Genomic DNA, 115343 nt, shown 5'->3' with positions numbered 1-115343 from the left:
GAGGTTGCCAAATTCTGTTGGATACATCCAGAATATCATTTTATTTTTGTTGATGATGGGTCGCTCGATGCAACTAAAAAAATTATCAAACACAAAATTGATACGGTGGGATTTGAAGGCCAAATCAGCTTAGTTTCTTATGAAAATAATTGCGGGAAAGGCTATGCGGTGCGCTACGGTGTAAAATATTCCACAGGGGATTATGTTTGTTTTATTGATGCTGATTTGGCTTATTCTTTAGATCATCTTCATCGTTTGGCTGAAAAACTAGAGGGTTTTGATGTGGTGATGGGTTCGCGTCATTTAGATGATGTGGCTGTTAAATATCAAAGTTTTATGCGAAAATTTTCTGGAAAAGTTTTTAATTTGCTTTCTCGGAAAATTCTTGATTTGGAGTTTACGGATATGCAGGCGGGATTAAAAGGATTTCGGTTGCCGGTGGCCAAACAGTTGTTTCAAAAACAAGTGATGACGGGCTTTTCTTTTGATGTAGAATTAATTTATCTTGCCCGCAAATATGGTTATCAAATTGGAGAAATTCCTGCCAAAGTGTCGGAAAGTCACCTTTTGAAAAAATCTAAGGTAAACTTAATAAAAGATTCGCTTTTGATGTTTTATAATTTACTGCAAATTCGGCTTAATGATTGGAAAAAACGCTATGAATAAGTCAATTTTGTTGAGTTTCGATGTCGAGGAGTTTGACATTCCTGAAGAATACGGCCAAAAAATTGAAGAGCGGGCGAAATTTGAAGTTTCTTTAGAAGGATTAAAAGCAGTTTTGGTTCTTTTAGAAAAATTGGATATTAAGGCGACGTTTTTTATGACGGCTAATTTCGCCATGACTTATCCTTCTTTGGTGATAAAAATGGCAGAAAAATATGAAATCGCTTCTCATGGTTTTTATCATGGTTCTTTTGAGACGGAAGATTTAAAAAAATCCCGAAAAGTGTTATCAGAACTCACCGGCCAACAAATCTCTGGTTTCCGTATGGCTCGTTTAAAATTTTTGGAGGATTGTTATATTGAAGAAGCGGGATATAAATATAATTCTTCTATGAATCCTACTTATCTCCCCGGCAGATATAATAATTTTTTTAAACCACGCACTGCTTATTATTCTAATACGTTGCTCAATATTCCGGTTTCAGTTACTCCCCTAATTAGGTTTCCGCTGTTTTGGTTAAGTTTTAAAAACTTTCCGTTATTTTTGATAAAGTTTGCTTCAAAATTCACTTTAAATAACGACCGTTATTTAAGCTTGTATTACCATCCTTGGGAGTTTGCTAGTATTGGGGAATATCAATTACCGGCTTATGTAAAAAGGCTTGATGGAGAAGCAATGCTGAGCCGGTTAGAACGGTATTTAACTTGGTTAAAAACCCAAGGCGAGTTTATCGAGTTTGGAGAATTTCAACGCCAATTTAAACAGTAGCTATGCCCACCGGCTCACCTATCACCTAATAAATGATGACTTCTTTTACTCATTATTTTAACCAAATCAATCGAAAAAAACAAGTAATTTTCTGGCTGCTTTTAAGCTTGATATTTACCGCTATTTATGCCGGTATAGCCCTACAACAAGCCTTCAGCAGCGAGTATGTAGTTCAAGATGATGCACGGGTTTATGTATTTTGGATGCAGCGTTTTTCTGACCCCAGTTTACTCCCCAGAGATTGGATCGCAAATTATTTCCAATCAGTCACACCGGCCGGCTATGCAGCGCTTTATCATTTGATGTCAATTTGTCGCATCCCTCCCTTACTTTTTAGCAAAATTTTACCTCTTATTTTAGGCTTAATCACCACCACATATTGTTTTTTTGTCACCCTAGAACTATTGCCGGTGCCGGTGACAGCCTTTCTGAGTTCTTTATTATTTAATCAAACCTTGTGGTTAAGAGATGATCTTGTTTCCGCCACCCCACGATCCTTTATTTCACCCCTTTTATTAGCCTTTTTATATTATCTCCTACGCGGTGCTTGGCTGCCGGTTTGTATTTGCATCGGTTTAATGGGATTATTTTACCCCCTAGGGGTGTTCTTGTGTGCAGGGCTTTTAATCGGACGTTTGGCAATAAAAGCGATTATAACTATCAAAAACTCCCGTCAAGTCTCCCCCCGCATTTTAAGCGTTGAAGAGGGCATATTCCCCCCATTTTTAAGGGGTTATGGGGGCATATTAACCGCTCTTACAATCGCCTTCATCGTCTTACTTCCCTATGCCTTGAATCAGTCAGAATATGGCCCAACTATTACAGCCAATGAGGCCAGAAATTGGCCGGAATTTTTACCCAAAGGCAGAATACCCTTTTTTGATGATTCTCAGCCTTTAAAATTTTGGTTTCAAGGACAACATAGTGGAATTCGCTTATCTTTAAATCCCCCAATTATTAGTCTAGCTTTTCTGCTGCCCTTATTATTACGTTTTCGGCGGCGCTTTCCAATGGTGAAGAAAATTCGCAGCAATATTCGTATTTTAGCCGAATTAGTTTTTGTGTCCCTTGGTTGCTTTTTTCTCTCTCATGCTTTGCTATTTAAATTATATCTCCCCAGCCGCTATACTCTCCACACTTTGCCAATGGTTATGTCAATTGCAGGGGCAATTTCTCTCACAATTATATTCAGGACAATTTTCCGCTGGCTACAAGGCAAAATTGAACAGCAAAATCACAAAAAAAAGAGGCTTTCTCTCGTTTGTTTAAGTTGTGGGTTCTTGATATTTGCCTCTCTCGTGATTTTTTATCCAAATTTGTTTTGGCAAAAAGCCTTCCCAAAAACCGGCTATGTGGTGGGGAGGTTGCCGACACTTTATGAATTTACCAAAAAGCAACCCAAAGATACTTTAATAGTTTCTCTCGCCAATGAAGTCAACAATTTACCTATATTTGGCCGGCGTTCAATTTTAGTAGGGCAAGAATACGCCAATCCTTACCATATTGGATATTATACCAGACTTCGACAAAAATACCAAGATTTAATTCAAGCCCAATATAGCTTAGATTTAGCAGAAGTTAAAAATTTTATTACCAAGAATGATGTAGATTTCTGGTTGCTAGATCCGCTTTCATTTACAGCCAAAGAAACCGAAAATAAATTCATCCAACAATATCAACCGGCAGCCACAGAAGCCTTAAAAACTATTGAATTAGGAAAGGTGCCGGCGCTGTTAAAACTGCAAAAAGATTGTGCGGCTTGGCAAAAAGATGGTTATGTTATGTTGGATGCCGAATGTATTTTGCAATCTTCCTAAAAGCCTTTCTAAAATGATCATAGAACATAAAATTATTTATTATTGGCCGTCCGATTTTTTATCACTCTACCTCCGCTAATAAAAGAAATTCCCTGAGCACTTTCAGCACTGAGCATCACCGCCTCAACTACAGGCTCAGAAACTTGTTTTTCCCCCACCCATTCCACAATAAAATTCGCGCCGGAACCACCGCTAGAGTCGGTTCTTTCCACAACAAAAGCCAGAGAAGCTAAAGCCCTCAGTTCTGAAGGCTCTTTCAGATATTCTCTCACTAAATTACCGTTGGTATCGTAATACCGCACTGCCGTTAGAATGATAGAATTATCCAGATCGGTATTGCGAATACTCAGCGTAGCGGTTAAATCCAAAGAACTTTTATTATTCTCAAAATAAATATGGGAATAAATCGGCACATAAATTGTTTGACCCGTTACAACCTTTGCCGCATCAACCACAACCGGCTTTAAAGCTATTTCCGGCTCTTTATTACTCCCCGAACCCCAAAAATTTCCCTGCTCTAAGGATGTACAAGAAACAAGCATAACAGCCATCACTGCCAAACAAAAATATACAATTCGCTTCATAGTTAAAAAACAAATTTTCCTTATTTTACCATTTTGCTTTAATATTTATTTAGCGCTTCCTTCAAAAACCTAAAAAAAGTAGTGGATTTTGCAAAACGGCCATCTTTCTCAGCCTAAAGTATGAGAAGCCTTTTTTTAAACGCCCTCTACCAAGTTTCCAACCCACTCAACAAAAAAAACTAAACGCTATCATAAAAAAACCACAGCCAATAACCGCCTTTTCCTATGAGTTATTGCCTCACTTCAAACTGCCCTAAACCGGCCAACCCCCCCCACACAAACTACTGCCAAAATTGCGGCTCAAAACTGCTCTTAAAAGACAGATACCAAGCAATCAAACCCATCGGAGCCGGCGGAATGGGCAAAACCTTCTTGGCAAAAGACACCCACCGGCTAAACACAGACTGTCTCATCAAACAACTATCCCCCAGCCCCCACATCCAAAACAACCCCGAAACAATGGCAAAAGCCACTCGGTTGTTTAAGCGAGAAGCCAGACAACTATTTCACCTGGGAAACCACCCGCAAATACCCACAATGCTTGCCTTTTTTGAAGAAAACAGGCAACTTTATCTTGTCCAAGAACTCATCGAAGGTCAAGACCTAAGCCAACAATCAAATTTTACCTACAACCCCGAACAAATAGAGCTATTTTTAACAGATTTACTGCCGGTCTTACAATTCATCCACGAAAACAACGTCATCCACCGCGACATCAAACCCGCCAATATTTTACGCAGAACCTCCTTGCAAAAAACCTCCACCCTCTCCAGAGGAGATTTAATTTTAATTGACTTTGGTATCTGCAAAGAAATCAGCCCCAACAACTTAACAAACACCGGCTCATTTGTTGGCACAGAAGGCTACGCACCCATCGAACAACTACGCGGCGGCAAAGCCTACCCCGCCAGCGACCTTTATAGCCTGGGAGTAACCTGCATTCAACTACTCACCGGCCACTCCCTCGAAGAACTTTATGACCCCATGCAAGGCCGGTGGAACTGGCAAGATTATTTAAACAAAAAAGGCGAAAAAATCAGCCACCACTTAACCAAAATCTTAGAAAAAATGCTCCAAGATAGCCTCAAAGAACGCTATCAAGAAGCCGCAGAAATTCTCAACGACCTTCATAACATACCGGCCCCCATTAGAGTTACCGGCACCCAGCCAGCCTTTAGCAAAAACACCAGCCAAAAAACCTCACCCCATTTTATTAACAAAAACCTCAAAACCTCCCCCACTTGGCAATGTCTGCAAATTCTCACCGGCCACAGCAACGAAGTCAACGCCATCGTCATTAGCCCCCAATCCTACATCCTCGCCTCCGCCAGTTGGGATCAAACCGTCAAAATTTGGAACTTCAAAACCGGCCAACTCCTCCACACCCTCAGAGGACACCAAGGCTATGTAAATTGTCTCGCCATCTCCTCCGACGGCTATACCCTCGCCTCCGGCAGTTGGGATCGCACCATCAAACTATGGCACACCGGCACCGGCAAACTCATCCACACCCTCAAAGGACACAGCAACTATATCCACTCCCTTGCCATTACCCCAAACAACCAACATCTGATCAGCAGTAGCCGCGACAAAACCATCAAAATTTGGGAATTAAACACCGGCACCCCCCTTTACAGCCTCAACACTGCTGGTTGCGTTCGCAGTCTCGATATCAGTTCCGATGGAACACTTCTCGCCACCGGCAGCGATGACCGCACCCTCAAACTCTGGCAAATCTCCTCTGGCTTGCCTTCTCTCACAGACACTCTCACAGAGCATACTAACTGGGTACGTTCTGTAGCATTTAGTCCCAATCGTCAACTCGTCGCCAGCGGCAGTTGGGATACCAAAATCTCACTATGTTTAGTCCAGCCGGGGGGAAAAGCTAAATCCATAGCAACTCTTTCCGGCCACACTTGTTATATATACTCAATTAGATTTAGTTCCGATAGCCAAATGTTAGCCAGTGGCAGTAAGGATGGCACGATCAAGCTTTGGGATCTTCAGCATCCCCGATGCGTACATACTCTCAGCGGTCATTCCGGGCCGGTGTATGCAGTGGCTTTTTGTGGCCGAAAAATACCGATGCTGGCCAGTGCTGGGGATGATGGTTCTATAAGGATTTGGGGTGTAGCGCCCGTTAGTTCGGTTAAAACTTGAATATTCTTAATAATTGCCTTGAGAGACTTTCGCAACTCAAGTATTTCCTTTGTCCTAGAGCGCTCTTTGATGGGGTTTTCTCGTCTCTCGATTGATGGTTTTCTTTAATTTCGATAGCTGTGCATCCTTTCTGTATATCGGTTTAACTGCGATGGAGCTTTTGGCTAGGGATATTTGGCCGGCCGGCATTGTCTTGGGCCGTTTTTGTTGTTTGGGCCGTTTTTGTGTTTTGTTTACATTTTTATAAAAAGTTACCATAAAACCTTTCCAAAAGCTTTTACAGGCTTTGCAGAGGCAAAAAACCTAAAAATAGCTAAAATTAGGTGTTATATCCCGTTTTGCTTTCATTTACGGCTCTTGTTGTCATTTATGTTTTAAGTTTTTTCGTCAATAATGCTTACAACGAGATAAAAATTGCTCGCCTCACAGATGAAAACGCATCTCGTGCGGGCGGACTACATTTTAGAAGCAAGCATAAAGGAGCGAAAAGCCTGTGAAACTAGCAGTTTACGGAAAAGGCGGTATCGGAAAATCTACAACAAGCTGTAATATTTCTGCGGCGTTGGCAAAACGAGGTAAAAAAGTTCTACAAATTGGCTGCGATCCAAAGCACGACAGCACTTTTACCCTCACCGGCTTTTTGATTCCCACCATCATCGACACTTTGCAGGAAAAAGATTACCACTATGAGGATGTCTGGCCGGAAGATGTAATTTATAAAGGTTATGGTGGCGTGGATTGTGTCGAGGCCGGTGGCCCGCCTGCTGGAGCCGGTTGTGGTGGTTATGTAGTCGGCGAAACCGTAAAACTGCTCAAAGAACTAAACGCTTTTGATGAGTATGATGTCATCCTTTTTGATGTCTTAGGCGACGTAGTTTGCGGTGGTTTTGCAGCGCCTCTCAATTATGCTGACTATTGCATGATTGTTACTGACAATGGTTTTGATGCTTTGTTTGCAGCTAACCGCATTGCCGCTTCCGTGCGTGAAAAAGCCCGTACTCACCCGCTGCGTCTGGCCGGCCTGATTGGCAACCGCACCAGCAAACGAGACTTGATTGATAAATATATTGAATCGGTACCGATGCCGGTGTTGGAAGTATTGCCCCTCATTGAAGATATCCGCGTCTCTCGTGTCAAAGGCAAAACCTTGTTTGAGATGGCAGAGACAGAACCCTCGCTAAATAGCGTTTGCGACTACTACCTAAACATTGCCGACCAAATTCTAGCCCGTCCCGAAGGCGTTGTCCCCAACGATTCGCCAGATCGGGAATTGTTCAGCCTGCTGTCAGACTTCTACCTCAATCCGCCAACACCGACAGCCAGAGAAGAAGAACTCGATCTAATGATGGTTTAGAGCGATGCTTTGCCCACCAACCACCGGCCCCAACCACCGGCCCCCAACCATCGGCCACGAACCACAGACAGTAAGATTCTTAAATCACCCGAATCAAGGAAACTTGCGTTGCTCGATTGGCTAGTATGATTCAGGTACGAGAATGTTGTTCTCAAAAAACGAGCATCATACTTTTAAGCAACGAGGGGATAGGAACTATGGCTTTTTTTGATGATTTCACCACTGCTTTAAGACAAAAGTGGTTGCAATACTACCAAGCAAATTATGACTGGTTGAGCCTGCATCTCAAGGTTTCTTGGGTGAGAACTCCTGATGGTGGCAGACGTCCGACTTCGCACTTCATTTTGGGTGCAATGAATGCTCTCGAACCGAAGTTAGCGCAGTTGATGTTGCCGTTTTCCAGACTTAATCCTGATGCTGACACGCTGATTGATGTCTTGGGGTTGAATTTTGACCCGGACATCGCTTTGGGGGGTGCTCCGGGGCCGGTATCTGAACCAAACTTGCAAGCAACACCGGCACCCCAAGGTTTTACAGCAGAGCCGGTGTTGGGGAACAGTCCTGCTGCTGTTGAGCCGGTGAGTTTAGAAACCGGCACGTCTGCGAGTTGGCAAGTACAAGAAAACGAGCAGCAGGGGTCTCCGTTTCCAATGGGAGTAGCGGCGGCTGTTGGTGCGGTGGGTGTGGCTGCTGGGATGGCCGGTGTGGCTGCCTTTATAGCCAATGAGGTTGAGGAAGATGAGCTTACCGGCATGGCTTTGTCTGACTTCACCAACCAAGACGAATCTGATGATTTGCCCTCGCTTTCAGATGATGATGATGCGGCCTTTGATTTATCAGATGACTCGGACGATTTTGCGGCAGCAACCAGCCTTTCAGATGATGATGAAATGGGTTTAGGTTTAGCGGATGACTCGGACGATTTTGCGGCAGCAACCAGCCTTTCAGATGATGATGAAATGGGCTTAGGTTTATCGGATGATTCGGACGATTTTGCGGCAGCAACCAGCCTTTCAGATGATGATGAAATGGGCTTAGGTTTAGCGGATGACTCTGACGATTTTGCGGCAGCAACCGCACTTTCAGATGATGATGAAATGGGCTTAGGTTTAGCGGATGACTCTGACGATTTCGGCTTATCTGGGGGCATTTCCGATGATGAAGATGTCGCCCTGGGTTTATCAGATGAAAGTGACGATTTCGGCTTAGCTGGTGGCCTCTCAGATGATGATATGGATTTAGAGTTATCAGATGAAAGTGATAATTTTGCAACCGCAACCGGCCTTTCAGATGATGATATGGGGTTAGATTTATCAGATGAAAGTGATAATTTTGCAACCGCAACCGGCCTTTCAGATGATGATGATATGGGGTTAGGCTTATCAGATGAAAGCGACGATTTTGCTGTAGCAACCGGCCTTTCAGATGATGATGATATGGGGTTGGATTTATCAGATGAAAGCGACGATTTTGCAATAGCAACCGGCCTTTCAGATGATGATATGGGGTTGGACGATTTAAGCTCAGACACCGATCCATTTGCGGCACCGGCCTCCGATGATGACGATATGGATTTAGGCGATTTAAACGCAGAACTTGACCCATTTGCAGCACCGGCCTCCGATGATGATGATATGGGTTTAGGCGATCTGGATGATGCTTTATCGGTAGATATGGGTGGGGGAGGATCGGATGATTTAGGGGATATGGATTTCGGTGGTTTAGATGAAACTTCCGATGATTTGGGAGATATGGATTTCGGTGATTTGGGAGAAGGTTCTTCCAACGAACTCGATGAAAGCGATCTCGATGCTTTGGCGCGAGATGCGTGGGATTCGGATGATGATCCGGACATGAAAAACCTGTTAGAAGGTTTGTAAAAAGTTTTTATCCTTATAAGGAGATAAGAATCCGTTATGACTCTTGCACAAGCAGAATCAACCTTAAATTTTGAGTGCGAAACCGGCAATTACCATACATTTTGCCCCATCAGTTGTGTGGCGTGGCTTTATCAAAAAATTGAAGATAGCTTTTTCTTGGTGATTGGGACTAAGACTTGTGGCTATTTCCTCCAAAATGCGATGGGGGTGATGATTTTTGCGGAACCACGTTATGCGATGGCTGAGTTGGAGGAGGGTGATATTTCTGCTCAGTTGAATGATTATAACGAGTTAAAACGGTTGTGTGAACAAATTAAGCGCGACCGAAATCCGAGTGTGATTGTTTGGATCGGCACTTGTACCACTGAAATCATTAAGATGGATTTGGAAGGTTTGGCGCCGAAACTAGAGGCAGAAATTGGCATTCCAATTGTGACGGCTCGTGCGAATGGTTTGGATTATGCTTTTACGCAAGGGGAAGATACGGTTTTAGCTGCTATGGTGGCGCGTTGTCCTGATAAGGCGCCGGTGGCGGATGTGGAAAAAAACGAAGGTAATGCAATTCAAAAACTGCTGAATTTCGGAAAGAAAAAAGAGGAAATTGCAGCAGAAGAATCGGAGTTTGTTAAGCATCCGCCGCTGGTGTTGTTTGGGTCGGTTCCTGATCCGGTGGTGACTCAATTAACGCTTGAGTTGAAGAAGCAGGGGGTTAAGGTTTCGGGGTGGATGCCATCGAAACGTTATACGGAGTTGCCGGTGGTTGAGGAGGGTTATTATGCTTGTGGCGTAAATCCTTTTCTCAGTCGTACTGCTAGTGCTTTTATGCGCCGGCGCAAGTGTAAGTTAATTGGGGCGGCTTTTCCAATTGGCCCGGATGGAACTCGTGCTTGGATTGAAAAGATTTGTTCTGTGTTGGGAGTTGAACCGAAAGGTTTGGAGGAACGCGAACAGCAAATCTGGGAAAGTTTGGAAGATTATCTTCAGTTAATTCGTGGTAAGTCTGTGTTTTTCATGGGCGATAATTTGCTGGAGATTTCTTTGGCGCGGTTTTTGATTCGGTGTGGTATGACTTGCCCTGAAATTGGGATTCCTTATATGGATAAGCGTTATCAAGGGGCTGAGTTGGCTTTGCTTGAAAAGACTTGTTTGGAGATGGGTGTGCCGGTGCCAAGGATTGTAGAAAAGCCGGATAATTATAATCAAGTTCAGCGTATTTATGAGTTGAAGCCTGATTTGGTGATTACGGGTATGGCACACGCAAATCCTTTGGAGGCGCGGGGTATTAATACTAAGTGGTCGGTTGAGTTTACGTTTGCTCAAATTCACGGGTTTACAAATGCGCGGGATATTTTGGAGTTGGTAACTCGTCCGTTGCGTCGTAATAATTCGCTGAAAGATTTGGGTTGGGATAAGTTGGTGAAGGAGGCGAAGGTTTAAGTTTCTGATTTTTTGATGATTTTGGGGGTGCGGTTATCCGCTACCCCTGTTTTTTATGGGTTTATAATTGAGTTGTGATTTTCAAATAAACTACAGAGGCGAAGACGATGCCGAGGAAAAAAAAAGAGCTCTTTTTGCTGCTTTCTGTCAAGTCTAAAGAATTTCTATAATCAATAGTTATGAATTTATTTTTAATGTTAAGATAAGGAAAAACAGCAGGGTAATTATATATGAGCAGGAGTTGAGTTTGAGGGTAGATTGCTAAAAATGAGAAGAAAAAGTTAGTATCGATGTAGGCCGGTGTCACCTAACGCAGAACACTCGGAGGCTTACAGAGAAATTTATCAAATTTGATTTATAGTGTCATCAGATTATTAACACTTATTCATTAGTTCATACTTTAGCTACACCAATAAAGCTAATTTTGAAAGCTCAGGAGAAGAAATAGTGATAAGAGAAAACAGTCTAACCAGGGATTTTATTGATGAAGGCAGGGGTTTTGAGGAAGAGATTGAAAGTGATGTGAATAATGAGGGAATTAATGAGCCATTTGACCCTACCCTCATTCGCATTGATACTCGTCAATTAACAATCGATTTAGTCCTGAATCGCATTCAATATAAAGAACTTGATCTAGCCCCAGATTTTCAGCGACAGGCGGGTATTTGGAAAGATGACGCTCAGAGTCGTCTAATTGAATCTATTCTGATTCGGATTCCGCTTCCTGCTTTTTATATGGATGCAACTAATGAGGATAAATGGTTAGTGATTGATGGTCTGCAACGCCTGACCGCTCTCAAGAGATTTATCATCGAGAAAAGCCTCAAATTAACTGGTTTAGAGTATCTTAAAGAGTTAGAAGATAAAACCTATGATGCTATTCCCAGAAAGTATCAGAGACGGATTATGGAAACGCACCTAACCGTTTATCTGATTGAACATGGAACCCCCCCCGAAGTTAAATACAGTATTTTTAGACGTATTAATACAGGAGGAATGTCGCTAACACCCCAAGAAATACGTCACGCTTTGAACCAAGGAAAAGCAACTTTTTTATTAACTTCATTAGCTAAATTAAATGAATTCCAAAAAATTACAGGAATGGGACAATCTCGACAACAAAGAATGCTAGATCAGGAATTTGTACTGGGATTTTTAGCTTATACGGTTAATCCTTCTTGTAAATATAATCAACCTAAAAGTAGAGATGAATTGTTTCACAGAACTCTGGCTGAAATCAATAAAATGTCTGAGCCAGAGATTAGAACACTTGAGGATAAATTTAGGGTAGCAATGGCTGCTGCATTGGAAATTTTTGGAGATCGAGCATTCCGGAAAATCTCTCTCAAATCTAGTAAAAGCTTTCCTGTGAACCAGGCTTTATTTGAAGCTTGGTCAGTTAGTCTTAGCCAACTTAAATATCAAGAGATCGAAATTCTCAAGCAGCGTAAAGATGATCTAATCAATAGATTTGGCGAACTGGTGGATAATAATGGAGAGTTCCTCAAATCGATTTCTCAAGCCAGCGAAAAAGTCAATGTGAGATTTAGTACCATTGAAACATTGATTCAAGAGGTATTAAAATGATCCAAACTCTACACTTGAAAAACTTCAAATGTTTTGAAAAACAATCGCTCCAATTTAAAAAACTATCCCTGCTTTCCGGTCTGAATAGTACGGGTAAATCTTCTGCACTACAATCATTGCTGCTTTTGCGTCAATCTTACCAAGAGAACTTGTTGCAAAATACCGGTTTGCTTCTCAATGGTAAGTTGATTTGTATAGGCAGAGCCAAAGATGCTCTTTTCGAGGCAGCAAAAGAAGATTTAATAGGTTTTGATATTGTTGCAGAAAATGGAATACAGGAAAAATGGAGTTTCCATTACAGCAACCCAGACGCAAATGTTCTGGATCTTGCCTCAACAGCAACTGCCTCTGAAATTTATCACTCAACTCTTTTCAGCGATCAATTTCATTATCTTCAGGCAGAACGGATCGGCCCCCGCCCATATTTTCAGATGTCGGAATTTCAAGTACCAAAACGCCAACTTGGTACTAAAGGAGAATACACGGCGCATTTCCTTTCTAGTTATCAGGATGAATCTATTCCTGTAAAGACCCTGAAGCATCCAAAAGAACCATCACTTAGACTGAAGTTACAAGTTGAATCATGGATGGGAGAAATCAGCCCTGGTACTCGCTTAAAAATAATAGATAGTCCCCCTTTGGATTTAGTGAGTTTGCAATACTATTACGAGCTTAGCAACCCTTATCGTGCAATCAATGTAGGTTTTGGAATTAGCTACACTTTACCCATTATTGTGGCGGTGCTTGCATCGACACCTGGCACACTCCTAATAATTGAAAACCCAGAAGCTCATCTTCATCCCAAAGGACAAGCAAAAATGGGTGAATTGCTATCCCTTGCAGCGAGTGGCGGCGTTCAGGTTGTGATAGAAACCCATAGCGATCATGTGTTAAACGGGATTCGTCTTGCTGTTCATGCAGGCAAGATTTCTCCACAAGATGTCCAGCTAAATTTCTTTGAGAAAAATAAAAAAGGTGTGAGTCAAGTAGTATCGCCGCGCATAGATAGAAATGGAAGAATAGACCAATGGCCGGAAGGCTTTTTCGATGAGTGGGACAAAAGTTTGGATGTATTGTTAGAACCGGCTGGAGAATAAGAAATGGTGGAGGTGGTTTTGAACGAATTGTCCGTCAGAAATCCTGCTCAGGATATTGCAACAGCAAGACGATGGATGTTAGATTTAATCGGAACTATAAGGGCCGCCAAAACTCAAAGTGCAAAACAGGCAACTCTTCGCACTCAATACGACTTTCTCAGCACTCTGCTAGCTTCGGACTATCCTCTGCGCCGCTGGCTTAATGATACAGAAGTAGATCCAGAAATAAGAAGATTTATTAAAACTCTCGCAACTAAAGCACCCTTTTCTAACGATATTACAAATACAGAAATTCAAGACCTTGAAAGTAACCAGAGTAATTCGGAGTTTCGGTATCAAGGAGAAAGAGCAATTGGACTGGGTGTTGCTTACTTAATTGAGGCTCTTCCAGTGAGCTTTTTGTCTGAAAAATGCTGGGATTGCAACCGGCTAGAGTTAGAAGTCATACAATTAGATGACGATGAGGATAGCATCGTTGAAATTGTCCACGCCAGCCGCATTATCCATGTAAAAGAACACGCTAATTGGTTGCAAAATATTACCCGACAGGAGGTGCGGGACGGTTTAGATTTGTGGAATCGTAAATCTGATTTATTTCCCCACTTGGTATTCTGCGAGGTTGTTGAAAAGCAAGTGGTATCTCTTTTGGAAGGTCAGCCAATGTTGCGGTCTGTTGAAAAGCGATTATTTGAACTTGATAATGCCAGCAGGGCTTGGACATCGGGGAATTTCGATTTTAACAATCTTCCAAGCAAGGTGACTCCAGAAAGTGATTCTAGGCTGAAAACGTTGGCAGCGCAACTAACCTTTAAGTGTCCAGATGGTGAGAATCGTCTCTTTAGTTGGCATCTTCGCATGACACCCGGAGATTGGCGACTTCACTTTTCTGTAGACCCAGGGCGACAACAGATAATTATTGGTTACATTGGCAGAAAGGTAGAATGATTATTAAAAAGCTTACCACTGTTAATGGTAAGCTTTTTAGTCTTTGGTTTCTACTCTGAAATTGTTATGTCTTTAAAAAACAAAAGTATTTTTTAAAAAAGGAAAAACTACGCAAAATTTCGCTGCCATAAATTGGCCCCCACAAACCTACCTCTCCTATAAAACCCCACTCACAGGGGGGAAACCCACACCGGCCCACTCCTCAAGCGAGCCGGTGAACAATTACAATATCTAAAAGAAAAAAAGCCGTATTTTGAAAAAAAACCTATAGAGGCTAGATTCTATGACATCCTATTCAACCTCCACCGCCAAAGCCGAAATGAACGAACTACGGCGGCTCAAAGGCTTACTCCCCCCAGAACTGCAAAGCTGGGTTATGGTAGAAAAAACCATCGAAGTTAACCCACCCCTCATCCGCTCCGAAGAAATAGGCAAAGATCAAGTAGAGATCCAAGTCGATCTCATCCGCTGGGAGCAACTCGCCCTCGATCAGCGCAACCTCCTATTTTGGCACGAAGTCGCCCGCATTCAAAATGACACCATCTCCAAAGAAGGCTGGGAAATGGCAGCCCTCGCTATTGGTTTAGGCGGCGCCGTCGGTGAACTTTGGGTACAAGATGGTTTACTCCTCATCCTCGCCCTCGCTCTCTGTGGAGTCTCAGGCTACCGGCTTTATCAAAAAAATAACGGCGACAAACTCATCAACGAAGCCATCGACGCCGACGAAAAAGCTATCGCCCTCGCCACCCGTTTCGGCTATTCCATCCCCAACGCCTACAAAAGTCTCGGAAGTGCCCTCAAAACCCTCATCGAACAAACACCCAAAAAACGCCTCCGCGCCAAATATGAAGCCCGTTTACAAGCCTTGAAACGCAGCGCCACCAAAGCCAAAGGCAAAACCAAAATGCCCCGTGAAACCACACAATCAGAAACAATTTATTAAAATTGAAAATTGCGAATTAGGGATTGGGAATTAGGCTTTTTCCCTATCCCCAATTTCATTACAATTGATTCAACATCTTATGGGTTTGTGGAATCACTCGCACTTGTTTTAAATAACGCTTCATTAAACCTTGCCATTGTAATACTTGCTCAGGAGACGGCGCTAATAACAACTTATCGTTTTTTTCTCCTTTCATTCTCGCTTTTTCTTCCTCCCGCAACGGTGTCACCGGCTGCAAATAAACCGGCACTTTTTCACTCACTGCTGCTACCAACTCCGCCGCTTTTTCTAACTCCCCCGCTACCGTTTCACTCGAAATAATTATCTTGACAAATACCTCTTTTTCTGCATCCACACACAACTGCAAAAACTGCCGGTGTGCTTCCCAGTGACTCTCACCGCTGACACTCGGCAATTTTATATCCATCCCTACCGAATCCAAATCATGCAACACCATCGCTAACTCAGTGGGCCGGTGTCCGCCCGTTTCCAAATAAATCGGCAGGCCGGTTAAACGTTTGACTAGCGGCAAAAACTCCACCAAAAAAGGCGCGTGTAACAACGGTTCCCCGCCGGTGAGACTGATACTATCATGCAAACCTGGTTGATTTTGACGCTCTACCCATGTCAACAAATCCGATATTTGTACAGGATTTGCATGAAATTCAAAATCCCGCAATCCTGGGGTACGCTCAATACGAACCTGCGCCGGCACCTGCCAAGTGTGAGCACTATCGCAATAACTACAACGCAAATCACAAATTGCAAAACGGATAAAAATTTGTCGCGTTCCAATATTCAGCGCTTCGCCTTGAATCGCCGAAAATACTTCAATTAATCTCGCATTTTTAGAACTACCAACCTGCATATAATTTTAGATTTTCGATATTCAATATTTTATAATTTTAGCCGGTGATAGCGGCCTTTAAAAAAATAAACCCCTGGCAGAGCCTTGCTGATCGCATTATGTGGCAAAGCCAGGGAACAAGAAATAAAAGAGGGCAACCATAACAGGAATTGCCCCTACAAAGCAGAAAGAGGTTTGTGAGAGTTAAATTTCAGCAGAAGCGCGTTCAATTAAACGCCGAGCTAGAGTTTGAACCCCCGTGTGGTAATAGTAGTTGGTGCTCATATCGAGAAAACCAGCCACATAATCAAACTTATCCGCAGAAACTTCCACAACAGTTTGGAGATTAGCCATCACATTCTGAGGAGTTAAACCTTTGCTGGCAGCAAAATTACCCATCCAACCAGAAATAGAAGAAAAACTTTCCCCAATAAAACCTAACTTCCCTGCTGTATTGCCCCCCGGAATCAAACTTTCCATTTGTTTAAAAACAGGATTTTGTTGGAAATCAGAAGGTTGGGCTTGATTGAGATTTGATTGCGCCTTTAAGATAAAATCCGGGCCCAGCGGAATCAAACCATCAAAACAAATCAACGCCACCATCCGCATCAAAGACTCACCACCGTAGTCGCCAAGCGACATCACAAAATCGCCAATGCTGTCACCAGGAATGCCATTTATTTGACAAAAAGCCAACAATTCCGTAACAACTTTCAGCGATAAATCAATTGTTTGGGCTTTTTCAGGTTTGGGAGTAATATTTCCCAAAAACCCAAGAAATCCAATATCTTGAGAAATTTTATTCGCCATAGCAGCCGCGCCTAAAGTACCACCGGCACTATTAACCGTTTCATACAACCATAGCGCCCGTTGATAGCCTTGGGATTTGTCATTATACAACCAGATAGCGCGTTCACCAATTTGCTGAATTAAATCCTCATCAGTTTCGCCGGTGACAGCCTTAATCGTATTTGTGAAACCCACTATATTTTGCCATTCGCCCGGAATCACAAAATCCAAAGTGTGCAAAGCTTTAACAGTCAGGTTATTGGTAGGTAGTTCATCCACCAATTGAAAAATCGGTTTGCTCATGTAAAATTCCTTAATTTCTGGTTGGTTAAGTCGGTAGATGCTAAAGCGCTAGTTATTTTTTGATTGTGGAAATACCACTGAGGTTAAACTTTTGCAGCCAATCTTCACGATCATCTGCCGTAAAAGAAGTGTCGCGGGATTGGACTTTGACTTGATAGCGTCCTCCGACTAAAACACTTGTGCCGTTTCCTTGGACAGCAGCGGGATATCCAGCGATGGTTTTATTGCTGGTTTGGTATTTGCTGAGGGCGGTGGGGTTAGCAGCTAAGTCATTCACAGACAGAACGGCAACATTTTTGCCACCTTGGTTGAGTTTAGCTTCAGCAAAACCGGCTTTTTCTTGTGAGAAAACGCGGGTATAGCCACCGCTAGAAGCCGGGAAATATTTATTAAAACTGCCACCAGAAACAGCTTTGCCCGCCGGCGCATTGTTGGGTACTCCAGGGACAGACGCACCGCGATCTGAGGGGTTAGCCGGCTGAACTTTTGCACCTCGTTGGGTACTTTCCTGCTGAGCCCCATCCCACCGGCTCGGCTCTTTGGCCCCACTACAGGCCGTCACTAACAACAACACCGACAGCATCAACGGCGCGATAAACTTACGCAAAGGTAAAGAAATCATAGCAGCCTCCTTTGATTGGGTTATTTTGGGCTATCCATCATAAACGTATAGAAACGAATTGCACCTGCTTTTATTAATAGCGATTTTCAGTCCGGGGTAGCAGACCCTTTGGATATATTTAATGTTCTTAAAAGAATTAGCAGAGAATTATGGCGGCGGCGAGGCAATAAGGCCCAGCAGAATTAATAATTGGGGAGAGGGTGGCGCTTCGAGCCATACTTTACCTGTAGCGAGATCGAGCCAAACTTTTAAAAGCACCGGCTCTCTTGAAACGTAGCGGTCGAGGCGATTGCAGCTTAAGAGAGGCCGAGACGAGGTAAATAGACAACCCCACTGGATACCGCCTATGGGGGTTAATCGCGGGTACTTTTTGAGGCGGTTAGCGACCGCAAGCAGAGCCTCATCCTTGCTAAGTTCCGGCCTGAAAATACCACGTTTTGTTAAATAACCAATAAGAAATCAACAAAAATGCCGGTCTTAAAATAAGATAGACAAACAAACCCCTGTAGCCGAAGGGTAAGTCAACGCCAGGCTGACTTTTCTGGCCGCACTCAAGACACGACGATCTCTTTAAGCAGCCCGAATCACCGCTGTCTGCGGCATCGAGCCTGCGCTAAAGGCCATAATATTTTCAGGACGTATGGGCCGGTGCGGCGAACGATAACAACCATCCAGCTATTATCTGGCACTGTTGCCAATTGACAAATCAAGGGGATTTTTGATCATTTTGGGTGTATTACTAAGCTTAAAAGCAACAATTGCCAGCGCAATTACCTAACCCCCTCAAGGCATTTTTTCTAGGATGTACCCTGCGGGGGAGGGGTAGTGCACTATCCCCAATTGGCGATTCCCCCTATAGACTGAGTGAATCAAGCTTTTTCGTAAAGATTTGAGACCTATGGGTTTCAAATTTAAAATCAGGGCTTTTAGATTGAAGGAATCATGCGCCAAAGCGCAAGCAGGCAAACAATTACAGACGATGCGTATTCTTATTTATTCTTACAATTACCACCCGGAACTCATTGGCATTGCCCCTCTAATGACGGAACTCGCCGAAGGTTTAGCGCAGCGAGGCCATCAAGTCCGCGTTGTGACTGGGATGCCAAATTATCCAGAACGGCGAATTTATCCGGGGTATCAAGGCCGGTGGTACATGACGGAAGTTATTAACTCGGTGACAGTGCAGCGTAGTACGCTGTGGATTCGTGGCCCTCATCCAGGTTTGTTAGACAGGATTTTGCTGGATGCGAGTTTTGTTTGTACATCGATGGTACACGCCCTAAAAAGTTGGCCGCCGGATGTGGTTTTGGCGACGGTGCCGCCGCTGCCGATTTGTTTACCGGCTACTTTGTTGGGATTGTTGCGCCGGTGTCCGGTGATTTTAAATGTTCAAGATATTTTGCCGGAGGCGGCGGTTCATGTGGGTTTGCTGAAAAATAAAATGATGATTCGGGTGTTTGAGGGTTTAGAAAAGTTTGCTTATCAACATTCCCACACGATTAGTGTTATTGCTCAAGGCTTTGTGGAGAATTTAGTTTCAAAAGGCGTGAGTCCGGAAAAAATTGTTTTAATTCCTAATTGGGTGAATGAAAAATTTATTCGTCCTTTGCCGAAAGAAAATGCTTTTCGGGCTGCTCATAATTTAGGGGGCAAGTTTGTTGTTTTGTATTCGGGGAATATTGGTTTGACGCAACGTTTAGAAACGGCAATTGAGGCGGCTGTTTTTTTGCGTCATATTCCTGAGATTGTGTTTGTGATTGTCGGGGAACCGACGGCAATTCAGGAATTGAATGATTACTGTCAGGTTTGTGGATCTCCTAATGTGATGCTTTTGCCTTTTGAACCCCACGAGCGATTGCCAGAGATGCTGGCGGCGGCTGATGTGGGTTTGGTGATGCAGAAACATAATGTGATTTCGTTTAATATGCCGTCAAAAATTCCGGTGCATTTAGCTTCGGGCCGGCCTATTGTGGCTTCGGTTCCGGCTACCGGCACGGCGGCGCGTGCGGTAACAGAAAGTGAGGGGGGAGTTATGGTGCCTCCTGAAGATCCAGAAGCGCTGGCGGCTTGTATTTTGGATCTTTATAAGAATCCAGAAAAGGTGGAGGCTTTGGGGCAAAAAGCGCGGGAGTTTGCTATGAGTCATTATGCTTTTGAGGGGGCTTTGAGCCGGTATGAAGATTTGTTTTTTGCAGTGAGAGAAAGTGCTTTGAATAGATGATTTTAACGATTTTTATCAAAAAAATGGAAGTAAAAAATGTTTAAAAGGCAATTTGGGAATGATTAATAAAAGTGTAGAAACCCGGTTTCGAGCAAAGAACCGGCTTGCTGTCGGGCTAGGGGGAGCAAGTCTTTCAAGGATGTTGAGAGCCAATCAAGCCAGGGCAAGCTATCTTATCTCAAAAGGTGGAAGCACAAGAAAAGAAAATTAAGCTAAAATAAAATTTCCATAAAAAAAATTAGCCTGCTAATAAGCTGTAGCTACAGTCGCGGTTTCGTTGAAGGAGTTATATAAAGTGATGCGAGAGCGGGTTATCGCCTGGTTAGCAGACAATGTACCCCCGGCTCGGCTGAAACACATTTTGGGTGTGGAAGAAATGGCGGTGGAATTGGCCTCCGCTCACGGGGTCGATAGCGCTAAGGCGTCTATGGCTGGGTTAATGCACGACTTGGCGAAGCATTTTAAGCCTCAACGCTTGCTGAGTATGGCGCAGGCTCAAGGCTTGGAAATTGACCCGGTACAAGAGGCTGAGCCGCATTTGCTCCACGCTGATGTTAGTGCGATTGTGGCGTCTGAGGAGTTTGGGGTGTACGATGAGGAAATCTTGCAAGCGATTCGCTATCACACTTTGGGCAGCCCCGGTATGAGTTTGCTCAGTTGTGTGGTGTTTTTGGCGGATAGTTTGGAGGCGAGTCGGGGCAACACTCCTGAGCTTTTGGCGTTGCGACAGTTGAGCCTGGGCGATTTGTATGCCGGTGTTTGGCGAACCTGTGATTACAGCATGGGTTTTTTGCTGGAAACTCGCAAGCTTATTCACCCCCGAACAATTTTAACGCGCAATTGGGCTTTGCAATTGGCAACAAGTAAGCTGCATCCTTTGGATTTGCTGAAAAGTGCTTAAAGGCTGTCGGGTTGCTGTTAGAAAATCAGGCAAAATATGGCAACAGTTTACTGGGGATAGGTTAGATTTTTTTGGTGGAAAAGACAAATTTTATTAATAATTCGGGAGTTTGAATGACAGAATCTTCAAAAGTGAATTCAGGGACAATGGCAACGCTAAACCAAGATTCTAGCTTTGATTTGGCGGTGGTTGCGGCGCGGGCTGCGGATGAGCGCAAAGGTGGCGATATTTTGCTGCTAGGGGTGGATAAGGTTTCTTACCTGGCTGATTATTTTGTGATAGTGACGGGTTTCTCGCGGGTTCAGGTAAGGGCAATTTCTATGTCGGTTCAGCAAAAGGTGGAGACTGAATTACACCGGCTTCCTTTGCGAATGTCAGGCCAAGCTGAGGGCAGTTGGGTGTTGCTGGATTATGCGGATGTGATTGTTCACATTTTGATGCCAAACGAGCGTGATTTTTACAATTTAGAGGCGTTTTGGAGTCACGCAAAACGTATTCCATTTACACCAGAAATGCTGGGAGAATAGGTTTATGAAGGATACTTCGATTGCTGTGTGCCCAGTACCAGATGAGCAACAACCGCTGAATGAGTACGAACAACTCAAGGAATCGTGGTTTTTTAGCTGTTGTACCGGCAGTCTTAAAGGTTATTTGAAGGCGCTGGCTTGGGTGTGGGGGTTAAGCTGGTTGGTTTCTGGGCCGATGGCGGCGGCATCTTATACGCCAAAGAAGTATCTGGGTCATTTTTTGCTCAGTGGCTCTGCCGGTGCTTGTTTTCTTGTGGTTTTGGTGTTGGTGAGGTTATATTTGGGTTGGTCTTATGTGCGCGGTCGGCTGGTGAATTCGACGGTGTTTTATGAGGAGTCGGGCTGGTATGATGGCCAGTGCTGGAAAAAAACGCCGGAGATTTTGTTGCGCGACCGGCTGGTTGTAACGCACCAAGTAGAGCCAATTTTGGGCCGGTTAAAACGCAGTTTTGCGGTGCTGGGGGGTTTGGTTGTGGCTGGTGTTGTGAGTTGGAATTTTTGCTGAATTTGTCATTTGTCAATGGTCAGTGCTGGTCTGTGATTGGTTCTTATTAAAGATGGACAATGGACAATGGAAATTTGACAATTGACAAATGACTGTTGACCAAAAAGTTTAATAAAATCTAAAAACGCTTACTTTTGTTTTTTTACGGTGGTAGAGTCTAACCCATGACAATGGGAAAACGAACACAATCTGCACAGCTTGAAGTCCGGCTGTTGCGTGAAGGCATTATTGAATCGACGCATTGTGTCCAAGCGGCTGTGTGTGACAACCGAGGACGGGTTTTGTCTGTGGCAGGGAATGCAGAAACGGCTGCGTTTATCCGCTCGGCTCTAAAACCTTTCCAAGCTCTGGCTGTCACAACGACCGGCACGCTGGAGCGTTTTGGTTTGACTGATAAGGATTTGGCGATTATCTGTAGTTCTCATAAAGGGACGACAATTCAGGCTCGGCAGGCGTTTAATGTGCTGTGGCGAGCGGATATTGATCCGACGGCTTTGCAGTGCCCGATTCCTGAAGGTAAAAATAGCCGGCTTGAGTATAATTGCTCTGGAAAACACGCGGGGATGTTGGCGGTTTGCCGGCAGCGAAATTGGCCTTTGAATAGTTATTTACAGCGCTCTCATCCGGTGCAGCAGCTTATTTTGTCGAAGGTGGCGGAGTTGTTGCGAATGCCGGCGGCTGAGTTTATTGGCGCACGGGATGATTGCGGAGTACCGACTTATTTTATGCAGTTGGGGGAGATGGCAACGCTTTATGCGAAGCTGGCTTCTGGGGATAGCTTAGATTTAGAGCGCATTGTGCGTGCGATGACTAATCACCCGGTTATGGTGGCGGGGGAAGGTGAGTTTGATACGGAGTTGATGCGGTTGAGTGACGGTGAATTGGTGAGTAAAAGTGGCGCTGAGGGGGTGCAGTGTATCGGTAGAGTTGGTGAGGGGATGGGTTTGGCTATTAAGGCGACGGATGGGGCGAAGCGGGCTAAGTATGCTGTGGCAATTCAGTTGCTTAAGCAGTTGGGCTGGATCTCGCCGTCTATGGCTGAACTTTTGGCGGAGAAGTTTATGAGTTTGAATGATTTTAAGCGTTTGGAGGTTGTTGGGGAGCTTTCGATGCTTTGAATTGTCGTTTCTTGTTCCCAGGCTGAGCCTGGGAACGAGTTCAATAGAGGCGGTTTAGCCTCGGAAACTTTGTGATATATGGGCGGGGTTTCTAGGCGGTGATCTAGCTTTTTTGGGATGAATGGGCGGCTGTTGGGGCCGGTGTAATCAAATATTCGGCTGATTTGAATATAGAAACACCGTTGAGGAAATCTCATCAATTTTGTGGCGGTTTTTGCAAATGCCACGAAACTCTTAATGTTTGGCAAAATCAATATTTTTGGGTGGTTTTTTCTGCATTATTTGGCGGGATAGGCAGTGCCATATATTATGCACGTTGTGACGGGCTACAGTACGAGACTTGACCAATAGTTAAAGTTAATTCGCTTTTTGCTGACGGCGATTATTTGGTGTGGCTGCTGATATTATTATTTTAATATATTTGTATTGGTTTTGAAATTTTTAGCGCAATTTTGGCGGGGGTAAAATTTAATAAAAACTTATTATAAGCGGCTAAAAATGTGGCGTTTTTATTGCTTACGAGGTGCTACGAAGTAGGTAAAAACTGAAGCAAAAAATAGATGTTTATATTGATGCGAATCTGGTGATAGATTGTCGGTTGTCTTTGCTGCGGGAAGAATATGGTATTGAGAATGCCGATGCTGGGGATTAGGATAACCGGCAGGTTTAAGGAATTTATGCTTAGGTAGGTGTTTTTGAGTTTTTCTATCTAAGCAATATAAAAGTTTGCCGGCAAAAAATTTAGCTTGAGTTCAGCGATATGGTAATATATCTAAAATTATCCTAATCAAAGTTGATCGTTATCAAACAAAAGTCTATTGAAAGCGCCAACAGGTGCAAACAGGGAAAATTACCGCTACCCTTTGTAGCTTTGATAACTTAGGCTTTTTTAAGGAAGCAGTAGAGTAATCTGAGCAGTGGTAGTTATGTAACCAAAAATTTTGGGTATTCTAAAAAAATAATCAATGTAATAACTATGAAAGCTGACCGTAATTCTCAGGAGAGCCGAGGAAAAAAGATCCCCCAAAAATTGGGTAAAAAATCATGCTTGGAACTCGAACAAGAACTGGCACAATTAAGAAAAGAAAACGAGCATTTAAAAGCTTCATTACTAGAACATCAGCAGAAGCAAGAAGAATTTGATGGATTTTTTAAAGAGTCGATAGATTTGCTGGTAGTTGTGGATAGAGATGGATATTTTAAGCGAGTCAATCGAGCAGTTGAAACAATTTTAGGCTATTCTGTTGAAGAAATTACAGGGTTTCCTTACAGCGAAATTATTCACCCAGAAGACAGAGAAAGAACCCTTGCTCTGGCAAAAGATCAAATGGAGAATGGTAGGCGAGTGGTGCAATTTGTCAACCGCTACCGTTGCAAAGATGGGTCTTATAAATGGATATCTTGGAATTCTACATCGCTCTTAGATAAAGGATTAGTTTATGCTTTGGGACGCGATGTTACTCAAATTAAAGAAGTAGAAGCAGCGTTAAGAGAAAGCCAAAAACAATATGAAACTTTAGCGAAATTTTCGCCGATGGGTATATTTCGCACTGATGCAAAGGGCAACTGTTTATATGTGAATGAGCGCTGGTGTCTGATGGCGGGAATGAGTGAAGAAAGCGCGTTTGGCATAGGTTGGGCAAACTGTTTGCATCCAGAAGATAGAGAGCGTGTTTTGACTGCTTGGCAGCAAGTCATAGCAGAAAAAATCAGTTTTGAAACAGAATTTCGGATGTTACATTCAGATGGTAAAGTGGTTTGGGTGTGGTCTAAAGCTGTGCCAGAAATTGCCAGTGATGGCAGTTTAATGGGGTATGTAGGAAGTGTAACCAATATCACGGAACGCAAGCAAACAGAAGAAACACTTTTACGCATTACAAAAGTTGTAGAAAGTGCGAGTGATGCGATTGGTATTGCGGATGCAAATAATGTCTCTGTTTATCATAATCCGGCTTTTGTTAATTTGTTTGGTTACACAGCCGAAGAACTAAATAAAATTGGGGGATATGTAAGCCTTTTTAAAAGTCAAGAAAAGCTTGAGGAAGTTTTCGGAGCCTTGAGTGCGGGAAATTCGTGGACGGGTGAAGTAGAGTTTTTAACCCGAAATAAAGGCTTGCTAGAAGTGTTTCTGCGAACGGGGACGGTTAAAGATAAAAACGGTCAAATTGTTGGTTTATATGCAATTATGACCGACATTACAGAACGGAAAACCCTGGAAAAGGAACTACTGCAAAACCAAGCGCTTTTAAATGGGTTAGTTCAAACAGCGCCGCTAGGAATTGCGGTTTTAGATAGAGACTTGCGATTTGTTCAAATTAACGCATCTCTTGCCGAGATGAATGGGCCGACAATTAGCGAGCATTTAGGAAAAAATGTTTGGGAAATATTGCCGGAACTTGAGCCGAGCTTGTCGCCAACTATTGAAAAAGTTATTGCTACGAAACAACCGATTATTAATATAGAAATTAATGGTAAAACTTCTCAAAAACCTGGGGTAGAGAGGACTTGGCTGGCTTCTTATCTTCCTTTATGTTCGGAGGAAGGAGAGCCGGTGGGGATAGGGTTGATTGTGTTTGAAATAACCGAGAGAAAAAATGCAGAAATTGCCTTGCAAAAATCGGAGAACCGCTTCCAACGTTTAGCGGAAAATATTCCAGGGGTGATTTATCAATATCAACACAAGGAGGGGGAGAAACACCACTTTAATTATATCAGTCCTGGGTGTCGCAATGAATTTGAAATAGAACCAGAGGCTGTTTGGGAAGATGCAGATTTGATGTGGAGTATTATACACCCAGATGATTTAAATATTTTTAATGAGTCAGTTGCAAATGCTCAGAAAAAACGGCAGTCTTGGAATTGGGCATATCGGATAATTACTCCTTCGGGTAAACTCAAATGGATTCAAGCAATAGCGCGTCCTGAACTTCAAAGCGATGGAAGTTTGATTTGGGATGGCTTGCTGCTGGATATCACCGAGCGCAAAGTTTTAGAACAAGAATTAGCCCAGAAACAGGCACAATTTAATGCCTTTTTTAGCTCGGCGCCGGTGGGGTTGGTGATTTACGATCCTGACTTAAGAATTAGGCAAATTAATGCTAAGTTAGCTGAGATGGGAGGAGTGCCAATTGAAAAGCAACTTGGCAAAACCATCACTGAAATTCAGCCGCATTTGGGGCCGATTTTAGAGCCAATATTTCGAGAAATTATCGCTACCGGCATTCCCCTTCTCAACCAAGAATTTAGCGGCACTATAGTGAATGAACCTGAGATCGAGCGCCACTGGCTTTCTTCTTATTTTCCGTTACCAGGAATAGATGGGGCTCCGATGGGTTTGGGGGGTGTTTTTATAGAAATAACTGAGCGCAAACACACCGAAGCTGCTTTTAAACAAAGCGAGGAAAAATTGCGGTTAATTTTAGAAAATATGCCGGTGATGTTGGATGCAATTGATACCAATGGCAACGTTATTGTCTGGAACAAAGAATGTGAAAGAGTAACCGGCTATTCCGCCGCCGAGATCGAAGGAAATCCGCAAGCTTTTGAAATGATGTATCCAGATGAAAACTATCGGAATGCCATCTTTGCAGAGTGGGAAGAACGCGGCCATGATTATCGGAATTGGGAACTGGAAGTTCTTGCCAAAGATGGAACAACTAAAACGATTGCTTGGTCAAACATTTCTAAGTATTTTCCTGTTCCGGGGTGGGAAACTTGGGGAATTGGTGTAGATATAACCCTGCGTAAAAATGCGGAAATTGCCTTACAGCAAAGTGAAGCCCAATATCGAGAATTAGCCCAAAGGCAAGCATTAATTAACTGTTTGGCAACGCAAATCCGAAACTCTTTAGAACTGGATACTATTTTGTCAACAGCGGTGCAAGAAATTTATACTTTATTACACCTTGATCGCTGTATATTTCTGTGGTTTTTGCCCAACGCACAGCCGCCAGCTTGGGACGTCCTCCATGAAGCAAAGAATCAGGATCTATTTTCAGTTTTAGGGTACTTTCCAGCAGATATTACAGGAAGTCTGGCCCAGAATATTTATAAGCAAGAAACTTATCGATACGATGATATTTCTACCATTGCTGACCCCGTAGAACGACAATTTTTTAGCTCTTTAGGCTACAAATCTTTAATAGATTTACCCATAAAAACCCGTTCCGAAAAACTGGGAGTGATTGGCTGTGTTAGTTGTACTTCTATGCGGGCTTGGAAAGATGAAGAACTTAACCTTTTGCAAGCCCTTGCTGAACAGTTAGCGATTGCCATAAACCAAGCAGAACTTTATGAACAGATGCGTCAAACTGCCGCAGAAGCAACGACAAAAAGCCAAGAACTCGAACAAGCAATGCAGCAACTAACTCGCACTCAAACTCAACTTATCCAAGCTGAAAAAATGTCATCTCTCGGTCAAATGGTGGCGGGAGTGGCCCATGAAATTAATAATCCTGTCAGCTTTATTTACGGCAATGTTACTCCCGCTAAAGAATATTCCGAAGATTTATTAAAGTTAGTTGAAATGTATCGTCAAGCTTACCCGCAAGCCACCCCAGAAATTGAGGCAGAAATTGAAGCTATCGATTTAGAATTTATCCAAGAAGATTTACCCAAATTGCTGGATTCAATGAAAGTGGGTGCTCAGCGTATTTCAGAGATTGTTAAATCGCTGCGAACTTTCTCCCGTCTGGATGAAGCAATTGTCAAACAAGTGGATCTCCACGAAGGAATTGATAGCACTTTAACAATTTTGCAGAACCGGATAAAAGCTAAACCCAATCATCCCGAAATTCAAGTTATCAAAAACTATGGAAAATTGCCCTTGGTGGAATGTTACGCCGGCCAGCTTAATCAGGTATTTATGAACATCCTCAGCAATGCTATTGATGCTTTAGACGAACGCCTATTTCGCATCACTGCTGAAGAAATTAATACCAATCCTAGCACGATTAACATTGTTACTTCGGTTACAGATAATAACAATGTCCAAATCTCAATTTCTGACAATGGGATGGGAATTCCTGAAACAGTAAAACCGAGACTTTTTGACCCGTTTTTTACCACCAAGCCGGTTGGAAAAGGCACGGGCTTAGGATTAGCTATTAGCTATCAAATTGTTGTTGAAAAACATGGGGGGACTTTGCGCTGTAATTCTGTAATAGGCGAAGGTACAGAGTTTATTATTTCCCTTCCTATTTTGCAGCCAAATATTTAAAGTTAAACCCAGTAAAACCTCTTTTTAGCCATCTCTCCAAAGGAAAAGCAACCAGAATGAATTATCTTTTTTTCCTTCAAAAACCTCTCTTTCTGCCTCCTTCGCTTGTCGGAAAAGGCGGCTAGGGGGTTAAGGTTCTATCTGCCAATAAACACCGGACAACTTTCTCCGGGGTTTTGGAGAGTCGAGGGATGCTGACAAATAGGAATTGCAATAATAAATTCTGCCCCTTTTTCAGGCATCGAAACACATTCTAAATTTCCACCATGTTTATCAACAATAATTTGATAGCTGATTGCCAGCCCTAAACCTGTTCCTTTCCCCACCGGCTTTGTTGTAAAAAAAGGATCAAAAAGCCGCCGACGTACTTCTTCTTTCATGCCTATTCCATTATCAGAAATTCGGATTTCTACCCTTTCATCATCGACAGTGCAGGTACGAATATTAATTAGAGGAGATTCTGCATAGACAATTGGATGACTACCCCCATTTTTACTAATAGCCAATCCCCACTCACCTGCTGCCATTTCAATTGCATCAATCGCATTATTAAGAATATTCATAAAAACTTGATTTAGCTGATTTGCATAACATTCCACCTTTGGTAAATTGCCATACTCCTTAACAATTTTAATAGCCGGCTTTCCTTCTTTTTCTTCGACGCGATGTTGCAACAAAAGCAGCGTATTATCTAACCCTTCGTGAATATTAACCGGCTTCATAGTTGCCTCATCCAGCCGCGCAAAATTTCGCAAAGACATGACAATTTGACGAATTCGATCAGCCCCCACCTTCATCGAAGACAATAGCTTATCCAAATCCGTCATTAAAAAATCCAAATCCAACTCTTCCAAAGCCTCTTGAATTGCCCCCACCGGCATCGGATAATATTGTTGATAAAGTTGCAGCACATTCAACAAATCTTCAATATACTCCTGTGCCGGTGTAATATTTCCATAAATAAAAGTCACCGGATTATTAATTTCATGCGCTACCCCCGCCACCATCTGCCCCAAACCCGACATTTTTTCCGACTGAATTAACTGCGCCTGGGTTTTTTGTAATTCCTTAATTGCTTGTTCTAAGGCTGCATTTTGTTCACTTAATTGCTGCCGCTGTTGAGTTTCTTTTTCCAAAAGTTGGGCTTGCCACAGCGCCACACTCACTTGATCTGCCAGTTGTTTCAACAAATCAATTTCAAACTGCGTCCATTGCCGCGTTTTAGTACATTGATGAGCAATTAACAACCCCCATAAAGGATTTTTATTGCTGGGATCGTTGCGAGTTTGTTCACTGCCAAGAATGGGTACAACTAAATTTGCTTTAACACCAAATTTTTCTAACAACTTAATATGACACGGCTGCATTTTAGACGAGTTTAAATCCCCGATTGCTCGCACTCGTCCCCCTGCATACTTCTGTAAATAATCCTCTTTAAAACAAGGATCAAAAATTTTTTTGCCGACAATCGCCATACACCCCGGCACCACTGCTTCTGTAACAACCGTTCCCGATCCATTTCCTTCAATTTGGTAAATTAAAACCCGATCAGCTTGCAGAAGTTGGCGTACTTCCTCCACCGTTGTTTGCAAAATTTCTTCAATTTGCAAAGACTGCCTTATTTTTAATGTTAATTCCGCAAACAATTGCGAACGTCTGTGCTGTTTTAATACCTCCTTTTCAGCCAGCTTTCCTTCCGTAATATCGCTAATAATTCCGGCAATTCGTACCGGGTAGCCTTCGTGATTTCGTTGAGCCTTGCCCCGGCAAGTACAATAGCGATAGTGTCCCGATGCGTGGCGGATGCGAAACTCCACATTATACTCCACCCCGGTATTAAAATGGGCTGAAAATGCCTCTTGAATTCGGGGCCGATCTGCGGGGTGTAATTGTTCGTAAAACGCCTCTAAAGTTCCCCCAAATTGATTACGAGCCACCCCAATAATTTCAAAAAATCGATCATTCCAATAAATCTCATTTTTTTCTAAATCCCAATCCCAAATGCCATCATTAGAACCTTGTAAAACCAGGCGATAGCGTTCCTCACTTTCCTTAAGCTTTTGATTAGCTAATTCCGCCTCTATTTCCGCCCGATGAATACGAATAGCATTGCGAACACTGCGGCATAAACTTTCTGCTGCAACGCGAGACTTAGACAGATAATCACTCGCACCGGCCTTCATTAAATCCACAGCAATTTGCTCATCTCCTTGGCCGGTTAAAACAATCAAAGCCATTTTAATCCCAGCTTCTCGCACTTTTCGCACCAAAGACAAACCATCACCATCAGGCAAACAATAATCAAAAACCGCACAATCAAACGCTTGTTCTTTCAGCGCCTCAAAAGCCTCCGCACAGTTGCCAGCTTCATGAAATTCTACCCGCACCTTTCCTGATTTCAGCGCCCGGCGGACAGTCATGCGATCCACCTCATCATCATCTACAACTAAAACCTTAAAAAGTTCTTCCATAACCTCTACTATAAAAATTTTTTGGCCGATTTATGAGCTAAAGATGCGTCCGCCCCAATCACCTATAAAAATCACTTGATCGCGCCCGATAAAAAACAGCATCTACTGGAATCATTTTAACTACTCCAGGCGCTTGCTTGAACTTGTTTTACCGACACTGCTTAACCCTTATAAAATATAGGAGGGAACAAAGTAATCCCTCCCCAGAAGTATTTTTTCCTGACCCAACTGGAAATCCCAATAAAAAACTCAAGGAATTTCGCTTAAAGTCCAATATTTATTAAGCGTAGCAATTGCTTCAACAAAACTCGCAAAAGTCACCGGCTTAAGAATATAACCGGCCACATTTAAGTTATAAGCTTCTACCTTATCGCGGTCTTCATTCGACGTTGTAAGCACAATCACAGGAATCATGCGGAGGTCGTGATCGTTCCGCAACTCCCGCAAAAACTCAATCCCATTCATTTTGGGCATATTAATATCCAGCAAAATCAACCGACGCTGAGGAGGAACCGCCTGGGCATCCGCGTCGCCGCGCAACATAGCCAGTGCTTCTAACCCATTGTTGGCAACATATAGAGGATTTGTGATGTTATTTTTTTTAAATGCCCGCCGGACATTCATTACATCAACTTCATCATCCTCTACCAATAGCAAATGAATCATTTTTTCTTCCATATTTTAGTAATGTGTTACCGTTTTTTTGGGCCAGGTAAAGCTAAAAGTCGCCCCTTGACCCTCTTGTGAATCAAGTTTGATCGTTCCTCCTTGGGTTTCAACAATTTTTTTCACCAGAGATAAACCGATGCCGGTGTTCTCCACCTTATCCCGCGCCTCCAGAGTCGAAAAAATTACAAAAACTTTTTCGTGATACTGGGGAGCAATTCCGGGGCCATCATCTGCCACCGAAAACTCATAAAATTCGCCTTGTTCTTGAGCAGAAATTTTCACATAACCGCCTTTTTTCCGGTTGTGCTTAATGGCATTACTTATCAAATTAGAAAAAACTTGCTCCAAAGGCAAGCGCTGCGTTTTAAAAATTGGCATCGGAGTTTCCACCTGTACCTGATAAGTCGGGGCCGGTGCAAGCGAATCAATTACATCCATAAGCAACTTACCCACATTTACTAACTCTACCGCTGTATGGATACGCCCCACACGCGAATATTCCAGCAAACCATTAATCAAAGCCTCCATACGGTGAACCCGTCCCCTGAGCAAATTCATTTGCTGTTGCGTTTCCTCTGTCATCACCTCATGCAAATCTTCTTCTATCCAACTACTGAGATTCGCAATTGCTCGCAAAGGAGCTTTTAAATCATGGGAAACCACATAAGCAAATTGGTCAAGCTCTTGATTACGTTTTTTCAAATTTGTAGTAGTTTTTGCCAAGATCGCCGTCATTTTTGCTAATTCATCGGCTCTTGCTACCAAAGCTTCTTGTACCTGCTTGCGCTCACGGATATCTTCTACAACACCAAACAGCGATTGATGGCCCTCTGAATGGTAAAGCACGGAAACCATCAAATTTGCCCAAACCGCCTCACCATCAGAACGAATAAAGCGTTTTTCAATGGTATAGCTATTAATTTCTCCGCCTAATAATTCGTCTAAATACTTTAATTCTATCGGCAAATCTTCGGGGTGTGTAATGTCTTGAAAGTACATTTCTTGCAATTCTTCGGCACTTTTTCCCAACAAATCACATAACTTTTGATTGACCAATAACAGTTTACCTTCCAAAGTAGCTTGAGCCATTCCCACTGCTGCTTGCTCAAAAGTTGCCCGGAAAAGCTGCTCACTTTCTGCCAAAGCCGCCGCAGCCTGCCGGCGTTGGGAAATATCATCAAAAGTACACAAAATACCCACCACATCACCACTGGCATTAGTCAGAGGAATTTTGCTGATATCAACCCACATTTGCTCGCCGCTATTAGGCAGAGATAATTTTTCAATTCTATGAAAAATTGGAGTATTTGTTTCTATCACCCGCTGGTCTTCTTCTTGGTAAAATTTGGCTCTTTCTGCTTCTATTGGCAAGTCATAATCGGTTTTTCCTATCATTTCTGCTGGTGAATTTAAACCAGACATCAAGGCAACATTTTGATTGCTTCCCAAAAACACCGAATTACGATCTTTCCACAAAATATATTGGGGAATATTATCAATAACTAATTGTAACATTTGTTGGGAATCGCGCAGAGCATTTTGAATTTTTTTCTGTTCGCTAATATCATTATTTATTTGTAAAATTGCCATCGGCTGCTGTTGTTCATCACGCTGTAAAGTCCAGCGCGTCGCCACAGTAACTTTTGTGCCATCTTGTTTAACTTGGGTAAGTTCGCCTTCCCAATAACCTTGTTGGACAAGTATTTTTTTAATTTCTTCTAGCGGTTGGGGAAATTCTGTTTGTAATAAAGTGTGGATATTTTGACCGAGTGTTTCTTTTTTGCGCCAGCCATAAAGTCTTCTCGAACCTTGATTCCAGTAGCTTAGACAATCATTAAAATCCCACACCAAAATACTATCGTTGGCGAGATCCAAAAGTTGGGCTTGGTTGCGTAGCGTTTCATCAACTTGTCTTTGTTCGCTAATATCGCGGCAAATGGCAATAAAAAGATGCTGATCAGCGAGGCGCATTTCGCTGATAGCTATATCCATAAAAAATCGACTTTTATCTTTACGCAGGCCAATGCTTTCTCGGCGACAACAACAGATTTTTGCCGTCGAGGTAGCAATAAAATAACTCAGGGGATCGCTGGTGGTTTCATAGGTAGCAGTTTCTCCCAAAAGTTGCCGGAAATTTTTGCCCATAATCTCGGACATATTGTAGCCAAAAATGCCCTCTGCCGCCCGATTGAATGATTTAATTTGCCCTTTTTCGTCTAGGGTAATAATGGCATCGGCGGCGTTATCTACCACCGCTTGAATGTGGATTTTACTTTCTTGTACGCTGCTTTCGCGGGCTTCGAGTTGGCCGTGTAAGCGATCAAATAAATACCAAGAGGTGACGGCAGCCAGACTCCCAAAAACTAAGGCAGCAATTTGGGCAATATTTGTCCATTCTACCCAAATTTTAAGTTGCCGATCTAATTGCTCTTGGTGTTGTTTTTCGACGTTCAAAAATTGAGCGATGATGCCTCGCAAGACATCCATTTTTTGTTTGCCTTCTAGCAATTGCTTGGTTAGCTTTTGGCTTGGTTGCGGCGTTAAGTTTTGACGGTTGAGCGTAGGTAGGGTGTTATCTAAAAGCAGGATTGTTTGTTGAATGTTACGCTCAATTTTTTGAAATTGTGTTTGCTGGGGAGAATTGGCGGGAATTTGGACTCTGAGTTTTTGGAGGGCTTTTGGCAAGGCCGTTTTTGCGTTTAAATAAGGTTCGAGAAATTCATTGCGTTTAGTGAGGGCGTAGCCACGAATGCCGGTTTCAGCATCGACTAAAGTTTTATAAACGTAGTTGGTTTGCTTGATGATATCGTTGCTGTTTTCTTTCTGGGCGCGTATTTGGAGGGTGTTGTCGCGTAACCAGGATATAGCCAAGACGGAGGCGATCAAACAGGAGACAGGAATGGCAATGATTAGCGCTCCTTGTCGGCGCACCGGCAGCCCTATCCATTCAAAGTGTGGGGGTTGGGTTTTGATCGCTTTCATTAATATTTCTCCCTGTTGAATTCGGGTTTTTTTCACAGTCTTGAAAATGCTTAATTTTAAATTGTTTGGGGTGCGGGCGACTATTTAAAACAGAAGCGGGTGCCGGCGAATCTGTTTAGCTTGGTTCCGGTACAAAGACAGATAAAATTTCTGGTAAAATCCGAAATTCTACCGGTGTCATACTGGCGATTTCACCATCGACATCAACAACGTGAGGCCGCCGGGTATAAATGTTGATAATTTCGGCTTGTAAGGTTTGAATACCTCTGGCCGGCTTGCCTTGTAAAATTGCCGGAAGCAAAGCAAAAATTTCCCACCAGTGATGTATTTCAATGCAGTATAAATCGAGTCGGCGGTCGTCGATGGTGGCATCGGGGGCGACGCTGAGGCCGGTGCCATAATAGCGTCCATTACAGACAGTGATTTGGACAGTTTTCACGCGAAACTGCTGATCCTTGCTAGAAATTTCGGCCCAAAAAGGCCGGCTTTTCCACAACACCGGCGCGGCGGTGGCAATATAGGCAAAAATTCCCCAGTGTCGTTTGAATTCTTTTTTGACGGTTTTGTTGATTTCTGCACTTAACCCCATGCCGGCAACGTTCAGAAAGGGTTTACCATTAACCGAGCCTAAATCAATGCGCCGCTGGTTGCCAGAGGCAATTATTTGGCAGGCATTGGGCAAGGATGAGGGAATTTCCAGATTGCGGGCGAGGTTGTTGGCGGTTCCTAATGGCAGGATGCCCAAGGGTAATTGGGTGTCGATCAATCCGTCGAGGGCGGCATTAATTGTGCCATCGCCGCTGCCGATAATTACGCAGTCTACTTTGTGGCGATATTGCCGAATCAAGTCAGGGAGAATCTTGGGGTTTTCGGCAGACTCTTCTATTAATTCTAGTCCGAGGGATTGCAATTGCTGTATGGCTTGCAATCGGCCTTCTTGCCCCCGGCGGGCGTGGGGGTTGACTAGCAGGAGGGCGCGGCGGGTCATTTGGATTTTAGATTTTAGATTTTAGATTTTATATTAGCTGATGGTTTAAAAATAACAGTTTTTTGTGTTTGGTTGCGAGTTTTGTTAAACGCACTAGGAACGCAGAGGGGGCTTGCTGTGCGTTCCGGGGGTTGTTATTGGAGGGGAATTTTAATTACAAATTGGGTTCCTTTGTGGGGGGAAGAGTGACAGGTGAGTTGCCCCTTGTGTTTTTCTACGACGATTTGATGGCTAATTGATAATCCGAGGCCGGTTCCTTTTCCGAGAGGTTTGGTTGTGTAAAATGCTTCAAATATATGGGTTTTGGTTTGTTCGTCCATGCCGTGTCCGTTGTCGCTGATTTTGATTTCTAGTTCGGCTGGTTTAAGGGCGGTTTTAATGATTATTTGTCCTTTGTCTTTGCTTCGCACATCAGGAACTTTTGAGGCTTTTTCGCAGGAAATAAAGCTTTCTTCTATGGCATCTATGGCGTTGCTGATCAGGTTCATAAAGACTTGGTTGAGTTGACCGGCATAGCAGGGTATTAATGGCAGGTTTGCGTATTGTTTGATTACTTCGATTCCGGGCCGGCCTGCTTTGGCTTTGAGGCGGTTTTGTAATATTAATAAAGTGCTGTCTATTCCTGAGTGAATATCCACCGGCTTTTTCTGGGATTCATCAATTCTTGAAAAGTTCCGCAAGGATAGAACAACTTCGCGGATGCGGTCTGCTCCGACTTGCATTGAGTCTAAAAGTTTGATAAAATCTTTCCTTAAAAATTCCAGCCCCATTCCTTCGCTGTAGTCAGAAATTTCTGGGTGAGGATCGGGATAGTGGGTGGCATAGAGATCGAGAAGTTGGAGTAATTCTTGGGTGTATTGACGGGCGTAGGTGAGGTTGCCATAAATGAAGCTGACGGGGTTATTAATTTCGTGGGCGACACCGGCGACTAATTGCCCCAAACTTGACATTTTTTCGGTTTGAATGAGTTGGGTTTGGGTGGTTTTGAGCTCTTGCAAAGTTTGTTCGAGTTCTCTAGCTTGTTGTCTAAATCTTTCTTCGCTTTTGCGGATAGCTTCTTCGGCTTGTTTGGCGATGGTTATGTTTTGAGTCATTACCATGCCGGCGAGTATTTCGCCTTGTTCGTTTTTCACCGGCAGGGTGTGGGTGAGGTAAATTTGATCGCCATAGGGAACTTCCACAACGTGGGTTTCACCGGCTAATGCTTGGCGATAAAGTGGTTCAATAATTGCACAATGTTCTGGTGGAAAAACTTCCCACAGGGTTTTGCCTTGCATCAGTTGTTTGGATAAGCCAATTTTGGCTAATTCTGTGCCTTCGGCGAGGGTGAAGCGCAACTGGAAATCAAATAAACATACAGCGCCATTGGGAAAGTTTCTTGCTAGGGTGCGGTAGAGGTTTTTGCTGCGCCGCATTTCGGCTTCTATTTGTTTGCGTTCGCTAATATCTAAGCCAACAAATACGGCTTTTCTGCCTTGATGATATTTTTGGGCAACCATTAAATAACTGCGGCGTTTGTCTTCGATGCCGAGGTTAACTTCTAGGGAGGTTTTTTCTTCAGGAGAGGCGAAAAATTGGCGGGCTAGTTCGGCAAATCCTGGTTTGCTTTCCATGAAGCCTACTTCTCTACCGGCAAAGGTGTCTTGGGGTAGTTTAAAGTGGCTGGCAAGGTGTCGATTAACTCCTAGATATTTTAAGTCGGAATCTACCCAAGAAATTAACCCTGGAACGGCATCTAATACGGCTTGTAGTTGATCTTTTGCGCTTTGAAGTTGTTGTTCGGCTTGTTTGCGTTGGGTGATGTCTAAGCCGACAAAAACGGCACGGTTATCTCTATGGTATTTCTGGCCAACAATTAGATAGCTGCGCTCTCCTTCTTGTAAGGAAACGGTCATTTCATGGGCTATAGTTTTATCGGTGCTGACAAAAAAATCCCGTATCCAGTTGGCAAGTTTGGGGCTTGTTTCTAGGAAGCCAACTTCTTGATTTATAAAGGTTTCTGCGGGTAAGTCAAAGGCGTTGGCAAGGTGTTTGTTTACCCCTATATATCGCAAGTCTGAATCTACCCAAGAAATTAACCCTGGAACGGCATCTAATACGGCTTGGAGTTGTTCGCTTGTGCTTTCGCAGGTGGTGTGATTTTGTTTGCCAATTAATATGAGTCCTCCCATTTCTCCACTGCTGTTAAACCAAGGTTGAATTTCCCATTGTTTGGCTTGACTTTGGCCGCTTATTAAGCAATCTTCTGTGATTTGTTGCCAATTTTCTTGGCAATGGGAAAATATTTCGCTGTGAATTTTTCCAATAATTTCTTGTTTTTGCAGTCCGTATTCTATTTGCCAGCGAGGACTTATGGCAATGTAGCGCATCTGGTTATCGACCATTGCAACGGGTGCCGGAATCTGTTGTATAAACCGGCTAAATTGTGCTTGGGGATCGTGGGTGGGGGTTTTGGCTTTTTGGGGTGTCGTGGCGATTTTGCCCTTGCCGTTTGCTGCCGGTTGCAAGGGGACGGTTTTTTGGAGATGCGGGTTCGGCACTTTGGTGAACCTCCTGCGTGGTTTGGTAGGTGGGTATTTTTTGATAGTGCTGATGCGGATGCGAACCCTGACAGATTTATTCGGTCTGCCTTTTAGACTCTGCGGCATAATTAATGTTCGCGCAAAGTCTGCTTACAATGTAGGTAGGACTACCGGCTGGCACTAACTTAACTTTTCTTTGGGTTAAGCGTCCATTTTTCCGGCTGTCTTTCGTAAAGATTAGTTATGTTTTCTTACATTATTTTACATTATTTTTAAATTTTTGTCAGCCAGTTTGTGCTGTGTTAAGTAAAGGGCCACAACTGCTAGGTTTTTTAATTGCGGGTTACAAGGGGTAAGTCCGGTTACGGCAATTGAATTTTGTTAAAATTTGGTTGAATTAATTTATGAGCAAAAAATATTGTTAGGTATAAATTGTTGTAGAAATTTGCTCAACTATTTTTAAGTGATATAAAATAAGGGGGTAGGCCGGTTGTGATTAAGAGGAAAGAAGTTATGAAATCAAAAATTTACACAGTTTCTCCGTCGGAAGTTGGGAAAGCAAGTTTGCCGGTGCCGGTGGAATTTTATAAGGAAAATCCCCACTGGAAAAATGCGAATCTGCAAATAGAGGTGTTATCCGATAATACGCTGTTGGTGCGTTTGGTGAATGAGGATGAGGAGGATGATCGGGATGAGGAAGAAAAAAACCCGATGATGATGCGGATGTTTCTTGATTTTCTCTGGGATGAGGTGATGAAAGATCCGTCTAAACTGGTGACGTACACTGAGGAAATGAAGGCTGAGGCTGATAAACTTCTCGAAGGCGTAACTTTAGATTGGGATGAGGACTGTGATGAGTAATATTGTTTGTAATGGGTGGAATGTGCGTTTCCACCCGATATTTAACCAACAGTGGAATGATTTGTTGAGCGAGTCTGCAAGGTTAAGGAATCGACTATCGGAAAGCGATTATCGCTCTCATCCAGTGGTGAAATTATTCTTGGCTGTCAAGCAAGGGGTAGAAGAAAATATTCCTGCCGATCCATTTGCTGTGCGTTTTCCTTTAAGGGATAATTTGCGGGGATATTCTCGGCTAAAAGGGATGGGTTTACCGAGCCGGTATCGGTTATTTTTTCGAGCATTTCAGCAGGGAGATCAAAGGGATATTGTGATTTTGTGGTTGGGTTATCCCCGCCGGGAGGGAGATAAAAAAGATTGTTATGCTGTGTTTGAAAAAAGGGTGTCAAATCGGCTTTTTCCTGAGAGCATGGAGGAGTTAATAGCTGCGTGTGAAATTGAGGGTTGAGGTGTTAGGTGAGGATGCAAGAAGATTCTTATTGGTTGTGTGACTGCTGATATCTCCTTTGTTTGTGAAGGTTTTCTGGATGTGGGTTTTGGGAAGGCTACTGTAGGTTAATAACCGGCACATTGGTTATTTTACTTAAAGATTCGGCAACTTCGAGCCGGTGACAGCGTTTATAATCAATTTCTGCACACAATAATAGCAGACTACTGTGTTGGAGAATTTCTGCTAATTCATGCAGCGATTCTTGGGCTTGTTTTTTATTGGGTGGTATCCAATTTTCTTTGCCTGATGTATTGCCTAAAGCTGTTTTAGAAATATAGTGAATATTTTGTGATTGACAGAAAGATTCAAGTTTATCCCCGTACCAAGTGCGAGTCCAAGCACGAGGACTAAGACGCACATCTATGATATATTTAACGTCAAACTTTAGAATATAAGTTAATAGGGAATCGTAGTTTTTACGATTGCCATAGCCAAAGGTGTAAATTTTGTTAGTTTCTGTAGATGTACTAAGATTCATCGGCTTTTATTGCTTAGAATAAACTAAGTTGCTCATATTCAATCAAGGGGGGATAAAACAAGCCAATAATCATAAAATTTTGGCGATGATTTTTTAAGTTCCCTACAATAAAGTATAAGTCTTTCTTGGGTAAAAAGTCTAGCTCTAATTTGTGGCGTACTTTTTCAAGTCCATCTTTTTCTTTATCTTCGAGAGTTAGCGCCGGCGATCTATCCCGACACTTTCTATAGAGTTCCGCAATTTCCCAATCGCTGATAGAATAGCGATGTTTTTGTCCATCTCCGTCTAAAAATTGGTAGCCAAATTTGTAAGGGATTTTTTCCAAATCAACGGAAGGCTCAAATAAATCTAACTGATCCAAAATAGCTTGCTTGTCAGAAGACCATTCCGGCTCTGTTTTTTCGCTGTAGTATTTTTGGATGATTTGAGGTTTAATTATGCCTAAAGATTTACCTTGATTTTGGATCTCTTTAATGGAGCTAAATTGCAAAGGTAAAACAAATTGCTTTCTCTCGGCCCAATTATTATCAGAGCCAATTTTTTTAATTATTTGAATGGAAGTGTCATCAATTCGATAACTTTCGGGCCGGCTATCTTGATCATTTTTTTCGATGTTTGCGCTGATGATAGACCATCTGGGATAGCGTTGGTCAAAATCTAGGTAACGAAAACGTATCGGATAAATGCGAATCCACTCAACCGGCTGCTCGTTATCATTTAATAAAATGCCGGCTGTGCAAACAGTTTCTCGATATTTTTGACTAATTGAGGGATAAGTTTTCGTGGCAATTAAAACTTTTTTGCGTTCCATAGATAAAACTTTTAGTCACCAATTTTTATCTTTTAGCCGAACAAAAGCGGGTAATACAGGCTCTAATTATTGCTATTTAGTGCGGTAAATATCCCGCCGGTTTCCCACCCGTACTATAATCACCAAAAGCCGGTTATCTTCAACCCGATAAATAATCCGATAATCTCCTTCTCGAATTCGTAAACATCCTTTATATTCCCCTTTAAGCGCTTTTGTTCCAGCGGGACGAGGATTAATTGCTAATTCTTGAATACATCTATCTACGCGCAGACGAATTTGTGGAGGAAGACTATTCAATTCCCGTTGAGCACTCGGTAAAATTTCAACTTCGTAATTCACGCTAAACCCAACTCCTTACGAACTTGGTGATAAGGAACCGCTACTTCAGTGGGATCAGATAATCTTTTCTTTATCTCCTCGATATCAATTTTATCTTCCAATTCTTCAATCACTTTTTCTAAAAACCAAAACTCCTCAATTGAAATTACCGCCGCCACATCTTTGCCATCTTGACTTAAAATCACCCGTTCTTCCCCCAAACCAACTTTTTTAACTATCTCATCCAAAATTGCTTTTAACTCAGTTGTACTCATCCGAACAAGGGGACTACTCTCAGCGTTGGTATATCCCTCGGTAATTACTCGTTCCATAATGCTTTTTTTCCCGCGTAATATTGCACAATAGATTAAATTATAAATCTACATCTGTTTTCCAAATCTGAGCGACTATGAAAAGTGCTTTTCTGCAACGCCTACATCACCCCGACCGGCCCGTTATTGTTTTTGATGGCGCAATGGGTACAAATTTGCAAGTCCAAGACTTGACAGCAGACGACTTTGGTGGTAAGGAATACGAAGGTTGCAACGAATATCTCGTTTTCACAAAACCGGAAGCGGTGGCGAAAGTGCATAGGGACTTTTTGGCTGCCGGTGCCGACGTCATCGAAACCGATACCTTTGGCGGTTCTACATTTGTTCTCGCAGAGTATAACCTAGGCGACCAAGCCTATAGCCTCAACAAAACCGCCGCCGAACTTGCCAAAAGCGTCGCCTCCGAATTTTCTACCCCTGAAAAACCGCGCTTTGTGGCCGGTTCCATTGGCCCCGGCACCAAACTCCCCACGTTGGGACATATCAGCTTTGATGAGCTTGTCGAAGCCTTCACCGTGCAAGCAGAAGGCTTATATGACGGCGGTGTAGACTTATACATTGTTGAGACGTGCCAAGATGTGCTACAAATCAAAGCCGCTCTTAATGCCATTGAAGCTGTTTTAAGCAAAAAAGGCGAGCGCATCCCCATCATGGTATCCGTCACAATGGAGCAACAAGGCACAATGTTGGTGGGTTCTGATATCAGTGCTGTGGTAAGTATTTTGCAACCTTATCCGATTGATATTTTAGGTTTGAACTGTGCCACCGGCCCGGATTTGATGAAAGAACATATCCGCTATCTCTCACAACATTCGCCGTTTGTTGTTTCTTGTGTTCCCAATGCCGGTTTACCGGAAAACGTTGGCGGACAAGCATATTACCGCCTCACTCCGATGGAGTTGCGGATGTCTTTGATGCACTTTATAGAAGACTTAGGGGTACAAGTGATTGGCGGATGCTGTGGCACAAGACCGGCCCACATTGAACAACTCGCACAAATGGCAAGCAGCCTCAAACCGAAACAACGTGAGTTTAATTTTGAACCTTCCGCCGCATCTATCTATAGCGCACAACCCTACGATCAAGACAATTCATTTTTAATTGTTGGTGAAAGATTAAACGCCAGCGGGTCTAAAAAATGCCGGGATTTATTGAATGCAGAAGACTGGAATGGATTAGTTTCTATGGCAAGAGAACAAGTGCGAGAAGGCGCTCATGTTCTCGATGTTAACGTTGATTATGTAGGCCGCGATGGCGTGCGCGACATGAAAGAATTAGTGTCTCGCATTGTTAATAATACCACCCTTCCTTTAATGCTTGACTCCACAGAATGGGAAAAAATGGAGGCCGGTTTAAAAGTAGCTGGGGGCAAATGTTTGCTGAATTCCACAAACTTTGAAGACGGCGAACCTCGGTTTTATAAAGTGTTAGAATTGGCGAAAAAATACGGGGCCGGTGTTGTTGTTGGCACCATCGATGAAGACGGAATGGCGCGAACGGCAGATAAGAAATTTGAAATTGCCAAACGTGCATATAATGCGGCCATTGCTTATGGACTTCCGCCTTATGAGATATTTTTTGACCCCTTAGCTTTGCCAATTTCCACCGGCATTGAAGAAGACCGCGAAAATGGAAAAGCTACCATTGAATCAATCCGTCGTATTCGTCAAGAATTACCCGGATGTCATATTATTTTAGGGGTTTCTAATATTTCCTTTGGTTTAAATCCTGCGGCGCGACAAGTTTTGAACTCGATGTTTTTACACGAGGCAATTCAAGCGGGAATGGATGGGGCAATTATTAGCGCTAATAAGATTTTACCTCTGGTAAAAATTGAACCAGAACATCAAGAAGTGTGCCAAAAATTAATTTATGATGAGCGGAAGTTTGACGGGAATGTGTGCGTTTATGATCCTTTGGGAGAACTGACAAAACTGTTTGAGGGCAAAACAACTAAACGCGAAAAAGTTGATAATTCTAATCTGCCAATTGAAGAACGCCTCAAACAGCATATTATTGATGGGGAACGCATTGGTTTAGAAGATGCTCTTGCCAAGGCATTAGAAAATCATCCGCCTTTGACAATTATTAATACTTTCTTGTTGGATGGCATGAAAGTTGTGGGTGAGTTGTTTGGTTCAGGTCAAATGCAGTTGCCTTTTGTGTTACAATCCGCCGAAACTATGAAGGCAGCGGTGGCATATTTAGAGCCATACATGGAAAAGGAAGAATCGGGGGATAATTCCAAGGGAACGTTTATCATTGCAACGGTGAAAGGCGATGTGCATGATATTGGCAAAAATTTGGTGGATATTATTCTCTCGAATAATGGTTATCGGGTGATTAATTTGGGAATTAAGCAGCCGGTGGAGAATATTATTGAGGCATACCAAAAGCATAAGGCTGATTGTATTGCGATGAGTGGTTTGTTGGTGAAGTCAACGGCGTTTATGAAGGAAAACTTAGCGGTTTTTAATGAGCGGGGGATTACGGTGCCGGTGATTTTGGGTGGTGCTGCTTTGACTCCTAAGTTTGTGAATGAGGATTGCCAAAATACTTACAAAGGTAAGGTTATTTATGGCAAGGATGCTTTTGCTGATTTGCATTTTATGGATAAGTTAATGCCGGCAAAAGTAGCAGGAAAATGGGATGATTTCCAGGGGTTTTTAGATGAGGTAAATGGGAATGGACAGGGGGTTAAAGTTGTCGAAGCTGCTGAAGAAGTAAAGGTGAAAGATGCTGAGGAGCCGGTTGTTATTGATACGCGCCGGTCTGAGGCTGTTGATGTTAATATTCCCCGTCCGACTCCGCCTTTTTGGGGTACGCAAATTTTGGAACCGGCAGATATTTCTTTAGCTGAAATTTTTGGTTATTTAGATTTGCAGGCGTTGATTGCCGGCCAGTGGCAATTCCGCAAACCCAAGGAACAATCCCGCGAGGAATATGATGCGTTTTTGGCTGATAAAGTGTACCCAATTTTAGCCGAATGGAAGCACAGAGTTATTGAAGAAAACTTGCTGCATCCAACAGTGGTTTATGGTTATTTTCCGGTTCAGGCTGAAGGAAATTCTTTGGAAATTTACGATGCTGAATTGCTGAAAAATGGCCATGATATTTATGAGACAAATGCGGTGGCGACGTTTAGTTTTCCGCGTCAGAAATCTATGCGCCGGCTTTGTATTGCTGACTTTTTTGCTCCCAAAGATTCGGGGGTAATTGATGTGTTTCCTATGCAGGCGGTGACTGTGGGAAATGTGGCGACTGAGTTTGCCCAAAAGTTGTTTGCAGATAATCAATATACGGATTATTTGTATTTTCATGGTTTGGCTGTCCAAACGGCTGAGGCTTTGGCTGAATGGACTCATGCTCGCATTCGTAAGGAGTTGGGTTTTGCCAGTGAGGAACCGGATAATATTCGGGATATTTTGGCGCAGCGCTATCGTGGTTCTCGGTACAGTTTTGGTTATCCTGCTTGTCCGAATATTGCGGATCAATATAAGCAGTTAGATTTGCTGGGTGCGTCTCGAATTGGTCTTTTTATGGATGAAAGTGAGCAAATTTATCCTGAACAGTCTACGACGGCTATTATTACTTATCACCCGGCGGCTAAGTATTTTTCTGCTTAGGTTGGGTTTGTTTTTTTAACCGCAGATAAACGCAGATGGACGCAGATAAGTTATTTGTTTAAGTCGGAGTTGGTGGTTTTTTTGTTAGGATGTTAGGGGCTGGGTTATGCCCAGCCTATTATTTATGTGGGAGGATGAAAAGATGGCTGAATTGCGGATTATTTGTGAGGATAGTGAGGCTTTAAAACGTATGATAGAAGATAGTCTTGCCGAGAGATTGTGTTCGCTGGAAGATGGGATAAAGCGGACTGAGGAACGGATACAGTATTTTGAAAATAAGTATGGGATGGCGACGGAAGAGTTTTTGAGCCGGTTTGAAAAGGACGAGTTACAACACCGTCTTGATAGGTCGTTTGACGAGTGGATTGGTGAAACTTTGATGTTAAAACGGTTACGGGAAAAGGCAAATAAGTTGAGAGGTGTTGAGTTTGTTAATTAGTAGGTTGGGTTGTAGGCTTCGCCAACTATCACGGTACGCGTAGCGACGCGCAAGCGTTGGAACGAAACCCAACCAACAAGTTTAAATTACCGTGTTCAACTGTTCTTGAGAAACCCAAATTCCATGAAACCCATAAGGCACTCGTTGCGGCAAAATTACCCGCGCCACAGCCTCCGATTCCACATCCTTTGCACTCACAATCACTAACTCAGAAACATCCTCCTGACTATCATAAACAAACGTCACTAACCAGCCATCATCCTCTGAATTGCTATTAGGCGCAGGCACAAAAACAGCCTCTCCACCAAATCTGCCGGCCCCAAATTCATGCACTTTTGAAGTGCCATTGCTGAAATCATATTTAATTAAACCATCAAACAAAGGCATCGAACCGGCAGCAAATTTTGCCGTGTATCCATAGCGAGTTTTTCGGCCCAAAAATTGCTCATTGATACGCGGGAAATCAGAGGCACGCTCATCTAATTTTTCCTCGGAAACTTCGCCGGTTTCCAAATTAAATCGCCAGCGGTATAAATAAGCAAGTTCGCCGTTTGTTTCACCGGGATTGTCGTCAGACATTAACACATCTGTCATACTCGTGCGGCAAGCAAGCAACACCACTTCATCCCCATCTTCATAGGCATTTAAAGTGTGGAAAATATAACAGGGTGGACACTCAAACCAGCGAATTTGACTGTTATCTCCATGTCGCGGCACAATGCCAAACCGGCTTGTCCGATTCTTTTCAAACATCAACAATGGCCCGCCTTTTTGCATCCTTTCAAAACTAAAAGTCAGCGGCAAATCCATAAAAATTGTGTAATTTTCAGTGATAGCAAAATCGTGCATCATCACCGGCTGAGGTAAATCAAAAGGCACAGTTTTTAACAATTCCCCTTCTGGCGAAACCACCCCATAAGTTACATAAGGCGGAGAGAAAGAATAGCCAAAAAACATCATTTCTCCCGTCACAGGATCAACTTTCGGATGCGCTGTGAAAGAAGAGGCTAATTTGCCATTAAAATTGTATTGCCCAAGGGTATCTAAATCGGGCAAAGAAATGGCATGAGGAAAACCACCTTCCCATAAAGCTAAAAAGCGGCCAGCGTGATAAATTAAAGCAGTATTTGCTGCGTTTTTGCTACCGCCGCTGGGATTTGGGTGGAAGGGTTCTAAAAGGCCGGCCCACAGGGCTTTACCGGCCTCATTTTCAGTTAGAAAACCCTGCGTTTTTACATAACGATTGCAATAGGAAACCTCACCGTTTGTAATTCGCAACCCATGCAGCATTCCATCGCCATCAAACCAATGATACCGGCCAATCGGAGTAAATTGTGGATTGGGGCCATTTCGCACAAACATTCCCGATAAATCAGGCGGAATTTCGCCAATAACCTTAAGATTGTCGGTGGTTGTTTCTGCACTCACCGGCCCAAAATTACCGTCTAAAAAAAAATTAATTGCTGTTAAAACCATATTCTCTGTTTGTTGTCAGCTAAAGATTGCCTATGCACAGACTAACGCAAAACTCTCAAACTTGCCCTCAAGCCATCGGGAACTCCAAAATATAAACGCTCTCCGGGCTTGTTATACAAATTACTTATTCTTAAAATAAATGTTTTTAGCGGACACTTTGCTCAGTTTCTCACATCAAGGGCTATGAGTGGCAAGAAATTTGACCCCTCGACGCATCGCCCAAAATATTTTACGCTTAAAGACAGACTTATCAGTTGTGATAACGGCCTCAAGCGCAACTAAAAAACCAAGCTTTTGTGAAGTTGTTTTTTTTAATTCGCTTGACTTGTTGAAAAATGCTTGAGTGTTGGGCATTGGTTGGGTAAAAATGGCAAAAAAATTAGGCACACAAAACAGGAATCTATCGACTATTGTTGAAATATTAAATAACAGCTTGAAAACCAGGTTATCCGTGATTCTTAAGTTAATTCACCGGCTGCGTAACAAAAAAACCGATCTAACCGGTCTTGGCATTATTGCCCTCAGCGCCACCGCCGTCACCGGCCTATTGCTTTTGTTTCGGTCTCTGGGAGGTTTAGAACCCCTAGAACTGCGGATTTTTGACCAAATGGTAATGCAAAAACCAGACGAAGGCCCAGATCCGCGTTTGTTAGTTGTTGCCATCACCGAAGAAGACATCCAAACTTTAAAACAATCAACAATTACCGATGAAACTTTAGCCGAAAGTTTAGAGAAATTACAACAATATCAACCGGCAGTTATTGGCCTTGATATTTATCGAGATATTGCCCAAGGTAGCGGCAAAGAAAAACTCGAAGAACAACTCAAAAAACCTAACATCATTGCCATTGCCAAAATGGGAATTACCGGTAATTTTGAAGTCCCGCCGCCGCCTTCAGTTCCGCCAGAACGAATTGGCTTTAATGATTTATTGCAAGATGTTGATGGAGTCGTGCGGCGAAATTTACTTTTTGGAAATCTCAACGCAGAAACAACTTTATTTTCTTTTGCTTTGCAGGTTGTCGGCGCTTATTTAACTCCCCAAGGAATTCAACCAGAAAACAGTCAAGCAAACGCCGATTTAATACACTGGGGAAAAGCCCAATTTTTACCTTTACAACCTTCTTCGGGAGGCTATGACAAACTTGATGCCAGCGGTTATCAAATTCTTCTTAATTACCGTTCGCGCCGCAATGTTGCTAAACAAGTTAGCTTAACTGAACTTTTAAACAACCAAATTAACCCGCAATGGGTGAAAGACAAAATTGTTTTAATTGGCTACACAGCCCCAACTAAAAGAGACTTATTTTTAACGCCTTATAGTCCTGCCGAAAAGCAAGATCCAAAAATGGCGGGGGTGTTAATTCATGCTCAAATGACAAGTCAAATTCTCAGCGTTGTTTTAGGAGAAAACCGCTTGTTTTGGTTTTGGTCAGAAGGGGGTGAATTTTTGTGGATTGTCGTTTGGGCGGTGGCCGGTGGAACGGTAGCCTGGTTTGTACATCACCCTCTAGCTTTAGCTTGCAGCAATATCGGCATGGTAGCGATAATTTTTGGCACCGGCTATTATTTATTTCTTCGCAATGCTTGGATACCCATCGGAACCCCAGTTTTAGCCACCGTAACAAGCACCGCTTTAGTGGTTACTTACCGCGCCTATCAAGCGCAGTATCAGCACCAAATTGTTATGAAACTTTTGGGTCAAAATACATCGCCAGAAGTAGCTGATGCCCTGTGGAAAAATAGAGATAAATTAATCAAATCTGGCAAACTTCCGGGGCAAAAACTTATCGCCACAATGTTATTCACAGATTTGAAAGACTTTAGCACAATTTCTGAGCAAATGTCGCCAGAAGCGCTGATGGAATGGTTAAATGAATATTTGGAAATATTAGCAACAACAGTGCAGAAAAATAAAGGAATAATTAATAAATTTACCGGCGATGGAATTATGGCAGCATTTGGAGTGCCGGTGGAAAGAACTACAGAAAAAGAAATTGCAGAAGATGCCCATCATGCCGTTAATTGTGGTTTAGAATTTGGCGAAAGATTGAAGGAAATAAATAAAGAGTGGCAAAAACGAGGATTGCCGGTGGTGCAAATGCGGGTGGGAATTTTCACCGGCCCCGTTGTAGTCGGTTCATTAGGAGGAAAAGACCGGCAAGAATACGGCATAATTGGCGACAGTGTGAACATTGCCTCCCGCTTAGAAAGCTGCGAAAAAGACCGACAAACGAGCATTTGCCGAGTCTTAATCGCCAAAGAAACACTCGTCTACATCGAACCCCATTATTTAGTGGAAACCTGGGGGCATCTTGCTTTAAAAGGCAAACATCAAACAGTGGATGTTTATCGAGTTATTAGCAAAAAATCGCCACCAGCAAACAGTTAATGTCTTTTGACAATTAGTTTTTTGTCTTTTCTGTTAGTCATGTATGCTTTTTTTGCCGATGAAATGACTAATTAACAATGAACCCTGACCACTGATAAACCTAATCCCCTAATTCTTTAAGCATTGCCTCTGCTTTTTGCATCCAATCAGACTGACCTTGTTTTTCATACAACTCCCGCGCTTTTTTAAAGGCTTCGATGGCTTCATCTGTGCGGTCACGTCCTTTTAATGCCAGCCCCAAATTATAATAAGCACCGGCATCTTCTGGTGCAATAGAAATCACTTCCCGATAAGCTACAACCGCCCGTAAATAATCCCGTTGTTGCAAGCGAATTTCGCCAATTGCTGCTTGCGCTTGCACCAATTTAGGATTAATTGCAAGGGCTTGTTGATAGGAAACAGCAGCCCGATCAAAATCATTTTGATTTTGAAAAATTCGCCCAATCTGAAAATGTACTTCAGGATTTCTAGGGTCAAGTTGAGCAGCACGTTCAAAATATACCCGTGCCCCATTAGGATTATTTTCTTGCAAAAAAGCAATGCCCAAATTTAATAGCACACTTCCATCTCTGGGATTGAGTTGTGAGGCTATTTCTAGGTTTTGGATCGCTTCTTGAGTGCGATTTTGTTGCAACAACATTGAGCCGGTTAATTCGTAAGCTTTGGCATTTCTAGGTTCAAGGGCGATCACTTGTTGAAAAGCAGTTGTGGCACCGTTATAATCTTTTTGCCGCATCAAAACCACACCCAATCCCAAATAGGAATTAACATTTCTGGGGTTTAGTTGAGCACTGCGTCGATAAGCCTGCGCTGCACTGGCATTATCGCCCATATTTGCTAAACTAAATGCCAGCGCATATTGAAAATCAGCATTGTTAGGATCAAGAACAACTGCTTGCTGATAAGCACCCGCCGCCGCTGGATAATTTTGTTGCAAGGCTTGCAAATAACCAATGCCTGAATAAATTCGAGCATTTCTGCTATCTAAACTCAACGCTTGTTGATAAAGAGTTAAAGCGCTAGGATAATCTCCCCGATCAACAGACTCGCGTGCTTGTCGTAAAAGCTGGCTGAGTTGTTGACTATTGGGGTTAACTTGAGCAATGGTTTCTTGTGCTTGAGAAGCCGGCGCTACTAAGACTCCACCGGCACCAAATAAGACAAAACAGAGAGCGAAGATTTGCTTTTGCACGGCCTAAAATTTTCCTGTCAACTCTAAAGGATACAACAGTGTGAACAATGAAATCAGGAGGCACCCATAGGTTTCCTGAGTGAGGACGATTTATGATTTTAACAACACTTGACGTAATTTTACGGGAAATAGTTCAAATTTTTTTGAGGGGGCCGGCTAAGGCGCTGGTTTTGAGGAGGAGTGCTAAAATTGATTAGAGGCCGGTTTCTCCTTGTAAGAGGGAAACCTAAAATTACCGCAAATTAGAAATCTAAATTCTATTCAATACAACCTAAATCAACCCCATGAAACCAATCAAAATTATTGTAGAAAAACATCCTGATGGTTATGTAGCCTATCCGCTTGGAATTAAAGGCGTTGTGGTGGGAGAAGGCGACACCTATGAACAAGCATTAGCCGATGTTAAATCAGCAATTCGCTGTCATATAGAAGTATTTGGGCAAGCAGTTTTAGAGGATGAGTCACCTGTCCAAGAGGCTTTTATTGCTGAAGTAGAGGTGGCTTAAGAATGGATAAATTCCCTGTGGATGTTCCCAAATCAAGAGCAATCAAAACATTAGAATTGTTGGGCTTTGTAGTTATTAGAGAAAGAGAACATATCGTTATGGTAAGAGAAAACGACGATGGAACCCAAACACCCCTAACAATGCCAAATCACCCTCAAATTAAGGGTTCTACGTTGAGATCAATTTGCACGCAAGCGGGAATTTCCCGACAAGAATTTTTAGCTACCTATATCCAAACTTAGAAGTTGTTGCGGTTGAAGTTTTGCTGATAAGGTTAGTTTATAAAATGTTTTATTATAAGTTGATAACCTAAAAACCTTCTATACTTCAGACAACAGAAAATCGTTATCTAACGTTGCTGGTAGCGAGAAAAGTGATAAAATTTAGTGGTAGCAAGTTTACGACTTTACAAGGCGGATCAATAAAATGCTAAATATTCATAAAAATTATGTGATGGACGAAAATCAGCAACCGATTGCTGTGCAAATTTCGATTGATGATTTTGAGAAAATAGAAGAAATTATCGAAAACTTTGGCTTGGCAAAACTCATGGAAGAAACAGAAAATGATGAGCGTCTTTCAGGAGATGAAGCCCGAAACTATTATCAATTCTTGAAAAAAAGTTATGTGGAAAATTGAATACACAAAGAGATTTTTAAAAGAATTGTCTGCAATGCCGGCAGAAATTATATCGCGGATTGAACCCATTGTTTTTCAAGACCTAGAATGCGAAAACCCTTTTGATTTAGGATATTTGGAAAAAATGAAGGGATATTCTGACAAATATAAAATCCGCGTTGGGGATTATCGGATTGGTATTACAGTTGACAAAGAACGACAAACATTAATTTGCCAGCGCCTTGCTCACCGCAAAGAAATTTATAGAATTTTCCCTTAAATTCTGCTTTTCTCTAAAGTTTGTAGGTTGGGTTGCAAAACCCAACCTTATTATTATCTCCCCTTAAAACTCCCCAACCAAAGCAGAATCACAACGCTCACAAATCGTAGAATGCTCAGCAATTTCTCCCACATGAGTTGAATAATTCCAGCAGCGCTCACATTTTTCGCCCTCTGCTTTCACCACACCCACACCCAAATTATCCGCCAGCAATTTATATTGCAAACCTTCCAGAGATTGCGGAGAATCTAACAACTCAACCTGAGAAGAAATAAACAAATAACGCAACTCATCAACCCCATTGCCATCTAAACTATCAGGATTGAGAGAATGCAACTGTTTACGCAAAGCTTCATCAGCCACATAAAGCAACACCTTCGCCTCCAAAGATGCACCAATCATCTTTTCCATGCGAGCTTGCTCTAAAACCTTATTCACCTCAGCACGAACCTCGCGCAACTGTTCCCAAAACTGCCCTAAATCAGGATTCTTCCACCCTTCATCCAGCTTCACCCATCCCGACTCAAACACAGATTTATAAGGCGTAGAATAAGGCATAAATTGCCAAATATCCTCAGCCAAATGACACAACACCGGCGCAATAGAACGAGCTAAATTTTCCAACGCCACCGCCATCACAGTTTGACAAGAACGCCGGCGAAACGCATCCGACGCACTGATATAAAGCCGGTCTTTGCCAACATCCAAATAAAAATTAGACAAATCAACAACACAGAAATTCTGCACAGTTTGGAAAAAGCGGAAAAACTGATAATTTTCAAACGCCTCTTGCACCTCTGCAAAAACTTCCGTCATTCGGTGCAGCATATACTTATCCAAAGCCGGCATTTTTTCATAAGCAATTGCATCTTTTGCCGGATCAAAATCATGCAAATTCCCCAACAAAAACCGCGCCGTATTACGAATTTTGCGGTAAACATCTGCTAATTGCTTCAGCATATTTTTACCAAGCGGCACATCAGAAGAATAATCTACAGATGACACCCACAACCGCAAAATATCCGCCCCATAAGCAGGGTCTTGTTGTTGATTTTTGCCGCCTTCAATCACAATTTGGGGGTCAACCACATTGCCCAAAGATTTACTCATTTTGCGGCCTTTTTCATCCAAAACAAAGCCATGAGTAAGCACTGTTTTATACGGCGCAACTCCATTATTAGCCACACTGGTTAATAAACTCGATTGAAACCAGCCGCGATGTTGATCTGATCCTTCCAAATACATATCCGCTGGATAGCGCAATTCTTCTCTTTCTTTTGCCACCGCCGCCCAAGAGGAACCAGAATCAAACCACACATCCATTGTATCACTACCTTTGCGGTAAGTTTTGCCGTTATTCCTATAACTTTCAGGCAGCAATTCTTCCACCGCTAATTCCCACCAAGCATCGGAACCTTTTTCAGCAAAAATGTTTTGAACGTAGGCGATAGTTTCCTCATTTAATAACGGCTCACCGGTGCTTTCTTCATAAAAAACAGGAATTGGCACACCCCAAGTACGCTGACGAGAAATACACCAGTCGGAACGTTCAGAAACCATTGCCGTGATCCGATTTTCGCTTTGTGCAGGAACCCATTTTACCTCAGAGATAGCTTTCAAAGCTTCTTCGCGGAAGCCTTCAACCGAGGCAAACCATTGTTCTGTAGCGCGGAAAATTGTCGGTTTTTTAGTACGCCAGTCGTAGGGATATTTATGCAAATAAGGTTCTTCTTTCAGCAAAGAACCGCGTTCTTTTAAGGCTTCAATAACGGCAACATTGCCCTCACCCAAAACATTTTTACCCGCAAATTCTCCCGCCTCTTCGGTAAAATTACCATCTTCATCAACCGGCGCAAAAATTGGCAACCCATACCGTAATCCTACCTGATAATCTTCTTGTCCGTGTCCGGGTGCTGTATGTACTAAGCCGGTGCCTGATTCGGTGGTAACATAATCTCCACCAATGAGAATTTCACTCACCCGATCATAGAGAGGATGCTGATAGGTGGAATGTTCAAGTGCTGCACCTTTAACTGTTGATTTTACAGTGAGGTTTGTGTTAAAAATTCCGCCTAATTTTTCCACTAAATCAGCCGCTACAATCAGATATTTATGAACACAAATTTCGCTGCCGGTTTCCACCACCGCATAAGTAAGTTCAGGGTTGACACTGACTGCTAGGTTAGCAGGAATTGTCCAGGGGGTTGTCGTCCAGATGGCTACTCCCAGATCCGGTAGATAAGTCTCCCATTCCTGCGGCACACTTGATGCCAAATTAGTCATTTTAAATGCAGCATAAAGGCTGCGAGAGGTGTGTCCTTCCGGGTATTCGAGTTCTGCTTCCGCGAGGGCAGTTTTTGAGCTAGGGCTCCAGTGTACCGGCTTGCGACCTCGATAAATATAGCCTTTCAGCACCATCTTGCCAAAAACGCCAATCTGTGCTGCCTCATATTCGGGTTGCAGCGTCAAATAAGGGTTTTCCCAATTGCCCCAAACGCCGTATCTTTGAAATCCTTTGCTTTGTTGTTGCACGGTTTGCAGAACAAAGTCTCGCGCCTTATGACGCAGTTGCAGCGGAGTTAGCTGTCTGCGTTCTTCGGGTTTCATTTCTTGCAAAACTTTTAATTCAATTGGCAATCCGTGACAGTCCCAACCGGGCACATAACGGATTTTGCGGCCTTGTAATAGCTGATAGCGGTTGATTATATCTTTGAGGATTTTACCGAGGGCGTGACCAATGTGCAAGGGGCCGTTTGCATAGGGGGGGCCGTCGTGTAAAATGAACAATTCACCCGGATTTTCTTGAGACAGTCGTTCGTAAATCTTTTGATCTGCCCAAAATTTTTGTAATTCGGGTTCACGTTTGACGGCGTTTGCTCGCATATCAAACTTTGTCTGGGGAAGGTTTACGGAGTCTTTATAACTTTTTGCTTCTGTCACAGTCGGATGCCTAATGGTGAAGTTGTTGTTGGTTTTATTATAGGGCTAGATGGGGTTGGTTAGATGAGGTTGCGGTGGTGTTTTTTTAAACCGCAGATGAACGCGGATGAACGCGGATGGTTTTTTTGCTCTGGAGTTTGGTAGGGTTGAGTTATTAATGGATTTTTTTGTTAGGAGGTTTTATGAAAAAGGAGGAAGTTTTGGCAATTGTTGCAGCGCATAAGGATGAATTAAAGGCGATGGGGGTGAAGTCTTTAGAGTTGTTTGGTTCTGTGGCGCGAGATGAGGCGAGTTCTGATAGTGATGTGGATTTTTTGGTGGAATTTGAGAGACCAGTGAGTTTATTTGAAGTTAGCGCGGTGCATCTTTTTTTAGAGGATACTTTGGGGTGTTCTGTTGATATTGGAAGTCGGAAATATTTAAAAGAGCATCTGCGGGAACGAGTGCTTAAGGAGGCGATTAATGCCTTTTAGGACGTCGCAAGATCGTATTGTAGATATCATAGCCGCTGCGACCGAAAATATCGAGCAAAATCCATTGGTCAGAAGAAGATAACTGTTACCTCGTACATTTACCAGACTTTCCCTCTCAACGGTTCCATACACACGGCGAAACCTACGAAGAAGCCTTAAAAAACGCTCAAGAAGTCTTAGAACTTTTAATCGAAGAATATCAACAAGATGGAAAACCTCTCCCTCAACCAAAACCGATTTCCCCAATTTTTCAACTTGCTTAAACTTGGCTGTTGTTAACCCAGAAATCCGTTTTCTTAAACCCGCCGCAAAAATTATACCGCCGATAAATTAAATTATTCTGCGGCATCAATTCCATCTCCCACAACACAATCCCAACCGGCAATTTCAACAGCATATTCTGAATCTTCCGCATCTTCCTTTAATGCCGCAATCATTTGCGCTTCTAAAACACTGCGCCGGTGTGCCGCCAAAAGAGCATTAATATAAGCGCTGCGGTTGCCTTTTGCCTGCTCATCCACAAACTTTAATAGTTCATCTTCTAACGTAATTGTGACTTTAAGCATCGGTATGATTTTTTAGTATTACTATTTTATCCTACCATAATTTGTAGCCCCAAAAAAGCAGCGATTCAAAAAAATTACCCAAAAAAAAGAAGGGGAGAAAACAAAATCTCCCCTCCAAAAAATCACCAATTCAACACATTAAAAATCATCATCATCATCCTTAACATCACCGGCACCCCCTTTAGCAGAGCTTGCCTGAGCCGAACGTTTCGGCACCTCAACACGCGCCATATCCTCACGCTTGCGAGACAACAACTCAGCAAAACCACCCTCAGACTCCTGGGAAACCACCGGCTCAGCCTCCGCCAAAGGTTCCACCGGCAAAGCCACCGCCGGCTCCGCTTCCACCTCCACCGGCACCTCCACAGAAGCCTCCACAGGAGCCTCCGCCGGCGGAGCCAGATCAACCTCCGGCGCTATCTCCTCCACCGCAACATCCGCCAAAGGCACCTCCTCAGACACCGGCTGAGCCGCCTCCACCAACTCCGCAGAAGGCTCATTTGGACGCACCAACTCCGGCACAGCCTCCTCACCCGTTGGCTCCACCACCGGCTCAAACTCCACCGTCACCGACTCCATCACTGAACTATCCGTCAACACCTCCGGCGTCACATCTCCCACCACATCCTCAACCACCGCATCCATCTCTGGCATCATTTCAGCCACCACCGGCGTATCTTCCACCTTCACAACAGCACTCGGCGTTTCATCCACCTTCACAACAGCACTCGGCGTCTCTTCCACCTTCACAACAGCACTAGCCGTATCTTCCACCTTCACAAGAGCACTCGCTGTCTCTTCAGCCTTGACAACCGGCGCCGGCTTTGCTTCCACCGCCTTCTTATCCTTCTTCTTAGCAAACAAACCCATCAGCGGAGCAAAAATCGCCCCCAAACCACCGGCAGCTTTTGCAGCTTTTTCATTCTTCTCTTTTTTCTCATTCTTCTCTTTTTTCTTTCCTACAACCGGCTCTTTTTTCGCCTCAACCTTCCTTACAGGTGCCGGTTTAAGTTCCACATCATCCAACCCAAAATCATCATCCTCTACCAGTGGCACCGGCGTCTTGCCTGTGCTGACTGTGCTGAGGGGAGTCACACCTGTCGCCTCAACCGGTGTGACTTCCACAGGTAGCGGTGCTTGTTCAATATTTGCCAGAATTTCTTCCGCACTTAGCTGCGAAGCCTCCACAGAAACCGGCACCTCCTCAACCTGAATAACCGTAGCCGGTGAAACAGTCTCCGGCTTTTGCGGCACCAAAATATCCTCCAAAGAAGGCAAACTCTCAACCCCTGGCGCCCCAGAAGCAGCCACAGCAGCCGGCTTATCCTTTGCCTTACCCTTAAACAACCCAAAACCACCCGACTTAGTAACCACCTTTTGAGGCGCAGAAGTCTCCACCGTCACCACCTGCGCCCCAGAAGCAGCCACAGCCACCGGCTTATCTTTTGGCTTAGCCTTAAACAACCCAAAACCACCCGACTTTGCCACCACCGTATCAGAAACCTCCGTCCGCTGACCAGCCGGTGTCACCTCCCGTCTCAACAGCAAAGTTTGCCAAGCAAACCAACCCATAAACGCCACCGTCGCCGTTTGCCCCAAAAGCACAGCACCAGTCATCCTGCCCGCACAAAACCATAAAACCAAAGCATAAAACATCCCTATCCCACTCCAGAAAAAATCCCCCTTCCGGTGAACCTCTGGAAAAAAGAAAGCAGCCATATAAAGCAAAAAGCTACCAACACCTACCAATACTGCCAAAATGTTAGAAAGCATCTTTTAACCTACACTTTACAAAACTAAACAAAAAGCCCATTTTTGGTCGCTTACAGGCTAATTTTATCGTTCTCACCGCCTCTTATGCGGAACTTTCCTCAGACTTGGGTAGCAGAAACAAACCCAACCGCAAAAACTCTTTGTTACCATCATCACCATAGACACGCTGCCGTTGTTCCCCACCCCAAAAACTCCCACCCCAACAAAAGCAGACTTTTGCTATGAAAATTAAAAGCATTCTTCCCCTCCTCACCCTCACCGGCACCACCCTCTTTACCCTACCCTCCCTTGCCCAAAACACCCTGCAACAACTAGCAGGCATAGCCGCTTCCCCCACCCCCGCCGAAGCCAACCTCGCCATCAGCCAACTGCGTCAACAAGGGCCAGCCGGAATCGATGCTTTTATCAATCTTCATGCAGATAAATTGCAACCAAATAGCAAACTCGCCTCCCAAACCCGCGCCTCCCTGCAAACAGCCCTGGACACCATCTGCGCCCAGCGCGACTGCTACGCCTCGAAACTTTACTGGTACACCGACCTCGAACAAGCAAAACAAGCCGCAGCCAAAACCGGCAAACCCATCTTATCCCTGCATTTGTTAGGCAAATTAAATGAAGAACTTAGCTGTGCCAACAGCCGGTTTTTCCGCATCGCCCTTTATCCCAACGCCCAAATATCCCAATATCTCCGCGAAAACTATATTTTGCACTGGCAGTCCGTCCGCCCCGCCCCCAGAGTTACCATCGACTTCGGAGACGGACGCAAACTTGAACGCACCCTCACCGGCAACAGCATCCACTACATCCTCGACAGTAACGGACGCCCCATCGAAGCCCTCCCCGGACTTTATGGCCCCCAAGCATTCCTCAAACACATAGCACAAATCAACAATTTTGTCAAGTCCTATAACAATACTTCTCCCCAACAACAACAAACCCTACTCCGCCAATATCATCAACAACGCCTTAGCGAAATAGAAACCTCCTGGCAAAACGACTTTCTGAGTTTAGGGCAATTAGTACCCCCCTTACCCAGTCTGCCAAACACAGCACAAAACCAACCCACAGCCCTTGAAGCCGCACCTGGGGCATTAAGTAAAATGGCAACAGAAATGCCGGTGTTGCGTTCCATCACACCAAGTGCCGAAAGTATCACACCGGCCCCCAATAACAGCCCTTGGGTTCAACTCGCAGAACTTCACACAGCAGATGCGCGTTTAGATAGCAACAGCATCACCTTAATGCAAAGCAAAAACAGCAATTATAAAAACTTAGAAAATCTGCAAAAAGTCTTACCAAATTTTGAGAGGAATATAGCTTTAGATACAGTACGCAATGAATATTTGTTTCACCGGCAACTGCATCAATGGTTCATCAATGGAAACTCCACCGGCACCCTAGAAAAATTGAATGAAAGAGTGTATGCAGAATTGTTTTTAACTCCGAGTTCTGATCCTTGGTTAGGCTTATTGCCTGGTGATGCTTATACCGGCATAGAAAATGATGGGATGTTTTGAAACAAAATATAATCCCCCCAGAGTTGATAGCTATTTGTTATCTACGCTACCAGATAAAACAAAAATGCCAAGATCCTATATTTTCTCATTGACATCTATCACAATGCTGATATGGAGCCTAGCAAATCGCCAAAAGGGCTGATTTTGTCTGGAGGTGTTTACTTTTAACATCTTCTTTAGCAATGATTTGGAAAAATCGGGCTACCCTGTAAAAGAACCAAGACAGAAAACAACTAACAAATATGACGCTACAAAGCTTTGGTGTAATTGGTTTAGCAGTGATGGGTGAAAACATCGCTCTCAACGTCGAACGCAACGGTTTCCCCATCTCAGTGTATAACCGTAGCCCCGAAAAAACCGATGCCTTTGTCTCCACACGGGGACAAGGCAAAAAAGTCAAAGGGACTTATTCACTGCAAGAATTTGTCCACTCCCTCGAACGACCCCGCAAAATGCTAATCATGGTAAAAGCAGGGGCGCCGGTGGATGCAGTCATCGACCAACTGAAACCCTACCTCCAAGAAGGGGATATCATCATTGACGGTGGTAATTCGCTTTACGATGATACAGCCCGCCGCACCCGCGATTTAGAAGCCCAAGGATTTCGATTCATTGGCATGGGAGTTTCCGGCGGAGAAGAAGGAGCCCTCAATGGCCCCAGTTTAATGCCCGGTGGCACAAAAAGCTCCTACGAATTTCTCGAACCCATTTTTACAAAAATCGCCGCCCAAGTCGATGATGGGCCCTGTGTTACTTACATGGGCCCCGCTGGTGCCGGTCACTATGTAAAAATGGTGCATAACGGCATTGAATACGGCGATATGCAGTTAATTGCCGAAGCCTACGATTTGTTGAAAAATACCCTGGGACTCGACCACAATCAACTGCACGAAGTTTTTGCCGAATGGAATTTAACCGATGAATTAAATTCCTATTTAATTGAAATCACTGCTGATATTTTCACCCAGATCGACCCCGATACAAATTCACCAGTTGTTGATTTGATTATGGATGCAGCCGGCCAAAAAGGAACCGGCCGGTGGACAGTACAAAGCGCCCTAGAATTAGGCGTTTGCATCCCCACGATCATCGCCGCTGTCAATGCACGGATCATGTCATCATACAAACAAGAACGAGTGGCAGCCTCTCAGGAATTAACCGGCCCCACCGGCAAATATGACGGCGACACCAAGACCTTTATTAACCAAATTCGAGATGCACTTTATTGCTCAAAAATTTGCTCCTACGCGCAAGGAATGGCCTTATTAAGCGCAGCATCAACTACCTATTCCTACAACTTAAACCTCAGCGAAATAGCGCGAATTTGGAAAGGTGGTTGTATTATTCGGGCCGGCTTTTTGAATAAAATCAAAGACGCCTTCAAAGAAAACCAAATTTTGCCTAATTTGTTGTTGGCACCCGAATTTAAACAAACCATTCTCGACCGGCAAACAGCATGGCGAGAAGTTATCTCTGTCGCCGCAAAACTCGGTGTACCCGTCCCCGCCTTCAGCGCCAGCTTGGACTACTTCGACAGTTACCGTCGCGCCACTTTACCGCAAAACCTCACCCAAGCACAACGCGACTACTTTGGTGCCCACACCTACGAACGAATTGATAAACCTGGAGTCTTCCACACCGAATGGACGGAAGCTTCCAAAGAAACGCTGCAAACTTCAACCCCCCAAAGCCAACAAGCAGCCGGTCATCTCGAAAAAACCGTCCCTGTAAAGGGTTAACCAAATGATACTTAGGGGTCAGTTCTTAGCTGTTTTTCTCAACTATTAACTGACCCCTGATTGCTAAGAAATTTAATAAAAATACCGATAAAATATTTTTTAACCCCAAACAAAAAACCTAAAATGAAACTCCAAATCCCCACCCCCCCAACCTTTGAAAAAATAGAAGACGAACGCCGACACCGTTGCCAACGTCTAGCAGCAGCATTTAGACTGTTTGCATATTTTGGATTTGATGAAGGAGTAGCAGGCCATATCACCGCCAGAGACCCCGAATTTAGCGATCATTTTTGGGTTAATCCTTTCGGAGTTTATTTCGGGCATATTAAAGTTTCAGACTTAATTTTAGTCAACGATAAAGGCGAAATCATCAAAGGAAACCGGCCTATAAACCGCGCCGCCTTTGCCATCCATTCCCAAGTTCACAGCGCCCGTCCTGATGTCGTAGCCGCCGCCCACGCCCATTCTATCTACGGAAAAACTTGGTCTACCTTGGGAAAATTGCTTGACCCGCTTACCCAAGATTCCTGTAGTTTCTATCAAGATCATGCTTTATTTGATGATTACACCGGCGTTGTTTTAGAAACCTCCGAAGGCAAACGCATTGCCGAAACTTTGGCATATAAAAAAGCAATTATTTTACGAAATCATGGTTTATTAACAGTCGGCCAAACCGTCGATGAGGCCGCGTGGTGGTTTATCACAATGGAGCGTTCTTGTCAAGTTCAATTAATGGCAGAAGCCGCAGGGAAACCGATTTTAATTGACCATGAAAATGCCAAATTAGCAGCAAGCCAAGTAGGAACCCATTCTCTAGGATGGTTTTGTTTTCAATCGCTTTACGAAATGATTATTAAAAAGCAGCCCGATTGTTTGGAGTAGGCAGAAATTTAACCTTATTCTAAGAGATAAAAGCAGATTAGATTCTTGCTTATCTTTTGGGTTTATGAGAGTGTTTTAAGGCGAGTTTTTAAGACAGAGGCGACAGAGGAGTAAGGTATAACTCCTCTGCGGGCTTTTTGTCCACTAATGCGTCCTCTGGGTTTAAAAATAACCTGTGCTCACGGACATAAACGCCATAACTTCACGGTGTCATCAAAGCTGCCACTGACAAGCATTTTCCCTTGGGGGTTGAATGCCAATTTAACCAGTGCAGAGTGTCCCTTGAGGGTGCCGACTAAACCGCCTGACCCAACTTGCCAGAGTTTGATCGTGCCGTTCATGTCGCCAGAGGCGAGGGTTTCTCCATCGGGGCTGAAGGCAACCGACTGGACTTGAGCGCTATGGCCGATGAAAGTGTTTAAGAGGTCGCCGGTTTCCAAAGACCACATTTTAATCGTGTTGTCCCAACTTCCACTGGCGATGTATTCTCCGTCTGGACTGATGCCAACAGACCAAATGGCATCGTTATGTCCTTTGAGAGTGCGCTGGAGTTTGCCGTTTTTGGCGTTCCAGAGTTTAACAGTGCCGTCGGAACTGCCGCTGACAAGGGTTTTGTTATCGGGGGAAAAGGCTACCGTTTGCACTTCATCGTTGTGCCCTTTGAGGGTGCGTTCTTCGATGCCGGTGCGGGTATCCCAGAGTTTGATGGTTTTGTCTTCGCTGACGGATGCGAGAATTTTGCCGTTGGGTGAAAAAGCAACGGAGAAAACTGAGCCGGTATGGCCGTTTAGAGTTTCTAGCAGTTCGCCGGTTCTGACGTTCCAGAGTTTGATGGTTTTGTCGGAACTGGCCGATGCTAGGGTTTGTCCGTCTGGGCTGATGGCAACGGCCCACACTGCGCCAAAATGACCGGCTAATAAACTTTCCATTCCGCCGCTGTGCAGGTTCCAGAGTTTGATGCTGCCATCAAAGCTGCCGGTGGCTACGGTTTGCCCGTCGGGGCTGACTGCAACTGACCAAAATGGGCCGGTGTCTCCTGCTAAGGTGCGAAGTGGTTGAATTTCTCCCCAGCTTTCGTTGCTGCTGTAGGTGTTATATTCTGGCAGGGTTGTGATTTGGGCCGGTTCTATGGTGTAGGTGGTTGTCGGCAGGGGTGTGGGGACGCGGGGGTGTAAGAGGGCGATCAGCATGGCTGCTACTGCCCCTCCCAGCGCACCGGCTGCTAGTCTGGTTTTATGGTGCGTTGTCGGCACCGGCATCATCCATGAATGCAGGTCGCTGATAACTTCCGATGCGCTTTGATATCTTTGTTTGGGGTTGCGTTGTACGAGTTTATCTAGGATTTTACCCAAGGAGTAGCTTACGGGTGTTTTTAGGTAGTCTCTCCACGCCCATTCCCCGGCTTTGACATCAAATAAGTCAAAGGGTGAAATTTGGGTGAGTAAGTACAAGCAGGTTAGCCCTAAACTGTAGAGGTCGCTGCTGGCGGTTGCCTGTCCATGCAGTTGTTCGGGTGCGCTATACTCGGCTGAGCCATATAGGCCGGTGGCTGCAAACAGTTGGCTGTCGCCCCAGTCTACTAAGATATTTTTCTTGTCTTTTTGTCGAGATATGATGTTTTCGGGTTTGATGTCGCCGTGTATGATTTTGCGGCTGTGGGCAAAATGCAGCACCGGCAAGATTTGTTTGAGTAAGGTTCGGATCTCTGTTTCGCTTACGCTGCTATCGCCTACCTCGTTTAGTTCTTCGGCTAGATTTTCTCCTTCAATATATTGTTTGACTAAGTAATACTGGTCTCCTTGTTGAAAGGATGCCCACAGTTTGGGGATGGCAGGATGTTTCCCAAGCTCGTCGAGTTGTTTTGCGGTTTGGTAAAACAGTTTGAAAATCCCTGTCACTCTTGAGGATGCTGGAGTGCTATCTGTGGTTTCTTGTGTATATTGTTTGATGACACAGTGGGGGTGGGCCGGTTGATCTTGATCAATGGCTAGAAAGGTTCGGCAAAAGCTGCTCTGACCTAAGACTTTAATGGTTCGGTAACGGTCTTTGAGCAGTAGCTTTGTGCCGCAGTTAACGCAATTTTCCGCACCCGGATGGTTTTGCGGAGTTTGGCAGGAGGAATTGAGACAATAACTCATATCGCAACCCAATCTTATGACTGTTTTCTATGGTAAGTCTTCCTTTGGAGTTTCCTCTTGACCGGAGGTTCGCTTTTCGGTGTTATGAAAATGATTTCAAGGCTGCGGGGCTAGTCAAAATTACTCAGTTTTTCCGCTTCAATACTTATAAATGGCTGAAAGCATGGCTTTGGAAGTGCTGCCGGTTTATTGATTTGAAGGAGGGTTTAAACATTTAGTTTTCTATGTAACTATTTATGATCAAATATGGAGCCTTGATTTACAAGGTTTCTCGCTTATGGTAAGAAATATGAGGGGAAATAACTTGCAAATTAGGGGTTTTTAATCAAGTCTTTGATAATTGATAATTTTCTTTACAAAACTTTAGCAAAAGTAAACTGCAATGGGGATGGCTTCCTTATTGAGTCTTTGGCAATCCATACAAAAATTTAATGGAAGCAAGTTAGAGTTGATCGGGAAAAGCGGGTTTTGGGTTTAGTCACACTGCCAAATTTTGAGTTTTCTATCTTGGGAGGCGCTGATTAGGGTTTTGCCGTCTTGGCAGAAAATTAGATTGGTGACGACTTTGGAGTGGCCGGAGAGGGTTTGGATTGATTGGCCGGTGTGGATGTTCCACAGTTTGATGCGTCCGTCTTTAGAGCCGGAGGCGATGATTTGTCCGTTGGGATGAAAGGCTAGGGCGCGTAAGGATTTGAGGTGGCCTTTGAATTTGCGGATAATTTGGCCGGTTCTGACGTTGAGGAGTTTGGCGGTTTTGTCCATGTCGCCGGTGACGGCGAAGCTTTGACAGTCGGGGCTGATGGCTATGGAGTGTGCCCAGATTGCTTCTGGGGTGAAGTTGTAGAGGCGTTTGTTTCTTTGGAGATCCCACACTTCTGAACTGCTGACAAGAAATTGGCCGTCGGAACTAAAGGCGAGGGCGTCTACGCCATGCCAGGGTTGACAGTCGGGGCTGATTAGGGTTTCGTAGAGGGCGCCGGTTTTGAGATCCCAAAGTTTGATGATGCCGGTGTTTTCGCCAGTGGCGAAGATTTCTCCGTTTGGGCTGATGGCGAGGGATTCGATGTCTTGTTCGAGTTGGCTGAGTTTTTTGATATATTTACCGGTCTGGGGGTTGACTAGGTTGATACAGGATTGATGACCGACTGAAATTAGGGTTTGTCCGTCTGGGGTAAAGGCTACGGCGTGGATGTAGGGATTTCCTTCGATGCTGTGGATCAGTTTGCCGTTTTTGGCGTCCCATATTTTGATGGTGCCGTCGTGACTACCGGAGGCTATGGTTTGTTCGTCTGGACTTAGGGAGATGCTGGGGATGGTGTTGTTGTGCCCTTTGAGGATGTGGGTGCATTTCCACTCTTTGGGTTGAAGGATTTCTGGCTGTTCGTTTTTGGGGGTGGCGTTTTGAGTTGGGGGATGCAGGTCTTGTAAGGCTTGGCTGGCTAGTTGGTATCTTCCCAGTTGGGATCTTTGTACTAGGCTTCGCAGTACGATTAGGAGGTTTTTGGGAAGTTCACGGCGGAGATAGTCTTGCCATTCCCAGTTATCTTCTTTGCTGTCTAAGAGTTCTAGGGGGTGTATGCCGGTGATTAGGTGTAGGCAGGTTACGCCGAGGCTGTAGAGGTCGCTGGCGGGGATTGGTTGTCTTTGGATTTGTTCGGGGGCGCTGTAGATGGGGTCGCTTGTTTTGGTGTTGAGGGTGCCGGTGAATCCGACTAGGATGTAGGGTTTGTCGGGTTGGTTAGAGCGGATGATGTTTTGGGGTTTGATGTTGTTGTGAAGGAGTTGTTGGTTGTGGAGTTGTTCGAGGAGGGGTAAAATTTGTTCGAGAAGTTGCCCCAGTTCGGTTTCGGTGAGGGTTCCAGTGCTGAGGAGTTCTTGATTGAGGTTGGTTCCTTCGATGTATTCAAAGATGAAGTAATGCCGGTTTTCTAGGGTGGTGTGGTTGAGGAGTTTGGGGAGGTGGGGTGATGGGGCGAGTAGTTGATAGTTTTGAAAGATTTCTTGGGTGTAGGGGCCGGTTGATGAGGGGTAGATTTCTTGGATGATGCAGGGGGGTTTGACTTTTTTGCGTTCGTCAATTGCGAAGTATGTGGTGTTTTTTTTGCTGATGGGTTTGATGGGCCGGTAACGTCCTTGGATGAGCAGTTTTGAGCCGCAAGTGGCGCAAGTTTTGGCTTTGTCGGTGTTTTGGGGGCTTGGGCAATTGGGATTTGTGCAAAAGGTCATAGTTGGAAGCTTTTTTTCGCGTGATTCTATGGTACCGCTTTGCTGGATTTTTCCTCTTTAGGGTCTGGCTGCTTTGATATGGTGGTCAAAAATGGCAGATTTATTTGATCTGAGTTTTGACCAATGGTTAAGTAGGGAGTGGGACGCATATCCTGGTTCTTGAGTTTTGAAAAATGAGTTTTTAGAAATGAGTTTTGGTTATTCGGAGGTGTTGTTTGGGGGTTTTTTTGTTTGGTTGGGCTGGAGTTGTTGTCTGGTTTGCCTAACGCGACCGGAGATGAAGGCGTGCTGTAGTAGCATGAAGGCAAAGAGGTCTTGGGGGTCGGTTTGGGTTGCTAGGTGTTGTTTTAGTTGTTGTTCGGCTTCTGGGCTAAGCTGGCCGATGGTTATGGCTTGATTGATGATTTCTTCTATGCGTCCCATGATACTGCTTTGGTTTTATTTTGTGTGCGTCTTCAGCAGTATGGGGCTTTTTTTCTGTTTGGTGAGTGATGTGATATTGCTTTTCTGGTGATGCTTTTGGGGTTTTTGGGTGATGTTTTTGGGGTTTTTGGGTGATGCTTTTTGGGGTTTTTTTGTGACTGTTTGGATGGGGTGATCTGATCGAGATCACAGGGGTGGGTTTTTAGGTTTGGGAGTAGGTGAGTTGTTGGCGGGATTGCTGGCGGACTCTGCCTGATATGGCGCCGTGTTGCAGGGTCATTAAGGCGTGGAGGTCTTGGAGGTCGTATTTTGTGCTGAGGAGTTGGCGCAGTTCTTTTTCGGCTTCTAGGGTGAGGATGCCGGTTTGGAGTGCTTCTTTGACGAGTTCACGAATGCTAAGCATGGCTCCTGTTTTTTTGGTTTTTGTTGTTTTGTTTTTTGATGTTTGCAGTATGGGGGTTTTTTGGGGTTTTTTGGGTGATCTTTGTTGGCTGTATGTGTGATGTTTTGGGGGTTTGGTGGTGATGGGATGATCGGTTTTGGGGTGATCTTGTGGGGGGGTGGGTGTGATGTAGATCGCTTTGTTGGGGTTATGACGCTGTTGTGGGTGTGGGGATTGCGAAATGCTTGGCTATGTGAGGGGTTCGCTTTTTTATGAAAATATTGTAAACTTTTGTAAAAGACGTTTAGGAGTTATGCAAGATGGCTACACAAAGGGGGTTCGGGAAGGTTCAGCCAGCAAAGAAGGTAAGTAAGAATGCTGGAAAGCGGGCTGAGGCCGGTAAGAAGTATGAGAATATGAAGGCGGATGGTTTGCCGGAGTTTAGTGTTTTTGTGCGGGTTAAGGATAAGAAGAATTGGTTTCCGATTGGTTCTTTGGCGGTGAATCGTTCTACTATGATTAATCGGGCTATTTTTGAGAATGAGGATGATTTGTTACAGGGTGCTTTTCGGTTGTTTCCGGTTTTGAAAAAGAATCAGAATAATTTGGAGTATGGTTATCGTTTAAAGGGTGCTGATTTTGCTGATGAGCCGGTTCAGGTTGCTGTTAAGCCGGCACCGGGGCCAGGAGGTTTTATTCAAGATGCTGTTGATAATATTAAGAGTGCTTTTTCGGGGCTTTTGAAGAAGCAAGGTTAAGTTATTTTCTGCAATATTATGCTACTGGTTAATGCCGGTGGCTACACGAAACGAAACCCCCTATGGGGGTTATTTTTTTGCTTTTTTTAAGTATAAGTCTTTAATTTTGGTCTTTTTCTAACTAACCGCCCTCTTCAAATTTAAGGTTTTTTTTATTTTGTGATGAGAGAATAATTGTGCCGAATTAGTTGGGATTTCTTCACACAAAATTTATATAAAAATTTAGAGTTTAGTGGGGCGTGTGGGGTATAGTTATTGCAATCACCTTAAATCCCGAATGAGGGGAGCATTAGCGAGGGCTGAGGAATTCTTGCGGTTTTCCTTGGTTTTATTAGCATGAATGATTTGGCCGATTGTAGTTTATCTGAGCTATTTGCAGCTATTACGCTTCGCTGTAGTGAGGCGGATGTGGAGCGTCAAGTCATTATTCCCTTGTTAAAAATTTTGGGATATAGTGATGAAGACTGGCAGGCTCAATTTCCATTGAATAGGGGAAAGATTGATTTTTTAGTTCATCCGAAAGAGGCGGCTTTAATTTATCCTCCCTATTTGGTGATTGAGGCGAAGGCACCGAGTAAAAAACTTACTCATAATGGCTGGCAATTGAATACTTATCTGCGGAAGTCGGGAGCGATTTTAGGGCTTTTGACAAATGGTTATGACTTTCGTATTTTTTATCATTATGATGGCAATGTGGAGGTGATTGCTGAGTATTCCCAGGCTGAACTTGTGGCGGATTCTAAGCTTTTTTTACGGTTGCTTTGTAAGGCAACTTGTTTAAAGGTGATTGAGGCTTGCTATAAAAGGCAACAGTTAGTTAGGGTTAAGTTTGGGGAGTTGATTTCTAAGGCGTTTGGTAATAAGGATATGCTGGGGATGTTTGAGGAGAAAGCTTCGGATGATTCTCAGTCTGGAAATGGGCCGGTTGTGATGACGAGTACAAGTTTGGAAGATAGTTTAAAGGAGAGACAAGGCATGATTATTACGGTTTTCAATAATAAAGGCGGTGTGGGTAAAACTACGACGACGATTAATTTAGCGGCGGCGCTGAATAAGTTAGGAAAAAAGGTTTTGTTGATTGATATTGACGCGCAAGCAAATTTGACGATGGGGGTAGGGATTGATCCGTTGGTTGATGTGGAGTTCCAAGGGAAAAAAGATATTAGTCATTTATTGACGGAGACTAAAACGCAACTACCGGATACAATTATTAAGAAAAATTGGGGAGAAATTGAGTTAGATATTGTGCCTTCTCATATTCGTTTAAGTGACATGGAGGCGACGCTAATTCAGACAGTGGATGTTGACCGAGTTTTGAGCCGAAAGCTGAAAAATTATAAGGATGATTATGATTTTATATTAATTGATCCGCCGCCCTCTTTTGGTAAAGCAAACACCATTGCTTTAATGGCATCTGCTGGAATTTTGGTTCCTACTCATTTAGCACCTTATCCTGTGCGAGCTTTGGAGTATGTGATTGCTCGCGCTTTGGCTGTGGGGCAGTTAAGGGAGGAACCTTTACCAATTTTGGGAATTGCTGTGAGTATGTACGATACACGGACAACAAGCGTTCAGGCAATTATGACGAATAAAATCAATAAAATTTTGAGTAGTATTCGGGGGGCTGAAAATATCAGATTATTTGATGAGAAAACGTGGATTCCACAGTTAAAGGTGGTTGCACAAACGCCGGATAAGGGATATCCGCTTTGTTATGCTGAATTTGATAATAGTTTGCCGAGTGGAGATAAGCAAATGGCTGAGAATGCTTGGAATGCTTATATGAATTTGGCACGGCATTTGATGAAAGTTTGTAAATAGATGGAGTAGGAGAAGTGGATTTTGCAGAAGGTCAAAATGCTCTTATTAAAAGATTGCTTCCAAAAGCGATTAATCACGGTCAATTGGATACGGATTTAATTGCTATTCGGCCCGGTTTTTTGCCAGAAATTACACCAGAGAGGCGGCTGGCTATTGAAAAAAGTTTGCAGGCACAAGGTGGAAATTTAGCGACGATTATTGTGCGTCGATCTGAGGCTTATAAGGATGAAGAATACGAGGTAGTTTATGGGGAGGATTGGTGTTTTGTTGCTAAGGAATTAGGGATTAGTCGGTTGTGGGTTTGGGTGTTTGATTTGACGGATGAGCAGGCGGCGGCTTTAAGAGAAGAAATGCAGGTTTTGCTAGGTTTTTCTGGGGTGGATAAACCGGCTGTAGTTGATGATAAGCCGGCTTTGGTTGTGGCACCGGCAATTGTTGAAGATAAACCGGCAATTGTTGAAGCGCCGGCAGAAGTTCAGCCGGTGGGGTTGGAATCTGCATCGCTGAAACAGTTAATAGAACGTTTGGAAAACTCTTTGAGTGAGAAGCTAGAATCTGCTGTAGAGAGGAAGTTTAGCTCTTTCAAAGATGAGTTATTAACGGCGCTTTTTGAAGAGAAAGAAAAGCCGGTTATTGAGCCGAAACCACCCATTAAGCCAGCGGAGATAAAAGATACAGGCTATGAAAATATGACGCTTACAAAGCTAAAAGCAGAGGCAAAAAAACTCAAGCTAAAGGGCTATTCGGGAATGAATAAGCTACAGTTAATTGAACTTTTGCAGCAAAAAGCCGCCGGTTAAAACCGGATGTAAACACGAAAAAAGCCACCGGTTAAAGAGCGTCTACAAGAAAAAAGTCCTAACGGACTATGTACAAAATTCTCATAACCCCGAAGGGGTTTTATTCGTGTAGCGGCGGGTTTTAACCCGTCGCATTAACCCGTCGCATTAACCCGTCGCATTAACCCGTCGCATTAACCCGTCGCATTAACCCATCGCATTAACCCGTCGCATTAACCCGCCGCATTATTTCCTCACCAAACACACCAACTGCGCCTGACTAGAAACCGCAGGATCTAAAATAAAAATCACCCTTTCCTCACATAACTTATCAATCAAACGCGACACCTCAACACCCTCAACCAAAGGAAACTGAGAAACAGCATTTTCAATCAAAACCTGTCTCCCCATCATCTGCTGAGTTTTCATCAAATTTAACAAAAACTCCTTCACCTCTCCAAAAGCCTCAGTTAAATTACGCACCGAAAAATCAGCCGTTCTTTGACGACTTCCCGCCACCGGCATAGCCCCCTCAAACACTCCCAAAGCCTGCAACAACAAACACTCCTGAAACACCCTAGATTTCCTCACAAACCCCTCCAAATCTGCCAAACTAGGCGTTAAATCCCCAATCACCAATTCCCCCGCACAAGCAGCATTTACCAAACTATGATAAGTCGCCAAATAATGCAGCGAAGCTAAATCAGGAATCAAATGTTTATGACGACTTCCAGAAAAAATACTGCGATAAATTCGATAACCTTGATTACCCGAATTTCCCACCCATTCCCCACGAATTAAAACCAACGTTTGACACAAATTTCGCTTCACAGTTTTCTCACAAGCTTTCATCAAATGAAAAAAACTATTTAAATTCGGTTCTTCCGTCCAAACAACACCCACCCTTCCCAACTGCACCGGCAAATGATAACTCAAAGAATAACTCGCATAAGTTGGACTAGGTAACAACTTCGGCTGAATAGCCGGCACTTGCAAAGCCCCCATTGCTTCCCGCAACATTTGCATTAATTCTGGTGCAGAAAAATAACGTAATCTTGTTACTTTTTCCTGCATTTTTCCAAACTCTTTTAACCACAACAACTGAAACGCCGCCAACGGATCAGGTGTGCCGGCAGTAGCATTATTTTCAGCTTCAATTAACCCATCAATCCCGCGATTCTTCAAATCTTGAAACAACTGCCGGCCCAACATCAACACATAACGCGGGCGTGTTTTTCCCCCCGGAAACTTCTCTTCTAGTTGTTGCCGGTTTAACGGAAAAATCTTAGAAACTGGTTCTTTATCCGCTTGCCGGTGTAAGGAAAAAAGCCGATTTTCCCAAAGCGCCTCAGCCTGATTCAAACTAATGGGCTGCAACCTGATTTGCATATCCAACCGCGCCAAATCTGCCGGCTGAATCCGCTTAGAATTTTGTTTCCAAGTATTCGTAACTATACTAATAATCACAAAAAAATTCTTTAATTTCTGATTATGGATAATTGAATTTACATTAAACAAAGCTTGCAAATTAATAAACCCATCCAGCGCCCGATCAATATTATCCAAATTATCAAAACACAAAACTATCGGCTGAGTCGCCGCCGAAATTATGCCGAAATTAGACAAAATTTTCCGCGCCGTCTCCTCACTATCAATCGACCGCTTAACCTGCAATAACCTCAAATTATCCTCATCCAAATCATCACCTTTTAACCACTCACAAGCAAGCGGATAAAGTTCAGAATTTGTCAAATCATAAAGCACCCCAAAAAACTCGGAAGCATTATAAATCCCTCTCGGAAACGCCTTTTTACAATTATGGATAAACAAATTTCGCTCACCCCACAACTGCTCCATCAACCCCTTATTTTCAAAAGTTGATAAACTTTTTAACCACAACAAAAGCTGAGATTCCTGTTGATTTTCCGGCACATACATCAAACTATCAACCGTATTTCGCAACGTATGGCGCCAGATATACTCACTATCAGGCCAAGGGCCAATATAAGCAAAAAAAGCCCGTGAATTTAAAAGCCTTTTAAGCCGGCCCAACAAATAACTTTTCCCCGCCCCAGAATCCCCCGCTAACAACAAAGTCCGAGTGCGATTATCCGCAGCTACCTGTGCCAAAAGAGCCTCAATATCCCTGACAACATCTTGATGAATAGAATCCACCGTCAAATTAACATCTTGCTGTTCCTGCCAAAAATTTCCCGGCCTAAAAGTTGTTGAGTCAAAAGGATTCATTTCTCTCTGGATCACTTGATAAATTGACAACACCCTCCTACCTCCTACTAATTATTAAACTCTCACTAAATAGACTAATTGATCCTCAATTTTTGCACCAGAATCAAGAATTCTCACTTTTTGATTATCGCCACACAAATGATCAATTAACTGATTCACTTGCCCCTCACTCACATAAGAAAACTGATGCAAAGTTTCCTGCAATAAACGCTGTCTTGCCAAACACTGCTGATTAATTACCCGATTTAACAAAAACTCCTCAATGGGTTGCCATTCATCCTTATTATCGTCACTAATTACAAAGGCCGGTACTACCCCCAAATCTTGCAACAAAGTACAACCCCGCAACACCTGCGACTCTCTTATCAACGTCTCCAACTCCTTAATATCCGGTGTCGCTTCTCCCACAACCAAATCCCCCGAATACGCATCATTAACCAAACTATGATACGTCACTAAATACTGCACAGAAGACACATCCGGCATAAAATGATTGTGCGGCGAATCTTCAAAAATATCATTATAAATTCGATACCCCAAATTATGCGGATTCCCCACACCCTCAAAGCGAATTAACTGCAAAACTTGACACAAATTCTGCTCAATTGCCTCCTGACAAACTTTCATAAAATTACAAAACTTCGTCAAATTTTGATCCTCACTCCACACTACCGCCACCCGTTCGCCGTTTTCTGGCATTTGGTAACTTAAGGAATAATTTGCATAAATTCGATTTGGTAAAAACCGCATCTCCACCGCCGCTATTTCCAACGCCGAAAGCGCCTCAGCTAACATTTGAATTAATTCCGGCGAAGAAAATTGCCGCACACGAGTTACTCGCTGTTGAGTTTGTGTAAACTTCCGCAACCACACCAACTTAAAAGCAGCAATGGGGTCAAAAGTTTTTTCTACCACCGGCACCGGTTTTTTCTCTTCCTCAACCGTCTTTTCTTCGACGTGGGAAAGTTCCGAACCCACCAAATTAACCTTATAATCTTGATAAAGTTGCCGGCCTAAAATCAGCACATTTCGCGGCTTTGTTTTCCCCCCTGGAAACTTTTCTTCTAATTTATCTCTCTCCAAAGGATAAAGCGCAGAATCAGGCAATGACAAGGCGTTGCGGTGGAGAATAGAAAGCCGATATTTCCACAAAGCTTCCGCTTGATCCAGCGAAACTTGCTTTAATTGAAGCACCGTATCTAATCTATCCTTATCCGTTGGTTGAATGCGATGCGAGTTTTGCCGCCAAGTATCTGTAATAATGCTAATTATCACCAAAAAATTCTTTAGCTTTTGGTTATGAATAACCGAATTAGCACTAAACAACGTTTGCAAATCAATCGTCCCATCACTTAACCGCGCAATGTTATCTAATTGGTCAAAACACAACACTATCGGCTGAGTTTCTTCAGCAATTCTGCCAAAATTTGCAATGATTTTTTGGGCTGCATCTTCAGTATCAATTGAGTGCTGCACTTTCAACAGTTTTAAATTTTCCTCATCCAAATCATCGCCACGCAACCACTCACAAGCAAGACTGGCTAATTTTGGATTTGTTAAATCATACAACACCCCAAAAAACTCCGCCGCATTATAAATACCGGCTGGATAAGCTTCGCGTAAATTGCGAATAAATACTTGCCGGTCGCCGCGAATCATATCAATAATACTGCGGTGTTTAAACTCCGATAACCCTTTTAACCAAATCATCAACTGTGAATCTTCTTTGCCTTCGGGAACTTCCAGCAAACTATCCACCGTATAGCGTAAAATATGCCGCCAAATATAATCACTGGCGGTGAAAGGTTCAATATAAACAAAAAAAGCTTTCGGGTTTAGCTGGCGTTTAATTCTTCCCAATAAATACGTTTTTCCTGACCCGGTTTCGCCTTCTAACATTAAAGTCCGAGTCCGGTTATCTTGCGCCACTAAATCAAGGATATTTTCAATTTCAACAATCGCCTCTTTGTGAATAGAATCGACCATTAAATTAGGGTCTTGTTGTTCTTGCCAAAAATTCCCCGACCAGAAAGTTTCGGTGTCAAAAGGATTAGGTTCTCTTTGGATGATTTGATCAATAGATGGCATGGTAATTAGTGATTGATAGTGGATGATTACTGATTGATGACTGGTAGGGGCAGAGCACCACCGCTTAAATTACAATAATAAAAAATAGCGGCCCGCCGACATCTTGAGCAATACCGGCCTCAATTTGTTCTTGACTATAGGCAATAGCTTCTTGCAAAGAACTCAATTCTATTTTGTCATTTCGTTGCAAACGATAAAGCGCCCGATCCAACTCATCCCGCGTTAAAGGCGGTTGCAATTTTGACCGCAACTGAAAAATCGGCAAATAATTATCCGTTCCTAATTGCCGGTCTAAATCTTGGATAATTTGCAAAATATCATCATCATTAAGTATAAGTTCGGCAGCAGTTTTTCCTTGAGATAGCTTACTTACAGCTTTTTCAACTACACCCACATCCCGTAACGCTTTGCGAAAAAAACGCAAATAATTTGCCAAACCATTTAAACTAATAACTGGGCTTGTTCCCGTAGGGTTACATTCATTGAGCAAAAATTCTTGGCCGCGTTCTGTCAACCAAATTTCATTAATTTGCGTTTTAACAGCCCGAATTAAACCCCGTTGAGCTAAACCTTGAATAACAGGCTGCTGAAGTTCTGCAACAATGCCGGTTTGGGTAGGCGAAATTTCCTCATTCGCACAAGCTTGCAAAACCAGCAACTCTTCCGCCGTCACCGGCAAACCCGCCATCTCCAACTTCAACAAAGACTTACCCGGAGGGGCAATAGCCAACCGCGTTACTTCCACACTATAGCCCACCAAATCACGCTCAGAAAGCCGGCGGCAGATATTATCCCGTTCGCTGGCTTTAGATTGGGGGTTTGGTTTAATTTTGCTGGCCGGTGCCCGATAATCCGCCTCCCCCAACAACTCCAATAAAAATTTCAACTCTAGGACATCCATTTTAAAAGCACGTCTAAATAATTCATAGATCCTAGTTTATCCGTTCAAGGGCGCCCGCCCGTTGAAACCTAAAGCCCATAACTTCTTCCCCTACTTGATAGAGGCGGCAAAACTATTGTTTATCCCTTCGCCTCTTGTCGCCTCGCCTTGTAGCGCCGGTGGGTGAGAGATTATTATCGCGATGCAGAGTTAGATTTTATTAACAAAACTATACATTCCCAAACGGCACGAATTGGAGTTTTTATAGAATTTCTCAAAACAATTCAATCAAAATCACTATTTTAGTGCATCATAAAATAAAGCAATCTCAACTAATAACTAGCATGACCGGAGTTCTCAACCTCAATATCACAGAAACCCGCGAACACCTGAAAACCCTGCTCAACCAACAAAAAACCGCCCAAGGAAAAGAACGAGTCCAAGCACTTTACCTGCTCAAAATTGGGCAAGTCAAAACCGTGCAAGAATTAGCAGTGGCCCTAGGTAGAAATCGTGTCACCCTGCAACGCTGGTTACAAAAATACAGAAGCGACGGCCTGGACGGTTTGCTAGAAGTCAAAAAAAGCCAAGGCAGAAAACCGGCCATCCCTAAAGAAATCATGGATCGTTTGCAAAAACGCCTGCAAGAAACTCCCTCTTTTGAAAGTTACGGCGAGATTAAAATGTGGCTAAACCAAGAATGCGGTATAGACGCTTCCTATAAAGTTGTTCACGAAGCTGTCCGCTACCGCCTTAAATATAACCTCAAACGCCCTAAGCCCAAAAAAAACAAAAAAACTCCTACCAAAGTTTAGGAAAGATGCAGCTATCGTTGGCTGCATTTTTCTTTAAGATGTACTCAAACTGCCAATGCTTTTTAAGTTTCCGAGTTTTTGCAAAGGTTGCTAGGATTTTTACTTAAACCGTCCCCGGCTTTATATTCACCTGCACTTTCCTCAGCCATTAAAGAGATTTTTAGGTTAAATTTTCGCCTCCATCAGACCCTATTTCATCCTTTGGATCGTCCTAAAGGTGGATGAGTTAACCCATTGAAAAAGGCAAAATTAAAAGAAATCTAGCCATCAACAAATATCTCTATGTCCTTTAGTTTTTTTGACCTTTTTTGGGTATTTCTTGCCTTTGCTTCGCTTCAACCGGCCTGGCAAAAACGAATGGTTGCAATGCGCCGCATTCAAACCCTCAGAGAATTTGAACAGCAGAAAAACAGCCGCGTCATCTTATTAATTCACCGCCAAGAATCAATCAATCTTTTAGGCATACCGGTTTCTAGGTATATCAGCATCGAAGACTCAGAAGAAGTTTTGCGAGCCATACGTCTGACACCGCCCGACGTACCAATTGATTTAATATTGCATACCCCTGGCGGTTTAGTTCTCGCTACCGAACAAATCGCTCGCGCCCTAATACGTCACAAAGCAAAAGTCACCGTTTATGTACCTCACTATGCCATGAGTGGAGGTACAATGCTGGCCCTAGCAGCCGATGAAATTATCATGGATGAAAACGCTGTTTTAGGGCCGGTTGATCCGCAACTTGGTAACTTTGCCGCCGCCAGCATTCTCAAAGTCGTAGAAAAAAAACCCATCGGCGAAATAGACGACCAAACATTGATCATGGCAGACTTATCTGGCAAAGCCATCAAACAAGTCCAGCGATTTGTTCGCACCTTGTTAGAAGATAACTTTCCCAAACAAAAAATCAACCCCGAAAACATCGACCGTATTATTGACACCCTCACCACCGGCCAAATCACTCACGACTGTCCAATTACCGTAGAAGAAGCAAAACAACTCGGCCTACCAATCACCGTAGGATTGCCGATGTCTATTTATAAACTGATGGATTTATATCCGCAACCGCAAGGAGGCCGGCCAAGCGTTCAATATCTCCCCATGCCATACCAACCGAGGCCGAGCTTACCCCAACCCCAACCCACTGCACGCACCTAAAACTGCTCTCCCCTAAACGCCTCTTTTTACAAGGGGAGAGATTCGCCTTACCGCCCTTTCTTCGAGAGGGCTGGGCGGCAAGAGAAGCCCACGAAGCAAAAATGTTAGCCTGAATAGCAGCCACTCATACCAGTCCAAACCCCGCAAATAAATTCAGGAACAGGGCCGGTGAGGAAGGCGTTCCTAGTAGATAGTTTTGGAAGCACCCTTTGTGCTGAATTGTCACATTTCAGGTAAACCAATGAACCGAATTAACAAAAGCCTCGCCATCTTCAGCCTTGCCACTCTCTTAGGCGGGGCAGCCGTCCCAGCCATAGCCCAAAGTACCCCACTAAGCCTTGCCCAAAACACCCCCGCCACCGAAACTTCACCCAAAGCAGTCGATTTATTTAACCAAGGCTTGCAAAAAATGGAACGCCAAGATTTTCAAGGCGCCATTACCGACTTTAACGAAAGCCTCAAAATTCAACCAAATAACCCCGAAACCCACTACTTTCGAGGTTTAGCCTTTGATTTGCTAGAAGAAAATGACAAAGCCATCGAAGACTATACCACCGCCATTCGCATCGCCCCAGACAACACCTTTGCCTACAACAATCGAGGCACCGTCTATGCAGAATTGAAAAACTACCCCAAAGCCATTGAAGATTATAACCAAGCTTTAAAACTCGATGGTGAAAACGCCAACGCCTATTACAACCGAGGACTAGCCCACGCCGCCCTCGAACAATCTACCGAAGCCATTGCCGATTTTCAAAAAGCCGCCGACATTTATAAAAAACAAGGCAAAACCCAAGATTACCAAGATGCCATGAACCGCATCACCGAACTGCAAAACCCAGCCCCAAAAACCCCATAAGTGCTAGCGCTACACCGGCATAATCGCTTAAGATAGCTAAAAGAAGACTTACGCAACAAAACCCGGTTTATCTTAAAAATAGTGGATCGTTTCCGTATCGATAGAGACGTAAAAACCGGGTTTTTGACCTTACCTGCGTAAGTGCTGTAGAAAATAGCCTCGCACCTCACCAGTGTTAAAAGCCATGATCAAAGCGAGAATCCTAGCCAGTGTAGTGCTGCTCTGCGGCTCACTTTTTGCCCCTGTTGCCAGCGCGGAAAACCTCGACCACACCCGACAGCTACTTGCCACAAAACAGTGCCAAAAATGTGAACTCAGCGGCGCCGGCTTGGTTCTTGCCAACTTAGCCGGCTCAAACTTGGCCGGTGCAAATCTAAACCGCGCCAATCTCAGCCGTGCTGACCTCAGCGGAGCCGATCTTTCCGGTGCCGACTTGCGAAATGCCAGTTTATACGGGGCAAACTTATCAGGAGCTAATTTACGCGGCGCAAACCTCACGGGAGCCGATCTCAGGGATGCAATGTTAGAGGGTGCAGACACCACCAACGTCATCTTGGCCGGTGCAAGCGTCCGAGGCACCACCGGCCTCGGTGAATACCAAGGCAGACTCGAAAACCTCTACCAGTGGGGTATGGAAGAAGGAAAACGCAAAAATTACCCCGGAGCCATCGCCTATTTTAACGAAGCCCTCACCATCAAACCCGATTTTGCCCCCGCTTACCTCGGTCGTTCTGCCTCCCGCGCAGAAATGGGCGACTATACCGGCGCACTCCAAGATGCTCAATATGCCGGCACCCTCTACACCGCCCAAAACAACCCCAACGGCACTCAAACCTCAGAAATGCTAGTCAAACAAATTGAAGCCTATCAAGCAAGAGCCTCTGGCAACACCGGCGGCGGCGGTAACATCATTAACGTCTTAGGCAGCGTTTTATTGCAATTGCTCTTTTAACCCTTCGCTTTCAAAAAGCCGGTTTCTCTGGCAAAAAATAGGGTTTTGTTATCAAAAAAACAGAAAAACAGGCTTTATTTCTTCTCAATCCCTGCTAAAAGAAGAAAAATAAAAAAGCTTTTTTTATGGCTCCAACTCTTTTTTTCTTTCACCACCTTAAAAATCTAAACTTTGCAATCGTCTTATCCCATGAATTTATATGGCCAAGACCAGCCCCCTGATATTTACCGGGGGTTTCAAAAAGTTTTAATTGCCCAAAACCGCATTCAAAACGCCCTAGAAGTCGCAGAACAAGGCCGCTATCGAGCCTTGAAAAATTTATTCATCACCCGCTTAGGAATTGAACCCAAATTTCCCCACTCTAACACTCCCCCCGACCTGGCCCGCATCCAAAAAGTTGCTAAAACTTTCAATGCTACTTTAGTAGAATATTCGATTATTTATAACGATAACCAAATCAGTCAATTATCCGGCTACCGGCTACCATTTGATGACCATTTTGCCTACGCAGAAGCCTTATTTATTTGGCTCGTTAAACCCAGCGGCGACATCACCTTCCGCAAAGTCAACCTCAAAGCAGAAACCAACAAAATTCTTCTTTCAACTTTAGTCCGCAGTTTGCGAGAAAGCATCAACGCAAAAAGCCCAATTATACCGGATATTTTCTGCCACCCACCCCTTCACTATTTGTATCAGTTTCTTATTCAACCGATTGCAGATTTACTGCCCAGCAATCCCGAAAGTAGAGTGATTTTTATTCCCCAAGATTTTCTATTTTTAGTACCTTTTTGTGCCTTACAAGATAGCGATGGTTCTTACTTAATTGAAAAACATACCATATCGATGGCGCCTTCAATTTTTTACCTAGAATTAACCTTAGAAAACCAGAGAATAAACCCCGCCAAATTTCCTGATCCCAGTGATTGCTTGATAGTAGGAAATCCCATCATGCCGAGCATTTATCGCCCCATCGATGAATTAGATGCTTCTTTAAGCGCACTCCCAAATGCTGAAATAGAAGCCCTCCAGGTAGCTGAGTTATTAGAAACTGAAGCGTTAATAGGATTAGATGCCACCAAAACAACTGTTTTAACAAAAATTACAACTAGTCAAATTATCCACTTTGCTACACATATTTTAGGCGAAGATAAAGGAGGGTTAGCCGGTGCTATTGCCCTCACTCCCAGCCCCAATGATGGTTTTTTAAGACTATTTGAAATTCTCCAGCAGAAAATTAATGCTGAATTAGTAGTTTTAAGTGGGTATGATACAACGCACGGTAAGCTATGGGGCGATGGAGTAGTGATGATTACCAGCGGTTTTCTAGGAAGTGGTGCTTTAAGTTTAATTTTATCTTTGTGGCAAAACAATTTCGATAAACCTCCTTCTTTAATTAAAGATTTCTATCATAATTGGCTCCAAACAGGAGATAAAGCTTTGTCTCTCCGAAACGCTATGTTAGCCACCATGAAAGAATATCCCCAGCCCCAAAATTGGGCGTGGTTAGTATTAATAGGGCATCCCTAATAATTTTTATAAAAACCAATAACTTTATAAATACAATAATCTTATTTTTTCAACTTTCTCGCCAATTCAAAAAAATTTATCCGCCATTCCACCGGCACAAAAGAAAGCAGCAAACCTAAAAAAGCTTTCCGGGTAGAAAACGTTTTTCCTTGCCAAACTAACCGTCTTCCTTCTTGAGATTCTCCCCTTTCAATTAACCGCAACCCCAAAATAAGCTGAGTTTCGGCTAAACGAGACTTTCTAATAAATTCCAACCGAGAAGACTCAAAACAATAACGCTGTAGATAACAGCATTTATCCTGCAAATAAGGAATAGCACGATTAATGCCTTGTTGTTCGGCGTGAACACGATATTCCATCAATCTTTCCGGCAAAAAATAGCCTTTTTTACCCGCCAAAGCCAGCCTAACAAATAAATCATTATCTTCGCAATTTTGTAAATTAGGCAACATAAAATTAATTGCTTGTAGAACCTCTCTCCGAAACAGAGTAGCGCCTACTTGGAAACTTTGCTGCACAAAAACAACATCCAACAAATCATCAACAATACCAGCCTTTAAAAAAGAGCGTCCCCACCTCCGAGAATTTAACTCAGTTTCGTTTTCTTGACGTAAATTATTAACATCAATAATCCAGTGATCACAGCCAACAAAATCCACATCAGCATAACCATCTAAAATTTCACAAGTACGAACCAAAAAATCCGAAGTCAATTGATCATCATCATCAAACTTAACAAAATAATCACCCCTAGCCAAATCAAAACCCGACCGCATATTATTACTTTTACCAATATTGTGCGAATGACGGATATAATGAATACGCCGATCACTACTCAAACCAGCCATAAAATCCGCAGTCCCATCCGTAGAACCATCATCACAAACAATCAACTCCCAATCCTGATAAGATTGCCCCACAACACTCTCAATCGCCAACCGCAATAAACCTACCCGATTAAAAGTAGGAATACAAACACTAACCTTTGGCATAACCCCTCCAAAAACCAGCCACACCATCATAAAAAACTATAACATCCAGGCCCAAAACTATCCGCGTTAATCTGCGTTCATCTGCGGTTAAAAAAAAACCATGAAAATTATAATAATCTCCACAAACTTTCCCTATCCCCCAACCGGCGGAACCACAACCAGAACCTATAACCTCCTAAAATACCTTAATCGCCACCATCAAATAACCCTAGTAACCCAAACCGAAACAACAGACAACCAACACATAGAAACCTTAAAAAAACAAGTAACCCACCTCAAAAAATTTCCCCGAACAAGCCAAAACTATCCCAAAACAATAACCGGCAAACTACAACGCTTCGGCCAATTTTTAACAACCGGCACCCCCCCAAACGTCCGCCATTATTACTCACCAGCCATGCAAAACTGGATTGATCAACATATAGCAGAAAACCCCGATGCAATTATTACCTGTGAACACAGCATCAACGAAATATATATACGTCCAGAATGGAAAAATAGAAAAATATTAAATATCCACAGTTCAATATATGCAACAGCAAAAGCACAAATAGAAACCGGCATTTCCGAAAACCCATTAAGAGACTGGCTGCAAATACCCCTATTGCGCCAATACGAAAAAAGACACACCGCCAAATTTTCCCACCTCGTCGTCACCACAGAACAAGACAAAAAATTTATTCAACCCCTCAACCCAAACATACCGATCAGCATAATTCCTAACGGAGTAATGCTCGAAAAATTTCCCAATAGAACCCAAGATCCAGGCGGTTATAACCTCATATTTGCCGGCGCAATGGATAACCTAGCCAACATAGACGCCGCCAGATATTTAGCCCTAGAAATATTACCCAAAGTGCAACAAAACTACCCGCAAACACACCTAACCCTAGTCGGAACAAACCCAAAACCAGCCATTAAAGAACTCAGCAAAAATCCAGCCATAACCGTAACAGGAAAAGTTGAATCTGTGGCAGAATACCTGCATCAAGCCACCGTTTGCGTTATCCCGATGCGAGTAGGTTTTGGCATCAAAAATAAAACCCTCGAAGCAATGGCAACCGGAGTGCCGGTGGTAGCAAGCGAACGAGGCTTAGAAGGCATCAGCCTGCAAACACCCACCGGCCTCACCGCCATCGCCGCCAACAACACCAGCGAGTATATTGATTCAATAGTGCGCTTGTTTGAAAACCCCCAACTCAGACAGCAAATCTCGCAAAACGCTCGCAGCCTGATTGAAAACGCCTACACTTGGGAAAGTGTTGGAAAATGCTACGAACAAGTTTTAATGGATTAAGACTGCCGACTACCGACCTGCTATGAACAACAAGCTACGCGACTTTGGTACGAACCTGCAACGGAAATTACAAACTCAAAACAAACCAAAATTACCTCCTCGCCGGCCGGCCCCCATCGTCCCAGCCATCAACACCAGGCCGGTACGCCGATGGCAAGTTCCCCCCGGAGTCGTAGCAGTAGCAGCCTTTGCCGGTGGCCTTAGCTTTCTAGCCGGCGGTGCTTGGATGAGCATTCAAATGATTATGAACCCCGATGCAGTCATGGGGTTAAACCAATTTTTACCCGAACGCGAAGGCATAGCCGGCGAGTCTCAAGGCAACCCCCCCCAGACAATAGCTGCCATCCAAGCCGAAATGCGCGACGCTGGGCAAATTCCGGGGACACCCAAATGGCTCACCAGCCCCAAAAATCCCAAGATGGAACCAGACTTACTGTTGCCGGTGGTTGTCGAGTCTGCGCCTCCCAAACATTTAATGTGTATGTCGCCTTGCCAGCAACTTTCGGAACTGAAAATTTATCAGCCAGTCGGAGACAGCAAAAACTCTGAAAAATACCTCCGCTTGGTCAGTCAAACACAGTTAGAAGGGCCGGCAGAAACGTTTGTCTTGTCTGGACTTGATACTGGAAAAAACAGAGCAAGCAATCGCCCCCAAGCTTTAACGAATATTGAACCTTTACAAGGTGAAGCTCCCCCCACCGGCATTTGGTTAAACCTCAGCGGCTACCGTCGTCAAGGCGACACCACCCTCGCCTATGGACAAGTTTTTCACTATAATCCTGACCGCGCTCATTTGGGCTTAATGACACAGTGGGTTTCACCGGCCGGTCGCGTTCCCAATTGGCAAGAAGTTACAGCCAGTGGCCGGCCAGAATTGGTTGTCGATCAATCTATCGGTTTAGAGCCAAAGTTTGAAGTTTATCAAATTCAACCGCGTAATTTCGTTCCTAATCCTATAGAATTAACCGAAATTTCCCTCAAAGAGCCGGTATTACAGGATGCGGTCTACCGCGACGCTTTAATGTTGGCAAAAAGTGGCTTGTGGTCGCCGGCCCTGCAATTATTAGAATCCCTAAAACAACAAAAAATTCAAAACAATCAAGCGTGGCCAGACAGCGCCCAAGCTCAACTGGATGTCGTTGCCTTCCACGCCAAAATCACTAAAACTCAAGCAGATGCCGCTTGGTCTGATCCCGCCCAAAAAGCCCTGGCAGCGATCATTGATGGCCGGTGGGAAGAAGCTTTGAAAATTTTTGAGGCCGATTTGGATAATACTTACAATATTTCCCTACTCCTCAAATCAGATAAAGGCGTAATTTCAAAACGCTTGGAAGCATCATTGAGAAAGAATCCTAGCAGTGAAGTTCTACTGGCTTGGGGGGCCGTGTTGCGCTCGGCTCAAGAAGGCAAACCAAAAGCAATGGCATGGTATCAATCGCAAAATAAAATCGCTTCCGCCAGCTTTGAGACGGCGGCGCGAGTTAGTCAAGTTTTGGAAAGGCTAGATGTGGCAATGGCAGAGTCACTTTTGGTTAATCATCCAGGGAAACTGATGGGCTTGGCAGTGCCGGTGGCAAAAGTGAATGCACAAGATTGGATGATGCCGACAAAAAAAGAAGCCCTCGAAAAAACTGAGGGACAAGTTTGGTATCAAGTGCGTCTGGCCGGTTTTCACGACGGACAGCAATGGCTGCGGACACCTTTTTTAAATCTGCAATTACCTAATATTGAAACAGGCCGGCGTTTGTGGAAAGTTTTGGGGTTAAATCTTGATCCGAATCTTCAAATTTCTGTTTGGTTGCCAGATGGTAGTCAAAAAACCGGTCTGGCTACTGTAAAAGCGGTTTCTTTTCGCAAAGGTGTTTTGGAATTATTAGCTGCCGGTGAGCCGCTGCCAGAACAAACTCAGTTTCCGCGACCTGTTGCTTTTACCGCAGATAAGTTTCGTTGGTTAGAACCGGCTTTGATGAATATGAATGAATTAAATGGCTCTCAACCGGTTTTAGTGAGGGGAATTTTGACAAGTTTGTGGCGAGAACTACAGGGGCCCGGTCGTGGGGCAGGCCGCGCACCAAGTTTAGATCAAATGTTACAACAAAGCAGTTCTTGGCAGGTGCAGCTTGTTGATTTGAATGGCAATCAGGTACCCGATGCCGTGTTAACTTTACAGTATGATATGGCTGCTTCTTGGGCAGGATCTATGGCTTCTTTGCCACAAAACAGCGGTGATTCCTCGCGTCCCAAAACATTAATTTTTGATGACAATGGACGTTTAATTTATAGCGCCTTTACTTTTAATTCTGGGGAATCTTTGACCGGTTTTGCTGACCTGGAAGATGGCGGGCCGGTGGCTTTGGTTGTTGATACTGCCAACGGTTATACTCTAAAACGCTGGGTTTCTGACCGGCGCCGGTTTGAGTAAATACTTAAGCCCCTTCATAAGCAGCAAATAGCAAATAAAATCACTTATTCTTGCTTGTTGCCTACGCCGTTAACGCCATCAGTTAAGCTAATAACAATTAACTTTTGCTTTTATCGGCCCTTGTTGGCAGAAAAATAAATAAATTTAAAAAAAAAGCAAAAATTTGAGCGTCCGGATCAAGACGTGGATGGGTGCTGCTGAATTTGCTTGTTTACCTGCAACTATTGAGAGTCGCTGCTATTATTTATAAAGGTTGTGGAAGGCCGAAGGCTTCAATAAATCCTTTTTTTTTTAAGCATAAGCACTTTTACCTCTGTTTAAGGCTTGGCACAGTAGAGTTTTAAACCTTGCTTTCAGGTTGAAAATTGACTGTAATCGTTAACCTTAAAACAATCAAAGCATAATAGTTGTTAAACTAAGCTAAACCGACAAGGGTGTATCTTAAAGACAGACCCACCAATAAATCAGCGGCTTGAAAGCAAACCTTTTCAACGGCCATACCCCCCGCCAAGTTGAGCTTTTAAGGGTGGCCGCACGTCACAGGTACGCCGCAGGCAATAAATCGGCTTCTCTTGTAAGCGTGCTGAGGAGGGATGAATTAAAATGGAATCTCGCATTTATACAAAAATTACTTTCAAAATAGTTTTAATAAATGTTTTTGTTACGGCTGTTGCTGTTTTGGTTTGGTTTTCTCAACCTATAGATACTTTGGTTATTCAGCCTATAAGCGATTTTAATTGGCTGCAACGCTTAAAATTTTTACTAATATTGCCCTTTGTGGCGACGCTGATGTATGCTAGTCGAAAAATGCGATTTTTGCTTGAATATCAACCTTATTTAGGGCTGACGACACGCACAGAAAAACCACTTAGAGAAAAAATTGTAAATAACATTTTCGTTAAAAAGGATAGGGGAGGATTTATGGGCATTAATAGTAATAATTTTTTTGCCGGCCAGTGCCAACTTAATACCAACCCTCCAGAGCAATTATCTTTAAGGGCAGAACAAGAAGCTTTAGAAAAAGAGCGAGATTTATTACTGGACAAATTAAAAATAGAAAAAGAAGACTTGGCAGCCTTAACCGCCGTTACTGCTAATGCAATTAGTACCCTCGACTTGGATGAATTGCTCGACGTTATGCTGAAGAGAATTGTCGCAGTGATGCAGGCAGATATAGGAGTTATTCTTTTAAAATCTCATAAAAATGAGTTGCCAATTTTTAGCGAAAAACTTTCAAAACGCCACCGAGAAAATAGGCTTTGTGACGAAAATTTTAGCCAAGATCACCAGGATTTTTTGTCAGTTAGTGCCCGTATTTTTGAATCTGAGAACGGCTCCGATAACATCATCAGCGATCCCGGCTTTTGCCCTATCATGGGAGAAGGCTTTGCCGGCCTTATTGCCGCCACCAGGAAGCCTTTATATATAGCCAACGCCCAGACTGATGCTCTTATCACCAGCGAACTAATCAAACAAAAAGGCATTCGCTCGATTTTGGGCGTTCCTCTTCAGCGCAATCACAATTTAGTCGGGGTGCTTTATGTCGGTTGGCTTCAGGATCACCCCTGGGAAGAAAGACAATTACATTTATTAGAAATTACCGCTGAACGTTGCGCGATGGCAATCCTTAATGCTCAACTTTATGAGCAAACAAAACAATTGCAAGAACTCGCAAAACTGCAAATTGATAGGATGCCAATTGGATGTATTCTTATGGATAAAAACTTTTGTTTTGTGGATTGGAATCCAGCAGCAGAAGAAATTTTTGGCTTTAAAAAAGAAGAAATTATCGGATTACATCCGTTTGAAAAGATTATTCCCCCAAGAACCCAACCCGAAGTTAATGAGATTTGGCACCGGCTCTCTCAAGGAGATATGAAAGCTCACAGCTTAAGTGAAAATATCACCAAAGACGGACGTACCATTATGTGTGAGTGGTTTAATACGCCGCTCAAGCAACAGGATGGCACAATTATCGGGTTTCTGGCAATGGTACAAGATGTAACCAAACGTGAAGAAATGCAAGAGCAAATCCAACAAAGTGAACAGCGGTTGCGGACGGTGTTGGAAAGTATGCCGGTGATGATGAATGCTTTTGATGAACAAGGAAATATCCAGGTTTGGAATCAAGAATGCGAACGAGTGACGGGATATGAAGCCTCAGAAATTGTTGGCAACCCGCAGGCGTTAGAAATGCTCTATCCTGAATCGCGCTATCGCCGGAAAATGCTGGAAGAGTGGCAAAAGCGTCCTGACGATTACCGCAACTGGGAATGGCAGCTTACATCTAAAGATGGCACTATCAAAACTGTTGCTTGGTCAAATTTATCGCAGCGGTTTCCTATTCCTGGTTGGGCTACTTGGGGTATTGGTGTGGATGTGACGCAACGTTTGCGAAACGAGGAGATTTTGCGGCGTTTTGCTTTTTATGATGCTCTTACCGGCCTGCCAAATCGTGCTTTATTTGTTGAGCGAGTAACCGAGGCGCTTCAACAAGCAAAACTCGGTAAGGCGGGCTTATTTGCCGTGTTGTTTTTAGATTTAAGCCGGTTTGAAATGGTCAAGTATAGTTTGGGTCATTTGGTGGCCGACCGGCTGCTGGTGGCGGTGGGACGTCGCTTAGAAAGTGCTGTAGGCCGGCACGATTTTGTAGCGCGGGTGGGAGAAGATGAATTTGGGATTTTGCTAACGAACACTGATTTACTCAAAGATGCAACCTGCGTGGCTGAGAAAATTCGCTCGTCACTTTCACTTCCGTTTGATTTAAACGGCCATGAAGTGTTTTCTAATGCCAGTATTGGAATTGCTTTGAGTTGGTTTCAGACAAGCTCTAGCGAGCCGGCGGCCCACAATCTGGAAAATCCTAAATCCAAAATTGCTTACAATGACGCTGAAGACTTGCTCAGGGATGCAGACACGGCGACTCACTGGGCTAAGCAGCAGCCGACAGTGCCTTATGTGGTTTTTGACCAAACTATGCACACGGGCGCTCTCAGACGCTTGCTGCTAGAAACAGAACTGCGGCGAGCGATTGAGGCAGAACAGTTTGAGGTTTATTATCAGCCGATTGTCTCGCTGTCATCCGGTACTATTACCGGGTTTGAGGCGCTGGTGCGTTGGTGTCATCCAAAGCGGGGGATGATTTCGCCAGTAGAGTTTATTCCTTTGGCAGAAGAAACCGGCTTAATTAGCTTGATTGATCGTTGGGTGTTGCAGCAAGCTTGCCGGCAGTTGGGGATTTGGAAAAATCAGTTTCCCCATCTTCAACCTTTGACAATGAGTGTGAATTTGTCTGCCAAAGAGTTAGGCCAGTTGGGCATGGTGGAACGAATCGAGCGGATTTTGGGTGCCACCGGCCTCTGTGGTGAGGCTTTGAAGTTGGAAATTACAGAAAGCACGATTGTTGAGCCAAATACTACCAATGCGGTGATGTTAGATCAGTTAAAGGCTTTAGGTGTCAAGCTTTCTATTGATGATTTTGGCACGGGATATTCTTGTTTAGCTCGCTTACATGAGTTGCCGATTAATACCCTCAAAATAGACAGGTCTTTTGTCAACAGGCTTTCTGCAACCGGCGAAAATTGCGAAATTGTCCGCACGATTATGACTTTGGCCCACAGTTTAGGAATGGATGTGATTGCTGAAGGCGTGGAAACGCTCGATCAGCTTGAACAACTGCGAACTATGGGGTGCGAGTCTGTGCAGGGTTTCTTTTTGTCGAGGCCGGTTCCTAGCCAAAAAGCTACCGATTTACTGACGGCAGGTGGGGCATTGGAAATTATCGGGTTTGAGCTTTTAAATTCGAGATTTGAGATTTAAGATTTGAAATTTGAGATTTAAAATTTAAAACTTTCTGGCCTAAGAGAAGCATTTTTAATTGGATAAACCAGAGCAGGCCGAGAAACTCAGCAACCAGTGTTAAGGCTAGGATTTGTTTATGCCTCTTTCCTCTATCCCCATTCCCGAATTTTCATCTAAAATTACCTCTTCCCCAATCCTCCATCGTCAATCGCCAGAGTGTGGTATAAATGGTGAAGTTTTGTAACCGGCAGCCGATTTTGGGCTTGCTTTGTTCAAAACGGGCTAAAACGCAAAGAAATTAGCTCAGTTGCCTTGTCTGCTGCGAATAATCTGGCCTCGCAGGGGTTTTAATCAAGACAACTGATGGACTCGTACCATTACCCAGGAGACTGTTAATCCGTTGATGACTGGCACGACTTTAAAACCTGAGACGCTCGCTCAAACCCGCACCGACTCAGACTTGAAATTAAAACATATTTTGAAGACTCTGCCGCGAGAGTGCTTTAAAAAAAATCAGCGGAAAGCTTGGAATGCCGTAGCCATTAATATTTTTTTGGTAGCCCTTGGCTATGTAGGTTTGTCTGTTGCACCTTGGTACTTTTTGCCGGTGCTTTGGATCTTCACCGGCACCGCATTAACTGGCTTTTTTGTTTTAGGACATGATTGTGGCCACCGCTCTTTTGCTAACCGCAAATGGGTAAATGATTTGGTTGGTCATTTCATGTTTTTGCCTTTAATTTATCCGTTTCATGGTTGGCGGCTTTTGCATAACCACCACCACAAACACACGAATAAACTTGAAGAGGATAACGCTTGGCAACCTTGGAAACAAGACGTTTTTGCCGCTTCTCCTATGGCTTTGCAAATCGTTTATCGAGTCATGCGGGGCCGGTTGTGGTGGTTATCTTCGATTATCCACTGGTTCATGCTGCATTTTAACTGGACGAAATTTCAAGGCAAACAGCGCGAACAAGTACGCTTTTCAGCTTTGTTTGTGATTGTTGGGGCAGCGATAGGTTTCCCCCTTTTAATTGCAACCACCGGCTTTTGGGGCTTTGTTAAATTTTGGTTTGTTCCTTGGTTAGTTTACCATTTTTGGATGAGTACGTTTACTTTGGTGCACCACACGGCACCGAATATTGCTTTTAAAGCACCGCAAGAATGGAATGAAGCTTTAGCACAACTGGCCGGCACTGTCCACTGTGATTATCCTCGGTGGGTTGAGGTTCTCTGCCATGATATTAACGTTCATATTCCTCACCATCTTTCAACGGCGATCCCTTTCTATAATTTACGGAAAGCCCACCAGATTATTAAAGAAAATTGGGGGGAATATATCAACGAATCTCGTTTTTCTTGGGAATTGATGAAAGAGATTACTGATGAATGTCATTTGTATGATCCTGTTGAAAATTACCGCTCTTTTAAAGATTTCTCCGCTGCGAAATAAAAGCTAATTGACAACACAATTTCCTAGCCCCTCCCTGTTGCCAAGGTGGGGCTTATTTTATGGCCACCGGCACCCGGATTTTTCTTGCGCTACTCTAGGCAAAAAACCCGCTAAATAGGCGGGAAACGGCGTTTTTGAGGGGGTGTGGAACCTGGCACTATAGCCGCTAGGCAGAGCCCACCCTACAATAGGTTTAGCCACAAAGCCCTCAATTTTAGGAGATCGCTATGAGAGAGCCGATTTTTGATCGCCGGCGTAGCAATAGCCCTGCACCGGCATCGGCATTAACAGCAGAACGCCTGAACTATCAAGGAAATTATAGTTGTCCGGTGTGCCGGTATGGAGAAATTTCTGCCTTGACGCTAATGGATGCCTTTGCCTGTAATTTTTGCCGACATATTTTTAGTGCCAATCTCGACAGACAAATCATTGAAATGGCCGATAGTTCGCAGTCGCTTAGTTGGTATTGGAATGGCAAAAACTGGCAAGGCGTACCGCGAAGTGGAGTTGATTTTGGCTGGGAAATTGTGGTTTTGGCATTGTGTTTTGTGGGGTTTCCTCCGGCAATTGTCGGGTTAGGTGCTTATCTATTTCCACCCTTACCCGGAAGTCCTTTATCGTGGTTTCCTTGGTTTTGGACAAGCTTAACTTTTGCCACCCATTTAGGATGTGTAGTGTGGTTAATTATCGAGTATTATCAATTTCCTGTTTTTGCATTTTTGCGGACTTGGGGGCAACATTTCTGGCGGCGCCGGTAAGCTTTCAGTTATTAATTCACCGGCAAAATTTTCAGCGTTTTATCCTGACTTCCGCCAATTAAATACCGGCCATCGGAACTAAAAACTATCGAAAAAATCCCCGCTTGTCCCAAAGGAATTGTTTTTAATAACTCGCCGGTGTAAAGCCGCCAAAGTTTAATAGTTTTATCCTTACTGCAACTCGCCAAAGTTTTACCATCGGGAGAAATTGCTAACGACCAAACCGGTGCCAAATGACCTCCTAAAAGATGAATTGCTGTTCCGGGTTCCCGCAACAAATCGCCTTTTGCCAACTGCCAAACTGTGATGGTTTGGTCATCGCTTGCACTGACTAAAAACTGGCCGTTGCCAGAAATAGCCAGACACCGAACATAACCAGCATGGCCTTCTAGGGTTAAGTAAGGCATTTCTTTTAAACCGCCATTGCTGTTAATTTCCCAAACATTTACCGTCGCATCATCACTTGCTGAAGCGAGATATTTTCCATCTGGAGTAAAGGCTAAACTGCGAATATAATCAGAATGCCCCGGATAACTATTTAATAACTGGCCGGTGGGCAGATACCAAATATTAATCACTTTATCATCGCCGCTGCTTGCTAATAACTGACCGTCGGGGCTAAATGCAACAGTTCTGACCCAATTGTTGTGACCATTGAGAGAAAATAAAACGGTACCTTGGGGAATGCTACCGACACCTCCCAAATGCCAAATTTTAATGGTTTTATCATTACTTCCACTTGCTAATAACTGCCCATCGGGAGAAATTGCCAGCGTCCGTACATAACCTAAATGACCGGCAAGAGTGCGAATTGGCTGAAGAGTTGAACCCCCCTCTTTTGCCACCATTTTCCACAGTTTAATTGTCCTGTCATCACTGCCACTAATCACCATTTGACCGTCTGGGGATATAGCCACAGCCTGAACATAATCAGAATGACCGGCCACCGTATTTGCAATTTGTGTAGAGGTTTTTCGCAAGACAATTTCTGCCAAAGGAGGCGCAGCAAAATTCGCTCTCACCATATCATGTACAAAACGATAACGGCCACCGGCCCGCTGTAGAAATCCCAGAGAATTTGCATAATTTAAAAACTGTGCATAATTCCAGGGAATATAGCCAAAAGCATATAAAATACCCCGTAAAATTAAATGTTGAATACAGGCAATACCCCCACAAGCCAACCCTGCCAAAATTCCAAAACCAAGACCGCCTAAACCACTCATTATCCCGCCAAAAATTCCCAAACTCAAGCCAAATGTTACCCCACTAATGAGGGTAAAAATTGCCGCCGTTGAGGCCGAGTGCCAGATGCCTTGATTGGGAACTGTTCGAGTTTTAATTTCGGGGTCATTTAAGCCTTGACTTAAGCCAAAAATGAGGCCGCCAATTAACCCCCCAACCAGCGCCCGGCTGATGCCAAAAGAAGCCTCGCTAAATTGCTGTAGAATTGTCGATAAAAATAAAGCAATTAATAAACCGCATCCTAAACCCAAAAGTAGCCCAAGGCTAACACCTTTTAGGGCTTTTTCCCAAGACCAGTTTATCGGTTCCGCCGGCTCAATTGTAAAACATAATCCTCCCAGCAAGGCAAAAAATAAACCGGCTAAAATTCCGGCTGCCGGCCCAAAACTCAAAGCTGAAGATAACGCCCCAATGGAACCCACAACCCACGCCACACCGAAGCGATAAAGCCAGCGGTGGAGAGGAACTGTTAGCCAGTGGGGTTGGATTTTTTCGATTAAGAATTCTTCTAAATATTGGCGTTTTAAGCACTGTGCTAACCAGCCTAGCCAGTGTTTTGTTTTTTCTGGGGTGGGAGGGGTGCCGGTGGGATAAAATTGTTGGGTTGGTTCTTGTTTGAGTTGGTAGCGAATAAAGGCATCAAGTAAATATCGACACCGTGACTCTGGCGAAGTTCGTCCTCGCCATTCATCCAGCCAAATTTCTTCAGCGGCTAAAATGATAATATTGAGAAATAAAGGAGTTTTGGCCCAATTTAATAAAAAAGGATCTTGTTGAAACTGTTGCCATAATTGCTGTAAACCCAAACTTGAGAGATAAGTTTGAATTTGCGTTTCATTTAAGGGTAAAAAATAAATAGCTGCGTTGAGAGAAAGTAGGGTTTTAGCGGCGGCATATTCTGTTAAACCGCAGCAAACTACTAAATGCTGGGGTTGGAAAGTTTCCAGATATTCGTTAATGGTTTGTAAGCAAGGTTTTTGTAGTTCGGTTTTCAGTTCGCTGAAACCATCTAGCAAAGGTATAAGTTGGCGATTTTTTAGCCATAAAGCGGTGGTTTCTGGTATTAAGCCGTATTTAATATAAATTTCATTAACAAGCCATTCAAAAAGCGTACAGTCGCCATGCCATGAACAAAGATTCAACGGCACCGGCACCGGCTGAGTGGTATCCTTTTCAGCGCGAAATGCCAGCGCAGAAGTTAATTCTAATAAACTGGTGGTTTTGCCGGCACCTGATGCGCCTAAAATAACTAATTTTCCTGCTACTGCCGGTAAGTCAAATAATTCGATCAGTTTTGTTTCTGGCAGTAATCGTTCGCTTGGTAAATTGCCGATTTTAACTTCCACATCCCAACTGCGGGTAGATTCACTATGATCTTGCAGCTTATTTTTTTGCCAAATTAGCCGGTGTAAAGATTGGTCGAGCCGGCTTTGCACCTCTTTTTGAACTTCCCAAAGAAGTTGATAGCGAGTTTGAACGTTCTGCCGTGCAAACTGAGGAGCGGAAAACTCTAGGATTTGTTGCATTCTTATTTTCATATTAATTTTTCCTAACCCACAGCAGAGAATCAAAAAAAGTTTAATCTGATTTGGGGCAAAAATGAAAGCGTTTTTCAATTTTTGCATCTAAAAGCTAAAACCTCAAATCAATTAAAATCGCCAATCTAAAATATGCCAACAATTTCAACGTTTCTGGGTATGGAAAATCGCGCCATCTAAAATCTAAAATCGATTTGTTCCACTTGAGTAGACTGTCTACTTTAGAAACTATGACACTTTAGAGGACGGTTGGCTAAAAGCTTTACTGAATATGGTTTTGAGGATAGCGCTTGCCCGCGATTAAAGAGCAACGGTTAGAGAAAAAAGCCAGTCAGCCAGAAGAAGTGCCACAAAATCTTAACTGCGCTTGGGCTTCCCTGTCTACAGTAAAAAGCATAGAGTTCAACACAAACCCATGATTCTTGAAGTTTGCCTCCCCAACCTGCTGATCAATCAATTATTCCAAGACAACACTGCCAAAAAACGCCAATTCTTTGTCACACCGGCATCTGTAGAAAGTTTATTGCACAAAGAACAGTTTATTGCCGAAGTAATAATGCGCCCCTGCTAAATTTTAGTAAAACTTTCTACCCTACAAAAAATTAAATCCTATGAATTCCGCAAAAAATGGCAAAATGGATGTCATTATCAGCGATTTAGAAATGTTGATTGCTGAAATCGAAAAAAATCCTCAGCTTTCGCGTTGGGTGATGCGAATGACAATTAAAGCTATTCAAGATAAAGCCGAAAAAATCGCTATCGAAACGGCGCAACAAGCAGCCCACCAAAAACAACTGGCGTTAAGAAACTAAAACACTGGCATGGGGCGTGTTATGGTTGTTTGTGATCAGTATCACGTCTGCGTCGAGATTCAATCACAATTTTTCACCGATTTGGATCTCTCAAAAGCAACAAAATTATCACAAGCCGTCAGGGAATTAAATCACAGAAGATTGGCAAAAATTAGGCGATATTAAAGTTGTCGAGTTCAAGCCACCCAAATGTCTGCACAAGTTGCTTTATCCCCAGTGCCAGTTGCCGAATTGTTTGGTGAAGCGTGGAATTATCGCTATCTAACATTAAATCAGCGTTTAGCACTGCAAAATCTACTGTTAAACTTGTCTGTGAATCCAGAAGATCGAGATGCAATTGATCGGCTGCTTCATGCAGTGCGACGGGGATGGCTCAAAATTGTTGATTAATTAGGGATTGTTTTTGGGTGGATGTTCTCAGCGTCAATTTCTATATTTATAAATTGAAAAAGTATTAAAAATGTCAGTTTGGAGGCAGAAAAAACAGTTGGCTTAAACTCCTAAAAAAAAGCGATTCAACTTTGTGGTTTTGAACTAAAGTGATACTAAAGAAAAGCTGCTCTTGGGAAGTGCAGCTTTTTTATTGATTCTAAAAACCCGATTTTGTTAAGGAACCGGGCTTTAATACCAATTCTTTAAAATAGAGCAACAGATTTAAAACCTGAAATCCAGACTTCATCTGAATTTTAAATTTTGAATTTTAAATTTTGAATTTTGAATTGGTATAATCTCCCCTTAAATTTCTGTAAGTTTCCAAACACCATCCCATTCTGCCGGCGGCGGCGAATTTAACCAATGTTGACAGCGTTCAAGTTGAATCGCGGCGGGAATATCCCAGCTAGAAATTTCTAAAACCTTGCTAAATTGCTCAGCCGCCTGGGAAAATTCCCTATTTCGATAATAGGAACGCCCTTGAGAATAGTATTCAATGACTTGCACTTTTTCTTCCGGCAATTCTTCAGAACGCAAAGCTACAAGCTGGTAAATTGCCACCGGCTCATCTTTTCCTTTGACACGAATGCTATCCAATTCTCGCGCCCAAACTCGCTCAGCACAAAGCCGATAAGTGCTGTCGCTAATAATAATATCACAGCCGTATTGTTTGCTCGCTTTTTCTAAATAAAACCCCACATTCAGACTATCACCAACCGAAGTTAATTCTAAACGCCCAGATGTGCTTAAATTGCCGAGGAAAAAGCTATCAGAATTAATGCCAATTCCCATCCGCAGAGCTTGTTTACCTTCTTCAACGCGGTGAACATTTAATTCAAAGAGTCGCTGACGCATTTCTATCGCCGTTTGCACAGCACTCCAAGCGTGATCTCGTTGCGCTACCGGCAAACCAAAGGTTGCCATAATAGCATCCCCAACATATTTATCAATCGTGCCTTTATATTTAATAACGGCTTCGCTCATCGAGTTAAAATACTCTTTGAGAAGTTCGCCAACTTCCACATCTTCCAGGCTTTCAAGAAGCGGCGTAAAACTTCGCATTCCTGAATAGAGAACCGTAATTTCTTTGCGTTCACCGGTTATGTTAACTTTCCCGCCTTTTGGCAGTTCTTTTTTGCTTTTAGGCTCTCCCTCAGAAGCAATGGATTCATCCGCTGCAAAGACTTCTTCCAAAACTATCAAAACCCCGCTTTTTTTGTCTGGTTCTTCCCCCATTGCCTGCACCATTACATTAACTTTTCGGGCTTTTTTATCCGCAGTAACTAAAAGTTTTTCCCGGTAAGTTTGGGGCCGATTTTCTTCTCCAACGGCGGTAACTGCTGTGTTTAAATATGCCGATAAATCCCCCTCTTCAATTTCCAGCAAATCCGTAAGAGCGCGTCCTTCCAGCCAGTCCGCATCGCTCAATCCCATTAACTCTTTAGCTTTGGGATTAATTGCCCTAATATGGCCTGTTAAATTTGTGGCAATAACTCCCCAAGCGAAACTACGAATTATATCATTTTTAAGCTGTTCTTGATAATTAAAATCAGCGAAGTTTTTGGCATTTTCTAAGACAATTCCAGCTTGTAAATTTAACGCTTCAATCACTTCTCGATCTGCCGAACTAAAACTAGCTTTCCATGCTTCAGGAGCCTGTGGCCAACTGTCAGGATCGTAGGGCGGAAAATTGCCCAAACGCAGCTTATTAACTAAATGTGTTACCCCAACTAACTCACCTTTTAAATTAAAAATTGGCAAACACAATAAACTGCAAGTCCGGTATCCTGTTTGTTGGTCGGCTTGTTTAGCGGCTTCACTATCTGGATGATCATAAAAATCAAAACCCATCTCCATAGGCTCACCGGTTTGCGCCACCCGACCGGCAAAACCGGCGCCCATTGGTATGCGAATTTCTTGAAAAGTGCCGGCCAGAGAAATTTTTGTCCACAAATCATTTTTTTCGCGGTCAACGATCCAAACCATACTACGGTCAGAATTCGCCAATTTTTTCGCTTCTCTCATCACGCTTTGCAGCGTTTCATCAAAATCAAAACTTCTTTCGCTAATTTTCCTAATGGCCGGTAACAACAACAACAGCTTATTATTTTCAGTGCTTGCTTTCTCCCCACCCAAGATAATCGTTTCACCCTTTCTCGTCGCCATCAATTCCGAAAAACTCCCCTCCTCCGCTAAAATCTCCGCTTGTTGGCTGTTTTTTCCTAGGACATTATTTTGCAGAGAAAAATTTCCCAGAGATTTTTCCATAACCGGCACCAACAGCGGCAAGAATTCAGTTAATAAACTTTCATCGTCTTTCGTAAAACCCCCTAGGTCTATTCTTGGAAACAAAGACTCAGAAAACTCGCTTTTATTAAGCTTATTAACCACTTCCACAATTCCCAAAATTATCCCTTGGGAGTTAAACACCGGCACAGCCAATAACGTATAAGTTCGATAGCCAGTTTTTGCGTCTTCTTCTTTAGCCAATTTTGAGCGAGGATCATCATAAAAATCAAAGCCAATCTTCACAGGCTTTTTCAACTTTATCACCTCATCAAACACCCCACCAACCGCCCTTAAATTTTCTTGATGTCCCTCTTTTTGCCAACTTGGAGAAATTGAGACAAGCTGATAATTTAGCGCATCTAATAAAAAAATATTGGCGCGATCTGCTCCTAACAATTGGGCAGTTTTTAAGCTGGCGTGATGCCACAATTCATAAAGAATGGCATCAAAATCAAAGGCTTTCGCCATAGTTCCTCCTGTGTCTGAGTTAGCGGTGGGGGTTGCTTGAGATTTTTAACTCGACTGTTTCCCTGGTATGCAGATCGAGGCTTGTCACACATAATTTAACAAAAAGGTTACTCTGCCGGTCTTTCCTGCCAGAGCATTTCGGAAAACAGATCATAGAGAGCAAAATCTTCAAACCCTTTCCAGTCAAAGACTTTTCTCCCCTAAAATCTAAAATGCTAGAATTTCCCTGTTTAGGAAAAATCCTGTATTCTGCACCCCTTCAGCCGTGCCAACAATTTCTGGTCACTAGCTTAACTTTTGCGCTCATTTTGCTAATTTTTCTGCTTTTGGCTCTTGGTGGCCGTCAAAGCACCCTTTCTTAAAACCTTGAGGCGTAGAACTCTTCACCCTTAAAAACTATTCTACGGTTCTAAATTGATTTTTATACCCCAAAAAAACAAAAACAATGCCCTTACAGATACAAAAACGTTTTTTTCCACCCGCCCTTGTCTGTGTAGTAGCCGGTGAAAGCATCCTGATCTATAAAAAGGCCGGCTCAACTTGATTACGCTACTATGGCAGAGACACCCTAGCCGTAGCCTTCTTATACTTTACTCTCAGCTTATTTTATACCGGCTCATCTGCCATCCGCCTCAGCATCTCCTACAACCATCGCCTTATTGATTGAACTTGCTCAACTCTTCCACCTCACCCCCAAACGCCACCCCTAAACCGCATCAAAAAAATCTCCTCAAAATTGGAACAGTTAAAAATGCTCTCCCCCGCCGGCTCGGTACACCTACAAATTAGCATCTTCACCAAAAATGCTAAACTTCATTAAATATACCGCATCTTCTTTGCCCCCAAACCTTTAAAAAATAATGCAAAAATTCACTACCCAAATCCGAGTTCGTCACTACGAAATGGACACCCTCGGCCATGTTAATAATGCCATTTATCAACATTACTTAGAACACGCCGCCATCGAACATTTAGAACACCTCGGTTTCACCCTAGAGCGCTACCAGCAAATGGGCGGAGTCTTTGTCATGCGGCGCATTGAAATCGATTATCTACGTCCCGCCGGCGCCAGCGACACGCTTTTAATAACTACTTGGCTCGAAAAAATGCGCGGCCCGCGAGCAATTCGCCGCTATGAAATTCGCAAACAAAACGAAGAACAACTCTTAGTTACTGCCGAGGCTTTATGGGTATGGGTAGACCTCAAAACCATGCGCCCCAAACCCATCCCTAATCCCTTAATAGACTTATTTGATCAATTGCAACAAACCACCCCAGAACCCAATCTTTTAGAAGAATTGGCTCACTCGCTCCCCCCAAAATCAACAAATTTCCCCACCCCTTGACACCCCGAAAACCTTATGCTAGGGTCGAAGAGATAAAGGATTTAAAAAACAAAAAAACCGCAAATGTCCAACAGCACTTATTCATTTTATTTTTGGTGGTTTACGCAGGTTCACTTGGCGTGACACCTTCAATGGTGCTGGAAACCCAAGTGAACCGCAGACAAAAGGCTGCGGTTTTTTTTATGCCTACCCAAAACACTCTCAACCAACTCTTAAACAGATGACAACCCAAACCCGATTTTTTAGCTTTTATTTTTTTTGGCGCAGACACAGTTCTGGGTAGGTAGCCTCATGTCGTTTGACACCTGAACCCGGAACTGTAAAAAGTTCTGGGTTTTTTTTTAGGCCAAGCCCTACCAACCAACCCCAACAACAAAACAACAAACCCTACTTTTTAGGAAAAAACAAAGTCATGTTAACTGCAAAACTCGCTGCTAAAACTCACGCCGAACACCAAACGATCCTCAAAGTCTCCCAAACTGCCAGCATTGGGGGTGAGGATTTATTGATCATTGGTGGCCCTTGTACCGTAGAAAGCTTACACCAAATGGAACAAGTCGCCAACCACCTCGCCCACACATCAGTACAAGTTTTGCGAGGCGGCGTCTACAAACCCCGCACCTCCCCTTACGCTTTCCAAGGCATGGGAGATGCGGGGTTAAATATTTTATCGACTATTACCCGGCACCATAACATCCCCACTGTCACGGAAGTAATGAGCATTGGCCAAATTGAAGGCATTGTCGAACACGCTGCTATGCTACAAATTGGCAGCCGCAATATGCAAAATTTCGATTTACTTAAAGCTGTGGGAAGTGCCGGTAAACCGGTTATTTTGAAACGGGGTTTAGCTGCAACCATTGAAGAATTCGTTATGGCTGCTGAATATATCCTTGCTCATGGCAACTCAGAGGTTATTTTATGTGAGCGTGGTATTCGCAGTTTCGATAATTACACCAGAAATGTACTTGATTTAGGGGCTGTGGTGGCGCTTAAACAAATTACTCATTTGCCGGTGATTGTTGATCCTTCTCATGCTGCGGGTAAACGCGAGTTAGTTAGTGCTTTGGCAAAAGCTGCGGTGGCTGCCGGTGCTGATGGCATTATGGTAGAGTGTCACCCTGAACCAGAAAAGTCTGTTTCTGATGCCAGACAGGCGCTTTCTTTAGAAGAAATGGCCGAATTAGTTGAGAGTTTGCGTCCCATTGCTGCTGCTGTTGGCCGTCGGGTGCCGGTGGCGGAAATGAACCGGCAGTTAGCTGTTGCTTAAATCACTTTACCTGCTTGCTGAGCTTATGCTACAGCGACACCAGAAAATTGTTTGATGCGTTGGGTTAAATAAAATCCTTTAACCCAACTCCTTATCTACCAAATCAGTAATAAATTTTTGCATTTTTTCATAATGGCTTCCCTTCCAAAAAATCTGGCTGCAAGACGGACACCGAGAAAAAGTATCATAACGTTCTCTTGCCTTTGGCGGAATTAAATCAATCACCTTTTCTTTAGCCACCGGCTCTAAATTAGTATTGCAATTTATACACAGTCGGAACGGCTGAATTTTATCCATAAAATTAAACCGCCGCAAGACTTCTTCTAACTGCTTTTGGGGGTTAGTTTCCCGAACATAATACCCATAAACCACAATTGAGCGTTTAAATAAACCGCGATCACGGCTCAATAAAATTCGTTCTTCCCGACTGGAAATTTCTGCCAATTCGTCATCATCAGCATGATTGCGGTAAAGGGTATCAAACCCCAACATCCGCAAAAAATTTGCCAATTTTCCTAAATGCACATCCAGCACAAATTTTTCTGGATATTCTTTGCTTCCGGGTACCGCAGGATAAATACTGCACTTTTCTCCACCGGCAATAATATAACTCAAATCCACTTCTTCCCCATTAACCACAATTTTATCAACTTCGGTATGGGGAATACCCAAAGCTTCTATAGTATCCTTAATACCCGCTTTACTTGCCAAATCATAAGCTATCTCGCCATGACGTTGATAGCGAGGCAAAAAATCATTTAACTCATCATAAAACCGAAAATAAACATTTGTCATTATTTTATCTTTTCCCTAAAAAATCTAAATTATCTGGCTATTTTTATACCCTTAAAAAAATTCCTAAACCCAAGCTTTTAACAAAATAGATATCTTCTGTTGAGGCAACATAAGCTGCTTTACACAATGGCGGGCAAGATGCCCGCCCCACTGGTGGAGCGGGCATCTTGCCTGCTTTATATCTGTATAATAAGCGAAGAGGGCGGGTTTATCAAGGCTTCCGGGTGCAATAAATTAACGAGAACCCGCCCCTACTGCTACATACTTTTTAAAACCTTAAAAATCAACTCCGCCGGCACCTGATCAGTAATCGTTACTACACCGATAGAAGTAGGCAAAATAAACCGGACTTTTCCATCCTTTACCTTTTTATCTGTTTGCAAACTATCGACAATTTCATCTAAATTCAAACCCCCCGGTAACTTACTAGGCAAACCGGCTTTTTCAATTAAAGCTAATTGCCGATTATTACTTTCTTCATCCCACATTTGCAATTCTACGGCTAAATTTCCAGCCGCCACCATGCCAATTGCCACCGCTTCACCATGATTCACAACAGTGTAGCCGGTTAAACTTTCCACCGCATGACCAATCGTATGACCGTAATTTAAAATTGCTCTTAAACCTGATTCTTTTTCATCTTTGCTTACCACATCTGCCTTACTTTGGCAAGAAGCCGTGATAATTTTTTCAATTAATTCTGGAGAAATAACATCAATTTCATCAAGACGGGGACTTGCTTCTAAAGCTTCAAAAAGCGGCTTATCCCAAATCACACCATATTTAATAACTTCTGCCATACCGGCCCGAAATTCTCTAACCGGCAAAGTTTTGAGAACCTCGGAATCAATAAATACTAATTTAGGCTGATGAAAAGCCCCAATTAAATTTTTTCCTTTGGGATGATTGACGCCGGTTTTGCCGCCAATAGACGCATCAACCATTGCTAATAAAGTTGTCGGAACTTGTACAACTCCAATCCCGCGTAGCCAAGTCGCCGCCGCAAACCCAGTCATATCGCCAATTACACCGCCGCCGAGGGCTACCATTGTCGAGGATCTTTCAAGCCGGTGTTCTAAAGCCGCATCATAAATAGTTTGCAATGTTTGGGGAGTTTTGTATTCTTCTCCTGCCGGTAAAATACAACTTCTGACATCAAACCCCGCCGCCGTCAAAGAAGCTAATGCACGATTTCCATAATGTTCAAAAATAACAGGGTTGGAAACAAGTAAAACTTTTTTGCCACATTTAAGAGATTGCATTCGCGTGCCCAGTTCATCTAAGCTACCCGATGCAATCACGATTTCATAAGCATTTTGCGGTAAATTGACACAAATTGTAGAAGCCATAAAAAGGTTTTAGATTTTAGATTTTAGATTTTCAAGATTTTAGGGCGATCTGTAGCGTTGATTTTTCCAATGGTCTAATTTTGCCAAGTTTTTAAATAAACGCACACCGGCTGTATTGTAACCCAGTCCATGTTTCAATAGTGTTATGAGTTTTTATGGAGATTTGTAAATGTCTGTTCCAGCGGTTTTAAGTTACGCTCTGTTCTTCGGCGGTGCTGTGGTTCTCGCTGCCGGTCTAATGTTTGGTTTCCGAGCCATCAAACTGATTTAATGTGGTAGGGTGGGCTCTGCCCACCTTTCACTATGGCCAAAGTTTACGCGCCAAGTTTGGCTTTAACGAGTTCTTGGACTTTTTTGCCATCGGCTTTGCCTTTTAGCTGCTGCATAGCCGCGCCCATAACTTTGCCCATATCTTTTGCAGTAGTCGCCCCGACTTTGGCAATAATTTCCTCGATCACAGCCGCAACTTCCTGATCCGAGAGTTGTTTGGGCAGGTATTCTTCAATAATGGCCAATTCTTGCGCTTCCGTGTCGGCTAAGTCGTCCCGTTTAGCTTGGCGGTATTGTTCAATAGAATCGCGGCGCTGTTTGGCAAGCTGGATCAAAACTTCCAGTTCTTCTTCTTCGGTGAGTTCGGCTTTGCCTGCCGGACGGACGGAGGTTTCTTTTTCAAGGATCACTTTTTTGATGCTGCGGACTGTTTCGAGGCGAATTTTATCTTTTGCTTTCATTGCGGCTTTGATGTCTTCGCCGATTTTTTCTTTGAGGCTGCTCATGGGAAGTGCGTTTGTTTGTGTTGTTGAGAAAAAACTGCGTTAGCTTAATTTGCATTATTTTCTCATTTTAAAAGGATTTTTTTAGATTTACCAAATTATGCTCTTTTGTGCGAGAACGGTGGAGCGATGGCTGAGTGTGGGCCGGTCGAAACACCGGCAGAGCGACTCTTTACAAGCTTCCGACCAGATGTAGAAGCCAGCCGGTTCAAAAAAACCAGAAAATATTTTCAGAGAAGGGCCAACCAAAATTTTCTTGGCAAAAGTAAACGTTAACTCAAGGTTTTTGAAGTTTGTTAAACTCCTGCTCGGCATTTTTAGAAAAGATCCGTGAAATCATCATCAATATTTTGAAGCAGAAATGATAATATTGCGATGAAAGAACGTGCTGCGAGGGTCTGCTGTGATCCATTCTGCTACTTTAACTCTTCAGTCAGCTACACCGGCACCTGCTGACCATAGCCGGCTGCGACTGTTCTCTGGGTCCGCTAATCTTCCCCTTGCTCAGGAAGTGTCACGCTACCTGGGAATAGACTTAGGGCCAATGGTACGCAAACGGTTTGCGGATGGAGAACTCTACATACAAATACAAGAATCTATTCGCGGATGTGATGTTTATCTAATCCAGCCATCTTGCCACCCCGTCAATGACAACCTCATGGAGTTGTTGATTATGATCGATGCCTGCCGGCGGGCATCGGCAAGGCAAATTACGGCAGTGATCCCCTACTATGGTTATGCCAGAGCGGATCGCAAAACAGCCGGACGAGAATCAATTACCGCCAAGCTGGTGGCCAACTTAATCACCGAAGCTGGAGCCAATCGTATTTTGGCAATGGATTTGCACTCAGCGCAAATTCAAGGTTATTTTGATATTCCTTTCGATCATGTGTACGGTTCGCCGGTTTTGTTGGAATATCTCGCCAGCAAGCGCCTGCCCGATCTTGTGGTGGTTTCGCCAGATGTAGGCGGTGTGGCAAGAGCCAGAGCCTTTGCCAAAAAGTTAAATGATGCGCCTTTGGCCATTATTGATAAGCGCCGCCAAGCTCATAATGTGGCGGAAGTATTCAATGTCATTGGCGATGTCAAGGGTAAAACCGCTGTTTTAGTTGATGACATGATTGATACCGCCGGCACAATGGCAGAAGGTGCGCGTCTGTTGCGCCGAGAAGGTGCGCGTCAAGTGTATGCTTGCGCCACTCATGCAGTATTTTCACCACCAGCCATTGAACGGCTTTCTAGTGGTGTATTTGAAGAAGTCATTGTCACTAATACCATTCCGGTGCCAGAAGACAGACGCTTTAAGCAATTAACTTTGCTTTCGGTTGCAAACGTACTGGGTGAGACAATTTGGCGGGTTCACGAAGACAGTTCTGTTAGCAGTATGTTTCGATAGCCGATTACAAACCCTAGCAACTAAAACTTTTAAAACTTTCCAGGTAAAAGGATATCCGCCTTTTACCTTTTTTTTGTTTTTGTTTTTTTCCTTCGCTAACCGCCAATTTCTAATCACCTTTGGGAAAAATTTTCACAACTTTTAAGCCTTCTTGAAAATGATAAATCACTGTCATCACCGCCACCAAAAAATAAAACAGACGAATTCCCCAGCCAGAAATTGAAAACAAAGCAGCAATTTTTTGGGGTTCAATTTTTGAAAAATTGCTAAATCTTGAAGCTACCCTCAAATTAGGATTGCGGATTTCTTTCATTTCAACTTGTTTAACCGGCAGCACCGGATAAGACGCCGTGTGAAGATAAAACCCCAAAAAACCAGGACTTCCTACCCGACTTTGTAAAAAAGAACTGGTAATTTTTTCGGCTTGCGGATAAGTAACCCTTTCCACATCAGCCACTTGATTTACCCAGTCATTGTATTTGACAACATCTGATAAAACCACCAGCACTGGCAAACTCAGAATTACCAAAATTGCCCCTGCATAAATTCCTGATTTTTTTGGCAATAAACCGGCAGCCACTCCCAAACCCATGCCGAGAATTGCAAAAACTAAAACATTCAAAACTTCAACAACTTGAATACCTTGCAAAATATCGCCAAGAATTGAAATATTGTAAATCCGCGATTCAGCAATCAACAAAGCCCCCATTTTGATAATAAATCCCAACCACACTAAAACCGCAAAAATAACCGCGTAGGCAAGGAATTTTAAGGCTAATAAAGTTCCTTTAAGGAAGGGATTCAACGGTTGGGATTCGACGGGCTTATCGAGGTTTTTTGGCGATTTTTTTGCCTGAGTCGGTACGGGTGGTGGAGTTTTTGATGCCGGCACTTTGGCATTTAGGTCAAAGCTGGTGCGCCAGGCCGGTGTGGAACTGCCAGCCGTATGTGCTTGCACCACCACCCGCTCCACAGAAGCGGGTTTTAAACTTCCCACGCCCTGGCGAATAAAATTTACCAAAAACGACTGATCCGGCGGTGTTTGCGATTCGGCGATTACCATCAAGCAGTTATTTTTGAGCCCTACTTTAACCGTAATACCTTTCGGTTGTAGAGATTGATTCATTAAAACTTTAATGGCCTGCGGGTTGCCAAGTTTTGCAAGGTCGAAAGTTTTCTGCTGTGCCATCTTTGATTATTGCTACACTTCATAGTTGCTGGAACGATCAAATTTGCTTTGATGTGCAGGGATTGGTTGCATAGCGAAACTCCTCAAACTTTCGCAGGTCGGTGGTTGGACAAAATATATCTGGAAATTTTATCTCATTCTTTGCTTTTAAGGTTTCTCTCTAGGGGGCTGTCGCTGGGAAACCGAGAAACACCGCCGGCCTGTAGAGTTAAAAAAGCTTTATAATTGTTTACAAAACTTCAGTAAAATTATTGCCTTTTAACCATGCAAGCAACCCTTACCGCACCCACTATCCCCGGAGAATATTGGAAATGGCGAGGACAGTCTATCTATTATGTCCACACCGGCAACACTTCGAGCCCCCTGCCTCCTTTGCTGCTTGTACACGGTTTTGGCGCATCCACCGACCACTGGCGGAAAAATTTAGCCGGTTTGGCTGACCAGTTTGATGTATGGGCCATCGACTTGCTGGGTTTTGGACGTTCCGCAAAACCAGATTGGCAATATAGCGGTGATTTGTGGCGCGACCAATTACATGATTTTATTACTCAAATCATCCAAAAACCTGTTGTCTTGGCCGGCAATTCATTAGGAGGTTATGTTTCTTTATGTGTGGCTGCACAGCGACCGGAATCTGCTACTGGTTTAGTTTTGCTCAATAGTGCCGGCCCCTTTACTTCTACAAAACCGGCCCCCGAACCTAACCCAGCGCGAAAATTTTTTAAACAAGGAATTCAAGCAGTAATGTTGCAAGAGTGGTTTAGTTTTTTTCTCTTCAATTACACTCGCCAAAAATCGGTAATTCGCAAAACCTTAGAAAAGGTTTATTTAGATAAATCGGCGGTGACAGATCAATTGGTTGAAGATATCTATCGCCCTTCTTGTGATCCAGGTGCTCTTAAGGTTTTTGGCTCAGTTTTTAAGTCTCCCCAAGGGGAAAAGATAGATGTTTTATTGGCTAAGCTAAAGTGTCCTTTGTTGATGTTGTGGGGGGAGGCTGATCCGTGGATGAATAGTCGAGAAAGAGCGGCTCTATTTCGGGATTATTATCCCCAACTTACCGAGCATTTTTTGCGGGCTGGGCACTGTCCCCATGATGAGGTTCCTGGCGAAGTTAATGAGTTGATTCGCTCTTGGGTTTTGTCTTTTGCTGGATGATTTTTTCTCCAAGCGAGGACAATAGGGCCGGGTTTGGAGGGGTTCTTTTGTTAATAGGAAATTCGCTGGTGTATTCGGGGGTGTAGTTTGTTTTGCACCGGCTCTCCTTCGATGAGATGCTGTTGAACAATTTGGGGAATATCTGGGGGGAGGACTCGGTAATACCAGATTTCGTCCGGGGTAACGCGAACCGTTGGCCCGGTACTGCATTGTCCCATACAGCCGCTGGCGGTGATTGTAACTCCGGGGATGTTTTGGTTTTGAAATTGTTTGAGGACTTCTGCGGAGCCGTTTCTTTGGCAGGATGTGTGCTGACAAACCATTACACAGCGTTCTTGTGGCTGTTCTTGTGGCTGTTTTTGTGGCTGTTCTTGTGGCTGTGTCTGTGCCATTGCTCCCCGATTTTGTAAGAATTCTTTACATATTTGATATTAACGTCTGTGACAAATAATGATATGTGCTGAGGCTGACTATTGAGGGGGTAATTTTTAATTTCAATCTTGACCAACGCACCGAGGGGCAAAAACCCCGCTTTATTTAAGAAACCCGGTTTTTTGCCTTTGTCCTGTTCAAATTTCGTTTTAAAATTAGCTAGATTGTTTTTAATGTTACAAACTTGTTTATGCCTAAAACTGTGGCCGAAGTTATGCAGCCTAACCCGATTGTGGTGCGGCCTGAGACTCCTCTCCAAGAAGCAATTCAGATTTTAGCAGAGCGGCGAATTAGTGGTTTGCCGGTGGTTGATGAGTCTGGCAAAGTGGTAGGGGTGATTTCCGAGGGTGATTTGATGTGGCGGGCTACGGGAGCGACTCCACCAGCTTATATTATGTTGCTCGATAGTGTGATTTATTTAGAAAATCCAGCCCGTTATGAAGAGGAACTTCACAAGGCTTTAGGCCAAACGGTGGGGGAGGTGATGAGTAAAAATCCCATTTCTATTTCCCCCGATAAATCTTTGTCTGATGCGGCTCGCTTGTTACACGAACGCCAAATTCACCGGCTTTTGGTTCAAGATTCTGCGGGTAAATTGGTAGGGATTATTACGCGGGGTGATGTGGTAAGAGCAATGGCTGCTGCTGAAGAGTAGGGTTGTTTTTCAATGATCAATTAGCAAATTTTGGTTAGGAATTAACAATAAAATGAGTATCACTCCTGAGTCTGTTAGAGAGCTTTTAAGTTCGGAGGATTTGGGCGAACGCCTGAAATCAGTTAATTTGTTTCGTCAACTTGATCCGCCTGTTGCTTTTGAGTTGGCTCAAGTTGCGGCGGCTGATCAAAATGCTCGTGTGCGTTATGCTGCGGTTAGTCAGTTGGCTTCTTTGGGAAATCAAGATTTACAGCTTGCTTATGATTTGTTGCGAGATCGTTTGTTGAATGATCCTGAGCCTGATGTGCAAGCTGCTGCTGCTGATTCTTTGGCTGGTTTGCATTTACAAGATGCTTTTGATGATCTCGCTCAGGTTTATGAAAGTTCTGGGGAATGGTTGGTTCGTTTTAGTATTGTGGCGGCGTTGGGTGAGTTGGGGAATGTTCGGGCTTTTGATTTGTTAACAAATGCTTTGAATTCCAAGGAGGATTTGTTAAAAATGGCGGCGATTAGTTCTTTGGGTGAGTTGGGTGATTCGCGGGCTACACCTTTGCTTGTTGGGTTTGTTAATCATCCTGATTGGCAGTTTCGTCACCGTCTTGCTCAGGCTTTGCATCGTTTGGGCGGTAGTGAGGCTGTTGGGGCTTTGGAAATTTTGGCAAAGGATGATGTTGAGCAGGTTGCTACGGAGGCAAAAATAGGTTTATCTGTTTCGTAATTGGGTTTCTGTGGGCTAAAAGCCCACCCTACTTTTTTAAAAAATCGCATGACCTAATTCTTCTGGTTTTAAATGTGAGTGGACAATTTCACCATCTTTAAACCATACCACCCGGCGCGTACAGCGAGCAACATCTGGTTCATGCGTCACCATAACAATTGTAATTCCGCTGGCGTTTAATTCGGAAAAAATATCAATGACTTCTTGGGTGGTTTTGGAGTCTAGGGCTCCTGTGGGTTCATCTGCTAATAATACAACCGGCTGATTGACAATTGCACGGGCAATTGCTACCCGTTGTTGTTGTCCTCCTGAAAGTTGATTTGGCTTATTATTTAAACGATTTTCTAAGCCTACCCGAATCAATGCTTCCCTAGCACGCTCTTTGCGTTCTTTATTGGGAATTCCGGCATATACCATTGGCAACATAACATTTTCTAGGGCTGTTAATTGCGCTAATAAATGAAATTGCTGGAAAACAAATCCTAGCTTGATATTACGAATAGTAGCTAAATCTGATTCTGGCAATGCCGCTACATCTAACTCATCTAAATAGTAACGTCCGGTGGTGGGCCGGTCAAGACAGCCGATAATATTCATAGCTGAAGATTTTCCAGAACCAGAGGCACCCATAATTGAGCAATATTCGCCCTCTTCAATTGTCAGGCTAACACCATTGAGCGCCCGCACTTCTGTATTGCCCATACCATAAACTTTAGAGACATTTTCAAGCTGGACAATAATTTTTTTTGTGGTTGCTACATTCGTTGTTTTTTCCTGGCTGAGAGACGTTGAATTTTGAGAGTACATAGTAAAAGTTTGGCGGATTCCCAAAAGTTTTGAGAGAATAATAGAAAAAGCTTAAGTAAAGGCTAAATCTGAGTTGATTATAACCTTGGCTAGGGCTGAGTGACAATTTAAGCGTGAGCAGAGATTTTAAATTATGTTTTCTTCTATTTTTCCTGTGAGTGTTGCTTTTTTAATTTCTAGTACGCCTGTGCCTTTTGAAAATACGCAGTTGCCAATTCCTGATCAAAGGGGAGATTATCAATCAATCCAAAAAATTACTCACGATGGGAAGCCGGTACAAGGAGCGCGGGGAGAGCACCGATATTGGCGAGTTATGACTGTTGGTTTAAATTGTCGTAACGCCCCTGGCACTAATAATAAAATTATCCGCCAATTTGCTAAAAATGATGTTCTTCAAGCGGGGAGTTTTGGGCGTGGCGGTTCGGATGAAGTGATTGTTATTCAAAAAGATAAGGCCGGTAAACCTTGGCTGAGAGTTGTGATTAAAGGGGGGCAGTGTTTTGTGAGGGCTAATTCTAAATTTATTAACCCGGCTGTCCCCCCACCGTACTAAAAATTATCCAACATTTTTAGGGCAGGTTTATCGAGTTTTTCTGTTGGTAACATGAATTAACAAAAACCGACACTTGCTCACCTTTGGCTACCAACAAATAACGCTGATAAATTTTAACCCAACTGATAAATATTGATAATTGGTATTCAATTATTGCGCGCTTTTTACGCACTTCGGAGAGCAACAATCGGGTCAAGTTTAGCAGCTTGACGGGCAGGAACCACCCCAAAAAACAAGCCAATTCCGCCAGAAATACCCGTTGCAAATACAATCGCCGTTAAAGAAATTCCCCCCTTCAAAGGCGTCACAGCCCCAACTAAAACAATTCCTCCAACGCCGATCAATGTACCAATTAAACCGCCAGCAGCAGACAAAATCACCGCCTCGATCATAAACTGAATTAAAATATCCTGCGGCGAAGCACCAATTGCCTTACGCAAGCCAATTTCTTTAGTACGTTCCGTGACAGAAACCAGCATAATATTCATAATGCCAATCCCCCCCACAAACAAAGAAATCGCCGCCGTCGCCGCCAAAAGTAACGTCAAAGCGCCGGTAATATTCCCCAAAATATTCAACAAATCCTTTTGATTGCGAACCGTAAAATCATCCTCATCGACAATTTTATGACGTAACCTCAGTAAATTTTCAATTTGAAACTGTGCCTTATTCATGCTTTCTCCTTCCTTCACAGACACAGAAATAAACGTTACCTGAAGTCCATAAGGAGAAGTCCGCCCCACAATTCTGTTAGCCATTGTTGTCAGCGGCACATAAACATTCATATCCTGATTGTCGCCAAAACTAGAACCTTTTGGCTGCATCACTCCAATCACTTGAAAGCTGGTATTTTTAACCCGAATATACTCTCCAAGAGGATCTTTACCTTCAAATAATTTATCTGCCAATTCTGACCCCAACGCCACCACATTTTCTTGTCTTTGCAGATCCAAATTATTTAAAAACCGGCCTTTCGCCACATCAAAACTCCGCACTGTCAAAAATGCCGGCGTTGTTCCTACCACAGAAGCAGAAGCATTTTTGTTGCGATAACTAATCACTTCACTGCCATTTAATGAAGGTGCAACTTCAGCCACCGAGGGCACTTGTTCGGCTATTGCCTCGGCATCAGCTAAAACTAAATTTTGCGGCGGATAAACCGGCCGGCTTTGTGCTTCTGGACTCCCCGGAATCACAAACAACAAATTCGGCCCCAAAGAATTCACCTGATCACTAACAAATTTTTGAGCACCTTCGCCAATTCCCACCATCGCAATTACCGAGGCATTACCAATAATAATCCCCAGCATTGTTAAACTGCTACGAAGTTTATTTGCCAGCAAAGTTGTGCCGGCCATCTTAACGCTTTCTATGATATCCATTGGCTTACTTATTTCGTGGTTTTTACGATATCTTCTAACTTTTTACCTTCGGGCAATTCCAAAAATACGCGCTCTCCAGGTTGCACGCCTTCAATAATTTGAATTTGATTGCCTATTGTCGTGCCCGTAACGACTGGTTGAAACTTCGGCTGATTTTTCTCATCAGGAATTAACACCCCAGTTTGCCCTTTATTCGTAACAATGGCAACCGTAGGAACCACCATAGCATTATTAATTTCTGCGCCTAAAAACTGCAAATCGGCATTCATTCCTGATTGCAATTTATCTTTGCCGGTGTTAATTTCTATCCGCACTTGAAATAGCGTTACATCCCGCTCTTTCACCGCTTCTGGGGCAATCAATCTCACCTTGCCTTTAAAAACTTCCCCAGGATACGCATCTGCCACAATTTCTACTGTTTGACCGGCTTTAATTTGGCTAATATCGGCTTCTGGTACTTTTGCCAAAACTTCCAAATCTTTCGCCAGCGCCACGATTGAAGTTGAGGTTGCCGAAGACGCATCCGACGCGGAAGTGGCCGGTGTCACAAATGACCCTTCTATGGCATATCTTTGAGTAATAATTCCCGCAAAAGCTGCGCGAACTTTTGTATCCTCTAGTTGCACTTCATAGTATCGTACTTGCGCCTCGGCTTCTGCAACTTCTGCTTTTGCTTGGGCAATTTCTTCGGGTCGAGAGCCGTTTTGCAATTCATCTAAATTGCTTTGGGCTTCGGCAACAGTTGCCTGGGCTTTAGCAAGTTCTTCAGGACGCGAACCGTTTTGCACTTTTTCTAACCGGCGTCGCGCTTCTTCTACACCGGCCTGCAATTGTTCTAAACTTGCTTGAGCTCTTGTTTGTTCATCAATTGTTCTATCTAATTCTTGACCGGCCAGTGCTCCTTCTGCAACCAAAGGTCTTGTCCGTCTGACGTTATTTGATGCCAAATTTAACCGCGATCTGGCTTCGTCTACCTGCGCTTGTGCCCTCGTAACAGCGGCTTGCGCTTCGGCAATTTCTTCAGTGCGGCTGCCGGCCTGCACTTGTTCTAAACTCGCTTGAGCTTGATCCAGCCGCGCCTGCGCTTGAGTAATATCTTCTCTGCGGTTGCCGGCTAGTTGTTTAGCTAGTCTGGCTTTGGCGCTTTCCAGCCTTGCTTGCGCTTGCAAAAGTTGCGCTTCTATATCCGCACTTTCCATTTTGGCAATCACTTGGCCAGCTTGCACACGGTCGCCTTGTTCCACATACAATTCCTCCAACCGGCCTGAGTTTTTTGGACTCAAGTTGACTCGCTGCACCGGCTGCACGCTTCCAGAGGCGCTGATCCTCACCGTAACCTGTTTGGCTTCCACCGGCACCGTTAGGGTTGTAATATCCGCTTTAGGAGCAGTATTTTTCACCGCCACCAAACCGGCCCCGCCTGTCCCCACGATTCCCGCCGCCACCAGTCCCAACAGCCAGGGATTGATTTTTTTCTTTTCTTTTAGCTTAATTGTCCCCTTTGCCGGTGGCTGTTGCGGCTGTTCTGGGGATGATGATTTTTCAGGGGATGTTTTGAGTTGCATATCGATTTTTTGAGTTGCTTGGAGGACAAAAGCCGGGATCTTTTGGTAGATTTTTTGGCCGCAGCAAGTTTGATATTTTTTGCCTTCAAACTTGTTTACTAGATAGGAGGCGGCTATGGTTTTTTGGGGATTGGATATCCATCAACTTCTAATAAAAAAAGTTTGACTTTCAACGCCGTTCCCTTGATTTAATTTTATTGTAACCAAATATAAATATTCCTTTGTCAAAATTAAATTCTTCCTGCTGCCAATCATCCATCCTCTCCTACTCCTCTATACACTACAATCTCCTCAATCCCTGCAACATCATGCAAAAGACTGACCTGATTGGGTGATTTTTTAGGGCAATCAAAGTTAAACTTTTATCGAGCCTATTTATCTTTAATGGCTGATATCGTGTTTTTGTTCTGTTTCCCACCGCTCAATCAGCAAGGGAAATTGTCGCTCAAAAAATCTGTGAAAGTCGTGCATTTCTTGCAACCGTGTCCGCCGTTCTGGTTCTTGATTTTCTAAGATTTTTAGCCCCCTTCCTGCAAGTTCCCGAATTGCTGTAATTTGGCCCATTCTTTGTTTAAGAAGTGCCGGCCACGCACCCAATTTTATGCAAAAAAAATCCCGCCGGTCGCCCGGTAAGCTGACTCGCTCTACTAATCCACCTTGGATCAACAGTCTTGTCATTGTGCTAATAGACCCTTTGCTGGCTTGCAAAACTTCGGCTAGTTGGCCGGTTGATTGATGCGGCGGGTTAGAAATCAGCAGCCATCCTAAAATCCTGCCGGCCATCCTCGGCAGCCCCATTAGCTCGAACAGCACGCCGACTTCTTCAATAAACCGCTTTTCTTCAAATTCCCGCTCCTCTTTTTCCACGCTTGCCTTTTTTAGCTCTCAGTGGTTTCTTTTAGGATATCACATTTTAAACGTTTAGTAATTACTGAACGATATGGTTAAAAGCTATTTATCAAAGTTTAATTGTCAAGATTCTATTGTCAGTTAGTTTATGGAAATCGTCATTAGTCAAAAGTCTGCGGTTATTGGAAGCTGGCAAAGTTTGGCAAAGTAAGGAAAAAAATAAAAACTTATTCAATAATGAAGTGAATAATTACAACAGATCATTACTCTTTTTAAAAAAGTAAGGACGAGCATCACACAACATTTCACAATCAAAAAGTTAAGCTCACTTGTCAAAAGTGCCTGACTCCTTATCCTGTTAGCTGCAACGAAGCATCGCCCTAGTTAAATGATTATTCTGTTTGCAGAAATGTCTGGCTTTTACGTCCTCCTAACTCTTCATTATTTAGATTTGCGTGTTTTTTTGGTAGTTGTTGTTTTTGTAGACTTTTTGGTGGTTTTGCTCGGTTGAATGCCTTTGCTTTTGGCCGATGTCTTTGTGCTTTTCGGCGTGGCTTCCACCGGCACGTTTTCGGAAACAGCCTCTCCCACTTCTACTACTTCTGCTGGCAATTCTGAAGCTGTTGCTTCTATTGATTTTGCTTCTGCGGGTTCTTCTGCTTTCGTTTCCACCGGCACAACTTCAGCCGGTTCTTCTGCTTTAGCTTCGGTTGTATCGGGTTCAACAGAAATAACTTCAGCAGGTTCTTCTGCTTTAGCTTCGGTTGTCTCAGGCTCAACAGAAATAACTTCAGCCGGTTCTTCTGCTTTAGCTTCGGTTGTATCGGGTTCAACAGAAATAACTTCAGCCGGTTCTTCTGCTTTAGCTTCGGTTGTCTCAGGCTCAACAGAAATAACTTCAGCCGGTTCTTCTGCTTTAGCTTCGGT

At 43.5% G+C, this 115343-nt stretch carries 92 protein-coding genes and 1 pseudogene (1 of these 93 cut by a window edge); 55 read left to right on the top strand and 38 right to left on the bottom strand.

The annotated features are described in order from the left end of the window. The 3 genes in view from NG798_RS10115 to NG798_RS10105 are tightly spaced (at most 32 nt apart) and all read left to right on the top strand, a layout consistent with a single transcriptional unit that may run on beyond the window. Window positions 1-666, top strand: the 3' portion of a protein-coding gene (locus NG798_RS10115; protein ID WP_261222390.1) for a glycosyltransferase. It extends 66 nt beyond the left edge of the window; only the last 666 of its 732 coding nucleotides appear in the window; the start codon falls outside the window, past its left edge; its stop codon occupies window positions 664-666. Further along, window positions 659-1432 (top strand): polysaccharide deacetylase family protein, encoded by a 774-nt coding sequence (locus NG798_RS10110; RefSeq protein WP_261222389.1) that lies wholly within the window; start codon window positions 659-661, stop codon window positions 1430-1432. The genes NG798_RS10115 and NG798_RS10110 overlap by 8 nt, the downstream gene beginning before the upstream one ends. A gap of 32 nt (window positions 1433-1464) precedes the next feature. After that, window positions 1465-3249, top strand: coding sequence for a hypothetical protein (locus NG798_RS10105; RefSeq protein WP_261222388.1), 1785 nt, complete (start codon window positions 1465-1467; stop codon window positions 3247-3249). Between the two features lie 32 nt (window positions 3250-3281). Here the strand turns inward: NG798_RS10105 and NG798_RS10100 are convergent, their stop codons facing one another. Further along, window positions 3282-3833, bottom strand: a complete 552-nt coding sequence (locus NG798_RS10100) for a DUF3124 domain-containing protein (RefSeq protein ID WP_261222387.1) — start codon at window positions 3831-3833, stop codon at window positions 3282-3284. 225 nt (window positions 3834-4058) lie between these two features. Here NG798_RS10100 and NG798_RS10095 point away from each other — a divergent pair, with 225 nt between their 5' ends. The 8 genes from NG798_RS10095 (at window position 4059) to NG798_RS10060 (ending at window position 15236) form a co-directional block, all read left to right on the top strand. Further along, complete coding sequence (locus NG798_RS10095) at window positions 4059-5993, top strand: serine/threonine-protein kinase (RefSeq protein WP_261222386.1); 1935 nt, start codon at window positions 4059-4061, stop codon at window positions 5991-5993. Between the two features lie 493 nt (window positions 5994-6486). Further along, complete coding sequence (gene bchL / locus NG798_RS10090; protein WP_261222385.1) at window positions 6487-7347, top strand: ferredoxin:protochlorophyllide reductase (ATP-dependent) iron-sulfur ATP-binding protein; 861 nt, start codon at window positions 6487-6489, stop codon at window positions 7345-7347. A 197-nt stretch (window positions 7348-7544) separates the two neighbouring features. Next, the gene (locus NG798_RS10085) at window positions 7545-9227 is read left to right on the top strand and encodes a DUF5331 domain-containing protein (protein WP_261222384.1); all 1683 of its coding nucleotides are present in this window, start codon (window positions 7545-7547) and stop codon (window positions 9225-9227) included. A gap of 36 nt (window positions 9228-9263) precedes the next feature. Next, window positions 9264-10664 (top strand): ferredoxin:protochlorophyllide reductase (ATP-dependent) subunit N, encoded by a 1401-nt coding sequence (locus tag NG798_RS10080; protein ID WP_261222383.1) that lies wholly within the window; start codon window positions 9264-9266, stop codon window positions 10662-10664. Window positions 10665-11111: 447 nt separating this feature from the next. Beyond that, the gene (locus NG798_RS10075) at window positions 11112-12251 is read left to right on the top strand and encodes a DUF262 domain-containing protein (RefSeq protein ID WP_261222382.1); all 1140 of its coding nucleotides are present in this window, start codon (window positions 11112-11114) and stop codon (window positions 12249-12251) included. Further along, entirely contained in the window at window positions 12248-13348 is a 1101-nt protein-coding gene (locus tag NG798_RS10070; RefSeq protein ID WP_261222381.1) for a DUF3696 domain-containing protein, read from the top strand. The genes NG798_RS10075 and NG798_RS10070 overlap by 4 nt, the downstream gene beginning before the upstream one ends. Before the next feature lie 3 nt (window positions 13349-13351). Next, on the top strand, window positions 13352-14293 hold the full coding sequence (locus NG798_RS10065; RefSeq protein WP_261222380.1) for a hypothetical protein: 942 nt from the start codon (window positions 13352-13354) through the stop codon (window positions 14291-14293). A gap of 283 nt (window positions 14294-14576) precedes the next feature. Further along, entirely contained in the window at window positions 14577-15236 is a 660-nt protein-coding gene (locus NG798_RS10060; RefSeq protein ID WP_261222379.1) for a DUF3318 domain-containing protein, read from the top strand. Between the two features lie 58 nt (window positions 15237-15294). On the opposite strand, the gene NG798_RS10055 is transcribed toward NG798_RS10060, so the two are convergent. The 3 genes from NG798_RS10055 to NG798_RS10045 form a co-directional block, all read right to left on the bottom strand. After that, window positions 15295-16104: a 7-carboxy-7-deazaguanine synthase QueE gene (locus NG798_RS10055; protein ID WP_261222378.1), complete on the bottom strand. Its 810-nt coding sequence runs from the start codon at window positions 16102-16104 to the stop codon at window positions 15295-15297. A gap of 183 nt (window positions 16105-16287) precedes the next feature. Next, window positions 16288-17175: a hypothetical protein gene (locus tag NG798_RS10050; RefSeq protein WP_261222377.1), complete on the bottom strand. Its 888-nt coding sequence runs from the start codon at window positions 17173-17175 to the stop codon at window positions 16288-16290. 52 nt (window positions 17176-17227) lie between these two features. Continuing rightward, window positions 17228-17797, bottom strand: a complete 570-nt coding sequence (locus tag NG798_RS10045; protein ID WP_261222376.1) for a hypothetical protein — start codon at window positions 17795-17797, stop codon at window positions 17228-17230. Window positions 17798-18776: 979 nt separating this feature from the next. On the opposite strand from NG798_RS10045, the gene NG798_RS10040 reads away from it, so the two are divergent. The 6 genes from NG798_RS10040 to NG798_RS10015 all read left to right on the top strand — a co-directional run bounded on the left by NG798_RS10040 (window position 18777) and on the right by NG798_RS10015 (window position 28287). Further along, window positions 18777-20018 (top strand): glycosyltransferase family 4 protein, encoded by a 1242-nt coding sequence (locus NG798_RS10040; protein ID WP_261222620.1) that lies wholly within the window; start codon window positions 18777-18779, stop codon window positions 20016-20018. A 298-nt stretch (window positions 20019-20316) separates the two neighbouring features. Next, window positions 20317-20919, top strand: coding sequence for a bis(5'-nucleosyl)-tetraphosphatase (symmetrical) YqeK (gene yqeK, locus NG798_RS10035; protein WP_261222619.1), 603 nt, complete (start codon window positions 20317-20319; stop codon window positions 20917-20919). Between the two features lie 113 nt (window positions 20920-21032). Beyond that, window positions 21033-21446 (top strand): ribosome silencing factor, encoded by a 414-nt coding sequence (rsfS, locus tag NG798_RS10030; RefSeq protein WP_261222375.1) that lies wholly within the window; start codon window positions 21033-21035, stop codon window positions 21444-21446. A 4-nt stretch (window positions 21447-21450) separates the two neighbouring features. Next, the gene (locus NG798_RS10025; RefSeq protein ID WP_261222374.1) at window positions 21451-21951 is read left to right on the top strand and encodes a CGLD27 family protein; all 501 of its coding nucleotides are present in this window, start codon (window positions 21451-21453) and stop codon (window positions 21949-21951) included. 164 nt (window positions 21952-22115) lie between these two features. Then, the gene (locus NG798_RS10020; protein WP_261222373.1) at window positions 22116-23069 is read left to right on the top strand and encodes an asparaginase; all 954 of its coding nucleotides are present in this window, start codon (window positions 22116-22118) and stop codon (window positions 23067-23069) included. A 1048-nt stretch (window positions 23070-24117) separates the two neighbouring features. Continuing rightward, the gene (locus NG798_RS10015) at window positions 24118-28287 is read left to right on the top strand and encodes a PAS domain S-box protein (RefSeq protein WP_261222372.1); all 4170 of its coding nucleotides are present in this window, start codon (window positions 24118-24120) and stop codon (window positions 28285-28287) included. A 137-nt stretch (window positions 28288-28424) separates the two neighbouring features. Here NG798_RS10015 and NG798_RS10010 read toward each other — a convergent pair whose 3' ends face one another. The 5 genes from NG798_RS10010 to NG798_RS09990 form a co-directional block, all read right to left on the bottom strand. Further along, window positions 28425-30758 carry an ATP-binding protein gene (locus tag NG798_RS10010; protein WP_261222371.1) on the bottom strand — a complete coding sequence of 778 codons (2334 nt, stop codon included), beginning with the start codon at window positions 30756-30758 and terminating at the stop codon, window positions 28425-28427. A 249-nt stretch (window positions 30759-31007) separates the two neighbouring features. After that, complete coding sequence (locus NG798_RS10005; RefSeq protein ID WP_317619577.1) at window positions 31008-31424, bottom strand: response regulator; 417 nt, start codon at window positions 31422-31424, stop codon at window positions 31008-31010. A 15-nt stretch (window positions 31425-31439) separates the two neighbouring features. Next, window positions 31440-34409 (bottom strand): PAS domain S-box protein, encoded by a 2970-nt coding sequence (locus NG798_RS10000; RefSeq protein WP_261222369.1) that lies wholly within the window; start codon window positions 34407-34409, stop codon window positions 31440-31442. A 115-nt stretch (window positions 34410-34524) separates the two neighbouring features. Further along, a complete protein-coding gene (locus NG798_RS09995) occupies window positions 34525-35397 on the bottom strand; it encodes a lipid kinase (protein WP_261222368.1) in 873 nt (290 codons plus the stop codon). A gap of 134 nt (window positions 35398-35531) precedes the next feature. Beyond that, window positions 35532-37937: a PAS domain-containing protein gene (locus tag NG798_RS09990; protein ID WP_261222367.1), complete on the bottom strand. Its 2406-nt coding sequence runs from the start codon at window positions 37935-37937 to the stop codon at window positions 35532-35534. A gap of 495 nt (window positions 37938-38432) precedes the next feature. Here NG798_RS09990 and NG798_RS09985 point away from each other — a divergent pair, with 495 nt between their 5' ends. Together NG798_RS09985 and NG798_RS09980 are read left to right on the top strand one after the other, a co-directional pair. Beyond that, window positions 38433-38780 (top strand): hypothetical protein, encoded by a 348-nt coding sequence (locus NG798_RS09985; RefSeq protein ID WP_261222366.1) that lies wholly within the window; start codon window positions 38433-38435, stop codon window positions 38778-38780. Further along, the gene (locus NG798_RS09980; RefSeq protein ID WP_261222365.1) at window positions 38773-39225 is read left to right on the top strand and encodes a type II toxin-antitoxin system YhaV family toxin; all 453 of its coding nucleotides are present in this window, start codon (window positions 38773-38775) and stop codon (window positions 39223-39225) included. The genes NG798_RS09985 and NG798_RS09980 overlap by 8 nt, the downstream gene beginning before the upstream one ends. Before the next feature lie 97 nt (window positions 39226-39322). Here the strand turns inward: NG798_RS09980 and NG798_RS09975 are convergent, their stop codons facing one another. The 4 genes from NG798_RS09975 to NG798_RS09960 form a co-directional block, all read right to left on the bottom strand. Further along, window positions 39323-39745: a DUF488 domain-containing protein gene (locus NG798_RS09975; RefSeq protein WP_261222364.1), complete on the bottom strand. Its 423-nt coding sequence runs from the start codon at window positions 39743-39745 to the stop codon at window positions 39323-39325. A 13-nt stretch (window positions 39746-39758) separates the two neighbouring features. Continuing rightward, the gene (locus NG798_RS09970) at window positions 39759-40556 is read right to left on the bottom strand and encodes a hypothetical protein (protein ID WP_261222363.1); all 798 of its coding nucleotides are present in this window, start codon (window positions 40554-40556) and stop codon (window positions 39759-39761) included. A gap of 72 nt (window positions 40557-40628) precedes the next feature. After that, window positions 40629-40895 (bottom strand): type II toxin-antitoxin system RelE/ParE family toxin, encoded by a 267-nt coding sequence (locus NG798_RS09965; RefSeq protein WP_261222362.1) that lies wholly within the window; start codon window positions 40893-40895, stop codon window positions 40629-40631. Continuing rightward, on the bottom strand, window positions 40892-41206 hold the full coding sequence (locus NG798_RS09960; RefSeq protein ID WP_261222361.1) for a type II toxin-antitoxin system Phd/YefM family antitoxin: 315 nt from the start codon (window positions 41204-41206) through the stop codon (window positions 40892-40894). Before NG798_RS09960 ends, NG798_RS09965 begins: the two co-directional genes overlap by 4 nt. 77 nt (window positions 41207-41283) lie before the next feature. Between NG798_RS09960 and metH the strand changes: the two genes are divergently transcribed. Together metH and NG798_RS09950 are read left to right on the top strand one after the other, a co-directional pair. Next, window positions 41284-44832: a methionine synthase gene (metH, locus tag NG798_RS09955; protein WP_261222360.1), complete on the top strand. Its 3549-nt coding sequence runs from the start codon at window positions 41284-41286 to the stop codon at window positions 44830-44832. Between the two features lie 106 nt (window positions 44833-44938). Then, window positions 44939-45271, top strand: coding sequence for a hypothetical protein (locus NG798_RS09950; RefSeq protein ID WP_261222359.1), 333 nt, complete (start codon window positions 44939-44941; stop codon window positions 45269-45271). 81 nt (window positions 45272-45352) lie between these two features. Here the strand turns inward: NG798_RS09950 and NG798_RS09945 are convergent, their stop codons facing one another. Continuing rightward, a complete protein-coding gene (locus NG798_RS09945; RefSeq protein ID WP_261222358.1) occupies window positions 45353-46747 on the bottom strand; it encodes a carotenoid oxygenase family protein in 1395 nt (464 codons plus the stop codon). 451 nt (window positions 46748-47198) lie between these two features. On the opposite strand from NG798_RS09945, the gene NG798_RS09940 reads away from it, so the two are divergent. After that, on the top strand, window positions 47199-49139 hold the full coding sequence (locus NG798_RS09940) for an adenylate/guanylate cyclase domain-containing protein (protein WP_261222357.1): 1941 nt from the start codon (window positions 47199-47201) through the stop codon (window positions 49137-49139). A 100-nt stretch (window positions 49140-49239) separates the two neighbouring features. Here the strand turns inward: NG798_RS09940 and NG798_RS09935 are convergent, their stop codons facing one another. Further along, window positions 49240-50331, bottom strand: coding sequence for a tetratricopeptide repeat protein (locus NG798_RS09935; protein WP_261222356.1), 1092 nt, complete (start codon window positions 50329-50331; stop codon window positions 49240-49242). Between the two features lie 284 nt (window positions 50332-50615). On the opposite strand from NG798_RS09935, the gene NG798_RS09930 reads away from it, so the two are divergent. From NG798_RS09930 to NG798_RS09915, 4 genes are all read left to right on the top strand, one after another. Beyond that, window positions 50616-50837, top strand: coding sequence for a type II toxin-antitoxin system HicB family antitoxin (locus NG798_RS09930; RefSeq protein WP_261222355.1), 222 nt, complete (start codon window positions 50616-50618; stop codon window positions 50835-50837). Window positions 50838-50839: 2 nt separating this feature from the next. After that, window positions 50840-51079, top strand: a complete 240-nt coding sequence (locus tag NG798_RS09925) for a type II toxin-antitoxin system HicA family toxin (protein WP_261222354.1) — start codon at window positions 50840-50842, stop codon at window positions 51077-51079. Between the two features lie 184 nt (window positions 51080-51263). Continuing rightward, on the top strand, window positions 51264-51476 hold the full coding sequence (locus NG798_RS09920; protein ID WP_261222353.1) for a hypothetical protein: 213 nt from the start codon (window positions 51264-51266) through the stop codon (window positions 51474-51476). Continuing rightward, a complete protein-coding gene (locus tag NG798_RS09915) occupies window positions 51463-51735 on the top strand; it encodes a type II toxin-antitoxin system RelE/ParE family toxin (protein WP_261222352.1) in 273 nt (90 codons plus the stop codon). Before NG798_RS09920 ends, NG798_RS09915 begins: the two co-directional genes overlap by 14 nt. A 63-nt stretch (window positions 51736-51798) precedes the next feature. Here NG798_RS09915 and ileS read toward each other — a convergent pair whose 3' ends face one another. Next, window positions 51799-54675 carry an isoleucine--tRNA ligase gene (gene ileS, locus NG798_RS09910; RefSeq protein WP_261222351.1) on the bottom strand — a complete coding sequence of 959 codons (2877 nt, stop codon included), beginning with the start codon at window positions 54673-54675 and terminating at the stop codon, window positions 51799-51801. A gap of 182 nt (window positions 54676-54857) precedes the next feature. On the opposite strand from ileS, the gene NG798_RS09905 reads away from it, so the two are divergent. Both NG798_RS09905 and NG798_RS09900 read left to right on the top strand, forming a co-directional pair. Continuing rightward, the gene (locus NG798_RS09905) at window positions 54858-55148 is read left to right on the top strand and encodes a nucleotidyltransferase family protein (protein ID WP_261222350.1); all 291 of its coding nucleotides are present in this window, start codon (window positions 54858-54860) and stop codon (window positions 55146-55148) included. A 35-nt stretch (window positions 55149-55183) separates the two neighbouring features. Next, a complete protein-coding gene (locus tag NG798_RS09900) occupies window positions 55184-55411 on the top strand; it encodes a type II toxin-antitoxin system HicB family antitoxin (RefSeq protein ID WP_261222618.1) in 228 nt (75 codons plus the stop codon). Between the two features lie 72 nt (window positions 55412-55483). Here the strand turns inward: NG798_RS09900 and NG798_RS09895 are convergent, their stop codons facing one another. Then, on the bottom strand, window positions 55484-55714 hold the full coding sequence (locus NG798_RS09895; protein ID WP_261222349.1) for a ribbon-helix-helix domain-containing protein: 231 nt from the start codon (window positions 55712-55714) through the stop codon (window positions 55484-55486). Between the two features lie 138 nt (window positions 55715-55852). Then, entirely contained in the window at window positions 55853-57487 is a 1635-nt protein-coding gene (locus NG798_RS09890; RefSeq protein ID WP_261222348.1) for a Ycf66 family protein, read from the bottom strand. A 221-nt stretch (window positions 57488-57708) separates the two neighbouring features. Here NG798_RS09890 and NG798_RS09885 point away from each other — a divergent pair, with 221 nt between their 5' ends. The 3 genes from NG798_RS09885 to NG798_RS09875 all read left to right on the top strand — a co-directional run bounded on the left by NG798_RS09885 (window position 57709) and on the right by NG798_RS09875 (window position 61625). Then, window positions 57709-59004, top strand: coding sequence for a hypothetical protein (locus tag NG798_RS09885; protein ID WP_261222347.1), 1296 nt, complete (start codon window positions 57709-57711; stop codon window positions 59002-59004). Window positions 59005-59246: 242 nt separating this feature from the next. Next, window positions 59247-60743 carry an NADP-dependent phosphogluconate dehydrogenase gene (gene gndA, locus NG798_RS09880; RefSeq protein ID WP_261222346.1) on the top strand — a complete coding sequence of 499 codons (1497 nt, stop codon included), beginning with the start codon at window positions 59247-59249 and terminating at the stop codon, window positions 60741-60743. An 87-nt stretch (window positions 60744-60830) separates the two neighbouring features. Next, window positions 60831-61625, top strand: coding sequence for a class II aldolase/adducin family protein (locus NG798_RS09875; RefSeq protein WP_261222617.1), 795 nt, complete (start codon window positions 60831-60833; stop codon window positions 61623-61625). A 179-nt stretch (window positions 61626-61804) separates the two neighbouring features. Here the strand turns inward: NG798_RS09875 and NG798_RS09870 are convergent, their stop codons facing one another. The 4 genes from NG798_RS09870 to NG798_RS09855 form a co-directional block, all read right to left on the bottom strand. Next, complete coding sequence (locus tag NG798_RS09870; protein WP_261222345.1) at window positions 61805-63763, bottom strand: serine/threonine-protein kinase; 1959 nt, start codon at window positions 63761-63763, stop codon at window positions 61805-61807. A 474-nt stretch (window positions 63764-64237) separates the two neighbouring features. Further along, window positions 64238-65989, bottom strand: coding sequence for a WD40 repeat domain-containing serine/threonine-protein kinase (locus tag NG798_RS09865; RefSeq protein WP_261222344.1), 1752 nt, complete (start codon window positions 65987-65989; stop codon window positions 64238-64240). 198 nt (window positions 65990-66187) lie between these two features. Then, a complete protein-coding gene (locus NG798_RS09860) occupies window positions 66188-66412 on the bottom strand; it encodes a hypothetical protein (protein WP_261222343.1) in 225 nt (74 codons plus the stop codon). A gap of 202 nt (window positions 66413-66614) precedes the next feature. Continuing rightward, the gene (locus NG798_RS09855; protein WP_261222342.1) at window positions 66615-66815 is read right to left on the bottom strand and encodes a hypothetical protein; all 201 of its coding nucleotides are present in this window, start codon (window positions 66813-66815) and stop codon (window positions 66615-66617) included. 299 nt (window positions 66816-67114) lie between these two features. Between NG798_RS09855 and NG798_RS09850 the strand changes: the two genes are divergently transcribed. The 3 genes from NG798_RS09850 (at window position 67115) to NG798_RS27990 (ending at window position 70173) form a co-directional block, all read left to right on the top strand. Beyond that, window positions 67115-67552 carry an HHL1-like protein gene (locus NG798_RS09850; RefSeq protein WP_261222341.1) on the top strand — a complete coding sequence of 146 codons (438 nt, stop codon included), beginning with the start codon at window positions 67115-67117 and terminating at the stop codon, window positions 67550-67552. Between the two features lie 336 nt (window positions 67553-67888). Then, window positions 67889-69373: an AAA family ATPase gene (locus NG798_RS09845; protein ID WP_261222340.1), complete on the top strand. Its 1485-nt coding sequence runs from the start codon at window positions 67889-67891 to the stop codon at window positions 69371-69373. 14 nt (window positions 69374-69387) lie between these two features. Beyond that, on the top strand, window positions 69388-70173 hold the full coding sequence (locus NG798_RS27990) for a Rho termination factor N-terminal domain-containing protein (RefSeq protein WP_261222339.1): 786 nt from the start codon (window positions 69388-69390) through the stop codon (window positions 70171-70173). Window positions 70174-70398: 225 nt separating this feature from the next. Here NG798_RS27990 and NG798_RS09835 read toward each other — a convergent pair whose 3' ends face one another. The 3 genes from NG798_RS09835 to NG798_RS09825 form a co-directional block, all read right to left on the bottom strand. Further along, window positions 70399-72399, bottom strand: coding sequence for an ATP-binding protein (locus tag NG798_RS09835; protein ID WP_261222338.1), 2001 nt, complete (start codon window positions 72397-72399; stop codon window positions 70399-70401). A gap of 54 nt (window positions 72400-72453) precedes the next feature. After that, complete coding sequence (locus NG798_RS09830) at window positions 72454-74487, bottom strand: ATP-binding protein (protein ID WP_261222337.1); 2034 nt, start codon at window positions 74485-74487, stop codon at window positions 72454-72456. Between the two features lie 64 nt (window positions 74488-74551). Further along, the gene (locus tag NG798_RS09825) at window positions 74552-75388 is read right to left on the bottom strand and encodes a hypothetical protein (RefSeq protein ID WP_261222336.1); all 837 of its coding nucleotides are present in this window, start codon (window positions 75386-75388) and stop codon (window positions 74552-74554) included. Window positions 75389-75711: 323 nt separating this feature from the next. Here NG798_RS09825 and NG798_RS09820 point away from each other — a divergent pair, with 323 nt between their 5' ends. The 5 genes from NG798_RS09820 to NG798_RS09800 all read left to right on the top strand — a co-directional run bounded on the left by NG798_RS09820 (window position 75712) and on the right by NG798_RS09800 (window position 80675). Continuing rightward, window positions 75712-76182 carry a helix-turn-helix domain-containing protein gene (locus tag NG798_RS09820; protein WP_261222335.1) on the top strand — a complete coding sequence of 157 codons (471 nt, stop codon included), beginning with the start codon at window positions 75712-75714 and terminating at the stop codon, window positions 76180-76182. A 282-nt stretch (window positions 76183-76464) separates the two neighbouring features. Continuing rightward, entirely contained in the window at window positions 76465-77337 is an 873-nt protein-coding gene (locus tag NG798_RS09815) for an ATP-dependent Clp protease proteolytic subunit (RefSeq protein ID WP_261222334.1), read from the top strand. Between the two features lie 241 nt (window positions 77338-77578). After that, complete coding sequence (locus tag NG798_RS09810) at window positions 77579-78196, top strand: tetratricopeptide repeat protein (protein ID WP_261222333.1); 618 nt, start codon at window positions 77579-77581, stop codon at window positions 78194-78196. A gap of 184 nt (window positions 78197-78380) precedes the next feature. Further along, window positions 78381-79148, top strand: a complete 768-nt coding sequence (locus NG798_RS09805; protein ID WP_261222332.1) for a pentapeptide repeat-containing protein — start codon at window positions 78381-78383, stop codon at window positions 79146-79148. 189 nt (window positions 79149-79337) lie between these two features. After that, on the top strand, window positions 79338-80675 hold the full coding sequence (locus NG798_RS09800) for a CHAT domain-containing protein (RefSeq protein WP_261222331.1): 1338 nt from the start codon (window positions 79338-79340) through the stop codon (window positions 80673-80675). Window positions 80676-80716: 41 nt separating this feature from the next. Here the strand turns inward: NG798_RS09800 and NG798_RS09795 are convergent, their stop codons facing one another. Continuing rightward, entirely contained in the window at window positions 80717-81667 is a 951-nt protein-coding gene (locus NG798_RS09795; protein ID WP_261222330.1) for a glycosyltransferase family 2 protein, read from the bottom strand. 100 nt (window positions 81668-81767) lie between these two features. On the opposite strand from NG798_RS09795, the gene NG798_RS09790 reads away from it, so the two are divergent. The 5 genes from NG798_RS09790 (at window position 81768) to NG798_RS09770 (ending at window position 91395) form a co-directional block, all read left to right on the top strand. Further along, window positions 81768-82964, top strand: a complete 1197-nt coding sequence (locus NG798_RS09790) for a glycosyltransferase family 4 protein (protein ID WP_261222328.1) — start codon at window positions 81768-81770, stop codon at window positions 82962-82964. 22 nt (window positions 82965-82986) lie between these two features. After that, window positions 82987-85386 (top strand): hypothetical protein, encoded by a 2400-nt coding sequence (locus tag NG798_RS09785; RefSeq protein WP_261222326.1) that lies wholly within the window; start codon window positions 82987-82989, stop codon window positions 85384-85386. A 603-nt stretch (window positions 85387-85989) separates the two neighbouring features. Further along, window positions 85990-89205 carry an EAL domain-containing protein gene (locus NG798_RS09780; protein WP_261222324.1) on the top strand — a complete coding sequence of 1072 codons (3216 nt, stop codon included), beginning with the start codon at window positions 85990-85992 and terminating at the stop codon, window positions 89203-89205. 385 nt (window positions 89206-89590) lie between these two features. After that, a complete protein-coding gene (locus NG798_RS09775) occupies window positions 89591-90637 on the top strand; it encodes a fatty acid desaturase (protein ID WP_261222322.1) in 1047 nt (348 codons plus the stop codon). A gap of 227 nt (window positions 90638-90864) precedes the next feature. Continuing rightward, the gene (locus tag NG798_RS09770) at window positions 90865-91395 is read left to right on the top strand and encodes a hypothetical protein (RefSeq protein WP_261222320.1); all 531 of its coding nucleotides are present in this window, start codon (window positions 90865-90867) and stop codon (window positions 91393-91395) included. A gap of 11 nt (window positions 91396-91406) precedes the next feature. On the opposite strand, the gene NG798_RS09765 is transcribed toward NG798_RS09770, so the two are convergent. After that, window positions 91407-94178 carry an NACHT domain-containing protein gene (locus NG798_RS09765; RefSeq protein ID WP_261222318.1) on the bottom strand — a complete coding sequence of 924 codons (2772 nt, stop codon included), beginning with the start codon at window positions 94176-94178 and terminating at the stop codon, window positions 91407-91409. A gap of 415 nt (window positions 94179-94593) precedes the next feature. Between NG798_RS09765 and NG798_RS09760 the strand changes: the two genes are divergently transcribed. The 3 genes from NG798_RS09760 to NG798_RS09750 all read left to right on the top strand — a co-directional run bounded on the left by NG798_RS09760 (window position 94594) and on the right by NG798_RS09750 (window position 95380). After that, complete coding sequence (locus NG798_RS09760; RefSeq protein WP_261222316.1) at window positions 94594-94749, top strand: hypothetical protein; 156 nt, start codon at window positions 94594-94596, stop codon at window positions 94747-94749. 40 nt (window positions 94750-94789) lie between these two features. Continuing rightward, window positions 94790-94990, top strand: a complete 201-nt coding sequence (locus NG798_RS09755; protein WP_261222315.1) for a hypothetical protein — start codon at window positions 94790-94792, stop codon at window positions 94988-94990. Between the two features lie 189 nt (window positions 94991-95179). Beyond that, window positions 95180-95380, top strand: coding sequence for a hypothetical protein (locus tag NG798_RS09750; protein ID WP_261222313.1), 201 nt, complete (start codon window positions 95180-95182; stop codon window positions 95378-95380). A 345-nt stretch (window positions 95381-95725) separates the two neighbouring features. Here the strand turns inward: NG798_RS09750 and NG798_RS09745 are convergent, their stop codons facing one another. Continuing rightward, window positions 95726-98179: a GAF domain-containing protein gene (locus NG798_RS09745; protein WP_261222311.1), complete on the bottom strand. Its 2454-nt coding sequence runs from the start codon at window positions 98177-98179 to the stop codon at window positions 95726-95728. Between the two features lie 860 nt (window positions 98180-99039). Between NG798_RS09745 and NG798_RS09740 the strand changes: the two genes are divergently transcribed. Both NG798_RS09740 and aroF read left to right on the top strand, forming a co-directional pair. Then, the gene (locus tag NG798_RS09740) at window positions 99040-99525 is read left to right on the top strand and encodes a thioesterase family protein (protein WP_261222309.1); all 486 of its coding nucleotides are present in this window, start codon (window positions 99040-99042) and stop codon (window positions 99523-99525) included. 412 nt (window positions 99526-99937) lie between these two features. Beyond that, window positions 99938-100795: a 3-deoxy-7-phosphoheptulonate synthase gene (aroF, locus tag NG798_RS09735; RefSeq protein ID WP_261222307.1), complete on the top strand. Its 858-nt coding sequence runs from the start codon at window positions 99938-99940 to the stop codon at window positions 100793-100795. 78 nt (window positions 100796-100873) lie between these two features. On the opposite strand, the gene NG798_RS09730 is transcribed toward aroF, so the two are convergent. Both NG798_RS09730 and aroB read right to left on the bottom strand, forming a co-directional pair. After that, window positions 100874-101590 (bottom strand): Mut7-C ubiquitin/RNAse domain-containing protein, encoded by a 717-nt coding sequence (locus NG798_RS09730; RefSeq protein ID WP_261222305.1) that lies wholly within the window; start codon window positions 101588-101590, stop codon window positions 100874-100876. Window positions 101591-101847: 257 nt separating this feature from the next. Further along, entirely contained in the window at window positions 101848-102939 is a 1092-nt protein-coding gene (gene aroB, locus NG798_RS09725) for a 3-dehydroquinate synthase (RefSeq protein ID WP_261222302.1), read from the bottom strand. A gap of 169 nt (window positions 102940-103108) precedes the next feature. On the opposite strand from aroB, the gene NG798_RS09720 reads away from it, so the two are divergent. After that, entirely contained in the window at window positions 103109-103210 is a 102-nt protein-coding gene (locus tag NG798_RS09720; protein ID WP_261222300.1) for a cytochrome b6-f complex subunit PetL, read from the top strand. Between the two features lie 43 nt (window positions 103211-103253). Here the strand turns inward: NG798_RS09720 and NG798_RS09715 are convergent, their stop codons facing one another. Next, a complete protein-coding gene (locus NG798_RS09715) occupies window positions 103254-103715 on the bottom strand; it encodes a GatB/YqeY domain-containing protein (RefSeq protein ID WP_261222298.1) in 462 nt (153 codons plus the stop codon). A gap of 400 nt (window positions 103716-104115) precedes the next feature. On the opposite strand from NG798_RS09715, the gene NG798_RS09710 reads away from it, so the two are divergent. Then, window positions 104116-105108 carry a ribose-phosphate pyrophosphokinase gene (locus NG798_RS09710; RefSeq protein ID WP_261222297.1) on the top strand — a complete coding sequence of 331 codons (993 nt, stop codon included), beginning with the start codon at window positions 104116-104118 and terminating at the stop codon, window positions 105106-105108. 109 nt (window positions 105109-105217) lie between these two features. On the opposite strand, the gene NG798_RS09705 is transcribed toward NG798_RS09710, so the two are convergent. Further along, the gene (locus NG798_RS09705; protein WP_261222295.1) at window positions 105218-106297 is read right to left on the bottom strand and encodes a hypothetical protein; all 1080 of its coding nucleotides are present in this window, start codon (window positions 106295-106297) and stop codon (window positions 105218-105220) included. Between the two features lie 264 nt (window positions 106298-106561). Here NG798_RS09705 and NG798_RS09700 point away from each other — a divergent pair, with 264 nt between their 5' ends. Next, window positions 106562-107455, top strand: coding sequence for an alpha/beta fold hydrolase (locus tag NG798_RS09700; RefSeq protein ID WP_261222292.1), 894 nt, complete (start codon window positions 106562-106564; stop codon window positions 107453-107455). Window positions 107456-107505: 50 nt separating this feature from the next. Here the strand turns inward: NG798_RS09700 and NG798_RS09695 are convergent, their stop codons facing one another. Further along, entirely contained in the window at window positions 107506-107847 is a 342-nt protein-coding gene (locus tag NG798_RS09695; RefSeq protein WP_261222290.1) for a ferredoxin, read from the bottom strand. A gap of 230 nt (window positions 107848-108077) precedes the next feature. Here NG798_RS09695 and NG798_RS09690 point away from each other — a divergent pair, with 230 nt between their 5' ends. Next, window positions 108078-108542 (top strand): CBS domain-containing protein, encoded by a 465-nt coding sequence (locus NG798_RS09690; protein WP_261222288.1) that lies wholly within the window; start codon window positions 108078-108080, stop codon window positions 108540-108542. Between the two features lie 52 nt (window positions 108543-108594). Then, entirely contained in the window at window positions 108595-109260 is a 666-nt protein-coding gene (gene nblB / locus NG798_RS09685; protein WP_261222286.1) for a phycobilisome degradation protein NblB, read from the top strand. Between the two features lie 36 nt (window positions 109261-109296). Here nblB and NG798_RS09680 read toward each other — a convergent pair whose 3' ends face one another. Further along, the gene (locus tag NG798_RS09680; protein ID WP_263012941.1) at window positions 109297-109962 is read right to left on the bottom strand and encodes an ABC transporter ATP-binding protein; all 666 of its coding nucleotides are present in this window, start codon (window positions 109960-109962) and stop codon (window positions 109297-109299) included. A gap of 238 nt (window positions 109963-110200) precedes the next feature. On the opposite strand from NG798_RS09680, the gene NG798_RS09675 reads away from it, so the two are divergent. Next, the gene (locus NG798_RS09675; protein ID WP_261222284.1) at window positions 110201-110620 is read left to right on the top strand and encodes an SH3 domain-containing protein; all 420 of its coding nucleotides are present in this window, start codon (window positions 110201-110203) and stop codon (window positions 110618-110620) included. A gap of 164 nt (window positions 110621-110784) precedes the next feature. Here the strand turns inward: NG798_RS09675 and NG798_RS09670 are convergent, their stop codons facing one another. The 4 genes and pseudogenes from NG798_RS09670 to NG798_RS09655 all read right to left on the bottom strand — a co-directional run. After that, on the bottom strand, window positions 110785-112002 hold the full coding sequence (locus NG798_RS09670) for an ABC transporter permease (protein WP_261222283.1): 1218 nt from the start codon (window positions 112000-112002) through the stop codon (window positions 110785-110787). Between the two features lie 8 nt (window positions 112003-112010). Then, window positions 112011-113567 carry an efflux RND transporter periplasmic adaptor subunit gene (locus NG798_RS09665; RefSeq protein ID WP_261222281.1) on the bottom strand — a complete coding sequence of 519 codons (1557 nt, stop codon included), beginning with the start codon at window positions 113565-113567 and terminating at the stop codon, window positions 112011-112013. Between the two features lie 381 nt (window positions 113568-113948). Further along, window positions 113949-114434 carry a MarR family transcriptional regulator gene (locus NG798_RS09660; RefSeq protein ID WP_261222279.1) on the bottom strand — a complete coding sequence of 162 codons (486 nt, stop codon included), beginning with the start codon at window positions 114432-114434 and terminating at the stop codon, window positions 113949-113951. Window positions 114435-114857: 423 nt separating this feature from the next. After that, window positions 114858-115343 (bottom strand): annotated as a pseudogene (locus NG798_RS09655) (hypothetical protein); the annotation flags it as partial.

The sequence above is a fragment of the Ancylothrix sp. D3o genome, assembly GCF_025370775.1.
Lineage (GTDB): Bacteria > Cyanobacteriota > Cyanobacteriia > Cyanobacteriales > Oscillatoriaceae > Ancylothrix.
Note: the sequence above shows the minus strand (reverse complement) of the source record. Positions and strands in the feature narration are given on the sequence as shown.

Bases quoted from the DNA above. Each gene is read 5' to 3' on its own strand.
- NG798_RS10110 (WP_261222389.1), top strand. From the start codon at position 659: ATGAATAAGTCAATTTTGTTGAGTTTCGATGTCGAGGAGTTTGACATT.
- NG798_RS10105 (WP_261222388.1), top strand. From the start codon at position 1,465: ATGATGACTTCTTTTACTCATTATTTTAACCAAATCAATCGAAAAAAA.
- NG798_RS10100 (WP_261222387.1), bottom strand. From the start codon at position 3,833: ATGAAGCGAATTGTATATTTTTGTTTGGCAGTGATGGCTGTTATGCTT.
- NG798_RS10095 (WP_261222386.1), top strand. From the start codon at position 4,059: ATGAGTTATTGCCTCACTTCAAACTGCCCTAAACCGGCCAACCCCCCC.
- NG798_RS10085 (WP_261222384.1), top strand. From the start codon at position 7,545: ATGGCTTTTTTTGATGATTTCACCACTGCTTTAAGACAAAAGTGGTTG.
- NG798_RS10080 (WP_261222383.1), top strand. From the start codon at position 9,264: ATGACTCTTGCACAAGCAGAATCAACCTTAAATTTTGAGTGCGAAACC.
- NG798_RS10070 (WP_261222381.1), top strand. From the start codon at position 12,248: ATGATCCAAACTCTACACTTGAAAAACTTCAAATGTTTTGAAAAACAA.
- NG798_RS10065 (WP_261222380.1), top strand. From the start codon at position 13,352: ATGGTGGAGGTGGTTTTGAACGAATTGTCCGTCAGAAATCCTGCTCAG.
- NG798_RS10060 (WP_261222379.1), top strand. From the start codon at position 14,577: ATGACATCCTATTCAACCTCCACCGCCAAAGCCGAAATGAACGAACTA.
- NG798_RS10055 (WP_261222378.1), bottom strand. From the start codon at position 16,104: ATGCAGGTTGGTAGTTCTAAAAATGCGAGATTAATTGAAGTATTTTCG.
- NG798_RS10050 (WP_261222377.1), bottom strand. From the start codon at position 17,175: ATGAGCAAACCGATTTTTCAATTGGTGGATGAACTACCTACCAATAAC.
- NG798_RS10045 (WP_261222376.1), bottom strand. From the start codon at position 17,797: ATGATTTCTTTACCTTTGCGTAAGTTTATCGCGCCGTTGATGCTGTCG.
- NG798_RS10040 (WP_261222620.1), top strand. From the start codon at position 18,777: ATGCGTATTCTTATTTATTCTTACAATTACCACCCGGAACTCATTGGC.
- yqeK (WP_261222619.1), top strand. From the start codon at position 20,317: ATGCGAGAGCGGGTTATCGCCTGGTTAGCAGACAATGTACCCCCGGCT.
- rsfS (WP_261222375.1), top strand. From the start codon at position 21,033: ATGACAGAATCTTCAAAAGTGAATTCAGGGACAATGGCAACGCTAAAC.
- NG798_RS10025 (WP_261222374.1), top strand. From the start codon at position 21,451: ATGAAGGATACTTCGATTGCTGTGTGCCCAGTACCAGATGAGCAACAA.
- NG798_RS10020 (WP_261222373.1), top strand. From the start codon at position 22,116: ATGACAATGGGAAAACGAACACAATCTGCACAGCTTGAAGTCCGGCTG.
- NG798_RS10010 (WP_261222371.1), bottom strand. From the start codon at position 30,758: ATGGAAGAACTTTTTAAGGTTTTAGTTGTAGATGATGATGAGGTGGAT.
- NG798_RS10005 (WP_317619577.1), bottom strand. From the start codon at position 31,424: ATGATTCATTTGCTATTGGTAGAGGATGATGAAGTTGATGTAATGAAT.
- NG798_RS10000 (WP_261222369.1), bottom strand. From the start codon at position 34,409: ATGAAAGCGATCAAAACCCAACCCCCACACTTTGAATGGATAGGGCTG.
- NG798_RS09995 (WP_261222368.1), bottom strand. From the start codon at position 35,397: ATGACCCGCCGCGCCCTCCTGCTAGTCAACCCCCACGCCCGCCGGGGG.
- NG798_RS09985 (WP_261222366.1), top strand. From the start codon at position 38,433: ATGAAATCAAAAATTTACACAGTTTCTCCGTCGGAAGTTGGGAAAGCA.
- NG798_RS09980 (WP_261222365.1), top strand. From the start codon at position 38,773: ATGAGTAATATTGTTTGTAATGGGTGGAATGTGCGTTTCCACCCGATA.
- NG798_RS09975 (WP_261222364.1), bottom strand. From the start codon at position 39,745: ATGAATCTTAGTACATCTACAGAAACTAACAAAATTTACACCTTTGGC.
- NG798_RS09970 (WP_261222363.1), bottom strand. From the start codon at position 40,556: ATGGAACGCAAAAAAGTTTTAATTGCCACGAAAACTTATCCCTCAATT.
- NG798_RS09960 (WP_261222361.1), bottom strand. From the start codon at position 41,206: ATGGAACGAGTAATTACCGAGGGATATACCAACGCTGAGAGTAGTCCC.
- metH (WP_261222360.1), top strand. From the start codon at position 41,284: ATGAAAAGTGCTTTTCTGCAACGCCTACATCACCCCGACCGGCCCGTT.
- NG798_RS09950 (WP_261222359.1), top strand. From the start codon at position 44,939: ATGCCCAGCCTATTATTTATGTGGGAGGATGAAAAGATGGCTGAATTG.
- NG798_RS09945 (WP_261222358.1), bottom strand. From the start codon at position 46,747: ATGGTTTTAACAGCAATTAATTTTTTTTTAGACGGTAATTTTGGGCCG.
- NG798_RS09930 (WP_261222355.1), top strand. From the start codon at position 50,616: ATGAAACCAATCAAAATTATTGTAGAAAAACATCCTGATGGTTATGTA.
- NG798_RS09925 (WP_261222354.1), top strand. From the start codon at position 50,840: ATGGATAAATTCCCTGTGGATGTTCCCAAATCAAGAGCAATCAAAACA.
- NG798_RS09920 (WP_261222353.1), top strand. From the start codon at position 51,264: ATGCTAAATATTCATAAAAATTATGTGATGGACGAAAATCAGCAACCG.
- NG798_RS09915 (WP_261222352.1), top strand. From the start codon at position 51,463: ATGTGGAAAATTGAATACACAAAGAGATTTTTAAAAGAATTGTCTGCA.
- NG798_RS09905 (WP_261222350.1), top strand. From the start codon at position 54,858: ATGAAAAAGGAGGAAGTTTTGGCAATTGTTGCAGCGCATAAGGATGAA.
- NG798_RS09895 (WP_261222349.1), bottom strand. From the start codon at position 55,714: ATGCTTAAAGTCACAATTACGTTAGAAGATGAACTATTAAAGTTTGTG.
- NG798_RS09890 (WP_261222348.1), bottom strand. From the start codon at position 57,487: ATGCTTTCTAACATTTTGGCAGTATTGGTAGGTGTTGGTAGCTTTTTG.
- NG798_RS09885 (WP_261222347.1), top strand. From the start codon at position 57,709: ATGAAAATTAAAAGCATTCTTCCCCTCCTCACCCTCACCGGCACCACC.
- gndA (WP_261222346.1), top strand. From the start codon at position 59,247: ATGACGCTACAAAGCTTTGGTGTAATTGGTTTAGCAGTGATGGGTGAA.
- NG798_RS09870 (WP_261222345.1), bottom strand. From the start codon at position 63,763: ATGAGTTATTGTCTCAATTCCTCCTGCCAAACTCCGCAAAACCATCCG.
- NG798_RS09865 (WP_261222344.1), bottom strand. From the start codon at position 65,989: ATGACCTTTTGCACAAATCCCAATTGCCCAAGCCCCCAAAACACCGAC.
- NG798_RS09860 (WP_261222343.1), bottom strand. From the start codon at position 66,412: ATGGGACGCATAGAAGAAATCATCAATCAAGCCATAACCATCGGCCAG.
- NG798_RS09855 (WP_261222342.1), bottom strand. From the start codon at position 66,815: ATGCTTAGCATTCGTGAACTCGTCAAAGAAGCACTCCAAACCGGCATC.
- NG798_RS09850 (WP_261222341.1), top strand. From the start codon at position 67,115: ATGGCTACACAAAGGGGGTTCGGGAAGGTTCAGCCAGCAAAGAAGGTA.
- NG798_RS09845 (WP_261222340.1), top strand. From the start codon at position 67,889: ATGAATGATTTGGCCGATTGTAGTTTATCTGAGCTATTTGCAGCTATT.
- NG798_RS09835 (WP_261222338.1), bottom strand. From the start codon at position 72,399: ATGAATCCTTTTGACTCAACAACTTTTAGGCCGGGAAATTTTTGGCAG.
- NG798_RS09830 (WP_261222337.1), bottom strand. From the start codon at position 74,487: ATGCCATCTATTGATCAAATCATCCAAAGAGAACCTAATCCTTTTGAC.
- NG798_RS09825 (WP_261222336.1), bottom strand. From the start codon at position 75,388: ATGGATGTCCTAGAGTTGAAATTTTTATTGGAGTTGTTGGGGGAGGCG.
- NG798_RS09820 (WP_261222335.1), top strand. From the start codon at position 75,712: ATGACCGGAGTTCTCAACCTCAATATCACAGAAACCCGCGAACACCTG.
- NG798_RS09815 (WP_261222334.1), top strand. From the start codon at position 76,465: ATGTCCTTTAGTTTTTTTGACCTTTTTTGGGTATTTCTTGCCTTTGCT.
- NG798_RS09810 (WP_261222333.1), top strand. From the start codon at position 77,579: ATGAACCGAATTAACAAAAGCCTCGCCATCTTCAGCCTTGCCACTCTC.
- NG798_RS09805 (WP_261222332.1), top strand. From the start codon at position 78,381: ATGATCAAAGCGAGAATCCTAGCCAGTGTAGTGCTGCTCTGCGGCTCA.
- NG798_RS09800 (WP_261222331.1), top strand. From the start codon at position 79,338: ATGAATTTATATGGCCAAGACCAGCCCCCTGATATTTACCGGGGGTTT.
- NG798_RS09795 (WP_261222330.1), bottom strand. From the start codon at position 81,667: ATGCCAAAGGTTAGTGTTTGTATTCCTACTTTTAATCGGGTAGGTTTA.
- NG798_RS09790 (WP_261222328.1), top strand. From the start codon at position 81,768: ATGAAAATTATAATAATCTCCACAAACTTTCCCTATCCCCCAACCGGC.
- NG798_RS09785 (WP_261222326.1), top strand. From the start codon at position 82,987: ATGAACAACAAGCTACGCGACTTTGGTACGAACCTGCAACGGAAATTA.
- NG798_RS09780 (WP_261222324.1), top strand. From the start codon at position 85,990: ATGGAATCTCGCATTTATACAAAAATTACTTTCAAAATAGTTTTAATA.
- NG798_RS09775 (WP_261222322.1), top strand. From the start codon at position 89,591: ATGACTGGCACGACTTTAAAACCTGAGACGCTCGCTCAAACCCGCACC.
- NG798_RS09770 (WP_261222320.1), top strand. From the start codon at position 90,865: ATGAGAGAGCCGATTTTTGATCGCCGGCGTAGCAATAGCCCTGCACCG.
- NG798_RS09765 (WP_261222318.1), bottom strand. From the start codon at position 94,178: ATGAAAATAAGAATGCAACAAATCCTAGAGTTTTCCGCTCCTCAGTTT.
- NG798_RS09760 (WP_261222316.1), top strand. From the start codon at position 94,594: ATGATTCTTGAAGTTTGCCTCCCCAACCTGCTGATCAATCAATTATTC.
- NG798_RS09755 (WP_261222315.1), top strand. From the start codon at position 94,790: ATGAATTCCGCAAAAAATGGCAAAATGGATGTCATTATCAGCGATTTA.
- NG798_RS09750 (WP_261222313.1), top strand. From the start codon at position 95,180: ATGTCTGCACAAGTTGCTTTATCCCCAGTGCCAGTTGCCGAATTGTTT.
- NG798_RS09745 (WP_261222311.1), bottom strand. From the start codon at position 98,179: ATGGCGAAAGCCTTTGATTTTGATGCCATTCTTTATGAATTGTGGCAT.
- NG798_RS09740 (WP_261222309.1), top strand. From the start codon at position 99,040: ATGCAAAAATTCACTACCCAAATCCGAGTTCGTCACTACGAAATGGAC.
- aroF (WP_261222307.1), top strand. From the start codon at position 99,938: ATGTTAACTGCAAAACTCGCTGCTAAAACTCACGCCGAACACCAAACG.
- NG798_RS09730 (WP_261222305.1), bottom strand. From the start codon at position 101,590: ATGACAAATGTTTATTTTCGGTTTTATGATGAGTTAAATGATTTTTTG.
- aroB (WP_261222302.1), bottom strand. From the start codon at position 102,939: ATGGCTTCTACAATTTGTGTCAATTTACCGCAAAATGCTTATGAAATC.
- NG798_RS09720 (WP_261222300.1), top strand. From the start codon at position 103,109: ATGTCTGTTCCAGCGGTTTTAAGTTACGCTCTGTTCTTCGGCGGTGCT.
- NG798_RS09715 (WP_261222298.1), bottom strand. From the start codon at position 103,715: ATGAGCAGCCTCAAAGAAAAAATCGGCGAAGACATCAAAGCCGCAATG.
- NG798_RS09705 (WP_261222295.1), bottom strand. From the start codon at position 106,297: ATGGCACAGCAGAAAACTTTCGACCTTGCAAAACTTGGCAACCCGCAG.
- NG798_RS09700 (WP_261222292.1), top strand. From the start codon at position 106,562: ATGCAAGCAACCCTTACCGCACCCACTATCCCCGGAGAATATTGGAAA.
- NG798_RS09695 (WP_261222290.1), bottom strand. From the start codon at position 107,847: ATGGCACAGACACAGCCACAAGAACAGCCACAAAAACAGCCACAAGAA.
- NG798_RS09690 (WP_261222288.1), top strand. From the start codon at position 108,078: ATGCCTAAAACTGTGGCCGAAGTTATGCAGCCTAACCCGATTGTGGTG.
- nblB (WP_261222286.1), top strand. From the start codon at position 108,595: ATGAGTATCACTCCTGAGTCTGTTAGAGAGCTTTTAAGTTCGGAGGAT.
- NG798_RS09680 (WP_263012941.1), bottom strand. From the start codon at position 109,962: ATGGGCAATACAGAAGTGCGGGCGCTCAATGGTGTTAGCCTGACAATT.
- NG798_RS09675 (WP_261222284.1), top strand. From the start codon at position 110,201: ATGTTTTCTTCTATTTTTCCTGTGAGTGTTGCTTTTTTAATTTCTAGT.
- NG798_RS09670 (WP_261222283.1), bottom strand. From the start codon at position 112,002: ATGGATATCATAGAAAGCGTTAAGATGGCCGGCACAACTTTGCTGGCA.
- NG798_RS09665 (WP_261222281.1), bottom strand. From the start codon at position 113,567: ATGCAACTCAAAACATCCCCTGAAAAATCATCATCCCCAGAACAGCCG.